The organism is Streptomyces sp. NPDC021020, assembly GCF_044333285.1.
Taxonomy (GTDB): domain Bacteria; phylum Actinomycetota; class Actinomycetes; order Streptomycetales; family Streptomycetaceae; genus Actinacidiphila.
Window position 1 is genome coordinate 55,801 of sequence record NZ_JBIRQQ010000009.1, and the last position, 114,457, is coordinate 170,257.

Below are 114,457 nucleotides of genomic sequence, written 5' to 3' on the forward strand. Positions count from 1 at the left end.
GGTTACCTCAGCTCCTCGGGACCCTGATCGGGCGGTGAACCGCGTGTACGTCTGCTCCTGCTTCGGCATCACCGAAGGCCAGGTCAAGCAGCACGCCGCCGACGGCCGCTGCACCCCGCGGCAGATAGCCTCCGCGTGCAAGGCCGGCACCGACTGCGGGTCCTGCGTCAAGCGCATCCAGGCCCTGCTGGGCCGCGGCGACGGCTGCGTGACCCGGGACCGGCTGGAGCCGCAGGAGGCCGCCCCGCAGGTGACGCCGGCCCCGGCCGCCCCGGCGCCGCTCAGGCGTCTGGCTGCTTGATCACCTGCGCGAGGTAGAGCGGCTCGCCCAGCTTCTCGATCAGCTCCAGCTGGGTGTCCAGGTAGTCGATGTGCTCCTCCTCGTCGGAGAGGATCGACTCGAAGATGTTCTTGGACGTGAAGTCGCCCTTGCCGTGCATCAGGTCGATACCGCGCCGCAGCCGGTCGATCGCCTCGACCTCCACCTGCTTGTCGGCCTCGAACATCTCGGTGACCGTCTGCCCGACCCGGACATGGAAGAGCCGCTGGTAGTTCGGCAGGCCCTCCAGGAAAATGATCCGGTCGGTGAGGATCTCGGCGTGCCGCATCTCGTCGAAGGACTCCGCCCTGGTGTGCTTCGCGAGCTTCACCCAGCCGAAGTTCTCCTGCATCTTCGCGTGCAGGAAATACTGGTTGATCGCGGTCAGCTCGGCGGTCAGCTGTTCATTGAGGAACTCGATGACCTCGGGGTCGCCCTGCATGGCAGCGCCGTCCTTCCCGTTCGGACAAGTGGGTTGCGCGCATCCTTGCATTGCGCGGTCATCTGTTCCAGTAAGTGCACACTTACGTACTGTGGCCGTTTTGCCCCCCTGGGGTCCGGTGCCCGGCGCCTGGTCACGAGCACCGGGCCGGGTCTGTCACCATGGAGGCATGGGTCGGTACGAGCGTCGCGCGGGGGAGCTGCCGCCGGGCCAGCGGATCCAGCGGGGCTGGCCGGTGACCCACTACGGGCCGGTTCCGCGGTTCAAGGCCGACCGCTGGGAGTTCCGCGTCTTCGGCGCCACCGCGGACGGCGGCACGACGTCCTGGAAACACCCGGAGTTCTCCGCGCTTCCCTATGACACCGTCGTCGCCGACTTCCACTGCGTCACGAAATTCTCGATGCTCGGCATCGAATGGGGCGGTGTGGCCACCTCCACCGTCGTGAAGCTCGCCCCGCCCGCCGACGACGTCACCCATGTGATGGTGTGGGCCGAATACGGATTCAGCTCCAACCTGCGTATCGAGGACTTCCTCGACGACCTGGCGATATTCGCGACCCACAAGGGCGGCGAACCCCTCACCGCGGAACACGGATTCCCCGTCCGCCTCGTCGTCCCGAGGCTCTACGCGTGGAAGGGCCCCAAGTGGGTCCGCGGTATCGAGTACATGACGGCCGACCGCCGCGGCTTCTGGGAGGAGCGCGGCTACCACAACCTCGGCGACCCCTGGCAGGAGCAGCGCTACTCCTACCAGGAGGAGCCGGGCGACGGGCCCGAGCTCTAGGGCCTGTCGCTTCGCTCAGCGCACCCAGAGGGTGACCGTGGCGCCCTTCGGGGCCTGGCTGCCGCCGTCCGGGGACTCGTTGAAGACGGTGTCGCCGAAGAACAGGCTGATCACCCGCACCTCGAAGCCCGCCGCCTTGAGGGTCGCCTCCGCGTCGTCCTGGTTCTGGCCCGTGACGTCCGGCACCGGGAAGAGCTGCTGCCCCTTGGACACCGTGATCGTCACCGTGTCGCCCTTGGCCGCCTGGGTGTCGCGGTCCGGGGTCTCCAGGGCGACGGTGTCCTTGTCCGCCTCGTCCGAGAACGCCTTGTCCGGTGACAGCACCACCTGGAAGCCCGCGTCCTGCAACGTCTGCTGCGCCTCGGTGACCGACTTCCCGATCACGTCCGGTACGTCCACCGGCGAGCCGCGGGAGATCGTGAAGGCGATCGGTGTGCCCGGCGCGATCTCCCGGCCCGCGGGCGGGTCCGTCACGATGACCGAGCCCTGCGGCACCGAGTCGTTGAACGACCTCCCCACCGTGCCCGGCACCAGCCCCGCGTCCTTGAGCTGCTGCTGCGCGTCGGCGAGCGGGTGCCCGGACACGTCCGGCACCTTCACCTGGCGCGGGCCCTCCGAGACGGTCAGCGTCACCGTGCCGTTGCCGCGGATGCGCTTGCCGGGCGCCGGGTCGGTGGAGATCACGCTGCCGCGCGGCACCGTGAGCGAATAGTCCTTGCGCACCTCGGTGTCCAGGCCCGCGGCGCTCAGCTTGTGCTGCGCCTCGGCCTGCGGCAGCGCCAGCACGCCCGGGACGTGCGTGAACTGCCCGTCGTTGACGTACCAGACGCCGCCCGCGACCCCGAGCACCACCAGCAGCGCCGCCAGGACCGCGAGCACCCCGCGCCGGCCGCGCCAGGCCGGCCCGCGCACCGCCCGCCCCTGCCTGCCGCCGTTCCCGCCGGGACGGCTGGGAACGGGCGGCGGAGCCGTGGGCGTGTCGTCGATGCTGTACGGCTCCCCGTCCGCGGGCCGCCGCGGCAGCAGCCGGGTCGTACGGTGCAGCTCGTCGTCCCCCTGGCCGGACGGCGCGGGCGGGGCCGGCATCGCCAGCGCCGCCAGCGGGTGCACGACGCTCGTCGGATCCTCCGCGCCCACCGGTACGGACCCGGCCGTCTGCACGGGGGCCGCGCGGTGGTCCAGCTCCTCGTCCGTCAGCTCCGCGCGCACCGCCCGCACCTCCGCGAGCAGCGCCACCGCGTCCGCCGGGCGGCCCTCAGGGTCGCGGCTGGTGGCCCGGGCCACCAGCGCGTCCAGTTGCGGCGCGAGCCCGGGCAGGGCGGCGGAGGGCGGCGGCACGTCCTCGTTGAGCCGCCGGACGATCACCTCCATCGCGGTGTCGCCCTCGTACGGCTTCGCGCCGGTCAGCATCTCGTACAGCATCACGCCGCACGCGTACACGTCCGTCCGCTCGTCCACCTGGCCGTGGCCGATCTGCTCGGGCGCCAGGTACGACACCGTGCCGAGCAGCGCGCCCGAGCTGCTCGTCTGCGCGTCCACGCCCCTGACCAGGCCGAAGTCGGCGACCTTGACCCGGCCCGCGTCGCCGATCAGGACGTTCTCCGGCTTGGCGTCGCGGTGCACGAGCCCGGCGCGGTGCGCCGCCCCCAGCGCCGCGAGCACCGGCTCCAGCACGTCGAGCGCCGCCCGCGGGGTGAGCGCGCCGCGCTCGCGCAGCACGTCGCGCAGCGTGCAGCCGGCGACGTACTCCATGGCCAGGTACACGTACGTGCCGTCCGTGCCCTGGTCGAAGACGCCCACGACATTCGGGTGCGACAGCCGTGCCACGGCCTTCGCCTCGCGGATGAACCGCTCCACGAAGCCGCCGTCCGCGGCGAGCCCCGGGTGCATGACCTTCAGCGCGAGCACCCGGTCGAGCCGGGTGTCCAGGGCGCGGTAGACCGTGGCCATCCCGCCGACGGCGATCCGGGCCTCGACCCGGTAACGCCCGTCCAGCGTCTGCCCGACCAGCGGATCCTGCACGGTGGTGTCCACGACGTCCGATTCTACGAGCCGGGTACGACGCCGGTCCCCGTTCGCCGCGGCACTGTGGCGATGCCGTGGCGAACGCGGCCAAACCGTAACCATCGGCATGACCGGCAGGAGCGTCCTGCCCCACTCAGAACGCCGGTCTCTCCGGGTCGAAGTCGGGCACGCCCTCCGTCGGGGAGGACGCCAGGGCGTGGTGGCGGCGGGGGATGCGGCCCGCGCGGTGGGCGAGGCGGCCGGCGGTCACCGCGTGGCGCATCGCCTCGGCCATGACCGCGGGGTGCTGCGCGCGGGTCACCGCGGAGGCCAGCATCACGGCCGCGCAGCCGAGTTCCATCGCGAGGGCGACGTCGGAGGCCGTGCCCGCGCCCGCGTCCAGGATGACGGGGACTCCCGCGCGCTCGGTGATCAGCCGGAAGTTGTGCGGGTTGCGGATGCCCAGGCCCGAGCCGATGGGGGAGCCCAGCGGCATGACCGCCGCGCAGCCGACGTCCTCCAGCTTCCGCGCGAGCACCGGGTCGTCGTTCGTGTACGGCAGCACCGTGAAACCGTCGTCGACCAGCACCTCCGCCGCGTCCAGCAGTTCGACCGGATCCGGCAGCAACGTCCGCTCGTCCGCGATGACTTCGAGCTTGATCCAGTCCGTGCCCAGCGCCTCCCGCGCCAGCCGCGCGGTCAGCACGGCCTCGCCCGCCGTGAAGCAGCCCGCGGTGTTGGGCAGCACGCGGATGCCGAGCCGGGTGAGCACCGACAGCACGGAGCCCTGCGTGGTCGGGTCGAGGCGGCGCATCGCCACCGTGGTCAGCTCGGTGCCGGACGCGACGAGCGCGTGCTCCAGCACCTCCAGGCTGGGCGCGCCGCCCGTGCCCATGATCAGCCGGGAGCCGAACGCGACCCCGCCGACGATCAGGGGGTCGGCCGCCGTCGCCGGTGCCGTCGTCGTCATCGTTCAGCCTCCCTGGACCGCGGTCAGCACCTCGACGCGGTCGCCGTCGGACAGCGGGGTCGCGGACCAGCGGGTCCGCGGGACGACCGTCTCGTTGAGCGCCGCGGCCACCCCCGAGGGCGCGGTCGTCAGCTCCGCGACCAGGGCATCGAGGGCGACGGGCGCGTCCAGTTCGTGGGCCCGCCCGTTGACGTGCACGGTGATCCGCGCGCCGCCCGGCGTACGCGTGGCGTTCATACGCTCAGCTCCTGGTAGGTCCCCGGCTCCCGGGCGGCGAACCGCTGCGCTCCGAACGCCGCCGCGTACGCCGGGAGTTCGCCGTCCGCGGAGGTCAGCACCGCGGCCATCGCGTCGCCGGTGACCGGCGTGAGCAGCACGCCGTTGCGGTGGTGGCCGGTCGCGAACAGCAGGCCGTCCAGCGCGGTGCGGCCCAGCAGCGGGGCGTTGTCCGGTGAGCCGGGGCGCAGACCCGCGAGCGTCTCGGTGAGCGGGAGTTCGGTGATGCCGGGCACCAACTCGTGTGCGTCCCGCAGGAGTTCGTAGACCCCGCCGGCGGTCACCGTGGTGTCCCAGCCGAACTCCTCGCTCGTCGCGCCGAGCACCAGCTCGCCGTTGTCGCGCGGCACCAGGTACACATGGCTGCCGCGGACCACCGCGCGGACCGTACGCGACAGGAACGGCGCGTGCGAGGCCGGGATCCGCAGCCGCAGGATCTGGCCCTTCACCGGGCGCACGGGCGGCAGCAGCTCGGGCGGTATCCCGTCGATCCGCCCGCTCTCGCTGCCCGCGGCCAGCACGGTCTGGGCGGCGGTCACCGTCGTGCCGTCCGCGAGCACCGCGCCGGTCACCCGGCCCCCCGCCGACTCCACCCGGGCGGCGCGCGCCCGCAGGAACTCCACGCCCGCGAGCTCCGCCGCTCTCAGCAGCGCCGCCGCCAGCCGCCGTGGGTCGACCTGGTGGTCGCCGTCCACCCGCAGGCCGCCGCGTACGCCGGGCGCGAGCATCGGCTCCAGGCGGCGGCACTCGCGGCCGGTCAGCCAGTGGGAGTCCAGGCCCAGTTCCGTCTGGAAGGCGTGCAGGTCGCGCAGCTGCGCGCGGTCGTCGGCGTCCAGCGCCACCGCGAGGGTGCCGCACGGGCGGTAGCCGGTGTCCAGGCCCGTCGCCTCGCTCAGCTCCGCGGCGAAGCCCGCGTAGCGGGCGGCGGAGGCGAGGTTCAGGTCGAGCAGGGCCTGCTCGCCGTACTGCAGCTCCGTGACGGCGGCGAGCATGCCCGCCGCGACGTGGGCGGCTCCGCCGCCGGGTGCGGGGTCGGCGACCGCCGTCCGCAGGCCGCGCTGCGCTGCGCGCCAGGCCGTGGCGAGGCCGATGATGCCGCCGCCGATGATCAGTACGTCGGGGTGCGGGTGCGTTCGGTACGTCCGCATGGACGTCAGCTCCTCCCTTCGCCGGAATGACCCGGATCAGGTTCCTACGGTCGGCGGCGACCAGCCGCCCTCTCAGCCCGGTCCACCCCAGGCTCCCGCGAGTCCAACTCGTGACTCACCCTATCCCTCCCCGGCGAGCGCCCCGGGACGGGTGGTGCGGTTCGACATGCGACCGCCCGCCGGTGGGTGGTTGCTCGCGCAGTTCCTCGCGCCCCTGTTGTTACCCGGCGGGGTGTGGCGGGTTCGCCGCCGATGGTGGTTGAGCCCCACAGGGGGGCCGTCAGACGACATCTGACTCGCACGGGTGGTGCGGGTGGGAAACACCCCGCGCCGCCAGGCGCGGGCACCCACCGCGGTGGGAAAGCCGCACGCCCCGCCCGGCGGCGGCACCGCGGAGCGCTACCGTGAGGAAATGAGCAGCCGGAAATTCGTCATCGTCGGAGCCGGCATGGCCGGCGTGCAGACAGCCGTGGCCCTCAGAGAGATGGGCTCGGCGGACGAGATCACGCTGATCGGGGACGAACCGCACGCCCCGTACGACAGGCCGCCGCTGTCGAAGGCGGTACTGCTGGGCGGCCCGGCCGACGACGCCAGGTTCGACGTGGACTTCGACGCCCTGCGGGTGGACGTGCGGCTGGGGGTGCGGGCGCAGGCGCTGCGCACGGGGGAGCGCGAGGTGGTGACGGACGCGGGCGCGGTCCCGTACGACCGGCTCGTGGTGGCCACCGGGGCGTATCCGGTGGCGCTGCCGGGGACGACGGGGTTGCCCGGCGTGCATCTGCTGCGGACGCTGGACGACGCGGCGGCGCTGCGTCCCGTGCTGGACGCGGGTCAGGACGTGGTCGTCGTGGGCGCCGGCTGGATCGGCGCGGAGTTCGCGACCGCGGCCCGGCAGGCGGGCTGCGCGGTGACGGTCGTGGAGGCGGCGGACCGGCCGCTCGCGGGGGTGCTGCCCGCGGTCGTGACCGCGCACATGCGGGCCTGGTACGACGAGGCGGGGGTCGAGCTGCGGACGGGTACCCCGGTGGCGCAGCTGGAGCCCGGCGCGGTGGTGCTCGCGGACGGCAGCCGGATTGCGGCGGAGGCCGTGGTGGTGGGGATCGGGGCGCGTCCGGCGACGGGCTGGCTGGCCGGGGCGGGTGTCGCACTCGGGACGGACGGCGCGGTCGTCGCCGACGACCGGCTGCGGACGACCGCGCCGGACGTCTTCGCGGTGGGCGACTGCGCGTCCTTCCCGTCGGCCCGGTACGGCGAGCGGCTGCTGGTCCACCACTGGGACAACGCCCTGCAGGGCCCGCGTACGGCCGCGGCGAACGTACTGGGCGGCGACGAGGTGTACGACCCGGTGCCGTACTTCTGGTCGGAGCAGTTCGGGCGCTTCGTGCAGTACGCCGGGCACCACGCCGGCGCCGACACGCTGCTGATGCGGGGCGATCCGGCGACGGACGCGTGGTCGGCGTGCTGGCTGCGCGGCGAGCGGCTGGCGGCGGTGCTCGCGGTGGGGCGGCCGCGGGATCTGGCGCAGGCCCGCAAGCTGATCGGCAGCTCGGCGTCGGTGGACCCGGCGCTGGCCGCCGACCCGGCGGTGCCGCTGAGGTCGGCGGCGCGGTAGGCGGAACGGCCCATGTCCGGGTGCCCGGACGGCGCCGCCCCGCAGCGCTTGTCGGCGGCAGGTGGCAGGCTTGTCCCGTGACTGTTTTCTCGTCAGTTGACGCACATATCGACGCGCTCGTCCCCGATTGGCTCACCCTCCCCGAGGTCGCCGACGGGCTGGGGCTCGACATCACCCGTATCCGCCCGCTCATCAAGGAGGGGCAACTGCTCGCGGTCCGCCGCGGGGAGAACAAGGTGCTCATGGTGCCCGCCGCCTTCATCGGCGAGGGCAAGATCATCAAGGGCCTGGCCGGCACGCTGACCGTCCTGAAGGACGACGGGTTCTCCGACGAGGAGGCCCTGGAGTGGCTCTTCACCGCCGATGAGACCCTGCCCGGCACCCCGGCACAGGCGCTGCGGGAGAATCGGGGGACCGAGGTGAAGCGCCGCGCCCAGGCGCTCGCCGTGTAAGCCCTGCGGCGCCCCGTCCGCCGCCCGCCCCGGGGAGCCGCCCGTATGACCAGCAGCACGGCACGCGAACGGCTGGCGGACGCCCGGCTGTATCTGTGCACCGACGCCCGGCAGGAGCGCGGCGATCTCGCGGAGTTCGCCGACGCGGCCCTGGCCGGCGGGGTGGACGTGATCCAGCTGCGGCAGAAGGGCATCGAGGCCCGCGAGGAGCTGGCGGCGCTCGCCGTCCTCGCGGACGCGTGCCGGCGGCACGGGCGGCTGCTCGCCGTCAACGACCGGGCCGACGTGGCGCACGCGGCGGGCGCGGACGTCCTGCACCTGGGGCAGGGCGATCTGCCGGTGCCCGCCGCGCGCGCCCTGCTGGGCGAGGACGTGCTGATCGGCCGCTCCTGCCATAGCGAGGCGGAGGCGGCCGCGGCGGCCGGGCAGCCGGGCGCGGACTACTTCTGCACCGGCCCGGTGTGGCCGACGCCCACCAAGCCGGGCCGCCCGGCGCCCGGCCTGGACCTGGTGCGGTACGCCGCGGGGCTCGGCACGGACCGGCCGTGGTTCGCGATCGGCGGCATCGACGCGGGCAACGTCGGCGAGGTGCTGGCGGCGGGCGCGCGGCGGATCGTGGTGGTCCGGGCGATCACCGAGGCCGCCGATCCGTACGAGGCCGCCCGCGGGCTCGCGGCGGCCGTGCGCGCCTGACCCCGCCGGGGCCGCGTCACCGCCGGTCGACGGCGGGTGCCTGCGGGCTGTCCACAGGGTGGACGGGGAACGGGCGTATTCGGGCATATTCCCCGTTCCGGTGACGCTCGGTCGCCGACCGCGGTTAGCCTGCACTCATGGCCCTGGGAACCCCGTCCACGCGGACGGACCGAGCGCTCACCATCCGTGAGCTGCTCGCGTCCGGCCGCCGCTCGTACTCCTTCGAGTTCACCGCGCCCAAGACGGAGAAGGGCGAGCGGACGCTGTGGAACGCGATCCGGCGCATCGAGGCGGTGCAGCCGACCTTCGTGTCGGTCACCTACGGCGCCGGCGGCTCCTCGCGCGACGGCACCGTCCGTGCCACCGACCGGATCGTCTCCGACACCACGCTCACCCCCTGCGCGCACCTGACCGCGGTGAACCACTCGGTCGCCGAGCTGCGCAACATCATCGGGCAGTACGCCGACGCCGGGATCCGCAACATCCTCGCCGTGCGCGGCGACCCGCCCGGCGACCCGCTGGGCGAATGGGTCCCGCACCCGCAGGGCCTGACGTATGCGGCGGAGCTGGTCCGGCTGATCAAGGAGTCCGGCGACTTCTGCGTGGGCGTCGCCGCCTTCACCGAGATGCACCCGCGCTCCACCGACCCGGCCGACGACACCCGGCACTTCCTCGACAAGTGCCGCGCGGGCGCGGATTTCGCCATCACCCAGATGTTCTTCGACGCCGACGCCTACCTGCGGCTGCGCGACCGGGTCGACGCGGCGGGGTGCAGCACCCCGATCATCCCCGAGGTCATGCCGGTGACGAACGTCCGGCAGATCGAGCGCTTCTCGCAACTCGGCAACACGCCCTTCCCGCCCCGCGTCGCCGAGCGCATCCTCGCGGTGCAGGACGACCCGGCGGCGGTGCGGGCGATCGGCATCGAGTTCGCCACCGAGATGTGCCGGCGGCTGCTGGCGGAGGACATCCCGGGGCTGCACTTCATTACTCTTAACCACTCCACCGCATCGCTGGAGATCTACGAGAATCTGGGACTGCACCGGCGGGCGTAGCGACGCCCGCGGCGGCTCCCAGGTGAGGAAGTGGGCCCCATGGGCTTCTCGGTGCTCTACATCGCCTTCGGCATCGTCGCGCTGTGGCTGCTGGGTGAGGTGCTGTTCCAGCACAAGGCGCGGCTGCGCTGGCGGGCGCTGGCCTTCGCGGGCTTCATGGGGGTCGTCGCCGGGGTCGCGATGCGGGAGCCGCTGCTGATCCTGGTGGGCGCGATCGCCTTCGGCATCGGGCAGGTACAGGTCACCTGGTCGTACAAGCGGGGCTTCGCCGCGGGATGGGCGCTGAGCGGCGGACCGCTCGCCGACCGGCTCCGCGGCGGCCGTCCCGCGCCGCGCGGCCGGGCCACGCTGGAGGTCGGCCCGATCGAGGAGGACGGCTTCGGCGACACCGGCCAGGTGTCCGTCGAGGGCGGACCCGAGCAGATCGCCGACCCGGGCAGCGCGCGCGACGACATCTACCAGCCGATGCCGATGCACGAGGACAGCGGCGAATACCCGCTCTACGGCACCCCGCCCGGCCCCACCGCCGACCCGTACGCGACGCGCGGCTACGGCCAGGACACCGGCGCGGGCTCGGGCTGGGCCCCGCCCGCCCAGCCCGAGCCCGCAGCCGCCTCGTACGGCTACGGCTACGGCGACGGGCAGGGCACGGCCCCGGACGGCTACGGCTGGGGCGCCGACCAGTCCGCGGCCGACCCGCACGGCTACCCCGAGCAGCCCCCCGGCGGCTACGGCTACGACGGCGGCTACGGCTACGACCAGGGTCCGGGGCAGCAGCAGGGCCACGACTACGGGCAGGGCTACCCGCAGCAGCAGCCCGCCGCCGGCTACGGGGACTTCCCGCACACCACCGGCGACTGGACCCCCCAGCCCCCGCCGCCTGCGGACCCGTACGGCTACGGCTACCCCTACCAGGAGCAATACCCGCAACAGGCGGAGCAGCCGCCGTACATCCCCCAGCAGCAGCCCTACGGCGACCAGCCGCCCGCGCCTTACCCGCCGCAGCAGTCGGACCCGTACGACCCCTACCGCTACTGAGCCGGCCCGCTACCGGCCCGTGTCGCCCAGCAGCGCGGGCAGCCGGGCCGCCGCGGTGCCGAGCCCGGCGGGGATGCGCCAGGGCTGGGCCGCGGGAGGAGCCGTGGCCGCCGCGGCGGCCGCCGGGAAGTGGCGCAGCAGCGACTCCTCGTCGTAGCGGCGGCAGCCGCGGTGCCAGTTCAGGATTCCGGCCATCCAGTCCCGCAGCTCCTGGGCATAGCCGTCCAGCGCCCGGCGGGCGGCCGGGTCGAGCTGGAACTCCTCGTAGAGCGAGGGCAGTTGCGTCTCGGTGATGTGCTGGAACTCCGCCATCCGCGCGGCCATGAGGGCGCCCACCACCCGCATCCCCTCGTCCGGGCCGCAGTCCAGGAAGTTCTGCACCACCAGCACCGCGTTGTGGATCTCGCCCTCGAACTCGATCTCCTTCCGGTACGAGAAGACGTCGTTGAGCAGGCACGCGAAGTCCGCCGCCGCGGACTCCATGGCCCGCACCGGCCGGGCGCGGTAGACCTCGGGAGGGAGCACCCCGCCGTGGCCGATCCGGGACAGGCTCATCGTCAGGCCGGAGCCGAAGGTGTCGCGGCGCATCTCGATGTAGTCCACCGGGTCGGGGATCCGGTTGTGCCGGAGATTCACCAGCTCCCACAGCCAGCTCGCGGTCATGTCGTCGATCGCGGCGCGGAAGGCGCACCGGGCCTCCTGGCCCATCGGCCCCGCGGTGCGCCGCCACAGGTCGGCGAGGCTCCGCTCGAACGCGGTGAGCGGCGGCGGCACCAGCCCGGCGTCCAGCGGCATGAACAGCCGCAGCCGGTCGGTGGTGAGCCGGGCGGCCAGCAGGTCACCGGCGCGGCCGAAGACCTGCGTGTAGTAGTCGTCGCCGTAGGTGCCCCACGCCAGCCACTGGGTCGTCAGGTCCAGCGCCTGCTCGGTCGCCTCCGGGTGGATACCGGCGGCGCACAGCGCGAGGTCGTACGCCGCCAGCTTCTCCGCGTCCCACACCCCGCCCGGCGCGGGGACGCCGGGCTCCGGGCCCAGCAGGCCCATCCGCTCGCACCATGTGGCGCAGTGCTCGCGGGCGGCGTCCAGATGCGGGCTCATCCGCAGCGGGAAGGGCATCGCGATGTCCGGCAGCGGCACCTGGCCCACCGGCCGGTGGGGGACATGGCTGAAGGAGCGCAGGCGCTGCGGCATCGTCGCCGCGAGCGAGCCGAGCACCCCCGCCGCCGTCGTGCCCAGCCCGGTCGGTCCGCCGAGCCCCCCGGTCGCGGCCGCCGTGCCGCTCACCGCGCCCGCGGCGCCCTCCCCGGCGCCGTTCATGTAGCGGCTGGAGCGCATGTGCCACTCGTGGCCGCCGGACTGCCAGTCCTGGAGGCCCTTGACGTACGCCAGCACGTCCCGCCGCTCGGCGGGGCCCAGGCCGTACTGGTCGGCGAGCGGGCCGACCTCGGTGAGGGCGGTGTGCTCGAACTGCTGGAGGCGGGACGTCAGCAGGTCGTTGACCAGCTCGGCGGCCTCCTGGGGCGGGAGGCCGAGGAAGTGCTCTAGCACCAGCACCGCGTTGGCCAGCTCGCCCTCCTGCTCGGTCTCGCGCTGGTAGGAGAACAGGTCGTTGCGCAGGTGGACGCCGTCGGAGAAGGTGTCGCGCAGCACCCGCAGCGGGCGGCTCGCGGCGATCACCGCGGGCACCTCGGCCGCCGCGGCGTGCTCGACGAGATTCGCCGACCAGGGCGCGCCGCCCACCTTGCGGCGCATCTCGATGTATTCGACGGGGTTGGAGATCCGGCCCGCGCTGATGTTGCCGAGCTCCCACAGCGACTCCTCCAGCAGGGACTCGGTGCTCTGCCGGAAGCGCCGCCGCCAGTCGTCCGACATCGCCGGCACCGTGCGCGCCCACAGATCCGCCAGCCCCGCCTCCACCTGGTTGGTCGGCTCCGGCATCGGCCCGTCCGGGTCGAGCGGCATGAAGTCCGGCAGCCGGTCCAGATAGGCCTTCGCGCCCGCCATGTCCTGCGTGCGCTTGAAGATGTCCAGGAAGTGGTCGTCGAAGAAGAACACCCAGACGTACCAGTCGGTGACCAGGTCCAGCTCGGGGCCCGAGGCGTCGGGGTGGGTGTACGCGCACAGCAGCGCGTAGTCGTGCGCGTCGAGATCCGACTCCTCCCAGATGCCGGACCCCTCCAGCATGCCCATGCCGCGCGCCCACTCCTTGGTGTGCGCGCGCGCCCGCTCCAGGCGGGGGTTGAGGCGGGCCGGATACGGGACGTAGAAATCCGGGAGTTCGAAGGGCTGGGACATGTCGGAAGGGCCTTCCGCTCGGCGAACACAGAGCCTGCGATCACGCTAAGTGATCGACCCGGCGCGCCGGGAGGGCCTGCCCCCACAACCCCTCGATCAGTTGAATTCGGGCGCGCGCCCGATTAACGATCTTGCGGGGCGGTCATGTACCGCGCCGTCGCCGGCCCGCCTTCGGGCACCCGTACGGGCCCGCGCAGCCCGCCGCGGCTCAGCGGCTGCCGCCCGGGCCGCCCGCCACCAGGTCCGCGGTGATGGCCGCCGACATGCCCGCGTGCGGCAGCCCGCCGCCCGGGTGCGCCCAGCCGCCGACCGCGTAGAGGCCCGGCAGCGGCGCCCGGTTCGCCGCCCGCAGCAGCGTCCCGCCCGCACCGGCCAGCGACGGCCCCGGCACCGCGCCGCCCGCCGCGCCGGTCTCCCGCTCGACGTCCGCCGGGGTGCGCACCTCCCGCCACAGCTCCCGCTCGCGCAGCCCCGGCACGGCGGCCTCGGCGGCGGCCACCACGAGGTCCGCGAAGCCGTCCGCGGCCCCCGGCGCGTTCCAGTCCACCGCCCGCGGCGCGCCCGCCGTGCCGTGCGCGGGCACCGGCGCGGTCAGCGTCACCGCCTCGTGCCCGCCGTCCGGCCGGGTCGCCGGGTCGTCGGGCCGCAGCACGGTCACCGTCACACCGCCGCGCGGCGGCAGCGGCGCGGGGCGGCGGGCGAACAGCCAGTCCAGTGCGCCCTTCCGGTCCGCCGCGTGCACCACCGTGCGGTGCGCGCAACCCTGCGGGCGCGAGCCGCGCAGCGCCAGGTGGACGGAGAAGCGCCCGGACTCCCCGCGGGGCCCGGTGAAGGGCCACGGCGTGCCGTCCGCACCGCCCGCGGCGGCGAGCGCGGGCAGCGGCGCCCCGGCCACCACGATGTCGGCCGGCACCTCGCTCCCGTCGGCCAGCCGCACCCCGGCCGCCCGCCCGCCGGCGACCAGCAGCCCGGCCACGGGGGCGTCGAAGCGGAATTCCACCCGCCGCTCGCGGCAGCGCTCGTACACCGCGTCGGCCAGCGCGCGCACGCCCCCGCGGACGTACCAGACCCCGAAGGTCGCCTCCAGGTACGGCAGCACCGCGGCGGAGGCCGGGCCCTCGCGCGGGTCGACGCCCTGCGCCAGCAGATGGCTCTCCAGCAGCGCCACCAGCCGCGGGTCGCGCAGCTCGGCCGCCGCCACCCGGGCCAGCGACGGCCTGCCCCGCCCCGGCCCGAAACCGCGCCTGAGCGCCGGGTACGGGTCGCGCGCGAAGACCCGCGGGTCGGCGGGCAGCGCCTCCTCCAGCATCGGCCGCCGCATGACCTCCCACGTCTCGCGGCCGCGGACCAGCAGATCCGCCCAGCGCTCCCCGCTGCCGGGCCCGCAGGCGGCGTCCAGCGCCGCGACGGTGCCGGAGCGCGAGGCGTTCGGCAGCGTCACCTCCGTGCCGTCGGCGAAGACATGACGGGCCGCCGGATCCACCTCGGCCAGGCCCACGACGTCCTCCAGCGCGGCCTTGCCGGTCTTGACGAACAGGTCGCGGTAGACCGCGGGCAGGGTCAGCAGGCCGGGGCCGGTGTCGAAGGCGAAGCCCTCCCGTGCCAGCCGCCCCACCGCACCGCCGTACCCGCCGGTGCGCTCCAGCACCACCACCCGGTGGCCGCCGACCGCCAGCCGTGCCGCCGCCGCCAGCGACGCCATACCCGCGCCGATCACCGCAATCCGTGCCATGCCACGGACTGTAGCGGCGGGCGCGCGGTCAGGCCGTGGCCGGGGTGCCCTTGCGACGGGCGGCGCGCAGCTCCTTGCGGCGCCGCCAGAAGCGCCGGATGCGGGAGAAGAGGAAGATCACCACGGTGATCCCCGCGACCAGGACGGCGCCCGCGACGAGTGCCGCCGCCACCGGGTGGAAGAGCGCGAGGACCACCAGGGCCGCCACGCCCAGATCCTCGGTGAGGCTCAGCACGATGTTGCTCACCGGCTCCGGCGAGGTGTTGACCGCCATCCGCGTACCGGTCTTGACCAGATGCGTCACCAGCGCCGTCGAACCGCCCACCGCGGCCGCCGCGACCTGCGGCAGCGAACCGTCGTGCCCCGCGAGCAGCGCGGCCACCACCGCGCCCGCGACCGGCCGGATCACGGTGTGCACCACGTCCCACACCGAGTCGAGGTACGGGATCTTGTCCGCCACCGCCTCGCACAGGAACAGCAGCGCGGCGACCACCAGCACGTCGGTGCGCTGCAAGGACAGCGGCACCTCGTCGGTGGCCCCGGTGGCACCCATCAGGCCGAGCAGCAGGACGACCGCGTACGCGTTGATCCCGCTCGCCCAGCCACTGGTGAAGATCAGCGGAAGTGCGGACATGACCGGGACTCTAGCCAGACCTGCCCGCCGCGCGCCCGGAGTTGGCCGGATCGGGCCGGGACTGAGTACGGCTACCTAGGCCCCGGGATGAGTATCCGTACGGATGGCGCGGCCCGCGCGGACCGGAAGAGTGGTGCGCGGGCAGGCACCCCGGACACACCGCCGACACGGGGCGGCGGTAGGACGGGAGCCCGCCGGCAACGGGGGTTGTCATGGGGGGCGCTGCCCCGGCCCGGTCCGTAGCAGGGGGGGACGGACCGGGCCGGGACAGTGCACCGGGGCCGTATCCGCCGCGCTCAGGTGCCTCAGACGCGGCGGGAGGGCCCGCCCAGCGCGCCGCCGACCCGGCCCTGGAGCAGCCGCGACAGCGCCGCGTGCACGTCCTCGACGCTGCGCTCGGGCTGGAAGGCCTGCCAGTCGAGCGCCGCCACCAGCACCATGCCGAACAGCGCGGACGCCGTGAGCGGCACATCGATCTCGTCGCTCAGCTCGCCGTCCGCGACCGCCGCCGCCAGCACCTCCTCGACCACCGACACCGCCTCGGTGCGCACCAGTGTCAGCGTGTCCTGCCAGGCCCTGTTGGTACGCCACAGCTCCGCCACGTACAGCTGCGTGAAGGACGGGTAGCGGACGATGAAGGTCAGCCCGGCCAGGATCATCGCGTCCAGCGCGTCCACCCCGCTGCCGCCGCGCGCCCGCGCCGCCGACGCCGCCTGCCGCAGCGCGTCCCGCAGCCGCTCCACGCCGTCCCGCAGCAGCTCCTCGAACAGGTCGTTCTTGCTCGCGAAGTTGTAGTAGACGGTGCCCTTCGCCACTCCGGCGCGCTCGGCGATCTCGTCGACGGTCGTGGCGGAGAAGCCCTGTTCGGCGATGAGCGTGACGGCCGCCGCGTAGAGCTTGCGGCGGGTGGCCTGGCGTCGTGCGGTGGTCATGGCCCGATTCTGCCCGCAGCGGTGGGGGCGGCGTGGGGTGATCTTGCCGGAAAACCCCCGGGAAAAGCTGCCGCGACGGGCCCGCGGGCGGCGAAATCCGCAGGTCAACGCGCATTGTCAGTGGTGGGCCCCACTATGGGGCGTACGGACACACGTACGGAGAAAGTGAGGCTCGCCATGGCACTTCCGGTCAGCGACGTCCACCCTGTGCTGCGTCGTACCACCGCACCGCCCGCCGCCCTCGACCTGCTCACCCAGGCCCACCTCGGCCTGACCGAGGCCGCCGGGCTCGACGCCCCCCACGAGCGGTACGCCACCGCCCATCTCGCCGCCCTGCGCACCGCCGCCGCGGTGCTCGCCGCCCGCGGCCGCCCCGAGGACACCCCGCGCCGCCGCCGCAGGATCCGCAGCGTGTGGGAGGTGCTGCCGGAGATCGCCCCGGAGCTGTCCGAATGGAGCGCCCTGTTCGCCGCCGGGGCCGACCGCAGGGCCCGGGCCGAGGCCGGCATAGCCACCGCGGCCGGACCCCGCGAGGCCGACGACCTGGTCCGTGCCGTGACGATGTTCCTGCGCCTGGTGGAGCGCATGCTGCTGCTGCGCCCCGCGCTGGACGGCTCCGCCCCGCCCGTCGGCGCCCCGGTGGTGCCCTCGGCGGAGTGACCAGCGCGGGGCCCGCGGGCGGCGGCGGCCAGGGCCTACAGTGGGGTGCGCAGGCCTGGATCACCACCGTCGCCCGGGCCGCCGTACGCCACCGTCGCCCGTGCCGCAAGGAGCCGTCCGCCATGTCCCGTCAAGCAGGGGTGGACCCGATGCGCCCCCGAGCCGCCCTGCGCACCGCCGTGGTCTGGGAGGTGCTGCGCGAGGCGCTCGACCGGCGCGCGAAGGCCGCGGACAGCCCCGTCCTGGACGTCCTGGACACCGGCGGCGGCACGGGCAACTTCGCGGTGCCGGTGGCCCGCCTCGGCCACCGGGTCACCGTCGTCGACCCCAGCCCCGACGCGCTGTTCGCGCTGGAGCGGCGCGCGGCGGAAGCGGGCGTCACCGACCGGGTCAGCGGCGTCCAGGGCGACGCGCAGGGCCTGCCCGACGTCGTCACCCCCGACGGCTACGACATGGTCCTGTGCCACGGCGTGCTCGAATACGTCGACGACCCGGCCGAGGGCGTACGCCACGTCGCCGGCGCGCTGCGCCCCGGCGGTGCGCTCAGCCTGCTCGCCGCGGGCCGCGGCGGCGCCGTCCTGGCCAGGGCGCTCGCCGGCCACTTCGCCGAGGCCCAGCACGCCCTGGGCGACCCGGACGGCCGCTGGGGCGACGGGGACTCGCTGCCCCGCCGCTTCACCGCCCAGGAGCTGAGCCGGCTGGTCGCCGACGCGGGGCTGCGCACCGCCTCCGTGCACGGCGTGCGGATCTTCGCCGACCTCGTGCCCGGCGTGCTCGTCGACACCGAGCCGGGCGCCGTCGAGGCGCTGCTGCGGCTGGAGCTCGCCGCGGCGGAGGATCCCGGCTTCCACGCCGTCGCGACCCAGCTGCACGTCCTCGCGGAGCGCCCCTGACGGCTGCCCGACCGCTGCCCGGCGGCCCCCGCCCGGGGGTCGCGCGGCCTCCGGGCCGCCGCGGCGTGCGGGACGGCACACGGGGAGTCGGTCACAGCCCGCCCACAGCGCGTTTCCTCACCGTATGCTGGCATGACGCGGCAGCGGACGGGGAATGAAGGACCCGTCGGATTGGCGCACAGGGGCGGGTGTCACGGGGGCGATTCCCTGCCTATCCTGAAAGGGTCGGACCGGTCGCTTCCGCGGCCGTCGAAGAGGAGGTCTCCGTGCCGCTCTCGGAGCACGAGCAGCGCATGCTCGAGCAGATGGAGCGAGCGCTGTACGCCGAGGATCCCAAGTTCGCGTCGGCACTCGAAGGTACCGGGCTGCGCACCTTCACCCGGCGCCGCGTGTATCTGTCGGTCGCGGGCTTCCTGGCCGGTGTCGCGCTGCTCATCGGCGGCATGATCGCCAAACTGACCGTGCTCGGTGTCGCGGGCTTCGTCGTGATGCTGGTCTTCGCGGTGCTCGCGGTGACCGGCTGGCGCAAGGCGGGCAAGCCGCTGGACCAGCCCCCGCCGCCGCTCGGCCCCGGCGGCCGCCGAGGCCGCCTCGGGCGGCGTGAGCCCCGCCAGCCGCGTCGCGGGACGGTCATGGACCGCATCGAGGAGCGGTGGCAGCGGCGCCGCGACGAACAGCAGGGCGGGCGTTAAGCCCCCCCGCTGACCTGACTTCCGCCCCGCCGGGCCCCGCGGTTCCGCCGCGCAGCCCGGCGGGGCGTTCTGCTGCGCAGGGCCCGAGCTGTTTGCTGCGCAGGGCCCGAGCCATCAGGGGCGCGTGGGGGCACCTCCCAGGCGGAGCCTGGGGGAGAACTGCGCGACCAGCCCACCACCGTGGTGCACGTCGTCACCGGCCCGAAGGGGCAGTTCGGTCCGTACCGGACCACCGGCCGGTGGTGGGTTGCTCGCGCAGTTCCCCGCGCCCCTTCGGGGCGTCCTCCGCGGAGCCTCAGCCCGCGCCGCGGGGCAGGCGGCGGCGCAAGGGCGCCGTCAGGCGGTCCGTGGTGGTGGAGAGGCGGGCGGAGAAGGCCGCGCTGTGCGCGGATGTGCGCCAGAGGACGCGGGCGAAGGAGCGGGGGAGGAAGCGCGCCCGGAAGCGGCCGCCGCGCCCGGCCGTGGCGTGCAGCCCGGCGCGTACGGCGTGGACGTCCGCGGCGAGCCCGGCGGCGGGCGGCGCCTGCGGTGCGTACAGCGTGCGCTCCACCGCGGTGGCCAGCCGTGCCGCGCCCTCCGCGGCGGAGCCGTTGAGGCCGCCCTCGGCGACCAGCCGGGCCATCGCCCGGCGGGGCGTCTCGGACTCGTCCGGCGTGATGCCGTAGTCCCACCCGGTGTCGAGTACCTCGCGCCACGCGGCGAGCACCGGGCCGCCGTACTCCTCCCGGGTCTCGCGGCCGCCGCCCAGGCGCCGTGCGCGCAGCCGGCCGCGCCACAGCATCGGCAGCGTCGGCACGGCGAGCAGCAGCAGGACGAGCAGGGCGAGCCCGGCGTAGCGGAGGGCGTCCGAGCTGCCGCCGGAGCCGCCGCTGCCCCCGGCTGCCGCCGGGGCGCAGCTCGCGCCGGAGCCGGTGTGGTCGGCGCACTGCGCGGAGGCGGACGGGCGCGGCTGCGCGGTGCTGCCCTGGCCGTGCTGACCGGGGTCGGGGGTCTCGCCGCCGGTGCTGGGGCTGTTCGGCAGGGTGTAGTCGGGCGCGGTGCCCCGGTAGGGCGTGGGCTCGAAGCGCGTCCAGCCGATGCCCTCGAAGTACAGCTCGGGCCAGGCGTGGGCGTCCTTGATGCCGACGGACATGCTGCCGCTGCTGGTCATCGAGCCGGGCGTGAAGCCGACGGCGACGCGCGCCGGAATGTGCAGGGTGCGGGCCATCGCCGCCATGGTGAAGGCGAAGTGGATGCAGAAGCCCTCTTTGGTCTGCAGGAAGCGCGCGATGGCGTCGACACCGGTGCCGGACTTCGCCTGGGTGTTGTAGACGAACTGTCCGGAGGTGAAGTAGTTCTGGAGGTCCAGTGCCCGCTGGTAGTCGTCGGCCGCGCCCTGCGTGACCTGCTGGGCGGTCTGCTCGACGATCTTCGGCAGCGAGTCGGGCACCTCCTCGTAGTGCTCGGCGATGTCCCCGGTGGCCGGCGGGGCGGCCTCCAGCTGAGCGGCGGTCGGGTCCACCTGGAGGCTGGAGACCTGGTAGCGGATGCCCGCGGTGGTCTGCCCGCCCTCGCCGATGACCATCCGGCCCTCGGGCTCGTAGCGCCAGTTCCCCTCGGCCTGGACCCGGGTGGCCGGGTAGGGCATCGGCAGCCAGCCCTGCGCGTAGTCCCGGTCCACGACCACCGAGGTGTTGACGGTGGTGGAGGTGACGTCGGAGGCCAGCCCCTGCGGGGCGGGCAGCGCGTCGGGGATGTCGAGCTTCTCGTCCTTGGACGCCGACCAGCTCTCGCCGTCGAAGTTGTCGAGGGCGACGATCCGCAGGTACATGCCCTGCGCGTCGGCGGAGTTGGTGCGGTAGGTCATCACCTCGCGGTTGTCGGGCTGGTTGAGGTAGTCCTGCAGCGCGACCTCGGGGCGTACCGAGGTGGAGTTGCCGAAGCCCGTGCCCGTCCCGTCGCCGTTGCCGCCACCGCCGGAGCCGTTCAGCACACCGTCGCCCAGCGAGGGCAGGGCCACCGGCAGCACCAGTGCGATGCCCAGCGCCATCACGCCGATCCGCCGCCCGGTGCGCACCGGGGCGAGCGGCGAGCCGCCGCCCGCCGCGCCCGCGGGGCCGGACCAGCTGCCCGGCCGCGGGGCGCCGCCGAAGACCCGGCCCCAGCGGGAGAGCCGGTCACGGCCCTCGGCGAGCAGCAGCAGCAGGTAGCCGACCGAGGCGACCAGGAAGTACACCCACTGGCTGTTGCCCTCCTCCAGGCCGGCCGCGACGGCGTAGAGCGCCAGCAGCGGCAGCCCGGCGGGGGCCGCGCTGTTGTACGTGACCGCTATCGCGTCGACCGCGAGCGCGATCACCAGCACCCCGCCGACCAGCAGGAACCTGATGCCGGGGGTCACGGGCGCGGGGATCGCGAAGTTGGTGACGTCGGTCATGCCGTCCTGCGTCAGCTGGCCGAACTGCCGGAAGGCCTGCGGCCCCGGCAGGACGCCGCCCAGCGCCTGGTGCGGGGTGAACATGATCGTCAGCACGACCAGGGACACCACCGCCTGCGCCAGCACCGTCAGCGGCCTGGCCAGCGGGATCCTGCGGGCCCCGGCGCCGACCGCGGCCTGGAGGGCGACGCACAGGGCGGCCTTCACGAACCAGCCGCGCGGGCTGGCCAGCGGAAGCAGCGCCGACGCCGCCATCAGTGACGCCAGCGCGGCGAAGATCGTCAGCCGTGCGCGTCCGCTCATCGTGCCGCCCCCGCCTCGTGCTGCGGTCCGGGGGCGTTCTCCCCCGACCGGTAGCGGTCCGCCTGCTGCCACAGCTCCGGCAGCGCGTCGCCCGCCCTGACCTCCACAACCGTCCAGCCCGCCTCGCGCAGCATCCGCACCGCGCCCCGCGTCCCCTCCTCGGCCGGCGGCAGGGCGGACGCGTCGGTCACCGCGACCATCCGGCCCGTCGCGTCGCTGGCCACCCAGTCGTCGCTGTCCAGCACGAAGGCGACCGCGCCGCCCGCGCGCTGCCGCAGCCGGGCCACGCTCGTCGCGTGCTCCTCGTCCATGTCGCCCAGGAAAGCCACGATGAGGCCCTCGCTCGCCGTCCGCAGCGCCTCGTACGCGGCGGACAGCGTACGGCCGTCGGAGTGGCCGATCACCGCGAGGGTGTCCAGCAGCACGCCCGCCATGTCCGACGAGTCGCCGGCGAAGCCCCCGGTGCCCTCGGGGCCGGGGACGCTGGTGCCGGTGTCGGTGAGCAGCCGGACCGCGTAGCCGCGCTCCAGCATGTGGGTGGAGACCGACGCGGCGGCCGACACCGCCCACTCGAAGGCCGAGTCGGGGCCCGAACCGAAGTAGGCCCACTCGCGGGTGTCGAGCAGCACGGTGCAGCGGGCCCGGTGCGGCTGCTCCTCGCGGCGCACCATCAGCTCGCCGTAGCGGGCGGTGGAGCGCCAGTGCACCCGGCGCAGGTCGTCGCCGTGCCGGTAGCCGCGCGGGATGACGTCGTCCTCGCCGGCGAAGGCCAGCGCCCGGGTGCGGCTCTCGCCGTAGCCGTTGGCCTGGCCGGTGAGCCGGACCGGCGGCAGCGGCTCGACCTTCGGCACCACGGTGAGGGTGTCGTAGGCGCTGAAGGAGCGGGTCAGCTCGCACATCCCGAACGGGTCGCTCAGCCGCAGCTGGAGCGGGCCCAGCGGGTAGCGGCCGCGCAGGTCGGAGCGCACCCGGTAGGACACCTCGCGGTGGCCGCCCGGCTCGACCCGGTCCAGCACGAACCGCGGGCGCGGACCGAGGACGTACGGCACCCGGTCCTGGAGCATCAGCAGGCCGGTGGGGACGCGGGAGACGTTGTCGACCCGCAGGTGCACCCGCGCCTCCGACATCGCCGGTACCCGGGACGGCGACAGCCGGCGGCTGCCGGCCACCCGGTAGCGGGTGCGGTAGAGCACCGCGACGCACACCAGCGGCAGCACCGCGAGCAGCAGCCCGACCCGCAGCAGGTCGGGCTGCCCGAGGACGTACGCGCATATCGCGGCGGCGACACCCGCGGCCACGAAGGAGCGGCCGCGGGTGGTGAGCCCGCCGAGCGCGGTGCGGAAGCCGCCGGTGCGCGGCGGCTGGGCCGGTGGTGCGGGCGGCGCCGAGGGGAGCTGGGAGGCCATCACAGCCCCCGGGCACCCGGCATGCCCGGCCGGCGGCCCGCCGACGGGTCGGGCACCGGCACGCGCTGCAGGATCTCGGCGACGACCTGCTCGGGCGTGCGCCGGTTCAGCTGGGCCTGCGCGGTCGGCAGCAGCCGGTGCGCGAGCACCGGCGCGGCCAGCCCCTGCACGTCGTCGGGCAGCACGAACTCCCGCCCGTCCAGGGCCGCCGACGCCCGCGCCGCCCGGATCAGGTGCAGCGTGGCGCGCGGCGACGCGCCCAGCCGCAGATCCGGGTGCTCGCGGGTGGCGCCGACCAGCGCGACCGCGTAGCGGCGCACCGGGTCGGCGACGTGCACCTGGCGGACGGCCTCGACGAGCTTGACGATCTCGTGCGCGTGCGCCACCGGCTGGAGGTCGTCCAGCGGCGAGACGCCGCCGTGCACGTCCAGCATCTTCAGCTCGGCCTCGGGGCTGGGGTAACCGACCGAGACGCGGCACATGAAGCGGTCCCGCTGCGCCTCGGGCAGCGGGTAGGTGCCCTCCATCTCCACCGGGTTCTGGGTGGCGATGACCATGAAGGGGCTCGGCAGCTCGTAGGAGGTGCCGTCGACGGTGACCTGGCCCTCCTCCATCGACTCCAGCAGCGCCGACTGGGTCTTGGGCGAGGCGCGGTTGATCTCGTCGCCGACCACGATCTGGGCGAAGATCGCGCCGGGCTTGAACTCGAAGTCGCGCTGCTGCTGGTCGAAGACGCTGACGCCGGTGATGTCCGACGGCAGCAGGTCCGGGGTGAACTGGATGCGCCGCACCGAGCAGTCGATGGAGCGGGCCAGGGCCTTGGACAGCATGGTCTTGCCGACGCCCGGCACGTCCTCGATGAGCAGATGCCCCTCGGCGAGCAGGACGGTCAGCGCGATCCGTACGACCTCCGGCTTGCCCTCGATCACGTGCTCCACACTGCGGCGTACCCGGTCGGCCGTCGTGCTCAGGTCGCTGAGGCTTGCGCGTGCGTCAAAGGTGGTCACCCGGTGCTCCTAGGCCATGTTCCGCGGGACACGGTCATCCCTGGACCGGCCCTCCCCATCGTGCGGGCCGCCCCGCCGTCCGAACGGCGGGGCGGAACCGCACGGTTGCATTCTTCCCTTACGCGGCACTCCTCGTCACTCGGCTGCCGTTATTAATTCGTGATTTCCCGCAGCCGGCCCGAGTGCACGTCGAAGACGAAGCCCCGCACGTCGTCGGTGTGCGGCAGGAAGGGCGAGGTCCGCACCCGTGCCATCGACTGCCGGACGTCCTGGTCGGCGTCGGTGAACGCCTCGACCGACCAGGTCGGGCGCTGGCCGACCTCGGCCTCCAGTTCGGTGCGGAAGTCCTCGGTGATCGTCTGCATGCCGCAGCCGGTGTGGTGGATCAGCACCACCGAGCGGGTGCCGAGGGCGCGCTGGCTGATCGCCAGCGACCGGATGGTGTCGTCGGTGACGACGCCGCCGGCGTTGCGGATGGTGTGGCAGTCGCCCAGCGCGAGTCCGAGCGCCTTGTGCAGGTCGAGACGGGCGTCCATGCACGCCACGACAGCCACCTGGAGCACCGGGCGGGCGTCCATTCCGGGGTCGGTGAACGCGGCGGCGTAGTCCGAGTTGGCCTGGACGAGCCGGTCGGTGACCGAGGCGGTGGCGGCGGAGGAGGCGGTGGAACCGGCGGACGGACCGTTGGATGCGGAGGGTCCGGAAGATCCAGGAGATATCGACATGCCTCGACGGTAAGGCCCGGACCTCGTCCGCACCCCTCCGGGGTTCGTACGAATCCGCCGAATACGCAGCTGTTCCAGCAGCGTGTGACGTAACCCACACGGGTCGTACGGTGTCGGCGCGGTTCGCTCGACAGGGTGACGCGCCCGCGTCCGGCCAGCGTTGACCGTGGGGCATGGTGGAGTAAAGTGGAGCGAAGTGGTGCGTGACGGCGTCTGCGGGAGGTGCGATGTCCCCGATGTTCCTCGGGACGCACACCCCTCGGCTGGACGACAAGCACCGTCTGGTGCTGCCCGCCCGGTTCCGTGAACCGCTCGCCGACGGCCTCGTCATCACCCGCGGGCAGGAGCGCTGCCTGTGTGTTTGGCCCCTGGAGGGCTTCCGCGCCGCCACCGCGCAGCTCGCCGCCACCCCGCTGACGGCCCTGACGTCGAAGACCGCGCGCGACTACCAGCGGCTGCTGTTCGCGGGCGCGCACGACGAGGTCCCCGACCGGCAGGGCCGGGTGACCGTGCCGCAGCCGCTGCGCGAGTACGCGGGGCTGGTGCGCGACTGCGCGGTCATCGGAGCCAACAGCAGGGTGGAGATCTGGTCCGCCACCGCGTGGACGGAGTACCTGGCGGCGCAGGAGGACACCTTCTCGGCCCTGTCACAGGAGGTTCCGCCCGGATTACTGTGAGCGCGGCCCACGCCCCCGCGCACCCGCGAACCACCCGTGCGGACGTACGGCTCGGCCTCCTCCCGCTCCACCGTTGCGCTGGCACCACTTCCCCGGTGCCAGGGGAACGTTTCTGCCGAGCGGGCGGGGACCAGGTTCTACGTCCGACCGCCGGCCGCCGCCGCCAGGGCGGGCGCCGCGCGCCAGCACCGTCCGAGAAGGGCCGGCCCCTCCATGAGCGACACCCCTCCGCAGCCGACCGAGCCGCGGCACGTCCCGGTGATGCTGCGGCGCTGCCTCGACCTGCTCGCGCCGGCCCTCGCCGAACCCGGTGCGGTGGTCGTCGACGCCACCCTCGGGCTCGGCGGGCACAGCGAGGCGCTGCTCGGCACCTTCCCCTCCGCCCGGCTCGTCGCGCTCGACCGCGACCCCGAGGCGCTCAAGCTCTCCGCGCGCCGCCTGGAGCCCTTCGGCGACCGCGCCACCCTCGTGCACGCCGTCTACGACGAGATCCCCGACGTCCTGGCCTCGCTGAACATCGCGCGCGTCCAGGGCGTGCTCTTCGACCTCGGGGTGTCCTCCATGCAGCTCGACGAGGCCGACCGCGGCTTCGCCTACGCGCAGGACGCGCCGCTGGACATGCGGATGGACCAGACCACCGGGATCAGCGCCGCCGAGGTGCTCAACACCTACCCGCCCGGCGAGCTGGTCCGCATCCTGCGCTCCTACGGTGAGGAGAAGTTCGCCCGCAAGATCGTCGACGCGGTCGTACGGGAACGCGAACGCGAGCCCTTCACCACCAGCGCCCGGCTCGTCGAACTCATCAGGAACGCGCTGCCCCAGGCGGCCAAGCGCACCGGCGGCAACCCCGCCAAACGCACCTTCCAGGCGCTGCGCATCGAGGTCAACGGCGAGCTGTCCGTCCTGGAGCGGGCCGTGCCCGCCGCGGTCGGCGCGCTCGCCGTCGGCGGCCGGATCGCCGTGCTCTCCTACCAGTCGCTGGAGGACCGGCTCGTCAAGCAGGTCTTCGCGGCCGGCGCGAGCAGCACCGCCCCGCCGGGGCTGCCGATCGTGCCCGAGCAGTACCAGCCGCGGCTGAAGTTGCTCACCCGCGGGGCCGAGCTGCCCTCCGAGGACGAGATCGCCGACAACCGCCGCGCCGCCCCCGCCCGGCTGCGCGGGGCCGAGCGGATCCGCGAGGAGCACATCGGGGAGGAGCTGTCGTGAGCCCCGTCCGTCCCGCCCGCAGGGCCGGCGGCGCCCGCACCGCAACCGCGGCGCGCACGCCGTTCGTCATTCTCGTCGTGACCCTGCTCGGCGGAGGCCTCATCGCGCTGCTGCTGCTCAACGCTGCCGTCAACCGCGACTCCTTCCAGCTCAACAAGTGGGAGAAGGAGACGACGGGGTACACGGACGAGCAGCAGCAGCTCCAGCAGGAGGTCGACCAGTACGGGGCGCCCGGCTCCCTGGAGCGCCAGGCGCGGAAGCTCGGCATGGTGCCGGGCGGCAACCCGGCGTTCCTCGGCCCCGACGGGTCGGTCCTCGGCACCCCCGAGCGGGCGACCGCCCCGCCGCCCCCTCCGTCCCCGAAGCCCAGCGCCTCCGGGAGCTCCACGCCTTCCGCGCCGGCCTCGCCGTCCACCGCGCCGCCGAGCCCGTCCACGACCTCTACCCCGACGAGGTGAGCATGTCGGTCACCCGCGCCCCTGTGCGCTCCGGGGTGCCTCTCGCGGTGGCCGCGCGACCTTCTGCCGGTGGTGGGCTGGTCGCGCAGTTCCCCGCGCCCCTGAAAAACGCTCACCCGGCGCGCAAAGGGCAACCACCAGGGGCGCGGGGAACTGCGCGCTCAGCCCCCGCCGGGGGGAAGGCGGAATGCCACGCCAAGTGGCAGTCACCTCAGGGGCACGGAGGTGTCCGATGAGCAGGCCCGCAGGGCAAGGGCAAGGGCGCCCCCCGCGCCCGGCACCACGCCCCCCGGCGCGGCAGCGGCAGGCTCTCCCGGGGCCGAGGAGAACGCGCCCCGCGGGCATCGTGCGGCTGGGGCGGCCGCGGCCGCGGCTGCGGCTCGTCGGGGTCGCGCTCACGCTCGTGATGGGGATCTTCGTCGTCCGGCTCCTCCAGGTGCAGGCCCTCGACGCGTCCGCGTACGCCGCGAAGGCCGCCGTCAACCGCTGGGTCACGCACGACGTGACCGCGGACCGCGGCACGATCACCGACCGGGACGGCGTCGCCCTCGCCGCGACCGTGGACGCGTACGACATCACCGCCGACCCCTACCTCTTCACGCCCGAGCAGGCGAAGTCCAAGGACGCCCCGACCCGCGCGGCCGAGCTGCTCGCGCCGATCGTCGGCGAGGACGCCACCACGCTCGCCCGCAAGCTCTCGACGCCGGGCTCCCGCTACCAGCTGCTGGCCCGGCAGCAGACGCCCCAGGTGTGGAGCCAGATCTCCGACCTGAAGAAGTCGCTGGCCGCGCAGTCGCTGAAGCAGCCGGGCGCGAACGTGCTGGCCGGCGTGTTCAGCGAGCCGCACACCAAGCGCGTCTACCCCGGCGGCGACCTCGCCGCCGGCGTGCTCGGCTTCGTCAACAGCCAGGGCAAGGGCGGCGGCGGCCTGGAGTCGATGCTGGACAAGCAGCTCGCGGGCAAGGACGGCAAGATCCGCTACGCCCAGTCCAACGGCCGCCAGGTCCCGACCGCGGGCGTCCAGCAGCAGCCCGCGGTGCCCGGCTCGAACGTCCGGCTGACCCTCGACCGGGACATCCAGTGGGCCGCGCAGAGCGCCATCAGCGCCCAGGTCAAGGCGTCGCACGCGGACCGCGGCTACGTCGTCGTCATGGACAACAGGACCGGCGAGGTGCTGGCGATGGCCGACGCCCCCGGCTTCGACCCCGGCGACCTCACGCACGCCGACCCGGAAGCGCTCGGCAACGCCGCGATGCAGGACGCGTACGAGCCCGGCAGCGTCAGCAAGCTCATGTCCATGGCGGCGATCATCGACACCGGCACCGCCACCCCGCAGACCCGGGTCGTGGTGCCCGGCGCCCTGCCGCGCGCCGACCGCGTCTTCCACGACGACGTCGACCACGGCACCTGGTACCTGACGCTCAACGGCGTGCTCGCCCGCTCCAGCAACATCGGCACCATCGAGGCCACCGGGCAGCTCGGCAAGACCCAGGCGCAGGCCAACCAGGTGCTCTACTCCTACCTGAAGAAGTTCGGCATCGGCGACCCCAGCGGCATCGGCTTCCCCGGCGAGACCCCCGGCATCCTGGCCGCGCCCAAGGACTGGAACGCCTCCCAGCAGTACACGATCCCGTTCGGCCAGGGCCTGTCCCTCAACGCGCTCCAGGCCACCTCGGTCTACGCGACCGTCGCCAACGGCGGGGTGCGCGTCGAGCCCAGCCTGATCCGCGGCATCACCGGCCCCGACGGGCGCTTCGTCCCGTCCCCGGCGCCCAAGAAGACCCGGGTGGTGAGCAAGAAGACCGCCACGACGCTCTCCCAGATGCTGGAGTCGGTGGTCGGCAGCGAGGACGGCACCGGCACCATGGCCAAGATCGACGGCTACCGGGTGGCGGGCAAGACGGGTACGGCCAACCGGGTGGACCCGAAAACCGGCAGGTACCACGGCTACACTGCGTCCTTCATGGGCTTCGCGCCGGCCGACAACCCGCGCGTCACGATCTCCTGCGTCATCCAGAACCCGACCAAGGGCAGCTATTTCGGCGGCTCGATCTGCGGCCCGGTCTTCAAGCAGGTGATGGAGTTCTCCCTCAAGACCCTTCGGGTGCCGCCCTCCGGCGCCCCCGCGCCCAAACTCCCCACCGACTACGACCCGGCCGAGACGGCCGCCCCCGCGGTGTCCCCGGCCGGGCCGAAGGGGCGGTGAGCATGGCGGGCACCGACCACGGCCGCCCCGGCACCGCGCCGGCCGGCGCGCGCGACCCGCGGCGGCCGCGCCCGGCCCGTTTTGGCCCGCAGCCCGGCCGGGCCGGTAACCTCACCGCCGTGCCCAACCCTGATCAAGCCACCACCCTCACCCCGCCGGGCGCGCCGCGCCCGTCGCGTATCCGCCCGACCCCGCTGACCGACCTGGCCCGGCGGCTCGGCGTGCCGGATCCCGGCGGTGACACCGCGGTCACCGGGATCACCCACGACTCGCGCGCGGTCCGCCCCGGCGACCTGTACGCGGCGCTGCCCGGCGCCCGCTTCCACGGCGCGGAGTTCGCCGCCCAGGCGGCGGCGTCCGGCGCCGTCGCCGTCCTGACCGACCCGGCGGGCGCCGAGCGCGCCGCCGCCACGACGCTGCCCGTGCTGACCGTCGGCGACCCCCGGGCGGTGATGGGCGAGCTGGCCGCGGCCGTCTACGGCGAGCCCGGCGAGGCGATGCTCCGCATCGGCGTCACCGGCACCTCCGGCAAGACCACGACCTCCTACCTCGTCGACGGCGGCCTGCGCGCCGCGACGCACGGCGGGACGGGCCTGATCGGCACCGTCGAGACCCGGATCGGCGACGAGCGCGTCAAGAGCGAGCGCACCACCCCGGAGGCCACCGACCTCCAGGCGCTGTTCGCGGTGATGCGCGAGCGCGGGGTCGCCTCGGTCGTCATGGAGGTCTCCAGCCACGCCCTGGTGCTGGGCCGGGTGGACGGCGCGCTCTTCGACGTCGCCGTCTTCACCAACCTCAGCCCGGAGCACATGGAATTCCACTCCGGCATGGAGGACTACTTCCAGGCCAAGGCGCAGCTGTTCACCCCGCGCCGCAGCCGGCTCGGGGTGGTCAACCTGGACGACGAGTACGGCCGCCGGCTGGTCGCCGAGGCCGGGGTGCCGCTCGTGACGTTCTCGGCGCAGGGCAGCCTGGACGCCGACTGGCGCGCGGAGGACGTCGAGGCCGGGCCGATGACGAGCAGCTTCACCGTCGTCGGACCCAAGGGCGAGCGCTTCGCCGCGACCTCCCCGCTGCCCGGCCCGTTCAACGTCGCCAACACGCTGGCCGCGATCACCGCGCTGGCCGCCGCGGGCCTGGACCCGCACACCGCCGCCGAGGGCATCGCGGCGGTGCCCGGGGTGCCGGGCCGGCTGGAGCGGGTGGACGCCGGGCAGCCGTACCTGGCGGTCGTGGACTACGCGCACAAGACGGACGCCGTCGAGTCCGTGCTCCGCGCGCTGCGCACCACCACCCGCGGCCGTATCCACGCCGTCCTGGGCTGCGGCGGCGACCGCGACGCCACCAAGCGCGCCCCGATGGGCGCCGCGCTGGCCCGGCTCGCCGACACCGCCGTCCTGACGTCCGACAACCCGCGCTCGGAGGACCCGCTGGCGATCCTCAGCGCGATGTTCGCCGGGGCCGCCGAGGTGCCCGCCGAGCAGCGCGCCCACGTCCTGGTGGAGCCCGACCGGGCCGCGGCGGTGGCAGCCGCGGTGGCCCAGGCCGAGCCGGGCGATGTCGTGCTGGTCGCCGGCAAGGGCCACGAGCAGGGCCAGGACATCGCCGGCGTGGTGCGACCGTTCGACGACCGAGAGGTGCTGCGCGCCGCGATCGAGAAGGGCCGGAAGGCATCGTGATCCCCCTTTCCCTCGCCGAGGTCGCACACGCCGTCGGCGGGAGCACGCACGACATACCGGACGAGGCGGTCATGGTGACCGGCCCGGTCGTCCACGACTCCCGCGAGGTGGTGCCCGGGGCGCTGTTCGTCGCCTTCGCCGGCGAGCGCGCCGACGGCCACGACTTCGCGCCCGGCGCGGTCGCCGCGGGCGCGGTCGCGGTGCTCGCGGCCCGCCCGCTCGGGGTGCCGGCGATCGTCGTCGACGACGTCCAGGCCGCGCTGGGCGCGCTGGCCCGGCACGTCATCGAGCGGCTGGGCGCCACCGTGGTGGCGCTCACCGGGTCCGCGGGCAAGACCAGCACCAAGGACCTGCTCGCGCAGGTGCTCCAGCGGCTCGGCCCGACCGTGTACACCCCCGGATCGCTCAACAACGAGATCGGGCTGCCGCTGACGGCCCTGAAGGCCGACGAGGGCACCCGGCACCTGGTGCTGGAGATGGGCGCCCGCGGCATCGGCCACATCGCCTACCTGACCGGCCTGACGCCGCCGCGGATCGGGCTCGTGCTGAACGTCGGCAGCGCCCACATCGGCGAGTTCGGCGGAAAGGAGCAGATCGCCCGGGCCAAGGGCGAGATGGTCGAGGCGCTGCCGGACGAGCACGCCGGGGGCGTCGCGGTGCTCAACGCCGACGACCCGCTGGTACGGGCCATGGCCGACCGCACCAAGGCGAAGGTCGTGTACTTCGGGGAGAGCGAGCACGCCCAGGTCAGAGCCACCGGCGTAGCGCTCAACGACCGCGGGCAGCCGGTGTTCACCCTGCATGACCCCACCGGGTGCGCCGACGTGACCTTGCGCCTGTACGGTGAGCACCACGTGTCGAACGCGCTCGCCGCAGCCGCCGTCGCCAGTGAACTCGGCATGCCCGTACGGGAGATCGCCACCGCGCTCTCCGAAGCCGGGTCCCTGTCGCACTGGCGGATGGAGGTCACCGAGCGCCCCGACGGCGTGACGGTCGTCAACGACGCCTACAACGCGAACCCCGAATCCATGCGGGCCGCCCTGCGCGCGCTCGCGGCGATGGGCAGGCCCGCGCAGGCCCGGGGGGGACGCACGTGGGCCGTGCTGGGAAAGATGGCCGAACTGGGCGGAGAAGCGCTTGCCGAGCACGACGCGGTGGGGCGGCTGGCCGTCCGGCTCAACGTCAGCAAGCTCGTCTGCGTCGGCGGTCAGGAAGCCGCGTGGCTGCAGATGGGCGCCTATAACGAGGGTTCGTGGGGTGAGGAGTCGGTGCACGTGTCCGACACAGAGGCGGCGATCGACCTGTTGCGCGCAGAGCTGCGGCCGGGTGACGTCGTGCTGGTGAAGGCATCCAGGTCGGTCGGCCTGGAGGCCGTCGCCCTGGCGCTGACCGAGGACGGCCTCGGCGGAACGGCAGCCGGCGAGGGTGCCGCGCGATGAAGCAGATCCTCGTCTCCGGGGTGCTGGGCCTTTTCCTGTCCCTGATCGGCACCCCGCTGCTGATCCGGCTGCTGGCCCGCAAGGGCTACGGCCAGATGATCCGCGACGACGGCCCGAAGGCGCACCACAGCAAGCGCGGCACGCCCACGATGGGCGGTATCGCCTTCATCCTGGCCACGCTCGTCGCCTACGCCGCGACCAAGCTCATCACCGGCGACAAGCCGAGCATGTCCGGTGTGCTGGTGCTCTTCCTGACCACCGGGCTCGGCGTCGTCGGCTTCCTCGACGACTACATCAAGATCGTCAAGCAGCGCAGCCTGGGCCTGCGGGCGAAGGCGAAGATGGCGGGCCAGCTCATCGTCGGCATCGCCTTCGCGGTGCTCTCCCTGAACTTCGCGGACTCCCGCAACCAGACGCCGGCCTCCACCAAGCTGTCCTTCACCACCGACTTCGGCTGGACGATCGGCCCGGTCATCTTCGTGGTCTGGGCGCTGTTCATGATCCTGGCCATGTCCAACGGCGTGAACCTCACCGACGGCCTGGACGGCCTGGCCACCGGCGCCTCGACGATGGCCTTCGCCGCCTACACCGTCATCGGCGTGTGGCAGTACGGCCAGTGGTGCGGCGCCCAGGTGAGCGCCAACGGCGCGTGCTACGAGGTGCGCGACCCGCTCGACCTCGCGGTGGTGGCCGCCGCCCTGATGGGCGCGTGCTTCGGCTTCCTGTGGTGGAACACCTCGCCGGCCAAGATCTTCATGGGCGACACCGGCTCCCTCGCGCTCGGCGGCGCGCTCGCGGGCCTGGCGATCTGCTCGCGCACCGAGCTGCTGCTCGCCGTCCTCGGCGGCCTGTTCGTCCTCATCACCATGTCGGTGGTCATCCAGGTCGGCTCCTTCCGGCTGACCGGCAAGCGCGTCTTCCGCATGGCACCGCTCCAGCACCACTTCGAACTCAAGGGCTGGAGCGAGGTCCTGGTCGTGGTCCGCTTCTGGATCGTCCAGGGCATGTGCATGGCCGTCGGCCTCGGCATCTTCTACGCCGCCTGGGTGGCCGCCTCGTGACCGCCGCCCCGGACCCGGCAGCCGCCTTCGCGGGCGTACGGGTCACCGTCGCCGGGCTCGGGGTGTCCGGGGTGCCCGCGGCCAGGGCGCTGCACTCCTTCGGCGCCCGGGTCACGGTCGTCAACGGCACCGCGGGGGAGCGGCAGCAGGCCGAGGCCGCCGAGCTGGAGGCGCTCGGCATCGCCGTACGCCTCGGCGACGGGGACACGCTGCCGGACGGCACCGAGCTGGTCGTGACCGCGCCCGGCTGGAAGCCGTCCAGCCCGCTGTTCGCGGCCGCCGCGGCCGCGGGCGTCGAGGTCATCGGCGACGTCGAGCTGGCCTGGCGGCTGCGCGGCGAGGGCGCCGCGCCCTGGCTCGCGGTGACCGGCACCAACGGCAAGACCACCACCACCCGCATGCTCGCCGCGATCCTCACCGCGGCGGGCCTGCGCACCGCCGCAGTCGGCAACATCGGCGTCTCGCTGCTGGACGCGGTGCTCGGCGACGAGCCGTACGACGTCCTGGCCGTCGAGCTGTCCAGCTACCAGCTGCACTGGGCGCCCGGCATCCGCCCGCACAGCGCGGCGGTGCTCAACCTCGCGCCCGACCACCTGGACTGGCACGGCTCGATGGAGGCCTACGCGGCCGACAAGGGCCGGATCTTCCAGGGCAACCAGGTCGCGTGCGTCTACAACGCCGCCGACCCGGCCACGGAGAAGCTCGTCGAGGAGGCGGACGTCGAGGAGGGCTGCCGGGCGATCGGCTTCACCCTGGACGCCCCCCGCATGTCGGAACTCGGCGTCGTCGACGGCCTGCTGGTCGACCGGGCCTTCGTACCCGACCGCCGCGACAAGGCCCAGGAGATCGCCGAGGTCGGCGACGTCCAGCCGTCCGCGCCGCACAACGTCGCCAACGCGCTCGCCGCCGCCGCGCTGGCCCGCGCCTACGGGGTGCCGCCCGGCGCGGTCCGCGACGGCCTGCGGGCCTTCCGGCCGGACGCCCACCGCATCGCCGAGGTCGCGGTGCTGGACGGCGTGACCTACGTCGACGACTCCAAGGCGACCAACACCCACGCCGCCCAGGCCTCGCTGACCGCGTACGACCACGTCGTGTGGATCGCCGGCGGGCTCGCCAAGGGCGCGGAGTTCGACGAGCTGGTCCGGGCCGCCGCGCCGCGGCTGCGCGGGGCGGTGCTGATGGGCGCCGACCGCGCGCTGATCCGCGAAGCCCTCGCGCGACACGCCCCGCAGGTGCCGGTGGTGGACCTGGAACGGGCCGACACTGGGGCGATGTCCGCGGCCGTCGCCGAGGCACGGCGGCTGGCCGCACCGGGCGACACCGTCCTGCTGGCGCCCGCGTGCGCCTCGATGGACATGTTCAGCAACTACAACCAGCGCGGCGACATGTTCGCCGACGCGGTCCGCGCCGCTTCGCCGGACACCGCGGCGCACTAGCCGCCGCGGCCCGGCACATGCGGGCCGCGGCGCACCGCACCGACGGAGGGGACGTATGACGGCACACGGCTCCACGCCCCGCGGCGCCGCCCGCCGCCCCGGCGGCCGGCCCGTGGCACCCAGCGCGCTGCGCGCAGCCGCCCGGCTGCCCGGCCGGCTGCGCGAGGCCTGGGACCGGCCGCTGACGGCGTATTACGTGATCCTCGGCGGCAGCCTGCTGATCACGGTGCTGGGCCTGGTGATGGTCTACTCCGCGTCGATGATCCAGGCGCTGCGCTACGGCCTGCCGTCCACCTACTACTTCCGCAAGCAGCTGCTGGCCGTCGCGATCGGCTCGGTGCTGCTCTACGCGGCGGCGCGGATGCCGGTACGGGTGCACCGCGCGCTGGCCTACCCGATACTGCTGGGCTCGGTGTTCCTGATGTGCCTGGTGCAGGTGCCGGGCATCGGCCAGACCGTCAACGGCAACACCAACTGGATCTCGATCGGCGGCCCCTTCCAGATCCAGCCCAGCGAGTTCGGCAAGCTCGCCCTGGTGCTGTGGGGCGCGGACCTGTTGGCCCGCAAGGGCGACAAGGGCCTGCTGGTGCAGTGGAAGCACCTGCTGGTGCCGCTGGTGCCGGTCACCGTGCTGCTGCTCGGACTCATCATGCTCGGCGGCGACATGGGCACCACGATGATCCTCACCGCGATCCTCTTCGGCATGCTGTGGCTGGCCGGCGCGCCCACCCGGCTGTTCGCCGGGGTGCTCGGCGGCGCCGGCGCGCTCGCCTTCCTGGCGATCGTCACCAGCTCCAACCGGATGGACCGGCTGCACTGCATCGCCGCCTCCGACCCCGACAACGGCTGCTGGCAGGCCGTGCACGGCATCTACGCCCTCGCCTCGGGCGGCTGGTTCGGTTCCGGACTCGGGGCGAGCGTGGAGAAATGGGGCGAACTGCCCGAGCCGCACACCGACTTCATCTTCGCCGTGACGGGGGAGGAACTGGGTCTGGCAGGGACGCTGTCGGTACTCGCCCTCTTCGCGGCACTAGGCTACGCGGGTATCCGCGTGGCCGGTCGTACGGAGGACCCCTTCGTCAGGTTCGCAGCGGGTGGCGTGACCACCTGGATCACGGTGCAGGCCGTGATCAACATCGGTGCGGTGCTCGGCCTGCTGCCGATCGCCGGAGTCCCGCTCCCGCTGTTCTCCTACGGGGGTTCGGCCCTCCTGCCGACGATGTTCGCGATCGGGCTGCTGATCTCCTTCGCCAGGAGCGAGCCGGCGGCGCGAGCGGCGCTGGCCGTGCGGGGGCGGAACGGGCGCGGATCCCCGAACCGGGCAAGGAAAAGGACGATGCGACGGTACGTCACCCGACGGCCGTCCGGAGAGCGGTGAATTTCGGTGCATGTCGTACTCGCCGGCGGGGGGACCGCCGGCCACATCGAGCCTGCGCTCGCGCTCGCCGATGCCCTGCGGAGGCAGGACCCGACAGTGGGCATCACCGCCCTCGGCACCGAGCGGGGCCTGGAGACCAGGCTGGTGCCCGAACGCGGCTACGAACTCGCGCTGATCCCGGCCGTCCCGCTGCCGCGTCGGCCCACCCCCGAACTCATCACCGTGCCCGGCCGGCTGCGCGGCACCATCAAGGCAGCCGAGCAGATCCTGGAACGCACCAAGGCCGACTGCGTCGTCGGCTTCGGCGGCTACGTCGCCCTGCCCGGCTACCTGGCCGCCAAGCGGCTCGGCGTGCCCATCGTGGTGCACGAGGCCAACGCCCGCCCGGGCCTGGCCAACAAGATCGGCTCCCGGTACGCCCACGCGGTCGCCGTCTCGACCCCCGACAGCAAGCTGCGCGACGCCCGCTACATCGGCATCCCGCTGCGCCGGTCCATCGCCACCCTGGACCGCGCCGCCGCGCGCCCCGAGGCCCGGCACGTCTTCGGCCTGGACCAGAACCTGCCGACGCTGCTGGTCTCGGGCGGCTCGCAGGGCGCCCGCCGGCTCAACGAGGTCATCGCCACCGTCGCCCCGCGGCTCCAGCAGTCCGGCGTGCAGATCCTGCATGCGGTCGGCCCCAAGAACGAGCTGCCCAAGGCCGACAACATGCCGGGCATGCCGCCGTACCGCCCCGTCCCGTACGTCGACCGGATGGATCTCGCGTACGCCGCCGCCGACATGATGCTCTGCCGGGCCGGCGCCATGACGGTCGCCGAGCTGTCCGCGGTCGGGCTGCCCGCCGCGTACGTGCCGCTGCCAATCGGCAACGGCGAGCAGCGGCTCAACGCCCAGCCCGTGGTCAAGGCCGGCGGCGGTCTGCTGGTCGACGACGCCGAGCTGACACCGGACTGGGTGCTCGGCAACGTGCTGCCCGTCCTCACCGATCCGCACCGCCTGTACGACATGTCCCGCGCCGCCGCCGAGTTCGGCCGCAGGGACGCCGACGACCTGCTCGTCGGCATGGTGTACGAAGCGGTGGGCGCCCGCCGGGCACGATAGAGCCCGGCGGGAGTCGATCAGCGGGGAGTCAGACGTGGCAGGCGTGACAGGACCCGGCGCCGGTACCGGCGCCCGACCCGGGCAGCGCGGCGGCGGCCGCACCGAACGCCCCGGCGGGCGCCCGCCGGGGCGCGCCGAAGGCGGCGCGGGCGGCCGCCCGTCCGGCGCCGCCCGTCCGCCGGGCGAATCCGGCGGCGGGCGGCGGCCGCGGCTCACCCCGCCCTCGCGCCGCACCCTGCTGATCGTCCTGGTGGCGCTCACCGTCCTGCTGGGCGGCGGCACATGGGCGGTCTACGGCTCCCCGTGGCTGCGCGCCCGCACGGTGAGCGTGCACGGCACGGGGGTGCTGACCCCCGAGCAGGTGCGCAAGGCCGCGGCGGTGCCGCTGGGCGGGGCGCTGGTCTCGGTCGACACCGGGGCGGTGCGCGCGCGGCTGCTGAAGGAGCTGCCCCGGCTCAAGGACGCCCGGGTGCACCGGTCGTGGCCGCACACCGTAAGCATCGACGTCACCGAGCGCACCCCGTCCGCGATCCTGAAAAGCGGCGCGAAGTTCACCGAGGTCGACCGGGACGGGGTGCGCTTCGCGACGGTCGACCGGGCGCCAGGCGGGGTGCCGCTGGTGGAATTGACGCCCGATCAGACGGCGAGCTTTCGGCATTTCGGAACAAAAAGACTGCTGCAGGGCGCCATTACCGTCGCGGGACGGCTGCCGGATTCGCTCGCCGGGCGGGCGACCGCGATCCGGGTGCGTTCCTACGACGCAATCACCGTCGAACTCACCGGCGGCCGCGACGTCATGTGGGGGAGCGCCGACGACAGCGCCACGAAGGCAGCGGTGCTCACCGCGCTCATGAAGGCCGAGCCGCACGCCACGCACTACGACGTGAGCGCCCCCACCGCCCCTGCCGCGTCCGGAAGTTGACGTGTGCGGGACGTCCGCTTCGCTAGTATTCGACCCCTGGCTCACGGAACCGGGGCGTGATCACATAGGGTCAAAAGAAAAGCGGGAGGTTCGGCGTGTTCGTTGAACCTCCACCGCTTGTCGACTTAGTGTCTCGTCCCAAAGGAACACATGGGACAGGCATACTGGTAACCCTAAACCTCAGGGTTAGGGTTCGGAACGGCCCGGCGAGCGTACCGACCGTCCCACACACTTCGTAAATCGAGGCGAGAGGCCTTCGACGTGGCAGCACCGCAGAACTACCTCGCAGTCATCAAGGTCGTCGGCATCGGCGGCGGTGGCGTCAATGCCATCAACCGGATGATCGAGGTCGGTCTCAAGGGCGTCGAGTTCATCGCGATCAACACCGATGCGCAGGCCCTGCTGATGAGCGACGCCGACGTCAAGCTCGACGTCGGCCGGGAGCTGACCCGCGGGCTCGGCGCCGGGGCGAACCCGGACGTCGGCCGGAAGGCCGCCGAGGACCACCGTGAGGAGATCGAAGAGGTGCTCAAGGGCGCCGACATGGTCTTCGTCACCGCGGGCGAGGGCGGCGGCACCGGCACCGGCGGCGCCCCCGTGGTCGCCAACATCGCCCGCTCGCTCGGCGCGCTGACCATCGGTGTGGTCACCCGCCCGTTCACCTTCGAGGGCCGCCGCCGCGCCAACCAGGCCGAGGACGGCATCGCGGGCCTGCGGGAGAACGTCGACACCCTGATCGTCATCCCCAACGACCGGCTGCTGTCCATCTCGGACCGCCAGGTCAGCGTGCTGGACGCGTTCCGCTCCGCCGACCAGGTGCTGCTGTCCGGTGTGCAGGGCATCACCGACCTCATCACCACCCCGGGCCTGATCAACCTGGACTTCGCGGACGTGAAGTCCGTGATGTCGGAAGCCGGTTCCGCCCTCATGGGCATCGGCTCGGCCCGCGGCGACGACCGCGCGGTGGCCGCCGCCGAGATGGCGATCTCCTCGCCGCTGCTGGAAGCCTCCATCGACGGCGCCCGCGGGGTGCTGCTGTCCATCTCGGGCGGCTCCGACCTGGGGCTCTTCGAGATCAACGAGGCCGCCCAACTGGTGAGCGAGGCCGCCCACCCGGAGGCCAACATCATCTTCGGCGCGGTCATCGACGACGCGCTCGGCGACGAGGTGCGGGTCACCGTCATCGCGGCCGGCTTCGACGGCGGCCAGCCGCCGAGCAAGGCGGCCGGGCGGGACAAGGCGCAGGGCTCCACGTACTCCGCGCACGACGGCGGCGCCACCGGCGCGGCCGGTCCGGGCCGCGGCGCCGAGTCGCAGCCGCGGCCGGTGTCGTCCTTCAACGGCCTCGGCGCGCCGTCCGCGATCCCGGCCGAGCGCGAGGCCGAGCCGGTCGCCGAGACCTCGGTGCCGCCCGTCACCCCGCCGGTGGTCCCGCCGGCCCGGCCGTACCAGGACACCGCGGCCGAAGAGCTCGACGTCCCCGACTTCCTGAAGTGACCGCCCGGACGTGATAGGGCACCGCAGCACAGCGAACGGCGCGCATTTCGCCTTCACCGACCGGTGGGGCGGGGTGAGCGCCGTTCCGTACGACAGCCTCAACCTCGGCGGAGCCGTCGGCGACGATCCGGCCGCCGTCGCCGCCAACCGCGAGCGGGCGGCCCGCGAACTGGGCCGCGACCCGGGCCGGGTGGTGTGGATGAACCAGGTGCACGGCCGGGACGTCGCCGTCGTCGACGGGCCGTGGGGCGACGGGCCCGCGCCGGACGTCGACGCCCTCGTCACGACCCGCGCCGACCTCACCCTCGGGGTGCTCACCGCGGACTGCGTCCCCGTGCTGCTCGCCGACCCGTTCGCCGGGGTCGTCGCCGCCGCGCACGCCGGGCGGCCGGGGACGACGGCGGGGATCGCGATCGCCGTGGTCGAGACGATGATCACACTCGGAGCCGATCCGGAGCGCACGACCGCGCTCCTCGGCCCGTCGGTATGCGGTAAATGCTATGAAGTGCCCGCAGAGATGCGGGATGCGGTCGCTTCCGCCGAACCGGCGGCGTACGCCGAGACGAGTTGGGGCACGCCGGCGCTCGATGTGGCCGCCGGGGTGCGCGCGCAACTGCTGCGCGCCGGAGTGCGCGCCGTGGAAGGACCCGCGGTGTGCACCCTGGAATCCGCCGACCACTTCTCCTACCGCCGCGACAAGGCCACCGGCCGGCTCGCCGGCTACGTGTGGCTGGACGGTGCGCGATGAGCGGTACGGGCAACGGGGCCCCGGATCCCGGCGAACGCGCCGCGCAGCTCGCCGCCAACCTGGCCCGGGTCGAGCAGCGGATCGCCGACGCCTGCGCTGCGGCGGGCCGCAGCCGCGAGGACGTCACCCTCATCGTGGTCACCAAGACCTACCCGGCCTCCGACGTACGGCTGCTCGCCGGACTCGGTGTCCGCGAGGTCGCCGAGAACCGCGACCAGGAGGCCGCGCAGAAGGCGGACGAGACCGCCGATCTGCCGCTCAGCCGGCACTTCGTGGGCCAACTCCAGACCAACAAGGCGCGATCCGTGGTCCGTTACGCTGACCACGTGCACTCCGTCGACCGGCTCCGGCTGGTCGGCGCGCTGTCCTCCGCGGCCACCGCCGCCGGGCGGCGCATCGGCTGCCTGGTCCAAGTCGCGCTGGACGCCGGGGAGACGGCGGGTGCGGGCGGGCGCGGGGAGCGCGGCGGAGTGGCGCCGGGCGCGGTACCCGAACTCGCCGACGCGATCGCGGCGGCCCCCGGGCTCCGGCTCGACGGGCTGATGACGGTCGCGCCGCTGGCCGGAGCGTATGCGGGCCAACCCCGCGCCGCCTTCGACCGGTTGAGGGAAATCTCATCCCGCCTGCGCGAGACGCATCCGGCTGCCACCATGGTCTCGGCAGGGATGAGCCAGGATCTCGACGAAGCGGTGGCGGCCGGAGCGACACATGTGCGCGTCGGAACGGCGGTACTCGGAGTCCGTCCCGGGCTCCGGTAACGTCACCAAACAAGTCGGACCACAGCATAAATATGGTGTGGCGGCCGTCCCCGGCGGACGGCCGAGGACCGCAACACCCCGCTGAGAGGACGCAGAGCATGGCCGGCGCGATGCGCAAGATGGCGGTCTACCTCGGCCTCGTGGAGGACGACGGGTACGACGGCCCGGGTTTTGACCCGGACGACGAGTTCGAGCCGGAGGTGCCCGCGCCGCCGGCGCGTGTCGCGGCCGAGCCGGAGCGCGCCCCCCGCCGACCGCACAGCCAGCACGTGGCGCCGAGCCCGCACCAGCCGCAGCAGGAGGAACCGCCGCGGCTCGTCCACGCTCCCGCACCCCGCGAACCGCGGATCGCCCCCGTGGCGTCCATCACACCCGAACGTCACAGCCTGGAGAAGAACGCAGCGGTGATCATGCCCAAGGTCGTGTCAGAACGAGAGCCGTACCGGATCACGACACTTCACCCCCGGACCTACAACGAAGCCCGTACCATCGGGGAACACTTCCGCGAAGGCACCCCGGTGATCATGAACTTGACGGAGATGGACGATACGGATGCGAAGCGACTTGTCGACTTCGCGGCGGGTCTGGTCTTCGGCCTCCACGGGAGCATCGAGCGGGTGACGCAGAAGGTGTTCCTCCTGTCGCCTGCTAACGTCGATGTCACGGCGGAGGACAAGGCCCGGATCGCTGAGGGCGGGTTCTTCAACCAGAGCTGAACGAACGCAACCGTAGGGACCCGGCCGGCCAGGCCGAGAAGCAGGGGAGAGGGAAGCGCGATGAGTGTGGCACTCCAGGTGCTGTTGATCGCGCTGTGGTGCTTCTTCTTTGTGCTGATTTTCCGATTGGTGATGGACTACGTTTTCCAGTTCGCCCGCTCATGGCACCCTGGGAGGACGATGGTGGTGGTCCTGGAGGGCACCTACACTGTCACCGATCCGCCACTCAAGCTCCTGCGGCGGTTCATCCCACCGCTGCGCCTCGGGGGTGTGGCGCTCGACCTGTCCTTCTTCGTACTTATGATCATCGTTTACATCCTGATCAACGTTGTTGGGAGCTTCATGTGAACGGTGCGAGTTCCCGATATGTCGACGATCACGTTGAGGTGAAGAGATGCCGTTGACCCCCGAGGACGTTCGGAACAAGCAGTTCACGACCGTCCGCCTCCGTGAGGGCTACGACGAGGATGAGGTCGACGCCTTCCTCGACGAGGTGGAAGGGGAGCTGACCCGCCTGCTCCGCGAGAACGAGGACCTGCGCGCCAAGCTGGCCGCGGCGACCCGTGCGGCGGCCCAGGCCAGCCAGCGCAAGCCCGAGCCGCAGGACCGACCGGTGCCCGCTGCCATATCCGGACCGCAGCCGGTGCAGCAGCAGATGCCGCAGCAGATGGGTCCGCCCCAGCAGCAGGGCGGCATGCCGCAGCTGCCCCCCGGCCCCAGCGCCCAGCAGCACGGTCCTGGCCCCGGTCAGCACCCGATGCAGCAGCAGGGCCCCGGCCCGATGGGCCAGCACCCGATGCAGCAGCAGGGTCCCGGTCCCATGGGTCAGCACCCGATGCAGCAGCAGGGTCCCGGCCCGATGGGCCAGCACCCGATGCAGGGCGGCCCCGGCGGTCACCCGATGCAGCAGCAGGGCCCCGGCGGCGACAGCGCGGCCCGTGTGCTCTCGCTCGCCCAGCAGACCGCCGACCAGGCGATCGCGGAGGCCCGTTCCGAGGCCAACAAGATCGTCGGCGAGGCCCGCAGCCGCGCCGAGGGCCTGGAGCGGGACGCCCGCGCCAAGGCCGACGCGCTGGAGCGGGACGCCCAGGAGAAGCACCGCGTCGCGATGGGCTCGCTGGAGTCGGCCCGCGCCACGCTGGAGCGCAAGGTCGAGGACCTGCGCGGCTTCGAGCGGGAGTACCGCACGCGGCTGAAGTCCTACCTGGAGTCCCAGCTGCGCCAGTTGGAGAACCAGGCGGACGACTCGCTCGCCCCGCCGCGCACCACCCCGTCCGCGCCGTCCCTGCCGGCGGCCGCGTCCCCGATGGCCGGGGCGATGGGCGGCAACGGGATGAGCAACGGCATGAGCAGCGGCATGAACGGGATGGCTCCCGCCGGCGCCGGTGCCATGAGCCACAACGGTGCGTCGCCCGCCTTCGGCGGTGGCGGTCAGGGCATGGGCGGCCACACGCCCGGCCCGACGTACGGTGGCCAGCAGCAGATGTCGCCCGCGATGACGCAGCCGATGGCTCCCGTCCGCCCGCAGGGCGGGCCGTCCCCGCTCCAGCAGGCGCCCACGCCGATGAGGGGTTTCCTCATCGACGAGGACGACAACTAGGCGCTGCGCTCCGCCGAGCTGTTCAGGGCCGGGCCTCCCGGGGGTTGCACCCCGCGGAGGCCCGGCCCTTTTGCATGAGCTTCCGGCTGCGCGGAGGGCTCACCCCGGGCTGCGGCTGCGCCGCCGGGCGAGCGTTTTCAGGGGCGCGAGGAACTGCGCGAGCAACCACCCGCCGGCCGGTGGTCCGGATCGAACCGAAGCGACCCTTTGGGTCGGTATCCGACCCGCGCCCCGGTGGGGGCTTGTCGCGCAGTTCCCCGCGCCCCTACGGGGCCCTTGCTCACGCCCTCCGCAAGGAGAAGGAGAGGGACAGGGGCTCGTCCGTGAAGGGGGTGCCGAAGCCCTCGGAGGGGGCGCCCTCCGCGAAGTCGACGGCAAGGACCTCCTCCGAGATGAGTGGCGCGTGCGCCGCGAGCGCGGCGGCGAGCTCGGGGTCGGACGTCGTCCAGCGGACGGCGATCCGGTCGGCCACGTCGAGCCCGCTGTTCTTGCGGGCCTCCTGGACGAGGCGGATGACGTCGCGGGCGAGGCCCGCGAGCCGCAGCTCGGGGGTGATCTCCAGGTCGAGGGCGACCGTGGCGCCGGAGTCCGAGGCCACCGACCAGCCCTCGCGCGGGGTCTCGGTGATGATGACCTCTTCCGGGGACAGCTCGACGGTCTCCCCGTCGACGACCACCGAGGTCACCCCGCCCTCGCGTAGCTGCGCGGAGAGCGCGGCCGCGTCCGCGGCGGCCACGGCGGCGGCGACCGCCTGGACGCCCTTGCCGAACCGCCTGCCCAGCACCCGGAAGTTGGCCTTCGCGCTGGCGTCCACCAGCGAGCCGCCGACCTCGGAGAGGGACGCCAGCGAGGAGACGTTGAGCTCGTCGGCGATCTGCGCGCGCAGCTCCTCGGTGAGGTCCTCGAAGCCCGCGGCGGCGACGAGCGCGCGGCGCAGCGGCTGCCGGGTCTTGACGCCGGACTCGGCACGCGTCGCGCGGCCCAGCTCCACCAGCCGGCGCACCAGCTGCATGCGGGTGGACAGCGCCGGGTCGACGAGCGCCTCGTCGGCGACCGGCCAGGTCGCGAGGTGGACGGAGTCCGGCGCGTCCGGCACGACGGGCACCACGAGGTCCTGCCAGACCCGCTCGGTGATGAACGGCACCAGCGGCGCCATCAGCCGGGTCACCGTCTCGACCACGTCGTGCAGGGTGCGCAGCGCGGCCGCGTCGCCCTGCCAGAAGCGGCGCCGGGAGCGGCGCACGTACCAGTTGGACAGGTCGTCGACGAAGGCGGACAGCAGCTTGCCGGCGCGCTGGGTGTCGAAGGACTCCAGCGCCTCGGTGACGTTCCGCACCAGCACGTTGAGCTCGCCGACCAGCCAGCGGTCCAGCAGCGGGCGGTCCGCGACGGCCGGGTCGGACGCGGAGGGCGCCCAGCCGGACGTACGGGCGTAGAGGGCCTGGAAGGCGACGGTGTTCCAGTACGTGAGCAGCGTCTTGCGCACGACCTCCTGGATGGTGCCGTGCCCGACCCGGCGGGCGGCCCACGGGGAGCCGCCGGCGGCCATGAACCAGCGCACCGCGTCGGCGCCGTGCTGGTCCATGAGCGGGATGGGCTCCAGGATGTTGCCGAGGTGCTTGGACATCTTGCGGCCGTCCTCGGCGAGGATGTGGCCCAGGCACACCACGTTCTCGTACGCGGAGCGGTCGAAGACCAGGGTGCCGACGGCCATCAGCGTGTAGAACCAGCCGCGGGTCTGGTCGATCGCCTCGGAGATGAACTGCGCGGGGTAGGTGCGCTCGAAGACGTCCTTGTTGCGGTACGGGTAGCCCCACTGCGCGAAGGGCATCGACCCCGAGTCGTACCAGGCGTCGATGACCTCGGGCACCCGGGTCGCGGTGCCGCCGCAGCGGCCGCACGGGAAGGTGACGTCGTCGATGTACGGGCGGTGCGGGTCCAGGCCCGACTGGTCGGTGCCGGTCAGCTCGCCCAGCTCGGCCAGCGAGCCGACGCAGGTGAGGTGGTCCTCCTCGCAGCGCCAGATCGGCAGCGGGGTGCCCCAGTAACGGCTGCGGGACAGCGCCCAGTCGACGTTGTTGTCCAGCCAGTCGCCGAAGCGGCCGTGCTTGACCGACTCCGGGTACCAGGTGGTGCGCTCGTTCTCGCGCAGCAGCGCGTCCTTGACCGCGGTGGTCCTGATGTACCAGGACGGCTGCGCGTAGTAGAGCAGCGCGGTGTGGCAGCGCCAGCAGTGCGGGTAGCTGTGCTCGTAGGGCACGTGCCGGAAGAGCCTGCCGGTCGCGGTCAGCTCGGCGACCAGCGCCTCGTCGGCCTTCTTGAAGAAGACCCCGCCGACCAGCGGCACCTCGGGCTCGAAGGTGCCGTCCCGGCGCACCGGGTTGACCACCGGCAGGCCGTAGGCGCGGCAGGCCTTGAGGTCGTCCTCGCCGAAGGCGGGGGACTGGTGGACCAGGCCCGTGCCGTCCTCGGTGGTGACGTAGTCGGCGTTGAGGACGAAGTGCGCGTCCGGGATGTCGACGAGGGTGAAGGGCCGCTCGTACGTCCAGCGCTCCATCTCGCGGCCGGTGAAGGTCTCACCGGTCGGCTCCCAGCCTTCGCCCAGGGCCTTGCCGAGCAGCGGCTCGGCGACGACGAGCTGCTCGCTGCCGTCGGTGGCCACCACGTAGCGGACGTCCGGGTGCGCGGCGACCGCGGTGTTGGACACCAGCGTCCACGGCGTGGTCGTCCACACCAGCAGCGCCGCGCGCCCGGCGAGCGGGCCGCTCGTGAGCGGGAAGCGGACGTAGACGGACGGGTCGACGACCGTCTCGTAGCCTTGCGCCAGCTCGTGGTCCGACAGGCCGGTCTGGTCGCGCGGGCACCAGGGGGCGACCCGGTAGTCCTGCACCAGCAGGCCCTTGTCGAAGATCTGCTTGAGCGACCACCACACCGACTCGACGTACTCCGGGTCCATCGTGCGGTAGGCGTCGTCCAGGTCCACCCAGTAGCCCATGCGGGTGGTCAGCTCGGCGAAGGCGTCGGTGTGCCGGGTCACCGACGCGCGGCAGCGGGCGTTGAACTCCGCGATGCCGTACGCCTCGATGTCCTGCTTGCCGGTGAAGCCCAGCTCCTTCTCGACGGCCAGCTCCACGGGCAGGCCGTGGCAGTCCCAGCCCGCCTTGCGGGTCACGTGGTGGCCCTGCATCGTCTTGAAGCGCGGGAAGACGTCCTTGAAGACCCGGGCCTCGATGTGGTGGGCGCCGGGCATGCCGTTCGCGGTCGGCGGGCCCTCGTAGAAGATCCAGTCGGGCAGCCCGCGGGTCTGCTCCACGGAGCGGGCGAACGTCCTGCGCTCGCGCCACAGCTCCAGTACCTCGTGTTCGAGGGCGGGCAGGTCGACCTGCGCGGGCACCTGGCGATACTGCGGCTGGCTGGTCGGGCTCATCGCGGACTTTCCTCCGGCGGACGCTGGGACACTCCGTCGAAGGGACGAGGACGCCGGAGCGCTCCCGCGGTACCACCCTTCTTGGCGGTGGAGGACTTCCCACCGCCCCCTCATTGGGGTCAGCGACGCCGGTTCTACTCACCCGGCGGCCGGTACTGCGGCCCCGCGGGTTTTCCTCCGGCGGCTCCGGGCTGATCTTCACCCCGCGCACACCCCCGGGCTTCCACCGTCCCCGGGTCGCTCTCGGCTGCGTGCGGCGCTACTCGTCCCATCCACGCCTGTTCGCTGCCGCTCAGTGTACGGCCGCGCGCCGGCCCGCGCCGCCGGGTTTCCCGCGGCCGCCCGCCGGCCGCGCGGCCGCCGGCCCGCTGACCCGAATGCCCTGCCCCGCGCGCCGGGGCGGCGGGTGTCGCGCATCGTTGCGCCATGTACCGGAATACCCGGCGGTGAGCTGGGCAGGACGAGGAAGCTCAACGTTGCGAAGGGGTCGCGGTCATGGCCGTGAAGGAGTCGGCGGACGAGCCGGCGGAACCGCCCGCGAGGAAGACCGCCAAGAAGACGGCCAGGAAGACGGCGAGGAAAACGGCCGGGAAAGCAGCCGGGAAGACGGCGGAGAAGGCTGCCGCCGAGGCGCCGGCCGGGAAGACCGCCGCGGAGCGGAGAGCTTCGGCCGCCCCCGCAGGTGGGAAGAAGGCCGCGGCCGGGAAGAAACCGGTGAGCGACGAGCGCGCCGGTCGTGACGGGCCCGAGACAGGAGCTGGCACTGTGGGTGTGGAGAAGACGGCGGCCGGTACGGCCGCGAGCGGCGTCCCTGCGGCGCGCGGCGCGGCCGGGGCCGAGGACCTCGCGGTCCTGCCCGGGGAGGACCCGTGGACGCCCGAGGAGGTCGCGGAGGCCCGCGCGGAGCTGACCGGTGAGGTCGACCGGCTGCGGGCCGAGATCGAGTCCTCCGCGCAGGCCGTCGCCGGCCTGCTGCGGGACGGCGCCGACAGCGGCGGCGACGAGGCCGACACCGGCGCGAAGAACATCAGCCGGGAGTACGAGCTGGCGCTCGCCGCCAACACCCGCGACACCCTCCAGCAGGCCGAGCACGCCCTGCGGCGCCTCGACGAGGGCACGTACGGGCTGTGCGAGGTGTGCGGCAACCCGATCGGCAAGGCCAGGATGCAGGCCTTCCCGCGCGCCACCCTCTGCCTGGACGACAAGCAGCGCCAAGAGCGGCGATGACCCCTGCGGGGCCGGTGCCGTACCCTCGTCACAGGCGGGCGCACCGGCCCGTACGTGCTGAGGGCTGAGGGACCACGTGGCGGAAGCGGAGCGCACCATCATCACGCCGGACGACGACGCCCCGGAGCGGACGGACGAGCCCGCCGCCGACCTGCCCGAGCCCGCGCCCGCGGCGGTCCGCAAGCGCCTCATCCTCGTGCTGGCAGGCGTCGCGGCCTTCGCGTACGTGCTGGACCTGCTGACGAAGCTCTGGGTCGTCAAGAGCCTCGAAGGGCACGACTCGGTCGACCTGCTCGGGCACTACCTGCGGCTCGACGCCCTCCGCAACGGCGGCGCCGCCTTCGGTATGGGCCAGGGCATGACGATCGTCTTCACCATGGTCGCGGCCGGTGTGATCGTGGTCATCGCCCGGCTGTCCCGCCGCCTGCGCAGCACGCCCTGGGCCGTCGCCCTCGGCCTGCTGCTCGGCGGCGCGTTCGGCAACCTCACGGACCGCGTCTTCCGCGCGCCCGGCGGCCTCCAGGGCCACGTCGTGGACTTCATCGCCCCCGAGCACTTCGCGGTCTTCAACCTCGCCGACTCGGCGATCACCTGCGGCGGCGTGCTGATCGTCCTGCTGTCCTTCCTCGGCATCGACCCCGACGGCACCCGCCACCGCGACTGACGGCCCGGCCCCCGCACGGGGGCGGGAGGGAGCGGGGCCCGGGGCCCGGCGGGTCCGGCATACTCAATGGGTGAGTACCGCACCGGAAGTCCGCTCGTTGCCCGTGCCCGACGGCCTGGAGGGCGAGCGTCTCGACGCCGCCCTCGCCCGTATGTTCGGCTTCTCCAGGACCAGGGCCGCCGAGCTCGCCGCGGGCGGCAAGGTGTCGCTGGACGGCGCGCTCGCCGGGAAGTCCGAGCGGGTGCACGGCGGCGCGTGGCTTGAGGTCGAGATGCCCGCGCCCGCGGCCCCCGTGCGGGTCGTCGCGGAGCCCGTGGAGGGCATGGAGATCGTGTACGACGACGACGACGTCGTGGTGGTCATGAAGCCCGTGGGGGTGGCCGCGCACCCGAGTCCGGGGTGGTCCGGGCCGACCGTGATCGGCGGGCTGGCCGCGGCGGGCTACCGCATCGCCACCTCCGGCGCCGCCGAGCGGCAGGGGATCGTGCACCGGCTGGACGTCGGGACGTCCGGGCTCATGGTCGTGGCGAAGTCCGAGAACGCCTACAGCCTGCTCAAGCAGCAGTTCCGCGAGCGGGTCGTCGACAAGCGCTACCACGCGCTCGTCCAGGGGCACCCGGACCCGCTGAGCGGCACCATCGACGCGCCGGTCGGGCGGCACCCCACGCACGACTACAAGTGGGCGGTCGTCGCGGACGGCAAGCCGTCGGTGACGCACTACGACCTGATCGAGGCCTTCCGCTCGGCCAGCCTGCTGGACATCAAGCTGGAGACGGGCCGCACCCACCAGATCCGGGTGCACATGTCCGCGCACCGCCACCCCTGCGTCGGCGACATCACCTACGGCGCCGACCCGACGATGGCCCGCCGGCTGGGCCTGACCCGGCAGTGGCTGCACGCCAAGCAGCTGGGCTTCGAGCACCCGGCGGACGGCTCGTGGGTGGAGTTCAGCAGCGAATACCCGCCGGACCTGGAACACGCGCTGGAGACGGTGCGGGCGGAGAGCCGGTGACCGCGCCGGTGACCGCGGTGCGGATCGTCGCCGCCGACGACACCGCGGGCATGGCCGCCGTGCACGCCGTCCGGCACGAGGTCTTCGTGGTCGAGCAGGGCGTGCCCGCGGAGCTGGAGTGGGACGGCAAGGACGGCCGGGCCGTGCACGCGCTCGCCGAGGGCGGCGGCACCGGGCGGCTGCTGCTCGGCGCGGACGCCGCGGCGAAGAACGGCGGCGACGAGCAGCTGGCGGTGCTCGGCCGGCTCGCGGTGCTGAAGGCCGCCCGCGGTACGGGCCTGGGCGCGCTGCTGGTGCGGGCGCTGGAGGAGGAGGCCGCACGGCTGGGCCTGACGGGCGTCTACCTGGAGGCCCAGGTCCACGCGATCGGCTTCTACGAGAAGCTCGGCTACACCGCGTACGGCCCGCGGTTCCAAGACGCCGGGATCGCCCACCGCGCGATGCGCCGCACCTGGCGCCCCTGAAGCCGCGCGGGTCCCGGGCCCGTACGGCCGTTCGGGGCGCGCGGCGCCGCCGCGGCGGCGCGGGGGATCGCTCGGGCGGCCTGCGGCGCGCCCCGCGGCCGTAACGCACCCCGCAAGGCACGCTGGCGGGCGTGGACCAGCTCGCCCTGTTCTTCTCGCTCATGCTCGCGGCCGTCGTGACGGTGCCGCTCGGCGACCGGCTGGGGCTGCCCGCGCCGGTGCTCATGACGCTGTTCGGCGGGATCCTGGCGCTGATCCCGCAGGTCCCCAACGTCCGGATCGACCCGGATTTCATCCTGCCGCTGCTGCTCCCGCCGCTGCTGTACGCCGCGGTGCAGCGCACCTCGTGGCGGCAGTTCGCGGCCAACCGGCGGGCGATCTTCCTGCTGGCCGTGGCGCTGGTCTTCGTCACGACCACGGCGGTGGCCGCGGTCGTGGACGCGGTGGTGCCGGGCATCACGGTGGCCGCGGCCTTCACGCTGGGCGCGCTCGTCGCACCGCCCGATCCGGTCGCGGCGACCGCGGTGGCCGGCCGCCTCGGGCTGCCGCGCCGCATGATCTCGATCCTGGAGGGCGAGGGGCTCTTCAACGACGTCACGGCGATCGTGCTCTACCACGTGGCCGTCGACGCGGCGGTGTCCGGGCACTTCTCGGTGGGCCACGCGCTGCTGGAGTTCGTGCTCTCCGCGGTCGTCGCGGTCGCGGTGGGGCTGGTGCTCGGCTGGGGCGCCAACAAGCTCATGGGCGTGGTGGGCGACCCGACGCTGCAGATCGGGCTGTCGCTGCTGGTGCCCTTCGCCTCGTACGCCATCGCCGAGGAGCTGTCCGGATCGGGCGTGCTCGCGGTGCTGACCAGCGGGCTCTTCCTCGCCGAAAACGCCTTCGAGGCCGACGACGTGACCGCGCGGCTGGCCGGCACCACCTTCTGGCAGATCATCGACACCCTGGTCACCGGGATCGCCTTCGGCCTCATCGGCCTGGAACTGCACCACGTCTTCAGCGTCGGCGCCGGCAACTGGGGCCCGATGACGCGCGACGCCCTGCTCGTCGTCGCCGTGGTCGTCGGGGTGCGGCTCCTGTGGCTGCTGCCCGCCGCGTGGGTGGCCCGGCGGCTGCACACGCTGCGCGACATGGACGAGGACATCCCGATGACCTGGCGGGAGACCGTCGTCATGTGGTGGTCGGGGATGCGCGGGGTGGCGTCGGTCGCGCTGGCGCTCGCGATCCCGCTGGAGACCGACCACGCGGGCGCCTTCCCGGCCCGCCCGGAACTGCTCTTCATCGCCTTCGCCGTGGTGCTGGCCACCCTCGTCCTGCAAGGGCTCACGCTGCCCTGGCTGGTCAGGACGCTCGGGGTGAGCAGCGACATCGACGCCGAGCACGAGCTGGAGCACGAGCTGGCGGTCCGCGCGATGGCCGCGGCGCGCGACCGGCTCAGGGAGATCGAGCAGAACGAGCCGATCGACGAGGAGCTGTCGGAGGTACTGCACCGGCGGGCCTTCGACCTGGGCGCGCGCATCTCGCCGGACATCGTCGACGAGGAGCGGCGCGAGTCGCACGCGCGCCGGCTCAAGCGCGTCAGGTCGCTGCGCCGGATCCAGGACGACATGATGTCCGCCGCCCGCCACGAGGTGCTGGCCGCGCGCAGCGAACCGGGCAACGACCCGGAGGTCGTCGACCGGGTGCTGCGGCACCTGGACCTGCGCTCGATGCGCGGCTGACCGGCCGGGACACCGGGCCGCCGGGCGGGGCTCGCGGGTGCGGGCCTGTCGGTGCGGGCTGGCACGATGGACGCGCAAGGCGCAGCAGGCAGAAGCGAGGGAGCCGCCGTGACGATCGTCCTCTTCCACTCCATGTACGGGCTGCGGCCCGCCGTGCGGGACGCCGCGGAGCGGCTGCGGGCCGCGGGCCACGAGGTGGTCGCGCCCGACCTGTACGACGGCCGGACGGCGGACACCGCCGAGGACGGCCTCGCGCTGCGGGACGAGATCGGCCGCGACGAACTGCTGCGCCGCGCCGTGGCGGCCGCGGCCCCGTACTCCGAGGGCGGCACGGTCTACGCCGGCCTCTCGCTCGGCGGCTCGATCGCGCAGAACCTGGCGCTCGGCGACGAGAAGGCCCGCGGGCTGCTGCTCCTGCACGGCACCTCCGACATCGCCGACGACGCGGCCACCGACATCCCCGTGCAGCTGCACGTCGCCGACCCGGATCCCTTCGAGCCGGACGACTGGCTGAACGCCTGGTATCTGCGGATGCGCCGGGCCGGCGCCGACGTGGAGGTCCACCGCTACCGCGGCGCCGGCCACCTCTTCACCGACCCGGAGCTGCCCGACCACGACGCCGAGGCGGCGGAGCGCACCTGGGCGGTCGCGCTGGACTTCCTCCGGGAGCTGGAGGCCTGAGGACGGCGGAGCGGCCGGGCGGGGGTCTCCCCGCCCGGCCGCTCCCGTCAGCCGGCTACGTCAGCCGCGCCACTACTTGAGCTGGGCGGCGAAGGCCTGCACGACCTGGTCCGAGGTCAGCCCCGGCACCTTCACCGGGGTGCCGTTGACCAGGACGTACGGGGTGCCGCCGTTCTGCACGTCGGACGACGAGTGGTTGTACTTGTCGCTCATCGCCAGCGCCCAGCGGTCGAAGGTGCCCTTCTTGACCGCGTCGGAGAACTTGGCGTTGCCCTTGAGCGCGGGGACCTGCTGGGCGACCGAGATGAGCTTGTCGGCGTTCTTGTAGTCGTCCTTGGTCTCGTCGGGGTGGTTCTTCTCGGCGTAGAGCGCCTTGTGGTACTGCTCGAAGGCGTCCACCGAGATGTTCAGGGCGGCGCCGAGGGCGCTAAGCGCGCGCTTGGAGCCCTGGCCGTTGTCGTGGTTGTCGATGAAGGTCGCGAAGGTGTAGTCGATCTGGTACTTGCCGTCCTTGGCACCCTGCAGCACCGCGTCGCCCGCGGCCTGCTCGTAACCGGCGCAGATCGGGCAGCGCAGGTCCTCGTACTCCTTGACGACGTTCTTGTTCTTCGGGTCGCCGACGATGATCGTGGTGCCGTCGGTGCCCGACGTGTTCGCGGGCTTGACCAGCTTGTTCTTGGCCGCCTGCGACCAGTAGCTGGGCTTGTTCATCTCGTTCACGGCGTAGGCGACGCCGCCGGCTATCGCCACCAGGGCGATGACGCCGCCGCCGACCAGCAGCTGGCGGCGGACCTTGGCGCGCTTGGCTTCCTTCTCGCGCTGGATACGCAGCCGCTCGCGGGCCGCGGCCTTGGCGGTCTTGCTGTTGCGCTGGCTCATGACAGATCTCCGTGGATACGCGTGTGGGTGTGGGGTGTGCCGGTCCTGCGGTCAGAGAGCGACCGGGACGGGCGGACCACGGCGTACGACGGCGTGCTGCAGCCGGTGGCCGGCGGGCCGGCCGGGCACCGTGCCGCGGGCGGCCCGCGGGGTGCGGCGCGGCCCGGCGGCCAGGGCGCCGCGGACGGCGGCCACGGCCAGCAGCAGCGGGCGGAAGGCGGCCAGCACGGCGGCGCGCACCAGCCGGCCGAGCGCGGCCTCACCGCGCCGCAGCCAGAACGAGGCGAGCAGCCCCGCCACGACGTGCACGGCCAGCAGCAGCCAGGGCAGCGCCCCCGCGGAGGCGACGGCGGCCGTGCCCTGGGCGCCGCCCGGGACCGCGGCCACCGAGGAGGCGAACGTCGCGGCGTGCTCGGGGCCGACGTGGCCGTGGCAGAGCACCGCCTCGTTGAAGGAGCGCCACGAGCCGGTCACCGGACCGCCGGCCGGCCCGTAGCAGGCCTGCTGCCCGGTGGTCAGCAGGGTGTCCAGGGCCAGCTCCATCGGCACCATCAGGCCGGCCAGGGCCCAGAAGCCGCACTCCGGCCGCGCCGTGACGAGATACGCGAGACCGAAGACGGCGGCGAAGGCACCGGCGACCGCGGGCAGCGGCAGCGGCGCCTTGGCCATCAGGACGTGCGAGGTGGAGGCGAGGGTGACGCAGAGTGCGGCGAAGACGGCAGCGCGCAGCGCTCTCAGCGCCCGCAGCGCTTGCGGCCGTATCTCCTCCATGGGAGCAGAGTGTGCCACGGGAACCTGTATGCGTGACCTAAGGTGTGCCGGATTCCGCGGACACCCGGCGGCGGCCCTCGGATGTCGGCGCCGGGTCGTAGACTCACCGACGCCGCCGGACAACCGTTTCCCGGTGGTCCGTTCCCCGCCGGAGGTGTCGCGCCTTGACCGATCAGCCCTTCGCTCACCTGCACGTCCACACCCAGTACTCGCTGCTGGACGGAGCGGCGCGACTGAAGGACATGTTCAAGGCGTGCAACGAGATGGGGATGAGCCATGTGGCCATCACCGACCACGGGAATCTGCACGGCGCCTACGACTTCTTCCACCAGGCCAAGGACGCCGGGGTCACCCCGGTCCTGGGCATCGAGGCGTATCTGGCGCCCGAGTCCCGCCGCTACGCCAAGCCCGTCAAGTGGGGCGCCCCGCACCAGAAGGGCGACGACGTGTCCGGTGCGGGCGCGTACACCCACATGACGATCTGGGCGCGCAACAGCACCGGCCTGCACAACCTCTTCCGCGCGCAGTCCCGCGCCGCCTTCGAGGGGTATTTCCGCAAGCCCCGGATGGACCGCGAGCTGCTCAGCGAATACGCCGAGGGCCTCATGGGCACCACCGGCTGCCCGTCCGGCGAGATCTCCACCCGCATCCGGCTCGGGCAGATGGACGAGGCGATCAAGGCCGCCGGGGAATACCAGGACATCTTCGGCAAGGAGAACTTCTTCGTCGAGATCATGGACCACGGCATCGACATCGACCGCCGGGCCCGCGCCGGTCTCGAGGAGATCGCCAAGAAGCTCCAGGCGCCCTTCGTCGTCACCAACGACTCGCACTACACGTACGCGCAGGAGTCCGCGGCGCACGACACGCTGCTGTGCATCCAGACCGGCTCGAACATGTCCGACCCGGACCGCTTCAAGTTCGACGGCTCCGGCTACTACCTGAAGTCGGCCGCCGAGATGTACGCGATCGACTCGTCCGACGCCTGGCAGGAGGGCTGCCGCAACAGCCAGCTGCTGATCGCCGAGCGCGTCGACACCGAAGGCATGTTCAAGTTCCAGAACCTGATGCCCAAGTTCGACGTGCCCGACGGCTACACCGAGGTCACCTGGTTCCGCGAGGAGGTCGCCCGCGGCATGGCCCGGCGCTTCCCCGGCGGAATCCCCGAGGACCGGCAGAAGCTCGCCGAGTACGAGATGGACACCATCATCCAGATGGGGTTCCCCGGCTACTTCCTGGTCGTCGCCGACTTCATCATGTGGGCGAAGAACAACGGCATCGCCGTCGGCCCCGGCCGCGGCTCCGCGGCCGGCTCGATCGTCGCCTACGCGATGGGCATCACCGACCTCGACCCCGTCCCGCACGGCCTGATCTTCGAGCGGTTCCTCAACCCCGAGCGCATCTCGATGCCCGACGTCGACATCGACTTCGACGAGCGCAGGCGCGGCGAGGTCATCCGCTACGTGACCGAGAAGTACGGCTCCGACAAGGTCGCCCAGATCGCCACCTACGGCACCATCAAGGCCAAGGCCGCGATCAAGGACTCCGCCCGCGTGCTGGGCTACCCGTTCTCGATGGGTGACCGGATCACCAAGGCGATGCCCGCCGACGTGCTCGGCAAGGGCATCCCGCTGTCCGGCATCACCGACAAGGACCACCCCCGCTACAGCGAGGCCGGCGAGGTCCGGTCGATGTACGAGAACGAGCCGGACGTGACGAAGGTCATCGACGCCGCGCGCGGCATCGAGGGGCTGGTCCGGCAGATGGGCGTGCACGCCGCCGGCGTGATCATGTCCGCCGAACCGCTCATCGACCATGTGCCGATCTTCTCGCCGAAGAACGACGGCGCGGTCGTCACGCAGTGGGACTACCCGAGCTGCGAGTCGCTCGGCCTGCTGAAGATGGACTTCCTGGGCCTGCGCAACCTGACGATCATGGACGACGCGGTCAAGTCGATCAAGGCCAACAAGGGCATCGACATCGACCTGCTCGCGCTGCCGCTCGACGACCCCAACACGTACGCGCTGCTCTCCCGCGGTGACACGCTCGGCGTCTTCCAGTTCGACGGCGGCCCCATGCGCGCCCTGCTGCGCATGATGAAGCCCGACAACTTCGAGGACATCTCCGCCGTCTCGGCCCTCTACCGGCCGGGCCCGATGGGCATGAACTCGCACATCAACTACGCCCTGCGCAAGAACAAGCAGCAGGAGATCACCCCCATCCACCCGGAGCTGGAGGAGCCGCTCCGGGAGGTCCTGGAGGTCACCTACGGCCTGATCGTCTACCAGGAGCAGGTGCAGAAGGCCGCCCAGGTGCTCGCCGGGTATTCGCTCGGCCAGGCCGACCTGCTGCGCCGCGCGATGGGCAAGAAGAAGAAGGAGGTCCTGGACAAGGAGTTCATCCCCTTCCAGGCCGGCATGCGCGAGCGCGGCTACTCCGACCAGGCCATCCAGGCCGTGTGGGACGTGCTGGTGCCCTTCGCCGGATACGCCTTCAACAAGGCGCACTCCGCCGCGTACGGCCTGGTGTCCTACTGGACGGCCTACCTGAAGGCGAACTACCCGGCCGAATACATGGCGGGGCTGCTCACCTCGGTCAAGGACGACAAGGACAAGATGGCGCTCTACCTCAACGAGTGCCGCCGGATGGGCATCAAGGTGCTGCCGCCGGACGTCAACGAGTCCAACGCCAACTTCACCCCGCGCGGCGACGACACGATCGTCTTCGGCCTCACCGCGGTCCGCAACGTCGGGCAGAACGTCGTCGACTCCATCGTCAAGTGCCGCAAGTCCAAGGGCCGTTACGCGACCTTCCCGGACTTCCTCGACAAGGTCGAGGCGGTGGTCTGCAACAAGCGGACGGTCGAGTCGCTCATCAAGGCCGGCGCGTTCGACACCATGGAACACACCCGGCGCGGACTGACCGAGCACTTCGAGCCGATGATCGACAACGTGGTGCAGGTCAAACGCAAGGAGGCGGAGGGGCAGTTCGACCTCTTCGGCGGCATGGACGAGGGCGGCGACGACGGGCCCGCCTTCGGGATGGACGTGGTCTTCTCCGACATCGAGTGGGACAAGACGTACCTGCTCGCCCAGGAGCGCGAGATGCTCGGCCTCTACGTCTCCGACCACCCGCTGTTCGGCATCGAGCACATCCTCGGCGACCGGGCCGACGCGGCGGTCTCCGCGCTCGCCGGCGACTACTCGGACGGCGCGATCGTCACCATCGGCGGCATCATCTCCGGCCTCCAGCGCAAGATGACCAAGCAGGGCAACGCGTGGGCCATCGCGACCGTCGAGGACCTGGGCGGCTCGGTGGACTGCATGTTCTTCCCCGCCACCTACCAGTTGGTCTCCACCCAACTCGTCGAGGACACCGTGGTCTTCGTCAAGGGCCGGCTCGACAAGCGCGAGGACATCCCGCGGCTGGTCGCGATGGAACTCGCCGTCCCCGACCTGTCGGACGTCGGCGCCAACGCGCCCGTGCACATCTCCATCCCGACGGTCAAGGTCACCCCGCCGCTGGTGGCCCGGCTCGGCGAGGTGCTGGAGAGCCACAAGGGCAACACCGAGGTACGGGTGCGGTTGCAGGGCGCCCGCACCACCACGGTGCTGCGGCTGGACCGGCACCGCGTGACGGCCGACCCGTCGCTCTTCGGCGACCTCAAGGCGCTGCTGGGCCCGGCGTGCCTGGGGTCGGGCCAGCAGGCGGGCTGACCGCCCCTCCCGGGCGGGCCGGGTGCCCTTCCGGGCGGAACGCAGGACGGGGGTGCCCCTCGGTGAGGGGCACCCCCGCGTCATCGCGTACTACCGGCGTGGCGGGTTCAGTTGTGGCCGAACCGCTTCTGCTGGTGCTTGCGCGACACCTGGGTCGTACCCGGCATCGCGTGCTCCTCCGACTGCTGGCTCCGGCCCTGCTCCTGGGCCTCCGAGGAGGACCGCTGCGGGTCCTGCTGCGGGGAGCGGCGGTTCGGGTTCTGGTTGCGGTTCTTCGCCACTGTCGTGCCTTCCTCTGGGGGAAATGGCGGCCGAGGGGCCTTCCTCCCTGCGGGCTTGTCGCCCCGGGGGCTCGTGGCCGAGCGGCCGAGATCAGACTTGCACGCGGGGACGAAGCGCGCATTTCGGGCAGTTGGCGTTGCAGGGTGCACCGCGAGTGACGGAAAACCGCCCACCGCCACGCCGAAGATCGCGTTCGGGCTCATAACGCCCCGGCATTCGGGCAGACTCGGGGGGACCTGGGGGGATCCACTGCCGAGGGGGCGACCGGAAGAGGTGCGATATGGACCGCTGCGTCGTCCTGGTGGACGCCGGGTATCTGCTGGGTGCAGCGGCGAGCCTTCTGGCCGGTGAACCTTCGCGTTCCCGGATCGTCGTCGATCATGCCGCCGTCGTCGCCGGCCTGCGGGAAAGGGCCGAACGCGAGACCGGCCAGCCGCTGCTGCGGATCTACTGGTTCGACGGGGCGCCCGACCGGGTTCCGCAACCCGAGCACCGCCGGCTGCGCGTCATGCCCCGGGTGACGGTACGGCTCGGCGCGCTCACCCGTACGGACGGCCGCTGGGCGCAGAAGGGCGTCGACGCGGCCATGCACGCCGAACTGTCCGAGCTGGCCCGCAACCGGGCCTGCTCCGACATCGTGCTCGTCACCGGCGACGGCGACCTGCTGCCCGGCATGATGTCCGCCAAGGAGCACGGCGTCGCCGTGCACCTGTGGGCCGTGCAGGCCGCCGACGGCGACTACAACCAGTCCGAGGACCTCGTCGCCGAGGCCGACGAGCGGCGCGTCCTCGACCGCGAATGGATCACCGCGGCGATCCACGCGCGCGACGGCGTCTGCCCGCCCGCCGGCAGCAGCCACGGCGCCCTCGGCGCCGACATCGGCCCCGAGATCGCCGCGATCCTCTCCGCGCCGCTGCCCGACCGCGCCGCCTCGCCCGCGCCCCCGGCCGAGCCGCACCCCGCGCCGTCCGAACACCCCTCCGGGCCGGCCGACGACGGCACGCAGGCCGCTCCCGCGGGGGGCGGCGGCAGCAACGGCACCGGCAAGGGCGTGCCCACACCCAAGGACCTCGCGGGCTTCGGCAAGCACCACGCGCCCGCGCCCGCGTCCCCGGCCGCGGCGTCCGGGTCGCAGCCCGCGCCCAGTGCCACCCTGCGGTGGTCCTCCGACAAAGGGTGGACCGACCGCGGCGCCGCCGACGTCCCCGACACCAGCGGCCTTCCCACGCTCGCCCAGCTCACCACCGCGGAGCAGCGGTGGGCCGACCGCGAGGCCGACATCACCGCGGTGAGCGGTGACCCGTACGAGGTCGGGCAGGTCTTCGCGCGGCGCTGGACGGCGCGCATCAGCGAGGCGGGACAGCTGCAGCAGCTGTCCGCGCACTATCCGCGGGTGCCGCACCGCATCGACGGCGAGCTGCTGCGGTACGCGGCGCGGTTCGGGCTGCTCGCGCACAAGGACGACCAGATCGACGAGCATGATCGCTACGCGATCCGGGCGGGGTTCTGGCGCGAGGTCGACACCCGTACGGGGACGCCGCGGGCGCCGGCGGGGTGACGCGGCGGGTTGCCTCTTGCGGTGGTCCGCGCGACCTTCCCTTGGTGGGGGCTGGTCGCGCAGTTCCTCGCGCCCCTTCGCGGCGGCCCGGCGGGTGGGGTCGGGTGCCGGCACGGGGCACCTCCTCGGAATGCGCGTCTGACGTCATGGGGGTAGGTGGCGGGTCTTGCGTGCGCATTCCTGCGGGGGCACCCCGCACCGTCCCCCTCCCAGGTCTCGTCGGCGGCTGCCTACCGGTGGGGGTGAGTGTGTGAGGGACTACGGTTCGCCCCCGACGGCGAGTGCGTCCCACAGGGAGACCGCAACTTTTGCTCCTACCCGCACGGGTGGTGGGGGTGGGGGCACCCCGCGCCGCCAGGCGCGGGCAACCCCCGCGGCGGGAAGCCGAGGACGTACGGTCAGGGGCGCGGGAACCCCCGTTGCGGCGGAAGCCGACCGCGCCGCGTAATCTCGATGTTCGTGAAGACGGGCACGGAGGACGAGGCGCCCCCCGCGGCAGCCACGGCCCGCGACGCGGTGTGCAGCGTGCGCGGTCTGGTCAGGACATACCCGGCGGGTTCCGGGGCACGCCGCCCCGGGCTGCGCCGGCGTCCGGCGGTGCCCGCGGTGCGGGCCAGCGACGGGATCGACCTCGACGTCCGCCGTGGCGAGCTCTTCGGGATCCTCGGCCCGAACGGGGCCGGGAAGACCACGCTGGTGCGGCAGCTCACGGGGCTGCTGCGGCCGGACGCGGGCAGTGTCGACGTGCTCGGCCACGATCTGGTGCGGCACCCCGACCGCGCCTCCCGCCTCATCGGCTACCTCGGCCAGGAATCCACCGCGCTCGACGAGCTGACCGTCTCGCTCGCCGCCGAGACGACCGGGCGGCTGCGCGGCCTGGACACCGCCGCCGCCCGTGCGGCCCGCGACGCCGTCCTGGACGAGCTGGAGCTCGGCCCGATCGCCGACCGCCCCATCAAGCGGCTGTCCGGCGGCCAGCGCCGCCTGGCGTGCTTCGCCGCGACGCTCGTGGGAGAGCGGCCGGTGCTGATCCTCGACGAGCCGACCACGGGCATGGACCCCGTCGCACGCCGCGCGGTGTGGGCGGCGGTCGGCCGCCGCAGGACCGAGCGCGGCACCACCGTGCTGCTGGTCACGCACAACGTCATCGAGGCCGAGACCGTCCTGGACCGGGTCGCGGTCCTCGACCACGGCCGCGTCATCGCCTGCGACACCCCCGCGGGCCTGCGCGCGCTGGTCGCGGACGAGGTGCGGCTCGACCTGGTGTGGCGCACCGAGCCCCCGCTCGACCTGCCCGCGGTCGCCGCGCTCCAGCCGCTGGCCGACGTCTCGGGCCGCCGCTGGACGCTGCGCCTCCCGCACGCCCGCGCCCGCGCGACCATGGCCGACCTGACCGGCGGCCCCGCCTACGCCGCCCTCGACGACGTCACCTTGGCGGCTCCCAGCCTCGAAGACGTCTACCTGGCCCTGGGCGGCCGCTCGAAGGGCCTGGTGAAGTCATGACCCGCTACGGTGCGCCGGCGACGGGAGGGGCCGCGTGAGCGTCATCGCGCAGGACGAGGACGTGTCCGTGGGGACGGCGGCGGCGCCGCTCGCGCCGCGGGCGCGGCTGTGGCCCGCCTTCGGGGCCGTCTACCGGGCGCAGCTGTCACGGGCGCGGGTCGCCCGGATCCCGCTGCTGTTCGTCGCCACCTTCCAGTCCGTCGGCATCATGGTCATGATGCGCGGCGTCGTGGACGCGGGCGACGGCGAGGCGGCCCGCGCGGTCGTCGCCGGGTCCAGCGTCCTGGTCGTGGCCTTCGTCGCGCTCAACCTGCTCGCGCAGTACTTCGGCCAGCTCCGCGCGTCCGGCGGGCTCGACCACTACGCGACCCTGCCCGTACCGCCCGCCTCCGTCGTACTCGGCGCGGCCGGCGCGTACGCGTCCTTCACCGTGCCCGGCACGGTGCTCACCGCGGTGGTCGGCTGCGTGCTCTTCCACCTCACCCTCACCACCGTGTGGGTGCTCGCCGTCGTCATCCCGCTCGCGGGCGCCGCCCTGTCCGGGCTCGGCGCCGCGCTCGGGCTGCTCGCGCCCCGGCAGGAGATCGCCACGCTGCTCGGCCAGCTCGGCATGTCCGCTGCGCTGCTGCTCGGTGTGCTGCCCGCCTCGCACCTGCCCGAGGTCATCCGCTGGGTGCGCGACCTGCTGCCGTCCACGTACGGCGTGCAGGCCTTCGCCCGTACCCTCGGCGGCGCCGGCGGTACGGACTGGGCCGCGGTCGCCGCCGACCTCTCGGTGTGCGCGGGGGTCGGCGTCGTCTCGCTGGCCGTCGCCACCTGGGCCTACCGCAGGGCTGCCTGCCGGTGAGGCGTCCTCGGTGCGGACCTGGCACGATGGGCGGGTGACCGCTCCGCTGACTCCCCACGACCACTCGTCGCCCCTGCCGCACCATCCGGGCGCGGACGGCGACCCAGGCAAGGGCGGCGACCTCCGGAAGGAGGTGCTCGCCGAGGCGGGCCGGGGCGTGCTCACCGCCGTGCTCGTCGCCGTCTGCGGTGTCGCGCTCGGCCTGCTGTGGCTGTGGCTGTCGCCGCGGGTGCCGCTGATCTCCGACGGCAAGGCGGTCTACCTCAAGGACACCGAGGGCGAGGAGGCGATCGGCGGCGACGGCACGTTCGCGCTCATCGCCGCGGGCCTCGGGGTGCTCACCGCCGCCGCGGTCTTCTGGCGTCGGCGGCAGGGCGGGATCGGCGTCGTCCTCGGCCTCGCGGCGGGCGGCGTGCTCGCGTCCGTCATCGGCTGGCGCATCGGCGTATGGCTCGGCCCCGACACGAATATCGCTGCGCATGCGATGCGGGTGGGGCCGAAGGTGGTCTTCGACGCGCCGCTCGAACTGCGGGCCAAGTCCGCGCTCGTTGCCTGGCCGGCGGCTGCGATGGTCGTCCACCTCCTCCTGACCTCGGCGTTCGGCCCCCGGGACACCCCGGAGCCCCCTCCTCAGGAGAAGCCCTTCACTCCGTACTGGGCCCCGTCCGCAGGCCCGCCCGCCGCCGCGGGCCCCGCGACCCCGCCCCCGCCGCCGGCGGACGAGGAGTAGGCCGCTCCCCCCCTGCGGGGGGCCCGCGCCCCGCAGGGGCGCGGGGAACTGCGCGAGCAACCCACCACCGGCCGGTGGTCCGGAAACGACAGCAACTGCCCCTTCGGGCCGGTGACGACGTGACGGCACGTCGTGGCTGGCCGCGCAGTTCCCCGCGCCCCTAAAAACGCTCGCCCGGCGCCCCAGCCGTCAGGCTGAAACGCTCGCCCCGCGCCGAGCCGTCAGGCTGAAAACGCTCACCCCGCGCCCCAGCCGTCAGGCTGAAACGCTCACCCGGCGCCCCAGCGGCCAGGCTGAAAGTGCCCCGCGCCCCGGCCGTAAGCCCTGCGCAGCAGAGACGCCTAGCCCCGGGCGATCGGGGAGCGGACCGCTGAGGTCAGGGCGAGGAGGACGGCGGGCGCGAGCTCGACCTCGAGGCCGCGCTTGCCCGCGGAGACGAAGATCGTGGGGAAGGCGAGCGCGGACTCGTCCAGGACCGTGGGCAGCGGGCGGCGCTGGCCCAGCGGGGAGATGCCGCCGCGCACGTAGCCGGTCGTACGCTCGGCGGCCGCCGGGTCCGCCATCGCCGCGCGCTTGCCGCCGACCGCCGAGGCGAGCGCCTTGAGGTCGAGCGCTCCGGCGACGGGCACCACGGCGACGGTCAGCGCGCCGTCGACCTCGGCGACCAGGGTCTTGAAGACGCGTTCCGGGCTGGTCCCGAGCGCGTGCGCGGCCTCCTCGCCGTACGACAGGCCCGACTCGGGGTCGTGCGCGTACGCGTGCAGCGTGTAATCCGCGCCGGCGCTCTCCAGCGCGACGGTCGCCGGGGTTCCGCCGCCGGGAGCCCCTTTGCGCTTCTTGGCCATCGTCCCCTCAGTTCGCGCTGATCGGCTGGCTGGTCAGGTCGACCGCGGGCAGCGACGGCAGCTTCTCGATCACCGCGGTCTCGCGGCGCAGCAGCCGCAGCTCCGCGGACAGCCGGGCGGCGGAGTCGGGCTCCTCCAGCAGCGCCTGCTTGACGGGCGTCTCGGCGATGAGCGCGGCGGCCACCAGGTAGGAGAGCACGGTGGGGTCGTCGGGGAATTCCTGGCCGGGCGCGAGGGTGCGCTCGCGGGCGCCCGCCAGGCGCTTCTGGTAGGTGCCGAAGACCCGGGTGACCTCCGAGGCCAGCGCGCCCGCGCCGCCGCCCGTCGTCTCCGGGATCTCCTCGATCTCCGCGGTGAGGTAGGGCCCGCTCAGGTCGAGGGAGAGGAGCCTGAAGCGGATGAGGCCGGTGGCGACCAGCTCGTAGCCGCCGCCGTCGCGCTCGGCGACACCGGTCGCGTCGGCGATGCAGCCGATGCCGTGCAGCGCGGCGAGGGGTTCGGCGCCGAGCCCGGCGGCCGGGCCGGTCGCGCGGCCCTCCTGGCCGGTGGGCGCGACCTCCTGGCCGTTCCTGATCGCGACGACGCCGAACCTCCGCGGGGTGCCTTCCGGCAGGGCCAGCAGATCGGCGACGAGGGCGCGGTAGCGGTCCTCGAAGACGTTCAGCGGGAGGACGAGGCCCGGGAAGAGGGTGGTGCCCAGGGGGAAGAGCGGAATCCTGTCGGTCACAATGAGCCAGCGTACGGCGGCGGGCCGCCCCCGCGCGCCCCTGTTCGGCGGGACCGCCGTTCCGGAGGCGGCGCGCGAGCGACAGCGGTGCACGCGTGGGGTGCGCGGGGCGCGGTGACTGCCCGGCGGGGCGGGGAAGCCGGGTCGCGCGGCCCGGGCGCCGGGAGCGGGCTCGGGGTGAGCGGTGGCCCGCCCGGGACCCAGGAGGGCCACCCGTCCCGCGGACGGTGCGCGCGCCGCGGGTGGAGCCGCGGGGTGCCCCCGGAGTGACGTGCTCGCCCGCCCCATGACCGGGCTCCGCCCGGTATGACGGGAAGTTCCCGAAGTGTCATCGTGGCATGAGGACGTCCCCGCCGGGTACCCGGCGGGGAGTCAGGTGCCACCGGATGTCGGCACGCGCTGCCGCACCGGCGGTCACGGCGGCGAGGGCCCGTACGGGCCAGCGAGGGAAACCACGATGACCAACGGATTCACGGGACCCGAGGACGATCCCTTCGGCGACTTCTTCGCCCGTTTCTTCGGCGGCCGCCCGCCCGCTCCCCGGCAGGTCGACATCAGCCGGCTGCTCAGCCGGCCCGCCCGTGAGCTGGTGGAGGGCGCCGCGCAGTACGCCGCCGACCACGGGCGGCACGACCTCGACACCGAGCACCTGCTGCGCGCGGCGCTCGCCGCCGAATCCACCCGGGATCTGCTCAGCCGGGCGGGCGCCGACCCGGACGCGCTGGCCTCGCAGATCGACGAGCGCTCCGGGCCCGCGCACGAGCCGGACGGCTCCGGGCCCGCCGCGCTGTCGCTGACCCCCGCGGCCAAGCGCGCGCTGCTGGACGCCCACGAGCTGGCGCGGGCCTCCGGCGCGGGTTACATCGGGCCCGAGCACCTGCTGGGCGCGCTGGCCGCCAATCCGGAGTCCGCCGCCGGGCACATGCTGAACGCCGCCCGGCTCGCCGCCTCCGGGCTGCCCTCCGAGCAGGGCGGCGGCGGACCCGCCGGCGGGGTGGGGACGCAGGGGCGGCCCGGCGGCTCCTCCGGCACGCCCACCCTCGACCAGTACGGGCGGGACCTCACCGACCAGGCGCGGCAGGGCCGGATCGACCCGGTGATCGGCCGGGACGAGGAGATCGAGCAGACCATCGAGGTGCTCTCCCGGCGCGGCAAGAACAACCCGGTGCTGATCGGGGACGCGGGCGTCGGCAAGACCGCCGTCGTCGAGGGCCTCGCCCAGCACATCGCCGACGGGGACGTGCCCGACACCCTCACCGGCCGCCGGGTCGTCGCGCTGGACCTCACCGCGGTCGTCGCCGGCACCCGCTACCGCGGCGACTTCGAGGAGCGGATGAACGCCATCGTGGGCGAGATCCGCGCCCATTCCGACGAGCTGGTCATCTTCATCGACGAGCTGCACACCGTCGTGGGCGCGGGCGGCGGGGGCGGCGAGGGCGGCTCCATGGACGCCGGCAACATCCTCAAGCCCGCGCTCGCCCGCGGCGAGCTGCACATCGTGGGCGCCACCACGCTGGAGGAATACCGCCGGATCGAGAAGGACGCGGCCCTCGCCCGCCGCTTCCAGCCGATCCTGATCCCCGAGCCGTCGGCCGCCGACACCCTGGAGATCCTGCGCGGGCTGCGCGACCGCTACGAGGCCCACCACCAGGTCCGCTACACCGACGAGGCCCTCGACGCCGCCGTGGAGCTGTCCGACCGCTACCTGACCGACCGGCGGCTGCCGGACAAGGCCATCGACCTCCTCGACCAGGCGGGCGCCCGCGTCCGGCTGCGCTCGCGCACCAAGGGCAGCGGCGTACGCGCGATGGAGCGCGAGGCCGAGCAGCTCGCGCGGGACAAGGACCAGGCCGTCGCCGCCGAGAGCTACGAGCGCGCCACGCAGCTGCGCGACCGCATCGCCGACCTCAGGAAGCGGATCGCCGACGCGGGCGAGGACGGGCGGGCCGACGACGGGCAGGACCTGGAGGTCACCTCCGAGGCGATCGCCGAGGTCGTCTCGCGGCAGACCGGCATCCCGGTCAGCAGCATCACGCAGGAGGAGAAGGACCGGCTGCTCGGCCTTGCGCAGCACCTGCACCGCCGGGTCGTCGGCCAGGACGAGGCGGTCTCCGTCGTCGCCGACGCGGTGCTGCGCTCGCGCGCCGGGCTCGGCAGCCCGGACCGCCCGATCGGCAGCTTCCTCTTCCTGGGCCCGACCGGCGTCGGCAAGACCGAGCTGGCCCGCGCGCTCGCCGAAGCGCTGTTCGGCGAGGAGGACCGGATGGTCCGGCTCGACATGAGCGAGTACCAGGAGCGGCACACCGTGTCCCGGCTGGTCGGCGCCCCGCCCGGATACGTGGGCCACGAGGAGGCCGGGCAGCTCACCGAGGTCGTACGGCGGCACCCGTACTCGCTGCTGCTGCTCGACGAGGTCGAGAAGGCGCACCCGGACGTCTTCAACATCCTGCTCCAGGTGCTCGACGACGGGCGGCTCACCGACTCGCAGGGCCGCACGGTGGACTTCACCAACACGGTGATCGTCATGACCAGCAACCTCGGCTCCGACGCGATCGCCCGGCGCGGCGCCGGGATCGGCTTCGGCTCCGGCGGCGCGGACGCCGACGAGGAGGCCCGGCGCGAGCAGATCCTGCGGCCGCTGCGGGAGCACTTCCGGCCGGAATTCCTCAACCGGATCGACGAGATCGTCGTCTTCCGGCAGCTCGACGAGGAGCAGTTGCGGCAGATCACGGACCTGTTGCTGGAGCAGACCCGGCGGCTCATGCACGCGCAGGGCGTGCGGGTCGACTTCACGGCCGCCGCCGTGGACTGGCTCGCGCGGCACGGCTACCAGCCGGAGTACGGCGCGAGGCCGTTGCGCCGGACCATCCAGCGCGAGGTGGACAACCAGTTGTCCCGTCTCCTGCTCGACGGTCGCGTACGCGACGGCGGGCGCGTCACCGTCGACGCCGCCGACGACCGCCTGACCTTCACGACCGGGGAGACCCCGGCCCCCTCGTGACCGCATCGCCGCGCCGGGCGCGCCTTCAGGGGCGCGGGGAACTGCGCGCTCAGCCCTCCACCGGCGGGTGGTCCGGTACGGACCGTACTGCCCCTTCGGGCCGGTGACTACCCGCGCCCCGGTGGGGGCTGAGCGCGCAGTTCCCCGCGCCCCTGGTGGTTGCCCGGCGACGCAGTCATGCGCTGCGGCGCAGCAAGCGCGTGGCCCCCGCCGCGGCGGTGGTGGCGAGCATCCACCCGAGGAGGGTGAGGACGGACGCCACCCACTGCGCGAAGCCCACTTCGCGCCACGCGTTGTCCTGGCCCAGGTCGATGACCGGGAGGAGGAGGTCCAGCGCGTAGAGGGGCGGGCTCCAGTGGGGGCGGTAGCCGCCCGCGTCGGCGGGCTGGGGGGTGGGGTGGAGGGAGAAGTAGACCGCGCCGAGAGCCCAGAGCAGGGCCATCCAGATCGCCGCGCGGCCGGGCCGGTAGCCGTAGCCGACGGTCACGTCCTGGACCCAGCCCCAGACGCGTCCGGCGAGCGGCAGCGTCTCGCGGCGGCGGCGCTGGCGCGCCAGCAGCACCTCGCGGGCCTCGGCGTCCTCCCCGGCGGCGCGCAGCGCGGTGGCGAGCCGCTCGTAGGGTTCGGGGCGGAATTCGGGAGTGGCCGCCTGGAGCCACTCCAGGCGGTCGCGCAGCGGGAATTCGGCGAGTGGGGTGAGGGTGTCGTACGTGAAGCTGGTGATGCGCACCCGGCCGGGGCCGGGCCAGGCGCCGGGGATGTCGTTGAGCTTGCCGACCGTGCCGGAGACGGCGACAGTGCAGTCCGGGGCCCGGTGCAGCCGCCAGCACAGCTCGGGGGTCTGGATGCGGCGCAGCGAGACCTGCTGCTCCGCGGTGGAGGTCAGGAAGCGGGCCCGGGAGATGACGAGGGCGTTGCCGAACCGCCCGTCGTCCAGGCGCAGCCCGCCGTGGCAGGTGAAGTCGCGGACCTCCGCGTCCGGGCCGGGGGCGGTCCCCAGGACGCTGCGCCGCCCGCCGGACAGGTAGAGGGTGTGCTCGACGGCGATACGGGCGGCGTTGAGGGCCTGCCGCCCACCGGGGTTGCGCAGCGTCGCCCCGCGCAGGCTGAGCCGGCCGCCGATGCGGGCGCTGCGCAGGCTCAGCTCGCCGGTGACGTCGATCAGCTCGGCGTCCAGGTCCTGTCCGACGGTGAGGCCGTCGGCGGCGACGGCCCGCGAGGAGCGGCCGTGGCGGACGGTGGCTTCGTTGAGCAGCAGGTCGGTGCCGATGTGCGCGTCGGTCAGCCGCATGCCGCCGGCGATCCGGCACTGCGGCAGGTGCAGGTCGCCGCTGATCTGGAGCCGGGCCGCCTCCAGCCGCGGGATGCGGCAGCGCACCAGCCGCATGCTGCCGGCCTGGCACTCCTGGAGCATCAGGTGCTCGTCGAAGCGGCAGTCGTCGAGCTGGACGTACGGCGTGACGGTGGCGCCCGACAGCATCAGCCGCCCGACGATCCGCACCCCGGCGAGCTTGAGCGCGGGGACCCGCCCGGGGGCGCCCGGCGGCCCGGCGAGCAGCAGCTCGGCGACGACCTGCGCCCGTACCGTACGGTCGGCGCCCCATGCGGGGCCGTCCAGCGGGTCGTCCTGCGCGGGGTCCCCGGTGCGCAGGTCCAGGGTGCGGCCCTGCCGGAAGGCCTCCCACATCCGCTGCTCGACCGCCGTCCAGTCCGGCGGCGCCCCCGCCCCGCCTGCCGCGTCACTCACCGGCGTCCCCTCCCCGTAGCCCGACGCCGCCACGCTAGTGCCCGCCGGGCCGGGGCGGGACTCCTCGTATCACGGAGTGGATGGCGCGGCCGGGCCGCCGGAGCGGGTCTCTACACTTGGCAGCGTGATCTCCCGAATCGATCTGCGCGGCGCCGCCTTCCCCGAGGGCGGGATCGACCGCGACCTGCTGCCCCGTGCCGACTTCGACGTGGAAGCCGCCCTTGAGGCCGTGCGGCCCATCTGCGACGACGTACGGCATCGCGGCTCGGCGGCGGTGCTCGACTTCGGGGAGCGCTTCGACGGGGTCCGCCCCGCCTCGCTGCGGGTGCCCGCGCAGGCCCTCACCACCGCCCTCGCGGAGCTGGACCCCGCGGTGCGGGCGGCGCTGGAGGAGTCGATCCGGCGGGCCCGGCTGGTGCACCACGAGCAGCGGCGCACCGACGTCACGACGCAGGTCGTGCCCGGCGGCACGGTCACCGAGCGGTGGGTGCCGGTGGGCCGGGTCGGGCTGTACGTGCCCGGCGGCCTGGCCGTCTACCCGTCCTCCGTGGTGATGAACGTGGTGCCCGCGCAGGAGGCGGGCGTCGCGGGCGTCGCGGTGTCCAGCCCCGCGCAGAAGGAGTTCGGCGGCCTGCCCCACCCGGCGATCCTGGCGGCGTGCGCGCTGCTCGGCGTCACCGAGGTCTACGCCGCCGGCGGCGCCCAGGCCGTCGCGATGTTCGCCTACGGCACCGAGGACTGCCGCCCGGTCGACCTGGTCACCGGCCCCGGCAACATCTACGTGGCCGCCGCCAAGCGCCTGCTCAAGGGCCGGATCGGCATCGACGCCGAGGCCGGGCCCACCGAGATCGCCGTCCTCGCCGACGACTCCGCCGACCCCGCCTTCGTCGCCGCCGACCTGATCAGCCAGGCCGAGCACGATCCGCTGGCCGCCGCGGTGCTGGTCACCACCTCCGCGGAGCTGGCCGACGCGGTCGACAAGGAGCTGGACGTCCAGGTCGCCGCCGCCCGGCACCGCGAGCGGATCACCGCCGCGCTGTCCGGCCGGCAGTCCGCGACCGTGCTCGTCGACACCCTCGACCAGGGCCTGGAGGTGGTCGACGCCTACGCCGCCGAGCACCTGGAGATCCAGACCCGGGACGCGGCCGACGTCGCCGCCCGGGTGCGCAACGCGGGCGCGGTCTTCGTCGGCCCGCACGCCCCCGTCTCGCTCGGCGACTACTGCGCCGGCTCCAACCACGTCCTGCCCACCGGCGGCTGCGCCTGCCACTCCTCGGGCCTGTCCGTGCAGTCCTTCCTGCGCGGCATCCACGTCGTGGACTACTCCCGTGACGCCCTCGCCGGTGTCGCCGCCCACGTCGTGACGCTCGCCAACGCCGAGGACCTGCCGGCGCACGGCTCGGCCGTCCAGATCCGTTTTGGCGGAGCCGAACAGAATCAGCACAGCGGGGGTGGGGAGGCGTGACCCGCATCGACGACCTGCCCATCCGCGACGAGCTGCGCGGCAAGTCCCCGTACGGCGCCCCGCAGCTCGACGTGCCCGTGCGGCTCAACACCAACGAGAACCCGTACCCGCTGCCCGACGCCCTCGTCGCCCGGATCGCCGAGCGGGTGGCCGAGGCCGCGCGCGGCCTCAACCGCTACCCGGACCGGGACGCGGTCGAGCTGCGCACCGCGCTCGCGGCGTACCTCACCAGGACCGCGGGCCACGCGGTCGCCCCCGAGCAGGTGTGGGCGGCCAACGGCTCCAACGAGATCATCCAGCAGCTGCTCCAGACCTTCGGCGGCCCCGGCCGCCGGGCGATCGGCTTCGAGCCGTCGTACTCGATGCACGCGCTGATCTCCCGCGGCACGGGCACCGGCTGGATCTCCGGGCCGCGGGGTGACGACTTCACCATCGACCTCGCCGCCGCCGTCGCGGAGATCACCGAGCGCCGCCCCGAGGTGGTCTTCGTGTGCTCGCCGAACAACCCGACCGGCACGGCCGTCTCCGCCGAGACCGTCGTCGCGCTGTACGACGCGGCGCAAAGCCAGGGCCCGGCGCTGGTCGTGATCGACGAGGCGTACGGCGAGTTCTCGCACCAGCCGTCGCTGCTGCCGCTCATCGAGGGCCGCCCGAACCTGGTGCTGACCCGCACCATGTCCAAGGCCTTCGGCGCCGCCGGGCTGCGCCTGGGCTACCTCGCCGCCGACCCGGCGGTGGTGGACGCGGTGCAGCTGGTCCGGCTGCCCTACCACCTGTCGGCCGTCACCCAGGCCACCGCGCTCGCCGCGCTGGAGCACACCGACACCCTGCTCGGCTACGTCGAGCAGCTCAAGACCGAGCGCGACCGGGTCGTCCGCGAGCTGACCGCGACCGGCTACGAGGTCACCGCGTCCGACGCGAATTTCGTGCAGTTCGGCGTCTTCGCCGACAACCGCACCGCGTGGGAGGCGATCCTCGCGCACGGCGTGCTGGTCCGGGACCTCTCGGTCCCCGGCCGGCTGCGGGTCTCGGTCGGCACCCCCGCCGAGAACGACGCGTTCCTGGACGCGGCGCGCGCGGTCTTCAAGGAGCACACAGCATGACGGAAGGGACGCGCATGAGCCGCGTGGGCCGTATCGAGCGCACCACCAAGGAGACCTCGGTGGTCGTCGAGATCGACCTCGACGGCACCGGGCAGGTCTCCGTGTCCACGGGCGTCGGTTTCTACGACCACATGCTCGACCAGCTCGGCAGGCACGGGCTGTTCGACCTGTCGGTCAAGACCGAGGGCGACCTGCACATCGACACCCACCACACCATCGAGGACACCGCCCTCGCGCTCGGCGCCGCCTTCAAGCAGGCGCTCGGCGACAAGGTGGGCATCTACCGCTTCGGCAACTGCACCGTCCCGCTCGACGAGTCGCTCGCGCAGGTCACCGTCGACCTCTCCGGCCGCCCGTACCTGGTGCACACCGAGCCGGAGACCATGGCGCCGATGATCGGCACGTACGACACCACGATGACCCGGCACATCCTGGAGTCCTTCGTCGCCCAGGCGCAGATCGCGCTGCACGTCCACGTGCCCTACGGGCGCAACGCCCACCACATCGTCGAGTGCCAGTTCAAGGCCCTCGCCCGCGCCCTGCGGTACGCCAGCGAGCGTGACCCGCGGGCGGCGGGAATCCTGCCGTCGACGAAGGGCGCGCTGTAGCCGTGAACAAGGGATCGACCCTCTTCATCCTGTTGGGGCTCTTCCTCGCCGGCGGGGTGTACTCGTTCTGGCAGCAGAAGCAGTCCAGGTCGCTGATCGCGCTGCTGGCCATCGGATCGGTGATGGCGCTCGTCACCGGTCTGCTCCAGCTCTAGGGGGGACGGACATGAGCAAGAGCGTCGTCGTACTGGACTACGGTTTCGGCAACATCCGCTCCGCCGAGCGCGCCCTCGCGCACGCCGGGGCGGACGTCGAGATCACCGCCGACTACGACAAGGCGATGGCCGCCGACGGGCTGCTGGTGCCCGGCGTGGGCGCGTTCGCCGCGTGCATGGCCGGGCTGAAGGCGGTGCGCGGGGAGTGGATAGTGGGCCGGCGGCTGGCCGGCGGGCGGCCCGTCATGGGCATCTGCGTCGGTATGCAGATCCTCTTCGCCCGCGGCATCGAGCACGGCGTGGAGACCGAGGGCCTGGACGAGTGGCCCGGCACGGTGGAGCCGCTGCGCGCGCCCGTCGTCCCGCACATGGGCTGGAACACGGTCAAGCCCCCTGCGGACTCCCGGCTCTTCGCCGGGACGGACGCCGACGCCCGCTTCTACTTCGTGCACTCCTACGCGGTGCGCCGCTGGGAGATGGACGAGCACAACGACCGCATCCGCAGCCCGCAGGTGACCTGGAGCACGCACGGCGAGCCGTTCGTCGCCGCGGTGGAGAACGGCCCGCTGTGGGCCACGCAGTTCCACCCGGAGAAGTCCGGCGAGGCGGGCGCGCTGCTGCTGCGCAACTGGCTCGACACCTTCTAGGCCCGGCACCCCGCGCCTTCAGCACGCCCCACCGCTCACCGATCACCGAGGACGACCCCGATGAACGCGCTGACCACGCTCGAACTGCTCCCCGCTGTCGACGTCCGCGACGGCCAGGCCGTACGCCTCGTGCACGGCGAGTCCGGCTCCGAGACGTCGTACGGCGACCCGATGGCCGCCGCGCTCGCCTGGCAGAACGCGGGCGCGCAGTGGCTGCATCTGGTCGACCTGGACGCGGCCTTCGGCACCGGCGACAACCGGGCGCAGATCGCCGAGGTCGCCCGCAGCATGGACATCAAGGTCGAGCTGTCCGGCGGCATCCGCGACGACGACACGCTCGCCGCGGCGCTCGCCACCGGCTGCACCCGGGTCAACCTCGGCACCGCCGCGCTGGAGACCCCGGAGTGGGTCGCGAAGGTCATCGCGCAGCACGGCGACAAGATCGCGGTGGGCCTCGACGTGCGCGGCACCACCCTGCGCGGCCGCGGCTGGACGCGCGACGGCGGCGACCTCTACGAGACGCTGGCCCGTCTGGACTCCGAGGGCTGCGCCCGCTACGTCGTGACCGACATCAACAAGGACGGCACGCTCCAGGGCCCCAACCTGGAGCTGCTGTCCGGCGTCTGCGCGGCCACCGACCGCCCGGTCGTCGCGTCCGGCGGCGTGAGCAGCCTGGACGACCTGCGTGCCATCGCCTCCCTCGTCCCGCAGGGCGTGGAAGGCGCGATCGTGGGAAAGGCGCTCTACGCGAAGGCGTTCACGCTCGAAGAGGCCCTGGAGGCTGTGTCCCGATGACCGAGAACCCCGCAGTACGGCGTGAGCAGTCCGGCAGCCCGGTGGAGGAGGCCCACGGTTTCGCGCACGCCGTCGCCGCGGGGGACAGGGTCCTGGTGTCCGGCACCCTGCCGGTCGTCGACGGCGAGGTGCGCGGCGAGGGCAGCCCGTACGAGCAGGCGCTGCTGGCGCTGCGCAACGGGCTCGCCGCGCTCGAACCGTTCGGCCTGGGCGCGGAGAGCGTGATCCGCACCCGGCTGTACCTGAGCCACGCCCGGGACGCCGACGACGTGGGCCGCGCCCATGCCGAGGTGTTCGGCGCCGTCCGCCCGGTGTCCACCATGGTGGTGGTGGCCGGTTTCACGGACTCCCGGGTGCTGGTGCAGGTCGAGATCGAGGCGTTCAGCGGATCGCGCGCACACGGCGCCTCCCAGGAAGGCCGCGAAGGCCGCGAAGTACGAGAAGACCGAGAAGACCGAGGAGAGCCCGCATGACACTCGCCGTACGCGTCATCCCCTGCCTCGACGTGGACGGCGGACGGGTCGTCAAGGGCGTCAACTTCCAGAATCTGCGCGACGCCGGCGACCCGGTCGAGATGGCCCGCCTCTACGACGCCCAGGGCGCCGACGAGCTGACCTTCCTCGACATCACCGCCTCCTCCGGCGACCGCGAGACGACCTACGACGTGGTGCGCCGCACCGCCGAGCAGGTCTTCATCCCGCTCACCGTGGGCGGCGGGGTGCGCAGCGCCGACGACGTCGACAAGCTGCTGCGGGCCGGCGCGGACAAGGTCGGCGTCAACACCGCGGCCATCGCCCGGCCCGAGCTGCTGCGGGAGATCGCCGAGCGCTTCGGGCGCCAGGTGCTCGTACTGTCGGTCGACGCCCGGCGCGCCGCCTCCGGCGAGGGCTTCGAGGTCACCACGCACGGCGGCCGCCGCGGCACGGGCATCGACGCGGTCGAGTGGGCCGAGCGGGCCGCCGAGCTGGGCGCGGGCGAGATCCTGCTCAACTCGATGGACGCCGACGGCACGAAGGACGGCTACGACACCGAGATGATCGCCGCCGTCCGGGCCCGGGTGTCGGTGCCGGTGATCGCCTCCGGCGGCGCGGGCCGCCTGGAGGACTTCGCGCCGGCCGTCGCGGCGGGCGCGGACGCGGTGCTCGCGGCGTCCGTCTTCCACTTCGGCGACCTGCGCATCCCCGAGGTCAAGTCGGCGCTGCGGGAGGCTGGCCACCCGGTCCGCTAAAACGCTCAGCCGCCGGTCCGGGTGCAGACCAGGGTCGCGAGGTCGGGCGCGAGCGGGATCTCCACCGTCCGCAGGGCCGGGTGGTCCAGCCAGTGCAGGCGCGCGGTGTCCGGGGCGCCGTCGTGGACCGGCGGGGCGCCGTACGAGGGCGTGAAGTCGTCGATGACCAGGACGCCGCCCGGGCTGAGCAGCGCCAGCGGGTCGGCGGCGGCCCCGCCCTTGCCCTGGCCGCCGCCGTCGAGGACGAGCAGGTCGAAGGGGCCGTGCTCGGTGATCGCCGTCCAGTCGCCCTGCCGCACGGTGATCTGGGGCGCGAGCGGCGCGAAGAGCTCCGCCGCCGCCTTCGCGCGCCCGGCGTCCTGCTCGACGCTCACGGCGGTGGCGCCGCCCCGCATGCCGGAGGCCAGCCAGGCGAGGCCCACCCCGCAGCCGGTGCCGGTCTCGCCGATGCGCCGGGCGCCCGCGGCGAGCGCGTGCAGCAGCCGGCCCTGCTCGGGGCGGCATGAGTAGGGGAAGCCCAGCCGGGTCGCCGTCCGTGCCGCACGCTCCACGAGGGGCGGCAGGTCACCGGGGCCGCTGAGGTGCGCGCGGGTGCCGTCGAGAGACATGGCGGCATCCTGCCCTTCCACCGGGGGCGGAGGGGCGCGATCAGGTGAGAAAGAAATATTGCGCAAATACAGTTGCGCAATATTTCTTTCGTATCTAGCCTCGGCAGGGTGAGCGACCAGGACAGCAGCACCCCCGGCACGACCGGCGGCATGTACCGGATCACCGACCTCGACGCGCTCAAGGTCTTCACCCACCCCTTGCGCATCCGCCTCTACCGGGCCCTCCTCACCGCCCGCAGCGCGACCGCCTCCCATCTGGCCGACCAGGTCGACGAGGCCGTCTCGCTGGTCAGTTACCACCTGCGGAAGATGGCCGCGCACGGCTTCATCACCGAGGACCCGGGCCACGGCACGGACGGCCGCGAGCGCTGGTGGAAGGTCTCCACCGACCGCGGCTGGTCCTTCCGCAGCGCCGACTTCGCCGACCGCCCGGAAGGCGCCGCCGTCCTCGCGCAGGTCACCCGGCAGCTGCTCGCCACCCGGGCCGAGCGCTACGAGCAGTACCTCGACCAGCAGGCGGCCTGGCCCCGCGAGTGGACCGACGCGTCCTTCTCCTCGGAGTTCATGCCGCTGCTCACGGCCGCCGAACTCCAGCAGATGGCCGACGAGGTCGCCGCGCTGATGCAGCGCTGGGTGGACCGCGGCCAGGCCGCCGAGGAGGCCGGCGACACCGCGGACCGCGAGCACGTCGCCGTGCAGATGTACGGCTTCCCCTTCCGCCCCTGAGGCCCTCGCACCCCTGGAGTCCGGCCCATGGCCCAGACCGCGACACCCGCCGCCGCGACCGGCACCGGACGGCCCGCGTACCGGGACGCCAACGTGCTGCGCTGGCTCGGCGCCTACACCGCCTCGATGCTCGGGGACTCCGTCTACTTCGTCGCCCTCGGCTTCGCCGCAGCCCGGGCCGTGCCCGCCGCGCAGGTCGGCCTGGTCATGGCGGCCGGGGCGGTGCCGCGGGCGCTGCTCATGCTCGGCGGGGGAGTCGTCGCCGACCGCTTCGGGCCGCGCCGGGTGGTCATCGGCAGCGACGCGGTGCGCTGCGTGCTGATCCTCGCCGCCGCGGCCGGCCTCGCCGCGACCTCGCCCGGACTCTGGCTGCTGGTCGCGCTGGCGCTGGCCTTCGGCGTGGTGGACGCGCTGTTCATGCCCGCCGTGGGCGCGCTGCCGCCGCGTATCACCACCGCCGACCAGCTCGTACGGGTGCAGGGCCTGCGCGCGCTCGTGGTGCGGCTCGGGCAGGTCGCCGGGCCGCCCGCGGGCGGGCTCGCGATGGGCCTGGGCGGCGGCGCCACGGCCTTCCTGGTCGCCGGGCTGCTCTTCGCGGTGTCCGTGCCGCTGCTGCTGCGCACCCGCATCGGCGCGGGGCCGCGCCCCGCGGCCGCCCGGGCGCCCGCGGGGCGGGAGCTGCGCGACGGGCTCGGCTACGTCCGGCGGCATCCGCTGGTCGGCCCGCTGGTGCTGTCCGGCGCGCTGTGCGAGCTGGGCCTGGCCGGTCCGATGAACGTCGGCATGGTGCTGCTCGCCGAGCGGCGCGGCTGGGGCGCGAGCGGCTACGGCTGGGTGATCGCCGCCTTCGGCGCCGGTGCGGCGCTGAGCGCGGCCCTGCTGGCCGCCCGCGGGCGGATACGCCGGGCCGGGGCCGTGCAGATCGCCACGCTGCTGGCGGGGAGCACGGCGCTCGGCCTCATCGGGATCGTCCCCACCCTCGCCGCCGCCGCGGCCACCGCGTTCGTCGCCGGGCTGGTCTGCGGGGTGTGCGGGGGGCTCGCGACCGCGCTGATCCAGACCGCCACCGCGCCCGGCTACCTCGGCCGGGTCACCTCGGTCATGAGCCTGACCGGATTCGGCCTCGCCCCGCTGGCCTACCCGCTCTTCGCCGCCGCCGCGGGCGCGCTGGGGCCCTCGCCGGTCTTCCTGGCCAGCGCGCTGCTCGCGGCCGCCGGCGGCGCGTTCACGGCCTTCCTGCCGTCCGTACGCACCGCCGAGCTGCCCTGACCGGGGCTTCCGGGCCGGTCAGACGCCGAGTTCCGCGACCGCCGCCCTGCCCACCGCCTCCGCCTCGCCCTCCGCGGTGACGTCCGCGACCGACTGCCGCCCGAAGGCGTACATCGTCAGCTCGGCCGGCTCGCCGGTGACGGTCACGACGGGCGAGCCGCGGTGCGCCACCACCGTCTGGCCGTCCGGGCGGCGCAGCACCAGGCCGACGGGGGAGCGGCGGCCGAAGATCCGGGCGGCCCGCTCCAGCCGCTTCCACAGGGCGTCCGCGAAGACGGGGTCGATCTCCCGCGGGGTCCACTCGGGCGCGGCGCGCCGTACGTCCTCGGTGTGGACGTAGAACTCCACCGTGTTGGACGCCTCGTCCAGCTGTTTGAGGGCGAACGGCGACAGCCGCGGCGGCCCCGTCCTGATCAGCCGGATCAGCTCGGCGTACGGGCGCTCCGCGTATTCGCGGCGCACCCTTTCGAGCCGGTCCGCGAGCCGCGGCACGACCAGGCCGGCCGCCGCGTCGCCGCGGCGTTCGCGCACGACGACGTGGGCGGCCAGATCCCGGGTCGTCCACGTCCCGCAGAGGGTCGGCGCCTCCGGCCCGGACGCCTCCAGCAGGTCGGCGAGGAGCAGACGTTCACGCTGTGCATGGGTCGTCATGACGCCAGGTTAGAACCCCGGCGCCGCTCCCGCCCGCTCCTCGCGCCCGGGTGTGTGGCGTCAGCCTCCCGGCGTCACTTCAGCTTCTTGGTGAGCTTCTTGCCGTTGGTCCCGTCGTTGATGCTGAGCGCGCAGGTGACCGTCTTGCGGCCCTGGATCTCGTACGTCACCAACTGCGGGTAGAGCACGTACTCGTAGTACTCCTTGCCGTCCGCGGGCGCGTGCGCCTTGGCGTCGGCCTTGCACAGGTCGAACGCCTTGTCCTGGATGTCCTGCTCGGAGGCGAAGGTCCCGGACAGCGTCTTGGTGGCGACCGACTGCGCGTCGTGCGGCGAGGTGCAGGACACGACCTGGACCTCGTCGATGGTGTGCGTCATCGACGGGGCGTTGAAGCACTTGCCCGGGTCGACCACGATGTACGCGATGTCCTGGGAGTCCGACGCGGACGGATCCGGCTCGTCGGAGCTGTCGTCGCTCGGGAAGTCGGTCGGCAGGTCCAGGCTCGGGAAGTCGGTCGGCAGGCTGAACGTCGGTGACGGGATGTCGGTCGGCAGATGCGACACCGTCGGCATCGATATCGACGTCGTGTCCTTGGCGCTCGGCTTCTTGTCGTCGCTGCCACCGCTCGCGGCGACGGCGACACCGATGATGGCGCCGACGACCACGACCGCGCCGACGGCTATCCACACGTTGCGCTTGGTGTTGTTCGGCGGCGGCGGGGGCGGCGGGAAACCGCCGGGCCCGTAACCGCCCGGGCCGAAACCGCCGCCCTGCGGAGGGCCGTAGCCGCCGCCCTGCGGGGGGCCGCCGTAGCCGCCGTCACCGGGGTAGCCGTAGCCCCCGCCGGGAGGGGCCGGTGGTCCGGCAGGTCCGGGCGGGCCGAAGCCGCCGCCCTGCTGCGGATAGCCGTAACCGTCGTTCGGGGGCGGGGGAGGAGGCGGGCCGAAGCCCTGGGGCGGGCCGAAACCGCCGCCCTGGTCGGGGGGCGGCTGCGGGCCGTTGTGCGGAGGCGGTGGTGGAAAACCCATGCACGAAGGATGCCCCATACGGGTGACGGTCGCGAGTAACAACCCCGCGACAGCTTGGCTACAGTCAATCCGCTTATCCCCTTTGCCGGTTATCGGTCCCGGTGCGTGCTTTCCGGGGCCCGCGCCCGCTTTCCGGGGCATCGCGACCGTACGGATCCGGCCACCTCCGGCCGCCGCGCCCCGACCCGGCCGCGGACCGCGGAGGGACCCGGTCCGGCATCCGGACACGTCATTTCCGCGCACGCCCCGACCGGCGGCATCATGGACGCATGTCCCAGCTCGACCCCGCCGTCGCCGCCCGCCTCAAGCGCACCGCCGACGGCCTGGTGCCCGCCATCGCCCAGCAGTACGACACCGGTGAGGTGCTGATGCTCGGCTGGATGGACGACGAGGCGCTCCACCGCACCCTCACCACCGGCCGCTGCACGTACTGGAGCCGCAGCCGCGGCGAGTACTGGACCAAGGGCGACACCTCCGGGCACGTCCAGCACGTGAAGTCCGTCGCGCTGGACTGCGACGGCGACACCCTGCTGGTGCGGGTCGACCAGGTCGGCGCCGCCTGCCACACCGGGGACCGCACCTGCTTCGACGCGGACGTCCTGCTGCCCGCGCCGGGCCAGTAAGGTCTGCGGCCATGGACCTGGACACGTTCCGCAAGCTCGCGGTCGACCGCCGCGTCATCCCGGTCAGCCGCCGCCTCCTCGCGGACGGCGACACGCCGGTCGGGCTCTACCGCAAGCTCGCCGCCGAGCGGGTCGGCACCTTCCTGCTGGAATCCGCCGACACCAGCTCCAACAGCGGCGCAGGCGGCGGCTCCTGGTCCCGTTACAGCTTCGTCGGGGTGCGCTCGGCGGCGACGCTGACCGTACGCGACGGGCAGACGCACTGGCTCGGCTCCCCGCCGGTCGGCGTGCCCGTCGACGGCGACCCGCTGGCGGCGCTGCGCGCCACCGTCGAGGCGCTGCACACCCCGCGCGACCTCACCGCCGGCATGCCGCCCTTCACCGGCGGCATGGTCGGCTACCTCGGCTACGACATCGTGCGCCGCCTGGAGCGCATCGGCGACAGCACCCACGACCCGCTGGAGCTGCCCGAGCTGACCATGCTGCTCACCTCCGACCTCGCGGTGCTGGACCACTGGGACGGCACGGTGCTGCTGATCGCCAACGCGATCAACCACAACGACGAGGACACCGGGGTCGACGAGGCGTACGCCGACGCCGTCGCCCGCCTCGACGCGATGCAGGCCGACCTCGGCCGGGCCCTCCCGCAGCCGCCCGCCGAGCTGCCCGCCTCCGTCGACTTCCCCGTCAGCTGGGGCTTCGGCGGCCGGGAGTACCAGGGCGCGGTCGAGGACATCAAGGAGCGCATCCACGCGGGCGAGGCCTTCCAGGTCGTCGTCTCGCAGCGGATGACGACCGACTGCGAGGCGAGCGCCCTCGACGTCTACCGCGTGCTGCGCACCACCAACCCCTCGCCGTACATGTACCTGCTGCGGCTGGAGGGCTTCGACGTCGTCGGCTCCAGCCCCGAGGCGCTCGTCAAGGTCGAGGACGGGCAGGCCATGGTGCACCCCATCGCGGGCACCCGGCCGCGCGGCGCGACCCCGCAGGCCGACGCGGCGCTCGCCGAGGAACTGCTCGCCGACCCCAAGGAGCGCGCCGAGCACCTGATGCTCGTCGACCTCGGGCGCAACGACCTGGGGCGGGTGTGCGAGCCGGGCAGCGTCGAGGTCGTCGACTTCATGTCGATCGAGCGCTACTCGCACGTCATGCACATCGTCTCGACCGTGACCGGCAAGGTGGCCGAGGACCGCACCGCCTTCGACGTGCTCACCGCGTGCTTCCCGGCCGGCACCCTGTCGGGCGCGCCCAAGCCGCGCGCCATGCAGATCATCGAGGAGCTGGAGCCCGTCCGCCGCGGTGTCTACGGCGGCTGCGTCGGCTACCTGGACTTCGCCGGGGACTCCGACACCGCGATCGCCATCCGCACCGCGGTGCTGCGCGACGGCGTCGCGTACGTGCAGGCGGGCGCGGGCGTCGTCGCCGACTCCGACCCGGAGGCGGAGGACACCGAGTGCCGCAACAAGGCGGCGGCGGTGCTCCGGGCGGTCGCGATCGCCAACCACATCACGCGCGCGGCGCGTTCCTCGTAGCGGATCCCGCGCGGATGCCGGGGGCGGGGCGGGTCGTCACACCCGCCCCGCCCCCGGCCGTTCCGACGGCCGGTCAGCCGGTGAAGGCCGCCAGGCCGTTCGGCGTGCCGACGCCGCTCGGGCCGTCGTAGCCGACCGCGCCCGTGCACAGGTACGAGCCCGCGCACTCGCCGTTCGTGCCGCCCTGCACGTCGTTGAGCGCGTCGCCGTGCGCGTACGGGAAGGACGCCGGGTAGGAGCCCTCGGACGGCACCCCGGCCAGCGCGTACGCCGAGGCGATGAGCGGGGCCGCGGCGCTGGTCCCGCCGAAGACCTCCCAGCCGATGTCGGTGCCGTACGTGTCGTAGACCGCGACACCGGTCGCCGGGTCGGACACCGCGGAGACGTCGGCCACGGTACGGCCGGCGCACTCGGTGTCCTGCTGCCACGCGGGCTTGGGGTCGTACGCCGAGCAGCCCGAGCCCGCGCCGCCCCAGACGGTCTCCGTCCAGCCGCGCGCGCTGTCGTCCGGCCGCAGCGAGCTGCCGCCGACCGCCGTCACGTACGGCGAGGCCGCCGGGTACAGCACGCCGTACCCGCCGTCCCCGGAACTGGCGGTGATGGCGACGCCCGGGTGGTCGAAGTAGTCGCTGTCGTACGTCGTGTCCGCGCCCGACTCGGCGCCGCCGTAGCTGTTGGAGACGTACCGGGCGCCCAGCGCGACCGCGGTGTTGACGGCCTCGCCGAGATCGGTCAGGAACGAGGTGTCCGCCTCGACCAGCAGGATGTGGCAGGCCGGGCAGATCGCGCTGACCATGTCCAGGTCGAGCGATATCTCCTCGGCCCAGCCGGTGTTGGGCACCGGCACGGTGGAGCCGCCGCGCTGGTCGACCTTGCGGAAGCAGCCGTTGTCCGTGGTGCAGGCCGGCAGACCGTACTCGGCGCGGTACGTGGCCAGGTCCGCTTCCGCGTTCGGGTTGTCGTAGGCGTCGACTATGGCGACGGTGGCGCCCTCGCCGCCGGTGTCGGGCAGCGCGTACGCCGCGCGCAGCTCGGACGGTCCGTAACCCGACGGGATGGCCGCCGGGTGCGCGGAGCGCGCCGAGGGCGCGAGGGTGTCGCTGCCGCTGGTGACCCGCAGCGCCTTGCAGGCCATCGCGTCCGGGGCGGTGGCGACCGCGCAGGAGCGCGCGGTGGTCAGCCGGTGCACGGGAGCGGTGTCCTGCGCCGCGCCCGCGGGCTGGGCGAGGCCGACCAGCCCGGCCGCGGCGAGGCTCGCCGCCGCGGCGAGGGCCGGCCAGGTATGGCGGGTGTTCGTACGGGTGTGGGGGGTTTGCTGCACGTGCGTCCTCCTGTGGGGGGAGTCGGTGGTGCGTGTGTGGTGAGACCCCTGCGATATGTGGGGTGCAGGGGGTTGGCCGAAGAACGTAGGGTGACGGGCGCACGCCAACAAGGGCGCGAAGCGGACGAAAGCGGAAGGTCCGTTGCCGTTTTGCCTTTTAATGGGCAGGAGTTGGCGCATTCTTGACCTGATCATGACCGGCGAGGGGGTGTGGGAGCGGCTTGTCCCGGTCTGCGCCCTCCGCGCCGCCGCGGGCCCCGGTCACCGGTGCCGCCCGGCGGCAGGGGATAGTGGTGGGGTGACCTCCGTCCCGCGCCAGTCCGCCGCCGAAGAAACCGCCGCCGACGCCTCCGCCCCTGCCGCCGGGGCTGCGCCGGACGCTGCGGCTGAGTCCGCGCCCGCGTCCGCTTCCGCGGAGGACCGTGCCAGGGCCGCGCGGCGCGTCGGGCTGCGCACCCTCGGCGTCGCGCTGCCCGCGGGGGCGCTCGGGGCGAGCCTGGTGCTGGTCGCCGCGGGCAAGACCTGGTCGCGCGGCTACGCCGCCTTCGGCGAGACCAACCTCCCCGTACACGCCAGCGGCACGGACACCACCGCGCTCCCCGGCGGGCTCGCGCTCGTCGGGCTGGCCTCGCTGGTCGCCGTCTTCGCCGTCCGCCGCGCCGGCCGCTACGTCGTCTCCGCGCTGCTCGCCCTCGCCGGCCTCGGCGCCGTGGTGGTCACGCTCGCCCGGCGCGGCAGCCACGCGGCCGTGAACGAGGCCGCCGCCTCCACCGCGGGCCTCGCCCACGACACCGCCCGGCACGTCACCACCACCGGCTGGCCCTTCGTCTCCGTCGCCGGCGGCCTGCTGCTGCTCGCCGCCGGGCTGCTCGCGCTGCGGTACGGCCCGTCCTGGCCCGTGATGTCCAGCCGCTACGACGCCCCGGGAACCACCCGCCCCGCCCGGACCCGCGCCGCGGCGGCCCGCCGCCCCGCGCCCGTCGACCCCGACCGCGCGGAGGACCTGTGGAAAGCCCTGGACCGCGGCGAGGACCCGACCGGCCCCGCCGTCTGAGACCGGCACCACACCCCGGCGCGCCCACCCCGCTGCACGTTCCGTACCCGATACGCGCAACAATGGGAGCGGAGCAGGAGGCGAAGGTCGCCCCCGAGTGTGAGCATCAGGGAGTTCTTCATGGCGGCCCACTACGACCACGGACACACCCCGGCCGCCTGGACCGGCGTGATCATCTCCTTCGTCGGCTTCTGCGCCGCCGGCGTCTTCATCGTGGCCGCGGACCCGGTCCCGTTCTGGATCAGCATGGGCGTCGTCCTGCTCGGCCCGCTGGTCGGCGGCATCATGAAGTCCATGGGCATGGGCCGCAAGACCCAGGTCACCGTGCCGGCCGACGCGACGGCCGAGCGGGCCGAGCGCGAGCAGGCTGCCGCGCACGCCTGACTCTCCCGGGGCCTCGCCCCGCCCCTTCTCCGGCGCAGCCGTTCCCCTCACGGGGGGTGGGCTGCGCCGCCGCGTTTTCCCCTCGCGGGGGGCGAATTTTCCTGCCGCGGATGGTGGGCGTTTCTGCTGCGCAGGGGCCGTGCCCCGTAGGGGCGCGGGGAACTGCGCGGCCCGCCCCCACCGGCCGGTGGTCCGGAAACGACAGCAACTGCCCCTTCGGCCCGGTGACTACCCGCGCCACCGTCGTGGCTGGTCGCGCAGTTCCCCGCGCCCCTGGAGGCACCCGGCGCGGCAGCGCACAGCGCTCGGCCCGCGGCGCAGCCGCACCCGAAGACGCTCAACCCGCGCCGGAGGCGCATGCTCACTCGTACGGGGGCTCCCGGAGGGCCCGCTCGCGGGGTGGAGGGGAGGATCAGCGGCGTGAGCCACGCCGCAGCCGCCTCCCCCACCCGCGTACGCGGCAACCTCGCCGTACCCCTCGGCGTCCTCGGCGCCGTCATCGCCGGGTTCGGCTACGTCGCCGCCGTCGACCCGAACCAGCCCGGGCACTACCCCGTGTGCCCGCTGCTGCACTACACGGGCCTGTACTGCCCCGGCTGCGGCGGCCTGCGCGGCGCCCACGCGCTCGCCCACGGGCATCTCGGCACCGCGCTGGGCTGCAACGCCGCCGCGGTCGTCGGCTACGCCGTCCTCGCCGTCGTCTGGGCGGTGTGGTTCCTCCGTACGCTGCGCGGCCGGCGCTTCGACCCCGCCCTGCCGCCCGCCGCGCTCTACGCCCTGTGCGGGCTGCTGCTGGCCTTCACCGTGGTCAGGAACCTGCCCTTCGGGGCCGCGCTCGCGCCCTGAGCAGCCCCTCGGAGGTTCGCAGCCGGGGCAAGATTGTCCAGGTGGTGGGACCGCGGATCACCGGATGCGGGCTGCCGGGCACCCGCCCGATACCATCGTCGGAACCGGTGGTCACCGCCACCGGCCTGATCATTTCGCTGTACGGCCGGCCGAAAGGGAGCTGTCGCGTGAGTGTGCTCGACGAGATCATCGACGGAGTCCGTGCCGACCTCGCCGAGCGGCAGGCTCGCGTGTCCCTCGACGAGCTCAAGGAGCGCGCCACCAAGGCCCGGGACGCGAAGGACGGCGTCGCGGCGCTCCGCGGCGACGCCGTGAAGGTCATCTGCGAGGTCAAGCGGTCCAGCCCGTCCAAGGGCGCGCTCGCCGCGATCGCCGACCCCGCGGGCCTCGCCGCCGACTACGAGGCGGGTGGCGCGGCGGTCATCAGCGTCCTCACCGAGCAGCGCCGCTTCGGCGGCTCCCTCGCCGACCTCGAAGCGGTCCGCGCCAAGGTCGACATCCCCGTCCTGCGCAAGGACTTCATCGTCAGCGCCTACCAGCTGTGGGAGGCCCGCGCCTACGGGGCGGACCTCGCGCTGCTCATCGTGTCGGCGCTCGACCAGCCCGCGCTGGTCTCGCTCATCGAGCGCGCGGAGTCGATCGGCCTCACCCCGATCGTCGAGGTGCACGACGAGGAGGAGGTCGCGCGGGCCGTCGACGCGGGGGCGCGCATCATCGGCGTGAACGCGCGCGACCTCAAGACCCTGCAGGTCGACCGCGGGAATTTCGGGCGCATCGCGCCCGAGATCCCGGACCACATCGTGAAGATCGCGGAGTCCGGGGTCCGCGGGCCCCACGACCTCATCGCCTACGCGAACGACGGCGCCGACGCGGTGCTCGTGGGCGAGTCCCTCGTCACCGGCCGCGACCCCCGTACCGCGGTCGCGGACCTCGTCGCCGCCGGCGCCCACCCGGCCTTGCGGCCGGGCCGGGACTGACCTCACCGCTGCGCGGGGCCTGCGCCCCGCAGGGGCGCGGGGAACTGCGCGGCCAGCCACGACGGTGGCGCGCGTAGTCACCGGCCCGAAGGGGCAGTTCGGTTCGTTCCGGACCACCGGCCGGTGGTGGGTTGCTCGCGCAGTTCCCCGCGCCCCTGGTGTGCCCCGCGCCGCAGGGGCACCCTGCACCCTTGCCCGGCGCGCCAAGCGCATCCTCTCCCCGCCCGGCGCAGCCGCTTCGCACGGTAAGGTGAGCCCCATGTCATTGGACGTACGGCTGGCGCGTGGATGCCGGCCCCGGGGGTGCCGGGCGCCGGCGCGCCGGGTGCTGGGGCGGCGCGTGCGGTACGTCATCGGGTGCGAGCCCGGTCAGGTGAACGGCAGGCGATGGCGCCGCGGCGCAACAGCAGCCGCATAAGCAGCAGCCGCATAAGCCGCAGCCGCAGCCGTATGCGTACGGCTCGTTCACCGCGCCCGGCGCGTCGGGCAGGAAGCCCGCGCGCAGCGCGTACGTACACCTGACCAGGGGACACCCATGCCAGCAGAGCACGATTTCTTCCTCCCCGACCCGGAGGGTCAAACTCCCAGCGCCGAGGGCTACTTCGGCGCGTTCGGCGGCAAGTTCATCCCGGAGGCGCTGGTCGCCGCCGTGGACGAGGTCGCCGCCGAGTACGAGAAGGCGAAGGCGGACCCCGCCTTCGCCGCGGAGCTGAACGACCTCCAGGCCAACTACACCGGCCGCCCGAGCGCGCTCACCGAGGTGCGGCGGTTCGGCGCCGAGGCGGGCGGCGCGCGGGTCTTCCTCAAGCGCGAGGACCTGAACCACACCGGCTCGCACAAGATCAACAACGTGCTGGGCCAGGCCCTGCTCACCCGGCGGATGGGCAAGACCCGGATCATCGCCGAGACCGGCGCGGGCCAGCACGGCGTGGCCACGGCCACCGCGTGCGCGCTCTTCGGCCTGGAGTGCACGATCTACATGGGCGAGGTCGACACCGAGCGGCAGGCCCTGAACGTCGCGCGGATGCGCATGCTCGGCGCCGAGGTGATCGCCGTCACCTCGGGCAGCCGCACGCTCAAGGACGCCATCAACGAGGCCTTCCGCGACTGGGTCGCCAACGTCGACCGCACCCACTACCTCTTCGGTACGGTCGCCGGCCCGCACCCCTTCCCGGCGCTGGTGCGCGACTTCCACCGGGTGATCGGCGTCGAGGCACGCCGCCAGCTGCTGGAGCGCACCGGGCGGCTGCCCGACGCGGCGGTGGCCTGCGTCGGCGGCGGCTCCAACGCCATGGGCCTCTTCCACGCCTTCCTGCCCGACGCCGGTGTCCGGCTGGTCGGCTGCGAGCCGGCCGGCCGCGGCGTGGCGACCGGCGAGCACGCGGCGACGCTGACCGCGGGCGAGCCCGGCATCCTGCACGGCTCCCGTTCGTACGTGCTCCAGGACGACGAGGGCCAGATCACCGAGCCGTACTCGATCTCCGCGGGCCTCGACTACCCGGGCGTCGGCCCCGAGCACGCCTACCTCAAGGACACCGGGCGCGCCGAATACCGCGCGGTGACGGACGACGCGGCCATGCAGGCGCTGCGGCTGCTGTCGCGCACCGAGGGCATCATCCCGGCCATCGAGAGCGCGCACGCGCTGGCCGGCGCGCTGGAGCTGGGCCGCGAGCTGGGCCCCGAGGCCCTGCTGCTGGTCAACCTCTCCGGGCGCGGTGACAAGGACATGGACACGGCGGCCCGCTACTTCGGGCTGTACGACAGCGCGAGCGCTGAGGGGGCGGCCAAGTGAGCGGCACGATCGCACTGCTGGACAAGACGCTCGCGGACGCGAAGGCGGAGAACCGCGCCGCGCTGATCGCGTACTTCCCCGCGGGCTTCCCGACCGTCGACGGCGGCATCGAGGCGATCAAGGCGGCCTGCGACGGCGGCGCCGACATCATCGAGGTCGGGCTGCCGCACAGCGACCCGGTTCTCGACGGCCCGGTCATCCAGACGGCCGACGACATCGCGCTGCGCGGCGGCGTCCGCATCGCCGACGTGCTGCGCACGGTGCGCGAGGCGCACGCGGCCACCGGCAAGCCGGTGCTGGTCATGACGTACTGGAATCCGGTCGACCGCTACGGCGCCGAGCGCTTCGCCGCGGACCTGGCCGAGGCGGGCGGCGCCGGGTGCATCCTGCCCGACCTGCCGGTCGAGGAGTCCGGGACGTGGCGGAAGGCGGCCGCCGAGCACGGTCTCGGGACGGTCTTCGTCGTCGCGCCCTCCAGCCGCGACGAGCGGCTGGCGCGTATCACCGAGGCGGGCTCCGGCTTCGTCTACGCGGCCTCGCTCATGGGCGTGACGGGCACCCGCGCGAGCGTCGGCGAGCAGGCGGCCGACCTGGTGCGGCGCACCCGCGCCACGACCGGCCTGCCGGTGTGCGTCGGCCTCGGGGTGTCGAACGCCGCGCAGGCCGCCGAGGTCGCGGGCTTCGCCGACGGCGTCATCGTCGGCACTGCCTTCGTCAAGCGCATGCTGGACGCCGGTGACGACCTGGCCGCCGGGCTCGCCGCGGTCCGCGCGCTGGCCGCCGAGCTGGCCGAGGGCGTACGCAAGCGGACCTGACGATCACCCGGGGGAGCGATTCTTGTCACTCCCGCGAGCGAAAAACGGTGGGGGGAGGCGCTGGGCGCATCCCCCCACCGTTGCGCTGGGCGTGAGTGAACGCAATCGAGACGGAAAACGCAGCGCCCGCGAGGCCCTGCGCGAGCAGCGTGCCCGGGAGCAGGCCCGGCAGCGGCGCAAGCGGACCCTGATCGCCGTGACGGTGGTGGCGGCCGTGCTGGGCGTCGGAGCGGTGATCGGGGTCGTGGCCAGCAACCACGGCTCGGGCAGCGGCGCCATCCCCGGCACCCCCGCCGCCGCCCCCAGCGGCGCCACCGGCGACGGCAGCCTGGTGATCCCGGTCGGCGCCGCGGACGCGCCCTCGGTCCTCACCATCTACGAGGACTTCCGCTGCCCGGCCTGCGACGCCTTCGAAAAGCAGTTCACGCCCACCATCCACGCGCTGGAGGACAGCGGGCAGATGCGCACCGAATACCACCTGGTGACGCTCATCGACGGCAACCTCGGCGGCGACGGCTCGCTCAACGCCGCGAACGCCGCGGCCTGCGCCCAGGACGCCGGGAAGTTCCGCGCTTACCACGACGTCCTCTACGACAACCAGCCCGACGAGCAGGACGACAAGTTCGGCGACAAGGACACCCTGCTCTCCCTCGCGGAGAAGGTGCCCGGACTGAAGACGGCCGCCTTCACCTCCTGTGTGAACGACGGCACACACGACAACTGGGTGCGCAAGTCCAACGACGCCTTCGGGAAATCCGGATTCAACTCCACCCCGACCGTGCTGCTGAACGGCAAGAGCGTCTACGGCGCCAGCCCCGCGCTCACCCCGGACAGCCTCAAGAAGATGGTCGCGGACGCCAACAAGGGCAAGCCGGCCGGCACGGCGACGACGACCGCGACCCCCACCGCGAGCCCCTCGTCGTGAGCCGCCCCGGGCTCCGCCGGTACCGCCCCGGCGGTCACGCGGAGCCGCGGGGGCACGACACTGCGCGCCCGGCCGTTATCCAGACGTAGCCGGGCGGGCTGCCGACTTCGCGCCCGGCACGGTAGCGTCGGACATTGCCATGGAACTCGCATTCATCCCCAGCCCCTCGCACGGCGTCGTCCACCTCGGACCGATCCCGCTGCGCGGCTACGCGTTCTGCATCATCATCGGCGTCTTCATCGCTGTCTGGTACGGCAACAAGCGCTGGATCGACCGCGGCGGCAAGGTCGGCACGGTCGCCGACATCGCCGTGTGGGCGGTGCCCTTCGGCCTCGTCGGCGGCCGGCTCTACCACGTGATCACCGATTACGAGCTGTACTTCACCGACGGCAAGGACTGGGTCGACGCCTTCAAGGTGTGGCAGGGCGGCCTGGGCATCTGGGGCGCCATCGCCATGGGCGCGCTGGGCGCCTGGATCGGCTGCCGCCGCCGCGGCATCGCACTGCCGGCGTACGCCGACGCCATCGCGCCGGGTATCGCCTTCGCGCAGGCCGCCGGACGCTGGGGCAACTGGTTCAACCAGGAGCTGTACGGCAAGCCCACCACGCTGCCGTGGGGCCTGAAGATCGACGCCGCGCACCGCCCGGACGCCACGCCGGACCTGGCCACGTACCACCCGACCTTCCTGTACGAGTCGCTGTGGTGCGTCGGTGTGGCGCTGCTGGTGATCTGGGCCGACCGCCGCTTCAAGCTCGGGCACGGGCGGGCCTTCGCGCTCTACGTGGCCGCGTACACGGTGGGGCGGTTCTGGACCGAGCACATGCGCATCGACTACGCGCACCGCATCCTGGGCATGCGTCTCAACGACTGGACGGCGATCCTCCTCTTCGTCGCCGCCGTGGCCTACCTCGTGGTGTCGAGCAAGCTGCGGCCGGGCCGTGAGGCGGTCGTGGAGCCGGGCGCTGAAGGCGCCGAGGGCGCCGAAGGCATCGAGGGCGCCGCCGCGGACGGGCAGGACGCCGGGAAGTCCGGCGCGGACGCCGAGGTTGCCGCGGACGTCTCCGAGACCGGGACCGAGGCCGCGGCCGAGGCCGACGAGGACGCCGAAACCGCCGCCGAGCAGGCGGAAGAGGGCGCGGCGGAGCCCGCCGGCAAGCCCGTAGCGGGCTAGTTTTCGCAGGTCAGGGCAGCCTCTCCTTGCTGGCGGGAGGCTGCCGCCCCCCGGTACGGTCGAACCTGTTTCCGGATTCCGCGGCCGTACGGCCGCGCGGGGGAGGGGTGGGCCGTATGACCAGCGCAGCCGTCGAGGATGTTGCAGCCGCCCCGTCCGCGCCCTACCACGTACCCCACCACCAGCACCGTGACGTCTCCGGCGGCTGGCTGCGGCCCGCGGTTTTCGGGGCGATGGACGGCCTGGTGTCGAACCTCGCGCTGATGACCGGTGTGGCAGGCGGCGACGTGAGCTCGCGCACCGTCGTCGTGACGGGCCTGGCCGGGCTCGCGGCCGGCGCCTTCTCCATGGCCGCCGGCGAATACACCTCGGTGGCCTCGCAGCGCGAGCTGGTCGAGGCGGAGCTCGCGGTCGAGCGGATCGAGCTGGACCGGCACCCCGAGGACGAGCTGCGCGAGCTGGCCGCGCTGTACGTGTCGCGCGGTGTGGAGCCGGAGCTGGCGCACGAGGTGGCCCGGCAGCTGTCGAAGGACCCCGAGCAGGCGCTGGAGATCCACGCCCGCGAGGAGCTGGGCGTCGACCCGGGCGACCTGCCGTCACCGCTGGTGGCCGCGTCCTCGTCGTTCGTGTCCTTCGCGCTGGGCGCGCTGCTGCCCGTGCTGCCGTACCTGCTGGGCGCGGACGTGCTGTGGCCCGCGGTGCTGCTGGCGCTCGCCGGGCTCTTCGGCTGCGGTGCGGCCGTGGCGCGCGTCACCGCCCGGTCGTGGTGGTACAGCGGTCTGCGGCAGCTGGTCTTGGGCGCGGCGGCCGGTGGAGTTACCTTCGTACTGGGAAGCCTGATCGGCTCCGCCGTCGGCTGACGGAATTCCCTCCGCGCGCACATCCGTACAAGTCTTGTGTTTCGTGGCCGTTTCAGTCACCGCCACACCGGGCATCACTCGGTAACCCAACCGGCAGAGCTGCCAGGGCACCCCTCGGCATCGTCGGTAACCCCCGCGGTACGAGGACGGCCCGATATGGCCGCTCCACCCCTTCGGTATGTCCATATGGTGAAACTGAGTATCCGGTTCTCGAACACTCGGCCATCATGTAACCTGCACGAAATCGCAGAGGGCCAACGTCGTCCCTGTTGCGCATGCCTGGAGACAGGCGATGCTTTCAAGCCAATGACGACGACGGGAGAGCCATGCGTTCGCGTTCCGCGTTCATGGACGGGCACCCCGCCCCGCAGGGGATGTACGACCCCCGCAACGAGCACGACGCCTGCGGCGTCGGCTTTGTGGCCACCCTCACCGGCGAGGCCAGCCATGCCCTCGTGGAGCAGGCCCTCACCGTCCTGCGCAACCTGGAGCACCGCGGAGCCACCGGCGCCGAGCCCGACACGGGTGACGGCGCGGGCATCCTGCTCCAGGTCCCTGACGCGTTCCTGCGCGACGCCGCCGGCTTCGACCTGCCCGCCGCCGGGCACTACGCGGTCGGCCTCGCCTTCCTCCCCGTCGAGCTGGACGACCGCACCAAGGCCGTCGACGCCATCGAGCGCATCGCCGCCGAGGAGGGCCTGACCGTCCTCGGCTGGCGCGAGGTCCCGGTCGCCCCGGACATGCTGGGCGCCAGCGCGCGCTCCACCATGCCCTTCTTCTCCCAGCTCTTCGTCGCCGACGCCGACGGCGCCGCGAAGTCCGGCATCGAGCTGGACCGGCCCGCCTTCGTGCTGCGCAAGCGCGCCGAGCGCGAGGCCGAGGTCTACTTCCCGTCGCTGTCCGCGCGCACCCTCGTCTACAAGGGCATGCTCACCACCGGGCAGCTGGAGCCGTTCTTCCCGGACCTGTCCGACCGGCGCACCGCCACCGCCATCGCGCTGGTGCACTCGCGCTTCTCGACGAACACCTTCCCGAGCTGGCCGCTCGCACACCCCTACCGCTTCGTCGCCCACAACGGCGAGATCAACACCGTCAAGGGCAACCGCAACTGGATGCGCGCCCGCGAGTCGCAGCTGGCCAGCGAGCTGTTCGGGACGTCCGACAACGGGCAGGGCACCGGCGGCCTGGAGCGGATCTTCCCGATCTGTACGCCCGGCGCCTCCGACACCGCGTCCTTCGACGAGGTCCTGGAGCTGCTGCACCTCGGCGGCCGCTCGCTGCCGCACAGCGTGCTCATGATGATCCCCGAGGCGTGGGAGAACCACGAGTCGATGGACCCCGCCCGGCGGGCGTTCTACCAGTACCACTCCACGCTCATGGAGCCGTGGGACGGCCCGGCGTGCGTCGCCTTCTCCGACGGCTCGGTCGTCGGCGCGGTCCTGGACCGCAACGGTCTGCGCCCCGGCCGCTACTGGGTCACCGACGACGGCCTGGTCGTGCTCGCCTCCGAGTCCGGCGTGCTGGACATCGAGCCCTCCCGCATCGTGCGCAAGGGCCGGCTCCAGCCGGGCCGGATGTTCCTGGTCGACACGGTCACGCACCGTATCGTCGAGGACGACGAGATCAAGGCCGAGATGGCCGCGCAGAACCCGTACGCCGACTGGCTGGAAGCCGGCCTGATCGACCTGGCCGACCTGCCCGAGCGCGAGCACATCGTGCACACCCACGCCTCGGTCACCCGCCGCCAGCAGACCTTCGGCTACACCGAGGAGGAGCTGCGCGTCCTGCTCGCGCCCATGGCGCGCGCCGGCGCCGAGCCGATCGGCTCGATGGGCACCGACACGCCGATCGCGGCGCTGTCCGAGCGCCCGCGGCTGCTCTTCGACTACTTCACCCAGCTCTTCGCGCAGGTCACCAACCCGCCGCTGGACGCGATTCGCGAAGAGCTGGTCACCTCGCTGATCTCCACGATCGGCCCCTCCGGCAACCTGCTGGAGCCCAGCCCGGCCTCCTGCCGCAACATCACGCTGCCCTTCCCGGTGATCGACAACGACGAGCTGGCCAAGCTCATCCACGTCAACGCCGACGGCGACATGCCCGGCCTGAAGGCCGCCACGCTCTCCGGCCTCTACCGGGTCACCGGCGGCGGCGAGGCGCTGGCCGCCCGGCTCGCCGAGATCTGCGCCGAGGCCGACGCCGCGATCGAGGACGGCGCCCGGCTGATCGTGCTGTCCGACCGGCACTCCGACGCCGAGCACGCCCCGATCCCGTCGCTGCTGCTCACCTCCGCGGTGCACCACCACCTGATCCGCACCAAGCAGCGCACCCAGGTCGGCCTGCTGGTCGAGGCCGGCGACGTCCGCGAGGTCCACCACGTCGCGCTGCTCATCGGCTACGGCGCCGCGGCCGTCAACCCGTACCTGGCCATGGAGTCCGTCGAGGACCTGGTCGCCGCGGGCACCTTCCTGACCGGCATCGAGCCCGAGGCCGCGATGCGCAACCTCATCAAGGCGCTCGGCAAGGGCGTCCTGAAGGTCATGTCCAAGATGGGCATCTCCACCGTGGCCTCCTACCGCGGTGCCCAGGTCTTCGAGGCCGTCGGCCTGGACCGCGACTTCGTGGACACCTACTTCCACCTCACCGACACCAAGATCGGCGGCGCGGGCATCGACGTCGTCGCCGCCGAGGTCGCCGCCCGGCACGCCAAGGCCTACCCGGTCTCCGGCGTCCAGGCCGCGCACCGCCGGCTGGAGATCGGCGGCGAGTACCAGTGGCGCCGCGAGGGCGAGCCGCACCTGTTCGACCCCGACACGGTCTTCCGGCTGCAGCACGCCACCCGCACCCGCCGCTACGACATCTTCAAGCAGTACACCGGCCGGGTGAACGAGCAGTCCGAGCGCCTCATGACGCTGCGCGGCCTGTTCGGCCTGTCCTCCGACCGGCAGCCCGTGCCGCTGGACGAGGTCGAGCCGGTCTCCGAGATCGTCAAGCGCTTCTCCACCGGCGCCATGTCGTACGGCTCGATCTCCCGCGAGGCGCACGAGACGCTCGCCATCGCGATGAACCAGCTCGGCGGCAAGTCCAACACCGGCGAGGGCGGCGAGGACCCGGACCGGCTGTACGACCCGGCCCGGCGCAGCGCCATCAAGCAGGTCGCCTCCGGCCGCTTCGGCGTCACCTCGGAATACCTGGTCAACGCGGACGACATCCAGATCAAGATGGCCCAGGGCGCCAAGCCCGGCGAGGGCGGCCAGCTGCCCGGCCACAAGGTCTACCCGTGGGTCGCCACCACCCGGCACTCCACCCCGGGCGTCGGCCTGATCTCCCCGCCGCCGCACCACGACATCTACTCCATCGAGGACCTCGCCCAGCTCATCCACGACCTGAAGAACGCGAACCCCAAGGCGCGTGTTCACGTCAAGCTGGTCTCCGAGGTCGGTGTCGGCACCGTCGCCGCGGGCGTCAGCAAGGCGCACGCCGACGTGGTGCTGATCTCCGGCCACGACGGCGGCACCGGCGCCTCGCCGCTCACCTCGCTCAAGCACGCGGGCGGCCCCTGGGAGCTGGGCCTGGCCGAGACGCAGCAGACGCTGCTGCTCAACGGGCTGCGCGACCGTATCGTCGTGCAGACCGACGGCCAGCTCAAGACCGGCCGGGACGTCGTCATCGCCGCGCTGCTCGGCGCCGAGGAGTTCGGCTTCGCGACCGCGCCGCTGGTCGTCTCCGGCTGCGTCATGATGCGGGTGTGCCACCTGGACACCTGCCCGGTCGGTGTCGCCACGCAGAACCCGGTGCTGCGCGACCGCTTCTCCGGCAAGCCGGAGTTCGTGGTCAACTTCTTCGAGTTCATCGCCGAGGAGGTCCGCGAGCTGCTCGCCGAGCTGGGCTTCCGCAGCATCGAGGAGGCCGTCGGCCGCGCCGAGGTCATCGACGCCGGCCGCGCGGTGGACCACTGGAAGGCCCAGGGCCTGGACCTCGCCCCGCTGCTGTACGTGCCCGAGCTGCCCGAGGGCGCCGCCCGGCACCGCGTCACCGAGCAGGACCACGGCCTGGCCAAGGCGCTCGACAACGAGCTGATCAAGCTCGCCGCCGACGCCCTGGACAGCGGCGCCCCGGTCCGCGCGCAGGTCGCCATCCGCAACGTCAACCGCACGGTCGGCACCATGCTCGGCCACGAGGTGACGAAGAAGTACGGCGGCGCGGGCCTGCCCGAGGGCACCATCGACATCACCTTCACCGGCTCCGCGGGCCAGTCCTTCGGCGCGTTCCTGCCCAAGGGCATCACCCTGCGGCTGGAGGGCGACGCCAACGACTACGTCGGCAAGGGCCTGTCCGGCGGCCGGGTCGTCGTCCGGCCCGACCGCGGCGCCGACCACCTCGCCGAGTACAGCACCATCGCGGGCAACACCATCGCCTACGGCGCCACCGCGGGCGAGCTGTTCCTGCGCGGCCGCACCGGCGAGCGGTTCTGCGTCCGCAACTCCGGCGCCACCGTCGTCTCCGAGGGCGTGGGCGACCACGGCTGCGAGTACATGACCGGCGGCCGGGCCGTCGTCCTCGGCCCGACCGGGCGGAACTTCGCGGCCGGCATGTCCGGCGGCATCGCCTACGTCCTGGACCTGGACCCGGCGGCCGTCAACCGCGGCATGGTCGAGGTCGAGGCGCTGGACGCCGACGACATCACGTGGCTGCACGACGTGGTGCGCCGTCACGCAGAGGAGACCGGCTCCACGGTCGCCGAGCGGCTGCTCGCCGACTGGGGCGGCGCCCTCACCCGCTTCGGCAAGGTCATGCCGAGGGACTACAAGGCAGTGCTCGCCGCCAAGAACGCCGCCGAGCAGGCCGGACTCTCCGAGTCCGAGACCACCGCGAAGATGATGGAGGCGGCAAATGGCTGACCCCAAGGGCTTCCTCACCACCGGCCGCGAGGGCGCGCCCACCCGCCCGGTCGAGGAGCGCAAGCAGGACTGGAACGAGGTCTACGTCCCCGGCGGGCTGCTGCCGATCATCACCAAGCAGGCCGGCCGCTGCATGGACTGCGGCATCCCGTTCTGCCACAACGGCTGTCCGCTCGGGAACCTGATCCCCGAGTGGAACGACTACGCCTACCGCGAGGACTGGCAGGCCGCCTCCGAGCGGCTGCACGCCACCAACAACTTCCCGGAGTTCACCGGGCGGCTGTGCCCGGCGCCCTGCGAGTCGGCGTGCGTGCTCGGCATCAACCAGCCGGCCGTCACCATCAAGAACGTCGAAGTCACCATCATCGACAAGGCCTGGGACGCCGGTGACGTCACCCCGCAGCCGCCCGAGCGGCTGTCCGGCAAGACCGTCGCCGTCATCGGCTCGGGCCCCGCGGGCCTGGCCGCCGCCCAGCAGCTCACCCGCGCCGGGCACACCGTCGCGGTGTACGAGCGGGCCGACCGCATCGGCGGGCTGCTGCGCTACGGCATCCCCGAGTTCAAGATGGAGAAGCGGCACATCAACCGGCGCATCGAGCAGATGCGCGCGGAGGGCACCAAATTCCGCACCGGTGTGCAGATCGGCACCGACCTGGACGCCGCGAAGCTCGCCAAGCGGTACGACGCCGTCGTCATCGCGGCCGGCGCGACCGTCTCCCGCGACCTGCCCGCCGAGGGCCGCGAGCTCAACGGCGTGCACTACGCCATGGAGTACCTGCCGCTGGCCAACAAGGTGCAGGAGGGCGACTTCGTGACGTCCCCCATCACCGCCGAGGGCAAGCACGTCGTGGTCATCGGCGGCGGCGACACCGGCGCGGACTGCGTGGGCACCGCCCACCGCCAGGGCGCGCTGTCGGTCACCCAGCTGGAGATCATGCCGCGCCCCTCCGACGACCGCCCCGCCGGCCAGCCCTGGCCGACGATGCCGGCCGTCTACAAGGTCACCTCCGCGCACGAGGAGGGCGGCGAGCGGGTCTACGCCGTCAACACGGTGAAGTTCACCGGCGACGCCGAGGGCAACGTCCGCGAGCTGCACCTGGTCGAGGTCGTCTTCCAGGACGGGACGTTCGTCCCCCAGGAGGGCACCGAGCGCGTCATCCCGGCGGACCTCGTCACCCTCGCGATGGGCTTCACCGGCACCGACCGCTCCAACGGCCTGGTCGACCAGCTCGGCCTGGCGCTCGACGCGCGCGGCAACATCGCCCGCGACAAGAACTACGCGACCAACGTCGACGGCGTCTTCGTCGCCGGCGACGCCGGCCGCGGCCAGTCCCTCATCGTCTGGGCCATCGCCGAGGGCCGCTCCGCCGCGAAGGCGGTCGACGCGTACCTCACGGGCGTCCCCTCCGCCCTCCCCGCCCCGATCCGCCCGACGGACCGGCCCCTGACCGTCTGACGGCCCCCCGCCGCCCGACGGTCCCCACCTGTCCCGCACAACGACGTGCGGTGCAGTAACACCACAGCGCCCACCGCTCCCCGACCACGGAGGTGGGCGCTGTGCGTTGTTCCCGGGGCGGGGTCAGCCTTGGCAGCAGCGGCTGATGAGGTGGCTGCCGTCGGCGGTGAGCAACCGCGGCATGAGTCGGCGCAGCGCCGCGGCATGCTGACGGACCCGCTTGAGCACGGCTCTCCGGGTCGGGGCCGAACCGGGAACGTCCTGAGCGGGACCGCACCCGCTCACCGCGTACAACTCGTCCAGCCACGCCCCCTGGCCCGCACCCCGCCGCCGACCGGAACGCCTCGGCCGAATCCCCTGATGCCGCCATCCTCCGATGATCGGAGATGCTCGCCACTTGCGGAAGCTCTTCCACTTCGCAGCAGCGCTGAGGCGCGGGCCCTGGACTGCTCGGTGAAGGTGGGCACATGCAGCGCTGGTGAGAGGGCGTCAGGATGTGGGGCAGCTCTCCGGGTCACCGGGAAAAGGCACCGTGGACGTCTGGACCGATACACGCATCGAGTGGGAGGACCAACGTATGACCGCGGCCCCCGCTGTCGACCTCCGTACGTACACCGACCTTCGCAAGGTCCGCGGCGATCTCCTCAACGTCTACGCCGAGGTACGCGCCCCGTTGCTTCACCTGCCGAACTACGGGATCACGGCGTTCGGCGAGCGCCTGGACCGGCACGCCGGCGAACCGGGTTTCATGGCGGTTCTGGCATACGCGGAGGGCGAGCCGGTCGGCTACGCCTACGGCAACCGCATCGAGCGCGCAGATCGGTATTGGCGGCGAACCACGGTGATGATCCGTGCCCGCGGATGACCGGTGTGCCTGATTGCCGTAGTCCTGCCCCGGCAGCTCGGCACCCGGGCCGTCGCCCCCATTGAGGCCTGAGTGCCGTCAGCCGAGAGAGGCGAGGACCTTGGCCTCCTTCGCCGGGTCGATGCCGTGCTGCGCCCATCGCGGATGGTCCACCGGGAGGCCACCAGATCGTAGCCACTGCCAGGTGTCGGTGACGGTCTCAGCGAGGGGGCGGCATACCAGGCCTGCTGCGTACGCGCGGGTCGCGTCGATCTGCCACACCCCGGGGTGGGTACGCCACAACGGCAGTTCCGTCCACTGGCGCACCCCATGGCCGAGCAGCAGCTCGTCCGGCGCCCACGCCAGCCGGCCGGACGCGCCGGTGATGTCCAGGCATGCGGTGAGGAGGTCGCCCATCGTGTCCCGGCCGACCGGTGCGGTCACGTTGTAGGTGCCGCCCGCGGGCGCGGCGGCCTGGTCCAGTGCGAAACGGGCAACGTCACGCACGTCGACGGGCTGGATCACCTTGGCCGGGGAGCCCGGGGCGAGAATCCTGCCGCCGTGGGCCGCGCGGTTGAGCCACCACGGCAGACGTCCCACGTACTCGCCGGGGCCGAGGATCACACCGGGGCGGACGATCGCCGTGCGGGCGTGACCGAAGGCTGCAACGACGGCCCGCTCCGTGCCCGCCTTCTGGCGCCCGTAGTGCAGGTCGGGCCCGGTCCACCCCGCGGGCATGGCGCCGTAACCTGCGTCCGCGTCCGGCGGGCCGTCCAGCACCTCGGACTCCTCCGTCAGCGGCTCGTTCGGCCACCCGCGGTAGACCGACACCGTCGATACGTAGACATACTGCCGAGCCTCCTCCTTCAGAGCTTGCGCCCCCGCCAGCACGTCGCGGGGCGCGAGTCCGGAAGCCGAGGTGTCCACGACCGCGTCCCAGGGCCCGAGTTCGGCGAGGCGAGCCAGGTCCTGTGCGACCAGCCGGTCGCCCCGGACGGATTCGGCGCCTGGGGCGGGAGCTCCCGATCGGCCGCGCGTGAAGGCCGTCACCTGCCAGCCGCGCCGCAGCGCATCGTCGACAACCGCCTTGCCGAGGAACCATGTTCCGCCCATGACGAGGATGCGCATGCTGCGATCGTGCCCGCCGGTCTACGTGCCCGGGAACTCACCGAGGGTGACGCCGCGGACGAAGGCTGTCCATGCCTCCGCCGTGAACGCCAGGTTCGGTCCGGAGGGGTCCTTGCTGTCACGGGTGGCGACCTGGTCGCCGATGATGACGACCTCAACGCATTCACCTGTGCCGTTGCTGTAGCTCGACTTGAACCACAGCGCATCGGCCAGATCGTTGGTACTCACTTCTGCCACTCCTTAGCTGCTTCCGCGATCAATTTCCTACTTGCCACCTCGCTGAGCGAGGCACGTTGAATGTGGCCGAACGCCTGCTCGTAGAGCTCCACTTCATGCTGCTTGTCGAGGTAGAGCGCTCCAGCGTGGCCTTCGATGTAGATGGTGGTGGGCTCGGTCGGCATACCAGAGCCGTTGATCGAGAACTCCAGCATGACGAACGGGCCGGTGGTGACGCCGGGGTGCATGCCATGCGAGAACGGCATGACCCGCACTGCCACGTTCGGCAGTTCGCCCAGGTCGAGGAGGTTGACGAGCTGGTCGGCCATGATCTTCTCACTACCGAGGGGGCGCCGGATCACCGCCTCGTTCAGGATGACGCCCAGGCCGGGAGGATCAGTGACCCGGGTGAGCAGAGCTTGGCGTTCGGTGCGGAGTTGCACCCGGCGCTCGACCTCTGCGTCGGTGAACTCCGGATGGTCCGTGCGGATCAGAACGCGCGCGTAGTCCTCGGTCTGGAGCAGCCCAGGGACCAGTTCCGACTGGTAGACGGACAGGGCGGTCGCCGCCTCTTCGAGGCTGATGTACACGTCGAACCAGCCCGGGATGACGTCACCGTAGCTGTGCCACCACCCCTTGGCCTTGGTCTCCTTGGCCAGCGCCATGAGGGCGCTCGTCAGATCACTACCTGCGCCGTAGACGCGGCACATCGTCTCGACGTCGTGGCTTCGAAGCGACGTTTGGCCTGTCTCGATGCGCCAGATCTTCGCCTCCGACCACTCCAGTGTCACGGCGGCTGCCTTCACCGTCAGCCGTGCCCTGTTGCGCAACTCGCGCAAGTAGCGCCCGAGCTGACGCCTGGGCACCGTCGAACCGCTTACTCCGTCGACCACTTCGTACCTCTCTCAGTTTGACGGTACGTGTTCCCTCGTTCTGCAAGTACCCGTGCGCTCACTTCGCGATGACACCTCACCGCAGGAGGGAATCTCAAAGTGAAGCCTTGCATATTTCAAGGCCTCGGTGCTTCGCTCGGTTTCAGGTCGGGGCGACGGCGCAGGCCGCGCATACACCCCGCTGCTCGCCTGTTTCCGCTGCCTGGAGGCGACCTCGTATGCCTGTCACCGACACCGCGCACGTCCAGCCCGCCCGCAGGGGCCCCGTGGCCGTTGCTGCCTACTTCCGGCGGCTCCCCGGCATGGACCGGGAGGACGTCCACCAGACCGTCAAGGAGTTAGTCGTCTTCGCCGAGCAGCAGGGCCTCGTCCTGGTCGCTGCTCACTGCGAGGAGTCGCCCAGCGAGCGGCTGGCCACCTGGGCGGCGCTCATCACGGGCTGCCGCGCCGCAGGCATCACCCAGATCGTCGTGCCGGGCCCGCAGCACTTCCACCACGACGCCGGGATCGCGGCGTTCATGCGCGAGGAACTCGCCGAGAAGATCCGGGGCGCGGTCCGATACACGAGCGACACGACGAACACGGAGACGGGCCGCCCGTGAGTACCGAGCCGAACACGCAGCCTCACGTGGCGCACTTCGAGATGGCAGCGGTGCCGACTGCTCCTGGCCTGGCTCGTTCCTTTGTCCGGCGCACGTTGCGCGCGTGGGTCCTCGGCGACCTTGCCGCCGACGCCGAAATCATCGCCAGCGAGCTGGTCACCAACGCGGTGAAGGCCACCGAAGAGGTGACGTCCCCACTGGCAGATCGGCAGGACGCGGCCATCGTCGTCCAGCTCCAGGTACGCGACGACGCCCTGCGTATCTCCGTGAAGGACACCAGCCGTGAACAGCCCGTGCTCCAGGCCGTCGGCGACGACGCCGAGGGCGGCCGTGGGCTGTTCCTGGTGGAAGCCCTCAGCATGCGGTGGGACTCCGTCCCGGCGTACGAGGGCAAGGTGACTTGGGCGGACCTGGCGCTCGGCAAGGCCGCCCAGCACGTACCGCGCCCCGACGTCCGGGTGCCTCGGCAGGTTTGAGCCCCCGGACAGAGCCCCCACCGGCGGGCAGCCGCCCTCCGGCCGCGGGGGTGCCCCCGCAGGAACGCGCTTCCCAGCCCCCGAGAACGCACCTTCATGTGTCGAGCGACAGCTCCGCCCCGCACAGCGTGCACCTCGCCCGTACGCGGCCCCGGCAGGGGAGGCGGAGGCGCTGGAAGCAGTGCGGGCAGGGGAAGGAGACCTTGGCGCCTCCCGGGTCGGAGGTGAAGGCGTAGCCCGGGCCGGAGGCCAGGGCGCGGCGGTCGCGGGTGTAGCGGCGGCGGGCGGTCCAGGGCGCGGCGGCGAGGGGGGCGGCGCGCAGGTCGGCGAGGTGGCGGGCGCGGCCCGCGCGGTAGGCGTCGACCGCCTGCGGGGAGCGGAACCACGGTTCGGGGTCCTCGGCGAAGGCGGCGCCGCGCTTGGCGAGGACGTAGCCGAACTCCTCCGGCGTGAGGTAGCCGAGCTTGTACGCGGCCCGCGTGACGCGGTCGCCGATGACCGCCGCGTCCTCGCGGTAGGCGTCGAGCAGCAGCCACCCCGCCCCGAGGTAGGTGGCGGCGGTGTCGGTGAGGATCTCGTTGTCGCGGGTGCCGGGCAGCGAGAGCCCGAGCCGGTGCAGGTAGACGTGCATGACTTCGTGCGCGAGGGCCGCGGCCACGTCCCGCCGGTCGGCCTTGAAGCGGGCGTGCAGCTCGACGAAGTATTCGGGCCCGGCGGCCAGTTCGACGTTCCCGGCGTGGACCATGTCGCGGAAGCTCACCACCATCCGGGCGTCCGGCAGCCGCAGGTGCTGCACCATCACCTGCGCGACGCGCTGCACCCCGAGGTAGAGGTCCTCGTCCGCGGGGAAGTCGGCCAGCTCGGGGAGCACGCTGGCGGCGAAGCGCCGCACGCCGTCCGCGGAGAGCCGCCGGTGCAGCGCGGTGAGCGCGGTCCGTACGGTGTCCAGGTGCGGGAAGCCGTGCACGATCGGCCCGCCCCCCGGGCCCTGCTGCGTGTCCTCGGCGTATCCGGCCACGGCCACCTCCCCCTGCGCCGACGAGCGTACGCGCGACGAGCCTACGCGCCGGAGCACCGCGGCGCTTACCGGGCGGCGCCCCCGTAGGGCAGCATGAGCCGCATGCCTGTTCTGACGCACGCCGAGGCCGAGACCCGTGCCCGCGACCTGACCGTCCACCGCTACGCCCTGGACTTCGACCTGACCCGCGGGGACGAGGTGTTCGCCTCCACGGCCGTGATCCGGTTCGAGGCCCGGCGCGCCTGCGACACCTTCGCCGAGATCCGCCCGGCCGCGCTGCGCCGCGTCGTCCTCGACGGCCGCGAGCTGGACCCCGCGCTGCTGGACGGCAACCGGCTGCCGCTGACCGGCCTGGCCGCGGGCGAGCACGAGCTGACGGTCGAGGCGGACATGCCGTACTCGCGCACCGGCGAGGGCATGCACCGCTTCACCGACCCCGCGGACGGCGAGGCGTACGTCCACAGCCAGCTGTTCATGAACGACATGCAGCAGGTCGCCGCGTCCTTCGACCAGCCGGACCTGAAGGCCGTCTTCGACGTCGCCGTGACCGCCCCGCCCCAGTGGTCGGTGCTCGGCAACGGCGTCGCGACCCGTACCGCGCCCGGCCGCTGGCAGCTCGCCACGACCCCGCCGCTGGCGACGTACTTCGTGGCGATCGCCGCCGGGCCGTGGCACTCGGTGCGCACCGAGCACGCCGGGCTGCCGTTCGGCCTGCACTGCCGCCGCTCGCTCGCGGAATACCTGGACCGGGACGCGGCCGCGCTGTTCGACATCACCCGGCGCTGCTTCGACCGCTACCACGAGCTGTTCGACGAGCCCTACCCGTACGACTCCTACGACCAGGCGTTCGTGCCGGAATTCAACGCGGGCGCGATGGAGAACCCCGGGCTCGTCACCGTCCGCGAGGCGTACCTGCCGCGCTCGGCGGTCACGCCCGCCGAAGAGCAGTTTCGCGCGGTGGTGATCGCGCACGAGATGGCGCACATGTGGTTCGGCGACCTCGTCACGCTGCGCTGGTGGGACGACATCTGGCTGAACGAGTCCTTCGCCGAGTACATGGGCTTCCAGGTGCTGTCGGAGGCCACCTCCTTCACGGGGACGTGGACGGACTTCGCCGTCGCCCGCAAGGCGTGGGGGTACGACGCCGACCAGCGGCCCTCCACGCACCCGGTCGCGCCCGACCCGGCGGACGTGCCCGACACCGCGTCCGCGCTCAACAACTTCGACGGCATCTCGTACGCCAAGGGCGCCTCCGCGCTGCGGCAGCTCGTCACCTGGCTCGGCCCCAAGGCCTTCACCGCCGGGCTCAACACGCACTTCGCCCGGCACCGCTTCGGCAACGCCGACCTCGCCGACTTCATCGACTCCCTCGGCAGCGCCACCGACCGCGACGTCCCCGCGTGGGCCGCGGCCTGGCTGCGCACCTCCGGCGTCGACACGCTCACCCCCGACACCCCGCCCGGCGCGCCCGAGGGCCACTGGCGGCTGGAGATCGGGCACCGCGGCACCCGCCCGCACCGCGTCGGCGTCGGACTGTACGACCGGGCCGTCGCCGACCCCGGCAGGCTGGTGCTGCGCGAACGGCTCACGGTGGACGTCGCCGCCGGGTCGGTCGGCGAGCACCACGACCTGCCCGGGCCGCGGCCCGACCTGATCCTGCTCAACGACGGCGACCTCACGTACACCAAGGTCCACTTCGACCCGCAGTCGTGGCAGACGCTGCGCGACACCCTCGGCGGGCTGCCCGACCCGCTCGGCCGGGCCGTCGCCTGGAACGCCGCGCGCACCCTCGTCCGCGACGGGGGCCTGCCGCCCGCGGACTACCTCGCGCTGGCCGCCGCCCACCTGCCGGGCGAGCCCGAACCCGCGATCGTCGAGGCCGTCCTCACCTTCACCCGCACCCTGGTCGCCGACCAGTACCTCACCCCGGACGCCCGCCCCGCGGCACTGCGCACGCTGGGCGCGATCGCCCGGCAGCTCCTCGCCGCCGGCCTCGACGGCACGCGCCTGACCGCGACCCGCGCGCTGGTCGACTGCGCGTACGACGAGGAGTCCGTGACGGAGCTGCGCGCCTGGTACGACGCCGGCGCGATCCCCGGCGGCGCCCCGCTCGACCCCGAACTGCGCTGGCGGATGCTGCTGCGGCTGACCGTCCTCGGCGCCGCCTCCGCCGCCGAGATCGACACGGCGCTGGCCGCCGACCCGAGCGCGACCGGCCGTGAGGGCGCCGCCCGCTGCCGGGCCGCCCTCCCCACCGCCTCGGCCAAGTCCGCCGCGTGGAAGGCGATGTTCACCGACGACACCCTCTCGAACTACCTCTTCGCAGCCCACGCCCAGGGCTTCTGGCAGCCCGAACACACCGCTCTGACCGCCGACTACGTCCCCCGCTACTTCGCCGACGCCCCACCCCTGGCCGCCCGCCGCGGCACGGCGATCGCCACGGAGGCCGGCCGGGCGGCCTTCCCGTCCACGGCGGTGTCCACCAAGACCCTTGAGCTGGGCCACGCGTGCCTGGAGCCCGGCGGCCTGCCCCCCGCGCTGGCGCGTGCGCTGGGCGACAAGCTGGACGACCTGTCCCGCACACTGCGCGTCCGCGGGGGCGCGTAGCCCGGCGGCACATCGTGCGCCTGCTTCGGCGAGTGGGGTCGGGGGCCACCCCGGGGGTACCTCCTCGGAATACGCGTCCGACCCCTCCCGTATCCGGTAACGGACTCGCGGCGGGCCCCGTCCCTGGCGCCCCCGCGTGCGGCGCCCTTGCGTCGGACGGGCTGTCAGGACACGCTTTCTGCGGAGCTTCAGTTCATCGTTCAGTAGGAGGTGAGCGCGTGACTGCGCCTGCTCAAGCGGGGATCGAGATCGTGCGGGCGACCGCGGCGCACGTCCCGATGATCTACGCGTTGGCACAGTCCAGGAACCTGGAGGGACTCGATCCGAGTGTGGCCGGCCAGGAGGGATTCCTGGTGTCGGAATACACCGAAGAGGTGTACCAGAGGCGGCTGCCGAACGCCGAGCACTTCTACGTAGCCGTCAAGGGGACGGATGTCCTGGGATTCCTGCTGGCCTACAGCGACGCCCAGATCGAATCTGACGAGTGGCTGAACCGTCGGATCAAGGCCACGCTCGGCAGCTTCCTGGTGATCAAGCAGGTGTGTGTGGCCCGCGATGCGTCGCGGCAGGGCGTTGCGTCACTGCTGTACCACCACGTGATGGAGCAGTGGACGGCCGCCCCGGTGATCGCCGCAGTGGTCAACGAGCCGCTCAACGAGCCGTCGAGCCAGTTCCACCGGAAGATGGGCTTCGAGGAACTGACACGGTTGCGACCGCCGGACGGTCGGCTGCGCGTGGTGTGGGTCTCACGGAAGCCGCGTGAGCCGATGCTCCAAGCCCAGTACGAGATCGCGGTGGACTTATACAAACATGAGGACCTCCTCAACTGGAACAAGCTCAACAACTTCCTCTACATCACCGCGGGCCTCGCGGCCACCTTGGCGTTCACCCTCGGCAAAGAGGGCGCGCAGTCAAGGGAGGTGGCCCAGGGCGTCGGAGCGGTCATCGCGGTGATCGGATTCGTGTCCGGGTTGGCGTTCGCCGTCATGCTGCGCTACGGGCGCCGCTATCTACAGACCCGCAAGACCACTGTCGTGGAGCTGGAAGAGCACATGGCCTGGCACGGCGGGCAGCGGGTGGTGGGACGCCGGTTGGCGGAACCGGGATCCGCGTGGCTCCAGGCCTCCCCGACCGGTCTGGTGATGGTGCTGCTTCCCGTCTTCGTCGCACTGGGCTGGCTGGCGATGCTGGGCGTGGTACTGGCGAACTGACGCTCCACCGGGCGGTGTGTCAGAACGGCGCGCCGAGCCCCCACCGGCAGCGGGTCGTGCGGGCCACCGCGGTAGGCGCCGCCGAGGGCAGCCACCTCATCGGCCGGTGCCACCGGGGCTGACCGGCGACGGCCGGCCCCGCGCCGGCGCACCTGAACTCGGTTGCGGTGAGGTGTCGGTGGGCGCTGGTATTCGGGCATGAGCAGAATCGCTGAAGTCATCGTGCTGGCGCAGGACGCGGACGAAGTCATGGAGCCGCTGACGCGTCCGGATGACACACGCACGTGGCAGGGCGTATTCCACGAGATGAGGCCCGGTGGGAGCTGGGGGTTCGGCTGGGGTACGGAGTTCGTGCGCATGCGCCCGCGGTCCGGCCTGCTGAAGCACCTGGAGTCCTTGCCGTGGCCCCGGCCGGAGACGGTGCAGGTGCTGATCCACGACGAGGAGGACGACTGCTTCGGCCTGTGGATGATCCACGACGGCAAGCTGGTGGAGGTCCCGCTTCCACGAACCCGGCGCGCCTACTGGAGCGGGCCGCACAACGAGGAGTTCCCTCCCGATCCCGGGATCTTGAGCCGGACGGACCTCGCTCCCGTCAACTGGCCGGAGGAGACCGAGGGTGGCGATCGGTCCCGGCCCCCTGCCTGGTGACCGGGATCAGGTGCGGAGCCGGACCTCGCCTGTGCGGGCGGGCAGGTTCTAGTAGAGGAAGGGCGGTTCGGGTAGCGCCGGGCCGTTACGCACGGTGAGGTCGTCGCCGGGGGAGCGGCCCATCAGCCAGCTCAGGAGGGCGTTCTCCGCGCCGTGGATCTCCGGTGCCGGCTGAGCGTCGCTGACGCGGTACCACGTGCCGGTGTCGGTCGCGTGCAAGCGCATGGCAGGGGCCGGGTCGCGTGCGGTGAACGACGCGACCACCCGCTCCAGCATGTCGTGGACGAAGGGGGATGGCCACTGCGCGGGGGTGTAGCCGGCGTTCAGGTCGGCGTGGTGGACCAGCACCTCGCTCAGCCGCGAATCGGCGGCCCGCGCCGCGGGTCGCTCGTGGCCTCCCGTCCAGCGGACCTTCCTGCTCCATGCCTTGGCCGTCATCCGCCGGTATTCCGCGGCGAACCGGTCGGCACTCTCGCGCACGTCGGCCAGAAGCGCATCCGCGCTGCGCCCCGCCCCGCGCTCGATCTCCTCGTCCCTGGCGGCCATGCTCGCGTACTCCGCCGTCTCCACACCGGTCCGGGCCCACGTGAGAAGCCGACGGCCCCCGTCGGCGTTGCGGGCCAGGTGGGTGAGCACGTGCCCGCGCGTCCAGCCCGGCAGCAGCGACGGCGCCCTCGCGTCGCCGTCGGTGAACCGCGACGCGGTCCGCAGCAATTGCGCGGTGGCGGCGTCGATCTGCTCCAGGACGGCGACGGGTTCGAAGTCGGTGGGGCTACCGGTTGTCACGCTGACGCCTCCTGGATCTGGCCGGCCGGGCTCCCTCGGTTCTACCCCGCTCCGCGTTCGCCCCCACCGGCAGGCAGCCGCCGAACCGGCCCGGAGGGGGACGGTGCGGGGTGCCCCCGCAGGAATGCGCTTCCCCGTACCTCACCAACTCGGGAAGAGGGCGAACGCGCATTCCGAGGAGGTGCCCCGTGCCGGCACCCGACCCCACCCCCGCAGGAAAGGGCGCGATGCCCCGCCGGGTACACCGGGGGCGCGGGGCTGCATCTGATGTGCGGCTGGCGCCGCGTGGGCGCGACAAGCCCCCGCGCGGGGAAGATCGCGCAAAGCACCTCCGGATGCAGCCCGGAGCGAAAAAACACCGTACCGCCGCACGCAGTGGCTCGTTGGGCTCTCCAGGGAGAGAGGACGGGTCCAGATGGAGATGCCCGCGCTGGCCGGAGGCCGGCACGGGGCCGCGGAGTTGCGGCCGCTGGTGGAGACGGTGCTGGCCGCGTTGGAGGAGGGGGCGGCCGCGCGGGGTGGGCCGGTGCCGGGCGGGGGGCCGGGGGAGACGGCGCGGCGGGTCGCGGGGGCGATGGGGCGGCCCCTGCAGGGGAACGGGACGGGGGCGCACGAGGCCCTGCACACGCTCGTGCGCGAGATGGCGCGCGGCGCGGCGGACCCGGCGGACGCGTACTGCGCCGCCCACCTGCACTGCCCGCCGCTCGCGCTCGCGGCAGCCGCCGAGCTGGGGGCGGCGGCGCTGAATCCGTCGCTGGACTCCTGGGACCAGGCACCCGCGGCGACGGAGATCGAGAAGCGGGCCGCGGCCGTGCTGGGCGCGCTGGTCTACCCGGATCTGCCCGCGCCGGACGCGCTCATGACCACCGGCGGTACGGAGTCGAACCAGCTCGCCCTGCTGCTGGCCCGCGAGCGGGCGGCGGGAGGCCCGCGCGTGCAGGTGGTGTGCGGCGCCAACGCGCACCACAGCGTGCAGCGCGCCGCCTGGCTGCTGGGCCTGCCGAAGCCGATCGCCGTGGACACGCCCGCGGGCGTGCTGGACCCGGTCGCGGTGGACGCCGCCCTCGACGAACTGCCGGGCCGCGCCCTGCTCGTGGCGACCGCGGGCACCACGGACACCGGGGCGATCGACCCGCTCCCGCAGCTCGCCCAGTCCGCCGCGCGGCACGGCGCGGAGCTGCACGTGGACGCCGCCTACGGCGGGCCGCTGCTCTTCAGCCGGCACGAGGCGGGCAAGCTCGACGGGCTCCAGTCCGCCGTCTCGGTCACCCTCGACCTGCACAAGCTGGGGTGGCAGCCGGTCGCCGCGGGCCTGCTGGCCGTACCGGACGGCGCCGCGCTGCGCCCGCTCGGCCACCAGGCCGACTATCTGAACGCCGCCGACGACACCGAGTCGGGGATGCCCGACCTGCTGGGCCGCTCGCTGCGCACGACCCGCCGCCCGGACGTGCTCAAGATCGCCGTCACGCTGCGGGCGCTGGGCCGCGAGGGGCTCGCCGCCCTGGTCGACGCGGTGTGCGGGCACGCCCGGCAGCTCGCCGCCGCGGTGGAGCGCCATCCGGACCTGGAGCTGTACGCGCAGCCGACGATCAGCACCGTCCTCTTCCGTCCCGCGGGCGCCGGCGACGAGCAGGTGGCGGCGCTGCGCCGGGAGCTGATGTACGAGGGCCGGGCGGTGCTCGGCCGCGCCCCCGCGGACGGCCGGCTGTGGCTCAAGGCGACCCTGCTCAACCCGCACATCCGCCCGCAGGACCTGGACGCCCTGCTCCGCCTGGTGACCGACGCGCGCGCCCGGCAGCGGCAGTCCTGACCCGCCGGGCGCGGCACCACGGAAGGAAGGCCCAGCCCCGATGAACGCCCCGACCCCGCAGCCCGCGGATCCGGCCGCCGCGCCGCACGCCGAGCCCGGCCCCGGCGCCGCCGCCGTACCCCCCGAACCCGGCCCCGGCGCCCCGCCCGCGCCGGACCGGCCCCCGTACACCGCACCGCAGCAAGCCCCCGACCAGCACACCGGAAACCAGCAAGCCCCCGCCCAGGACGACCCCGAGCCCTTCGACCTGCTCGGGATCGGCGTCGGCCCCTTCAACCTCTCGCTCGCCGCCCTCGCCGACGCCGTACCGGACCTCGCGGCCGCCTTCTACGACCAGCGGCAGGCCTTCCACTGGCACCCGGGGCTGCTGGTGGACGGCGCCACGCTGCAAGTGCCCTTCCTCGCCGACCTGGTCACCCTCGTCGACCCGGCGAGCCGCTGGTCGTTCCTGAACTACCTCAAATCCCGCGAGCGGCTCTTCCCCTTCTACTTCGCCGAGCGCTTCCACATCCACCGCGCCGAGTACGACGCCTACTGCCGCTGGGTCGCCGACGCGCTGCCCTCCACGCACTTCGGGCAGCAGGTCGACACCGTCCGCTGGGATCCGGGGCACGCCCGTTTCGAGGTCGACCACACGCAGCTCGACGCGCGCGGCGAGGCCGAGGCGCTGGGCCGCACGTACGCCCGGCACCTGGTGCTCGGCGTCGGCACCGCCCCGTACGTCCCCGAGCCGCTGCGGCCGCTCGCGCAGGCGCCGGCCGTGCCCGTCGTGCACTCCGCGGAGTACGTCCCGCAGCGCGAGCGGCTGCTCGCGGCCGAGCATGTCACGGTGATCGGCTCGGGGCAGTCCGGCGCCGAGGTCTTCCTGGACCTGCTGCGGTCGCGCCCGGTGGGGCGCGAGGCGATCACCTGGCTGGCCCGTACACCCGCGTTCGCGCCGATGGAGTACAGCCGGCTCGGCCTGGAGCACTTCACCCCGGACTACACGCGCTACTTCCACGGCCTGCCGGAGCAGGTGCGCGACGGGCTGCTGCCGCGGCAGTGGCAGCTGCACAAGGGCATCGACACCGAGACGATCACCGCGATCCACGACGAGCTCTACCGCCGCACCCTCGACGGCGGCTGGCCGGACGCGGTGCTCACGCCCGGGGTGAGCGTGCGGACGGCCGGGCGGATCGGCACCACCGCGATCGAACTGCACCTGGAGCACGCCGAGCAGGGCACCCGCAGCCGGCTGGTGACCAACGCCGTGGTGCTCGCGACCGGTTACCGCGAGCGCCCGGTGGACCAGCTGCTCGCCCCGCTGGCGGACCGGCTGCTGCGCGACGCGGCGGGCCGGCCGCGGGTGGACGCCCGGCACCGGCTGGAGCTGGACCGCTCGGTGACGGGCCGGATCTACGTGCAGAACGCCGAGCGCCACACGCACGGCGTCGGCGCCCCGGACCTGGGACTCGCCGCGTGGCGCTCGGCGGTGATCCTCAACGACCTCACGGCGCTGCTGGCCGGCGCGGAGCACTACCCGCTGCCGGCCAGGACCGCCTTCACCACCTTCGGCATCGGCGACCCCGCCCGCGCCCGCGGCGCCGGGGGAGGGGCCGCCGGGGCCGAGGCGGCTATGCGAACACCGGCACTCCGGCGCGGGTGAGCCGCCACTGGTCGGCGGGGAAGGACGCCGGGTCGATGCCGCCGTGCGCCTGGACCCACGCGATGATCGTGTTGCGGATCTCGTCGGAGTTGGACCACACTGACTGGGCCGCGGCCACGTGCGGGTAGTTGCTGCCGCCGCTGGAGCGGTAGTTGTTGACGGCGAGCACGAACTGCGCCGCCGGGTCGACGGGCTGCCCGCCCGCGGTGAGGTTCACGATGCGCGAGCCGGCCGGCTGGGCGATGTCGATGTCGTACGACAGCCCGCTGAGCACGTCGTAGCTGAAGTCGGGCGTGTTGTTGGCGTTGGTGAGCTTCGCCGGGTCGACGGGCGCGTCCGGCGCGGTCTGCACGAAGTACGCCGCGGACCACTCCAGGTAGTCCTTGACCTGGGCGCCGGTGAGGATCTTGGCGTCCAGGGTGTTCTCGTAGACGTACAGGCCCGCGACGTCGCGCAGCGAGACCTGGCCGGCCGGGATCGCGGCGGTGCGGGAGAAGGGCGAGGCCTCGGAGATCACCGGCAGGTCGGCGTACTGGGTGCCGGCCAGCGCGGCCTTGACGGTGTCGGCCTGCACCAGGTTGAGGAAGTCGATGATCGGCGTGTCCTTGTACGTGGACTCCGCCGCGGACATCGCGACGGTGCAGGTGCCGATGATCTGGTTGACGTAGTCCACGACCTTCTGGTGCTCGTCCCGGACGAGCCGCGCCACGTGCGGGTCCTCGGCGACGGTGTTGGCGTTGCGCACCTCGGCGGTGACCGAGGAGACGTGCCAGCGGCCGCGCTCGAAGCTGAGGTCGATGTCGAAGACCGACAGCCGCATGCCCCAGTACAGCGGCTCGGACAGCACGACGGTCTTCCCGGTCTCCTCGTTGACGACCAGCGTCTGCGGCCGCTCGACGTGCGTGTGGCCGACCAGGATCGCGTCGATGCCCGGCACCTGCGCGGCGACCTCGGAGGAGGCGTTCTCCGGGTAGGGCACGGCGTCGCCGTACGTGGTGCCGCCGTCCAGGCCCGAGTGGTCGGTGCAGATCACCACGTCGCAGCCGAGGGCGCGCAGCTTCGGGACGTATACCTTCGCCTGCTCCACCAGGCCGGGGAAGGCCATCTTGCCCTGCACGTTGGCCTTGTCCCACACCGCGATGCCGGGGTTGGTCAGGCCGAGGATGCCGACCTTGACCGGCGGCAGCCCGTGCACCTTCAGCTCCTTGACCAGGTAGGGCGGGAAGGCGGGCTTGAGCGTCTTGGCGTCGACGGCGTTGGCGGCCAGCAGCGGGAAGTCGCACTGCTCCTGGAAGGCGCGCAGCAGCGGGATGCCGTAGTTGAACTCGTGGTTGCCGAGCGCGGCGGCGTCGTACTTCATGTGGTTCATGGCCAGCGCCATCGGGTGCTGCGGGCCCTTGCGCGCGCCGGTGATGGGCTCGACGCGGGCGAAGTAGTACGACAGCTGGGTGCCCTGGATGATGTCGCCCGCGTCGATCAGCAGCGTGCGGTCGTGGCCCTTCTCGGCCCGGGCCTGCTCGACGAGGGTGGCGATCTTGGCGAGGCCGACGTCGTTGTGGGTGGCGTCGTCGTACTCGGCGTTCGTGAAGTAGTCCCAGTTCAGGGCGTGGCCGTGCAGGTCGGTGGTGCCGAGGACGCGCAGGCTGAAGCTCTTGTCGCGGCCGTGTCCGTGTCCGTGCTCGTGTTCGTGCCCGTGGCCCTTGTCCGCCGCCTGCGCTGGTCCGGCCGCGGCGACCGCGCCCGCGGTGCCCGCGAGCGCCACGCCGGCGCCGGTGGCGGCCGAGCGGTTGATGAAGTCCCTGCGGTTGAGCGGCATGTCGTTCTCCTTGACGGTTCACACGGGCGCTGAAGCGGGCGCTGAGGCACAACGCGCGTAGATTGTGGACCAACGACAGCCCGGAGCAACAGGCCTTGCAGGTTAACTACTGCTGTCGACCGTACCGGGATGCTCATCCGAGCGGGCCCCCGCGCACTTCGAAAGTTGTCAACAAGCGTTAATGCAGCTGTCGTTGGGCAGTTGCCCGTAGTGGCCACGGCTACCAACCGGTAAGTCATACGCTCGACACATGCGCCGAGCCAAGATTGTCTGCACCCTGGGACCTGCCACCGACTCCTACGACCAGATCAAGGCACTGGTCGAGGCCGGTATGGACGTGGCACGCCTCAACCTGAGCCATGGAAGCTACGCCGAGCACGAGGACCGTTACCGTCGGGTGCGCAAGGCGTCCGACGAGATCGGCCGCAGCGTCGGCATCCTGGCGGACCTTCAGGGCCCGAAGATCAGGCTCGGCCGTTTCGCCGAGGGCCCTGTACTGCTTGAACGCGGCGACCTGTTCACCATCACCGCCGACGACATCGAGGGTGACCAGCAGATCTGCGGCACCACGTACAAGGGCCTGCCGGCCGACGTGGCGCGCGGCGAGCGGATCCTGGTCGACGACGGCCGGGTCACCCTGGAGGTGAC

General features: G+C 73.2%; 101 protein-coding genes, 2 pseudogenes and 1 riboswitch (1 of these 104 cut by a window edge). Of the genes and pseudogenes, 72 read left to right on the forward strand and 31 right to left on the reverse strand.

Going from position 1 to position 114,457, the window contains the following annotated elements:
- Positions 1-34: 34 nt before the first annotated feature.
- Positions 35-301: a bacterioferritin-associated ferredoxin gene (locus ACH4SL_RS26310; protein ID WP_398449777.1), complete on the forward strand. Its 267-nt coding sequence runs from the start codon at positions 35-37 to the stop codon at positions 299-301.
- Here the strand turns inward: ACH4SL_RS26310 and bfr are convergent.
- Positions 282-761 carry a bacterioferritin gene (gene bfr / locus ACH4SL_RS26315; protein WP_398449779.1) on the reverse strand — a complete coding sequence of 160 codons (480 nt, stop codon included), beginning with the start codon at positions 759-761 and terminating at the stop codon, positions 282-284. The genes ACH4SL_RS26310 and bfr overlap by 20 nt on opposite strands.
- 169 nt (positions 762-930) lie before the next feature.
- On the opposite strand from bfr, the gene ACH4SL_RS26320 reads away from it, so the two are divergent.
- Complete coding sequence (locus tag ACH4SL_RS26320; protein ID WP_398449781.1) at positions 931-1,545, forward strand: sulfite oxidase-like oxidoreductase; 615 nt, start codon at positions 931-933, stop codon at positions 1,543-1,545.
- Positions 1,546-1,560: 15 nt separating this feature from the next.
- Here ACH4SL_RS26320 and pknB read toward each other — a convergent pair whose 3' ends face one another.
- From pknB to thiO, 4 genes are all read right to left on the reverse strand, one after another.
- Entirely contained in the window at positions 1,561-3,579 is a 2,019-nt protein-coding gene (pknB, locus tag ACH4SL_RS26325; RefSeq protein WP_398449783.1) for a Stk1 family PASTA domain-containing Ser/Thr kinase, read from the reverse strand.
- Positions 3,580-3,703: 124 nt separating this feature from the next.
- Positions 3,704-4,519: a thiazole synthase gene (locus ACH4SL_RS26330; protein ID WP_398449785.1), complete on the reverse strand. Its 816-nt coding sequence runs from the start codon at positions 4,517-4,519 to the stop codon at positions 3,704-3,706.
- A gap of 3 nt (positions 4,520-4,522) precedes the next feature.
- A complete protein-coding gene (thiS, locus tag ACH4SL_RS26335; protein ID WP_398449787.1) occupies positions 4,523-4,756 on the reverse strand; it encodes a sulfur carrier protein ThiS in 234 nt (77 codons plus the stop codon).
- A complete protein-coding gene (gene thiO, locus ACH4SL_RS26340) occupies positions 4,753-5,943 on the reverse strand; it encodes a glycine oxidase ThiO (RefSeq protein ID WP_398449789.1) in 1,191 nt (396 codons plus the stop codon). Before thiO ends, thiS begins: the two co-directional genes overlap by 4 nt.
- Positions 5,940-6,052: riboswitch (TPP riboswitch) on the reverse strand. Its footprint overlaps the gene before it by 4 nt.
- 303 nt (positions 6,053-6,355) lie before the next feature.
- On the opposite strand from thiO, the gene ACH4SL_RS26345 reads away from it, so the two are divergent.
- The 5 genes from ACH4SL_RS26345 to ACH4SL_RS26365 all read left to right on the forward strand — a co-directional run bounded on the left by ACH4SL_RS26345 (position 6,356) and on the right by ACH4SL_RS26365 (position 10,793).
- Positions 6,356-7,555, forward strand: a complete 1,200-nt coding sequence (locus tag ACH4SL_RS26345) for an NAD(P)/FAD-dependent oxidoreductase (RefSeq protein ID WP_398449791.1) — start codon at positions 6,356-6,358, stop codon at positions 7,553-7,555.
- Between the two features lie 77 nt (positions 7,556-7,632).
- A complete protein-coding gene (locus tag ACH4SL_RS26350; protein ID WP_398449793.1) occupies positions 7,633-8,007 on the forward strand; it encodes an Rv2175c family DNA-binding protein in 375 nt (124 codons plus the stop codon).
- 45 nt (positions 8,008-8,052) lie between these two features.
- A complete protein-coding gene (thiE, locus tag ACH4SL_RS26355) occupies positions 8,053-8,700 on the forward strand; it encodes a thiamine phosphate synthase (RefSeq protein ID WP_398449795.1) in 648 nt (215 codons plus the stop codon).
- Between the two features lie 137 nt (positions 8,701-8,837).
- Positions 8,838-9,755, forward strand: coding sequence for a methylenetetrahydrofolate reductase [NAD(P)H] (gene metF / locus ACH4SL_RS26360; protein WP_398449797.1), 918 nt, complete (start codon positions 8,838-8,840; stop codon positions 9,753-9,755).
- A gap of 39 nt (positions 9,756-9,794) precedes the next feature.
- Positions 9,795-10,793, forward strand: coding sequence for a hypothetical protein (locus ACH4SL_RS26365; protein WP_398449799.1), 999 nt, complete (start codon positions 9,795-9,797; stop codon positions 10,791-10,793).
- A gap of 9 nt (positions 10,794-10,802) precedes the next feature.
- Here the strand turns inward: ACH4SL_RS26365 and ACH4SL_RS26370 are convergent, their stop codons facing one another.
- The 4 genes from ACH4SL_RS26370 to ACH4SL_RS26385 all read right to left on the reverse strand — a co-directional run bounded on the left by ACH4SL_RS26370 (position 10,803) and on the right by ACH4SL_RS26385 (position 16,386).
- A complete protein-coding gene (locus tag ACH4SL_RS26370; RefSeq protein ID WP_398449801.1) occupies positions 10,803-13,088 on the reverse strand; it encodes a germacradienol/geosmin synthase in 2,286 nt (761 codons plus the stop codon).
- 208 nt (positions 13,089-13,296) lie between these two features.
- Positions 13,297-14,820: a phytoene desaturase family protein gene (locus tag ACH4SL_RS26375; protein WP_398449803.1), complete on the reverse strand. Its 1,524-nt coding sequence runs from the start codon at positions 14,818-14,820 to the stop codon at positions 13,297-13,299.
- A 28-nt stretch (positions 14,821-14,848) separates the two neighbouring features.
- Positions 14,849-15,454 (reverse strand): DUF4126 domain-containing protein, encoded by a 606-nt coding sequence (locus ACH4SL_RS26380; protein ID WP_398449805.1) that lies wholly within the window; start codon positions 15,452-15,454, stop codon positions 14,849-14,851.
- A 305-nt stretch (positions 15,455-15,759) separates the two neighbouring features.
- Positions 15,760-16,386 (reverse strand): TetR/AcrR family transcriptional regulator, encoded by a 627-nt coding sequence (locus tag ACH4SL_RS26385; protein ID WP_398449807.1) that lies wholly within the window; start codon positions 16,384-16,386, stop codon positions 15,760-15,762.
- 177 nt (positions 16,387-16,563) lie between these two features.
- On the opposite strand from ACH4SL_RS26385, the gene ACH4SL_RS26390 reads away from it, so the two are divergent.
- The 3 genes from ACH4SL_RS26390 to ACH4SL_RS26400 all read left to right on the forward strand — a co-directional run bounded on the left by ACH4SL_RS26390 (position 16,564) and on the right by ACH4SL_RS26400 (position 18,631).
- Positions 16,564-17,046: an SAV_6107 family HEPN domain-containing protein gene (locus tag ACH4SL_RS26390; protein ID WP_398449809.1), complete on the forward strand. Its 483-nt coding sequence runs from the start codon at positions 16,564-16,566 to the stop codon at positions 17,044-17,046.
- 122 nt (positions 17,047-17,168) lie between these two features.
- Positions 17,169-17,939 carry a methyltransferase gene (locus ACH4SL_RS26395; protein ID WP_398449811.1) on the forward strand — a complete coding sequence of 257 codons (771 nt, stop codon included), beginning with the start codon at positions 17,169-17,171 and terminating at the stop codon, positions 17,937-17,939.
- A 266-nt stretch (positions 17,940-18,205) separates the two neighbouring features.
- On the forward strand, positions 18,206-18,631 hold the full coding sequence (locus tag ACH4SL_RS26400) for a DUF3040 domain-containing protein (RefSeq protein ID WP_398449813.1): 426 nt from the start codon (positions 18,206-18,208) through the stop codon (positions 18,629-18,631).
- A gap of 295 nt (positions 18,632-18,926) precedes the next feature.
- Here the strand turns inward: ACH4SL_RS26400 and ACH4SL_RS26405 are convergent, their stop codons facing one another.
- The 4 genes from ACH4SL_RS26405 to ACH4SL_RS26420 all read right to left on the reverse strand — a co-directional run bounded on the left by ACH4SL_RS26405 (position 18,927) and on the right by ACH4SL_RS26420 (position 24,485).
- On the reverse strand, positions 18,927-21,347 hold the full coding sequence (locus ACH4SL_RS26405; protein WP_398449815.1) for a DUF3488 and DUF4129 domain-containing transglutaminase family protein: 2,421 nt from the start codon (positions 21,345-21,347) through the stop codon (positions 18,927-18,929).
- Positions 21,344-22,753: a DUF58 domain-containing protein gene (locus ACH4SL_RS26410; RefSeq protein WP_398449817.1), complete on the reverse strand. Its 1,410-nt coding sequence runs from the start codon at positions 22,751-22,753 to the stop codon at positions 21,344-21,346. The genes ACH4SL_RS26405 and ACH4SL_RS26410 overlap by 4 nt, the downstream gene beginning before the upstream one ends.
- Positions 22,753-23,760, reverse strand: coding sequence for an AAA family ATPase (locus ACH4SL_RS26415; protein WP_398449819.1), 1,008 nt, complete (start codon positions 23,758-23,760; stop codon positions 22,753-22,755). Before ACH4SL_RS26415 ends, ACH4SL_RS26410 begins: the two co-directional genes overlap by 1 nt.
- A gap of 152 nt (positions 23,761-23,912) precedes the next feature.
- Positions 23,913-24,485 carry a beta-class carbonic anhydrase gene (locus tag ACH4SL_RS26420; protein WP_398449821.1) on the reverse strand — a complete coding sequence of 191 codons (573 nt, stop codon included), beginning with the start codon at positions 24,483-24,485 and terminating at the stop codon, positions 23,913-23,915.
- A gap of 236 nt (positions 24,486-24,721) precedes the next feature.
- Between ACH4SL_RS26420 and mraZ the strand changes: the two genes are divergently transcribed.
- The 17 genes from mraZ to ACH4SL_RS26505 all read left to right on the forward strand — a co-directional run bounded on the left by mraZ (position 24,722) and on the right by ACH4SL_RS26505 (position 43,367).
- Positions 24,722-25,162, forward strand: a complete 441-nt coding sequence (gene mraZ, locus ACH4SL_RS26425; protein ID WP_398450318.1) for a division/cell wall cluster transcriptional repressor MraZ — start codon at positions 24,722-24,724, stop codon at positions 25,160-25,162.
- A 213-nt stretch (positions 25,163-25,375) separates the two neighbouring features.
- Positions 25,376-26,368: a 16S rRNA (cytosine(1402)-N(4))-methyltransferase RsmH gene (gene rsmH, locus ACH4SL_RS26430; RefSeq protein ID WP_398449823.1), complete on the forward strand. Its 993-nt coding sequence runs from the start codon at positions 25,376-25,378 to the stop codon at positions 26,366-26,368.
- On the forward strand, positions 26,365-26,826 hold the full coding sequence (locus tag ACH4SL_RS26435; protein ID WP_398449825.1) for a hypothetical protein: 462 nt from the start codon (positions 26,365-26,367) through the stop codon (positions 26,824-26,826). Before rsmH ends, ACH4SL_RS26435 begins: the two co-directional genes overlap by 4 nt.
- A gap of 232 nt (positions 26,827-27,058) precedes the next feature.
- Complete coding sequence (locus tag ACH4SL_RS26440) at positions 27,059-29,032, forward strand: peptidoglycan D,D-transpeptidase FtsI family protein (protein WP_398449827.1); 1,974 nt, start codon at positions 27,059-27,061, stop codon at positions 29,030-29,032.
- Positions 29,033-29,034: 2 nt separating this feature from the next.
- Entirely contained in the window at positions 29,035-30,711 is a 1,677-nt protein-coding gene (locus ACH4SL_RS26445) for a UDP-N-acetylmuramoyl-L-alanyl-D-glutamate--2,6-diaminopimelate ligase (protein WP_398449829.1), read from the forward strand.
- Positions 30,708-32,150 carry a UDP-N-acetylmuramoyl-tripeptide--D-alanyl-D-alanine ligase gene (gene murF, locus ACH4SL_RS26450; RefSeq protein WP_398449831.1) on the forward strand — a complete coding sequence of 481 codons (1,443 nt, stop codon included), beginning with the start codon at positions 30,708-30,710 and terminating at the stop codon, positions 32,148-32,150. Before ACH4SL_RS26445 ends, murF begins: the two co-directional genes overlap by 4 nt.
- The gene (gene mraY, locus ACH4SL_RS26455) at positions 32,147-33,211 is read left to right on the forward strand and encodes a phospho-N-acetylmuramoyl-pentapeptide-transferase (RefSeq protein WP_398449833.1); all 1,065 of its coding nucleotides are present in this window, start codon (positions 32,147-32,149) and stop codon (positions 33,209-33,211) included. The genes murF and mraY overlap by 4 nt, the downstream gene beginning before the upstream one ends.
- A complete protein-coding gene (gene murD / locus ACH4SL_RS26460; protein WP_398449835.1) occupies positions 33,208-34,647 on the forward strand; it encodes a UDP-N-acetylmuramoyl-L-alanine--D-glutamate ligase in 1,440 nt (479 codons plus the stop codon). The genes mraY and murD overlap by 4 nt, the downstream gene beginning before the upstream one ends.
- Before the next feature lie 55 nt (positions 34,648-34,702).
- Entirely contained in the window at positions 34,703-36,025 is a 1,323-nt protein-coding gene (gene ftsW / locus ACH4SL_RS26465) for a putative lipid II flippase FtsW (protein WP_398449837.1), read from the forward strand.
- A 6-nt stretch (positions 36,026-36,031) separates the two neighbouring features.
- Entirely contained in the window at positions 36,032-37,126 is a 1,095-nt protein-coding gene (gene murG, locus ACH4SL_RS26470) for an undecaprenyldiphospho-muramoylpentapeptide beta-N-acetylglucosaminyltransferase (RefSeq protein ID WP_398449839.1), read from the forward strand.
- Between the two features lie 34 nt (positions 37,127-37,160).
- The gene (locus tag ACH4SL_RS26475; RefSeq protein ID WP_398449841.1) at positions 37,161-38,048 is read left to right on the forward strand and encodes a cell division protein FtsQ/DivIB; all 888 of its coding nucleotides are present in this window, start codon (positions 37,161-37,163) and stop codon (positions 38,046-38,048) included.
- Positions 38,049-38,309: 261 nt separating this feature from the next.
- On the forward strand, positions 38,310-39,545 hold the full coding sequence (gene ftsZ / locus ACH4SL_RS26480) for a cell division protein FtsZ (RefSeq protein WP_398449843.1): 1,236 nt from the start codon (positions 38,310-38,312) through the stop codon (positions 39,543-39,545).
- 10 nt (positions 39,546-39,555) lie between these two features.
- Positions 39,556-40,293 (forward strand): peptidoglycan editing factor PgeF, encoded by a 738-nt coding sequence (gene pgeF / locus ACH4SL_RS26485; RefSeq protein ID WP_398449845.1) that lies wholly within the window; start codon positions 39,556-39,558, stop codon positions 40,291-40,293.
- Complete coding sequence (locus ACH4SL_RS26490) at positions 40,290-41,051, forward strand: YggS family pyridoxal phosphate-dependent enzyme (protein WP_398449847.1); 762 nt, start codon at positions 40,290-40,292, stop codon at positions 41,049-41,051. Before pgeF ends, ACH4SL_RS26490 begins: the two co-directional genes overlap by 4 nt.
- 98 nt (positions 41,052-41,149) lie before the next feature.
- A complete protein-coding gene (sepF, locus tag ACH4SL_RS26495) occupies positions 41,150-41,767 on the forward strand; it encodes a cell division protein SepF (protein ID WP_031523375.1) in 618 nt (205 codons plus the stop codon).
- Positions 41,768-41,827: 60 nt separating this feature from the next.
- Positions 41,828-42,115 (forward strand): YggT family protein, encoded by a 288-nt coding sequence (locus ACH4SL_RS26500; protein ID WP_398449850.1) that lies wholly within the window; start codon positions 41,828-41,830, stop codon positions 42,113-42,115.
- Positions 42,116-42,161: 46 nt separating this feature from the next.
- Positions 42,162-43,367 carry a DivIVA domain-containing protein gene (locus tag ACH4SL_RS26505; protein WP_398449852.1) on the forward strand — a complete coding sequence of 402 codons (1,206 nt, stop codon included), beginning with the start codon at positions 42,162-42,164 and terminating at the stop codon, positions 43,365-43,367.
- Between the two features lie 280 nt (positions 43,368-43,647).
- Here ACH4SL_RS26505 and ileS read toward each other — a convergent pair whose 3' ends face one another.
- Positions 43,648-46,794 carry an isoleucine--tRNA ligase gene (ileS, locus tag ACH4SL_RS26510; protein WP_398449854.1) on the reverse strand — a complete coding sequence of 1,049 codons (3,147 nt, stop codon included), beginning with the start codon at positions 46,792-46,794 and terminating at the stop codon, positions 43,648-43,650.
- A gap of 470 nt (positions 46,795-47,264) precedes the next feature.
- Positions 47,265-47,558 carry a hypothetical protein gene (locus ACH4SL_RS26515; protein ID WP_398449856.1) on the reverse strand — a complete coding sequence of 98 codons (294 nt, stop codon included), beginning with the start codon at positions 47,556-47,558 and terminating at the stop codon, positions 47,265-47,267.
- A gap of 1 nt (position 47,559) precedes the next feature.
- Here ACH4SL_RS26515 and ACH4SL_RS26520 point away from each other — a divergent pair, with 1 nt between their 5' ends.
- The 6 genes from ACH4SL_RS26520 to ACH4SL_RS26545 all read left to right on the forward strand — a co-directional run bounded on the left by ACH4SL_RS26520 (position 47,560) and on the right by ACH4SL_RS26545 (position 52,563).
- Positions 47,560-48,021 carry a TraR/DksA family transcriptional regulator gene (locus ACH4SL_RS26520; RefSeq protein ID WP_398449858.1) on the forward strand — a complete coding sequence of 154 codons (462 nt, stop codon included), beginning with the start codon at positions 47,560-47,562 and terminating at the stop codon, positions 48,019-48,021.
- 76 nt (positions 48,022-48,097) lie between these two features.
- Positions 48,098-48,685, forward strand: coding sequence for a signal peptidase II (gene lspA, locus ACH4SL_RS26525; protein ID WP_398449860.1), 588 nt, complete (start codon positions 48,098-48,100; stop codon positions 48,683-48,685).
- A 70-nt stretch (positions 48,686-48,755) separates the two neighbouring features.
- Positions 48,756-49,697: an RluA family pseudouridine synthase gene (locus tag ACH4SL_RS26530; RefSeq protein ID WP_398449862.1), complete on the forward strand. Its 942-nt coding sequence runs from the start codon at positions 48,756-48,758 to the stop codon at positions 49,695-49,697.
- On the forward strand, positions 49,694-50,161 hold the full coding sequence (locus ACH4SL_RS26535) for a GNAT family N-acetyltransferase (RefSeq protein ID WP_398449864.1): 468 nt from the start codon (positions 49,694-49,696) through the stop codon (positions 50,159-50,161). Before ACH4SL_RS26530 ends, ACH4SL_RS26535 begins: the two co-directional genes overlap by 4 nt.
- Positions 50,162-50,292: 131 nt before the next feature.
- A complete protein-coding gene (locus tag ACH4SL_RS26540; RefSeq protein WP_398449866.1) occupies positions 50,293-51,882 on the forward strand; it encodes a Na+/H+ antiporter in 1,590 nt (529 codons plus the stop codon).
- 66 nt (positions 51,883-51,948) lie between these two features.
- Positions 51,949-52,563 carry a dienelactone hydrolase family protein gene (locus ACH4SL_RS26545; RefSeq protein WP_398449868.1) on the forward strand — a complete coding sequence of 205 codons (615 nt, stop codon included), beginning with the start codon at positions 51,949-51,951 and terminating at the stop codon, positions 52,561-52,563.
- Between the two features lie 72 nt (positions 52,564-52,635).
- Here the strand turns inward: ACH4SL_RS26545 and ACH4SL_RS26550 are convergent, their stop codons facing one another.
- Complete coding sequence (locus tag ACH4SL_RS26550) at positions 52,636-53,442, reverse strand: thioredoxin domain-containing protein (RefSeq protein WP_398449870.1); 807 nt, start codon at positions 53,440-53,442, stop codon at positions 52,636-52,638.
- 51 nt (positions 53,443-53,493) lie between these two features.
- Positions 53,494-54,213 carry a hypothetical protein gene (locus tag ACH4SL_RS26555; RefSeq protein WP_398449872.1) on the reverse strand — a complete coding sequence of 240 codons (720 nt, stop codon included), beginning with the start codon at positions 54,211-54,213 and terminating at the stop codon, positions 53,494-53,496.
- 164 nt (positions 54,214-54,377) lie between these two features.
- Here ACH4SL_RS26555 and dnaE point away from each other — a divergent pair, with 164 nt between their 5' ends.
- Positions 54,378-57,929: a DNA polymerase III subunit alpha gene (gene dnaE / locus ACH4SL_RS26560; RefSeq protein ID WP_398449874.1), complete on the forward strand. Its 3,552-nt coding sequence runs from the start codon at positions 54,378-54,380 to the stop codon at positions 57,927-57,929.
- A 107-nt stretch (positions 57,930-58,036) separates the two neighbouring features.
- Here dnaE and ACH4SL_RS26565 read toward each other — a convergent pair whose 3' ends face one another.
- On the reverse strand, positions 58,037-58,210 hold the full coding sequence (locus ACH4SL_RS26565) for a hypothetical protein (RefSeq protein WP_398449876.1): 174 nt from the start codon (positions 58,208-58,210) through the stop codon (positions 58,037-58,039).
- 281 nt (positions 58,211-58,491) lie between these two features.
- Here ACH4SL_RS26565 and ACH4SL_RS26570 point away from each other — a divergent pair, with 281 nt between their 5' ends.
- The 4 genes from ACH4SL_RS26570 to ACH4SL_RS26585 all read left to right on the forward strand — a co-directional run bounded on the left by ACH4SL_RS26570 (position 58,492) and on the right by ACH4SL_RS26585 (position 62,849).
- Positions 58,492-59,769: an NYN domain-containing protein gene (locus tag ACH4SL_RS26570; protein ID WP_398449878.1), complete on the forward strand. Its 1,278-nt coding sequence runs from the start codon at positions 58,492-58,494 to the stop codon at positions 59,767-59,769.
- A 453-nt stretch (positions 59,770-60,222) separates the two neighbouring features.
- On the forward strand, positions 60,223-61,272 hold the full coding sequence (locus tag ACH4SL_RS26575) for an ABC transporter ATP-binding protein (protein ID WP_398449880.1): 1,050 nt from the start codon (positions 60,223-60,225) through the stop codon (positions 61,270-61,272).
- A 34-nt stretch (positions 61,273-61,306) separates the two neighbouring features.
- Positions 61,307-62,119 (forward strand): ABC transporter permease, encoded by an 813-nt coding sequence (locus tag ACH4SL_RS26580; protein WP_398449882.1) that lies wholly within the window; start codon positions 61,307-61,309, stop codon positions 62,117-62,119.
- Positions 62,120-62,153: 34 nt separating this feature from the next.
- The gene (locus tag ACH4SL_RS26585; protein ID WP_398449884.1) at positions 62,154-62,849 is read left to right on the forward strand and encodes an ABC transporter permease; all 696 of its coding nucleotides are present in this window, start codon (positions 62,154-62,156) and stop codon (positions 62,847-62,849) included.
- Between the two features lie 341 nt (positions 62,850-63,190).
- On the opposite strand, the gene ybaK is transcribed toward ACH4SL_RS26585, so the two are convergent.
- Positions 63,191-63,694, reverse strand: coding sequence for a Cys-tRNA(Pro) deacylase (ybaK, locus tag ACH4SL_RS26590; protein WP_398449886.1), 504 nt, complete (start codon positions 63,692-63,694; stop codon positions 63,191-63,193).
- A gap of 7 nt (positions 63,695-63,701) precedes the next feature.
- Positions 63,702-64,424 carry an LON peptidase substrate-binding domain-containing protein gene (locus ACH4SL_RS26595; RefSeq protein WP_398450320.1) on the reverse strand — a complete coding sequence of 241 codons (723 nt, stop codon included), beginning with the start codon at positions 64,422-64,424 and terminating at the stop codon, positions 63,702-63,704.
- Positions 64,425-64,878: 454 nt separating this feature from the next.
- On the opposite strand from ACH4SL_RS26595, the gene ACH4SL_RS26600 reads away from it, so the two are divergent.
- Positions 64,879-67,422 carry an ATP-dependent Clp protease ATP-binding subunit gene (locus tag ACH4SL_RS26600; protein ID WP_398449888.1) on the forward strand — a complete coding sequence of 848 codons (2,544 nt, stop codon included), beginning with the start codon at positions 64,879-64,881 and terminating at the stop codon, positions 67,420-67,422.
- A 175-nt stretch (positions 67,423-67,597) separates the two neighbouring features.
- Here ACH4SL_RS26600 and ACH4SL_RS26605 read toward each other — a convergent pair whose 3' ends face one another.
- Complete coding sequence (locus tag ACH4SL_RS26605) at positions 67,598-69,109, reverse strand: oxidoreductase (protein ID WP_398450322.1); 1,512 nt, start codon at positions 69,107-69,109, stop codon at positions 67,598-67,600.
- Between the two features lie 184 nt (positions 69,110-69,293).
- Between ACH4SL_RS26605 and hisD the strand changes: the two genes are divergently transcribed.
- The 8 genes and pseudogenes from hisD (at position 69,294) to hisF (ending at position 75,170) form a co-directional block, all read left to right on the forward strand.
- Positions 69,294-70,634 (forward strand): histidinol dehydrogenase, encoded by a 1,341-nt coding sequence (hisD, locus tag ACH4SL_RS26610; protein WP_398449890.1) that lies wholly within the window; start codon positions 69,294-69,296, stop codon positions 70,632-70,634.
- Complete coding sequence (locus tag ACH4SL_RS26615) at positions 70,631-71,737, forward strand: histidinol-phosphate transaminase (RefSeq protein WP_398449892.1); 1,107 nt, start codon at positions 70,631-70,633, stop codon at positions 71,735-71,737. The genes hisD and ACH4SL_RS26615 overlap by 4 nt, the downstream gene beginning before the upstream one ends.
- 14 nt (positions 71,738-71,751) lie before the next feature.
- Positions 71,752-72,345, forward strand: coding sequence for an imidazoleglycerol-phosphate dehydratase HisB (gene hisB, locus ACH4SL_RS26620; protein ID WP_031521192.1), 594 nt, complete (start codon positions 71,752-71,754; stop codon positions 72,343-72,345).
- Positions 72,346-72,347: 2 nt separating this feature from the next.
- Entirely contained in the window at positions 72,348-72,500 is a 153-nt protein-coding gene (locus ACH4SL_RS26625) for a hypothetical protein (protein ID WP_031521189.1), read from the forward strand.
- A gap of 11 nt (positions 72,501-72,511) precedes the next feature.
- A complete protein-coding gene (gene hisH, locus ACH4SL_RS26630) occupies positions 72,512-73,147 on the forward strand; it encodes an imidazole glycerol phosphate synthase subunit HisH (protein ID WP_398449895.1) in 636 nt (211 codons plus the stop codon).
- Between the two features lie 69 nt (positions 73,148-73,216).
- A complete protein-coding gene (gene priA / locus ACH4SL_RS26635; RefSeq protein ID WP_398450325.1) occupies positions 73,217-73,942 on the forward strand; it encodes a bifunctional 1-(5-phosphoribosyl)-5-((5-phosphoribosylamino)methylideneamino)imidazole-4-carboxamide isomerase/phosphoribosylanthranilate isomerase PriA in 726 nt (241 codons plus the stop codon).
- A pseudogene (locus tag ACH4SL_RS26640) lies at positions 73,939-74,337 on the forward strand (Rid family hydrolase); the annotation flags it as partial. The gene priA and the pseudogene ACH4SL_RS26640, both read left to right, overlap by 4 nt.
- A gap of 74 nt (positions 74,338-74,411) precedes the next feature.
- A complete protein-coding gene (gene hisF / locus ACH4SL_RS26645) occupies positions 74,412-75,170 on the forward strand; it encodes an imidazole glycerol phosphate synthase subunit HisF (RefSeq protein WP_398449897.1) in 759 nt (252 codons plus the stop codon).
- 5 nt (positions 75,171-75,175) lie between these two features.
- Here hisF and ACH4SL_RS26650 read toward each other — a convergent pair whose 3' ends face one another.
- Positions 75,176-75,778: an O-methyltransferase gene (locus ACH4SL_RS26650; protein WP_398449899.1), complete on the reverse strand. Its 603-nt coding sequence runs from the start codon at positions 75,776-75,778 to the stop codon at positions 75,176-75,178.
- A 150-nt stretch (positions 75,779-75,928) separates the two neighbouring features.
- On the opposite strand from ACH4SL_RS26650, the gene ACH4SL_RS26655 reads away from it, so the two are divergent.
- Positions 75,929-76,504, forward strand: coding sequence for a helix-turn-helix domain-containing protein (locus ACH4SL_RS26655; RefSeq protein WP_398450327.1), 576 nt, complete (start codon positions 75,929-75,931; stop codon positions 76,502-76,504).
- Positions 76,505-76,531: 27 nt separating this feature from the next.
- Positions 76,532-77,773, forward strand: coding sequence for an MFS transporter (locus ACH4SL_RS26660; RefSeq protein WP_398449901.1), 1,242 nt, complete (start codon positions 76,532-76,534; stop codon positions 77,771-77,773).
- A gap of 18 nt (positions 77,774-77,791) precedes the next feature.
- Here ACH4SL_RS26660 and ACH4SL_RS26665 read toward each other — a convergent pair whose 3' ends face one another.
- Entirely contained in the window at positions 77,792-78,424 is a 633-nt protein-coding gene (locus ACH4SL_RS26665; RefSeq protein ID WP_398449903.1) for a TIGR03085 family metal-binding protein, read from the reverse strand.
- A gap of 74 nt (positions 78,425-78,498) precedes the next feature.
- Positions 78,499-79,452: a hypothetical protein gene (locus ACH4SL_RS26670; RefSeq protein WP_398449905.1), complete on the reverse strand. Its 954-nt coding sequence runs from the start codon at positions 79,450-79,452 to the stop codon at positions 78,499-78,501.
- A gap of 269 nt (positions 79,453-79,721) precedes the next feature.
- On the opposite strand from ACH4SL_RS26670, the gene hisI reads away from it, so the two are divergent.
- Positions 79,722-80,075 (forward strand): phosphoribosyl-AMP cyclohydrolase, encoded by a 354-nt coding sequence (hisI, locus tag ACH4SL_RS26675; protein WP_398449907.1) that lies wholly within the window; start codon positions 79,722-79,724, stop codon positions 80,073-80,075.
- A gap of 11 nt (positions 80,076-80,086) precedes the next feature.
- The gene (locus ACH4SL_RS26680) at positions 80,087-81,607 is read left to right on the forward strand and encodes an anthranilate synthase component I (RefSeq protein WP_398449909.1); all 1,521 of its coding nucleotides are present in this window, start codon (positions 80,087-80,089) and stop codon (positions 81,605-81,607) included.
- A gap of 73 nt (positions 81,608-81,680) precedes the next feature.
- Here the strand turns inward: ACH4SL_RS26680 and ACH4SL_RS26685 are convergent, their stop codons facing one another.
- Positions 81,681-82,928, reverse strand: a complete 1,248-nt coding sequence (locus tag ACH4SL_RS26685) for a S8 family serine peptidase (RefSeq protein ID WP_398449911.1) — start codon at positions 82,926-82,928, stop codon at positions 81,681-81,683.
- 298 nt (positions 82,929-83,226) lie between these two features.
- Between ACH4SL_RS26685 and ACH4SL_RS26690 the strand changes: the two genes are divergently transcribed.
- From ACH4SL_RS26690 to ACH4SL_RS26750, 13 genes and pseudogenes are all read left to right on the forward strand, one after another.
- Positions 83,227-83,982, forward strand: coding sequence for a TIGR02234 family membrane protein (locus tag ACH4SL_RS26690; protein ID WP_398449913.1), 756 nt, complete (start codon positions 83,227-83,229; stop codon positions 83,980-83,982).
- 120 nt (positions 83,983-84,102) lie between these two features.
- Positions 84,103-84,366 (forward strand): HGxxPAAW family protein, encoded by a 264-nt coding sequence (locus ACH4SL_RS26695; protein ID WP_398450329.1) that lies wholly within the window; start codon positions 84,103-84,105, stop codon positions 84,364-84,366.
- Between the two features lie 411 nt (positions 84,367-84,777).
- The gene (locus ACH4SL_RS26700) at positions 84,778-85,212 is read left to right on the forward strand and encodes a DUF2752 domain-containing protein (RefSeq protein ID WP_398450331.1); all 435 of its coding nucleotides are present in this window, start codon (positions 84,778-84,780) and stop codon (positions 85,210-85,212) included.
- Positions 85,213-85,379: 167 nt separating this feature from the next.
- Positions 85,380-86,189, forward strand: a complete 810-nt coding sequence (trpC, locus tag ACH4SL_RS26705; RefSeq protein WP_398449915.1) for an indole-3-glycerol phosphate synthase TrpC — start codon at positions 85,380-85,382, stop codon at positions 86,187-86,189.
- A gap of 259 nt (positions 86,190-86,448) precedes the next feature.
- On the forward strand, positions 86,449-86,607 hold the full coding sequence (gene trpM, locus ACH4SL_RS26710; RefSeq protein ID WP_398449917.1) for a tryptophan biosynthesis modulator TrpM: 159 nt from the start codon (positions 86,449-86,451) through the stop codon (positions 86,605-86,607).
- Between the two features lie 117 nt (positions 86,608-86,724).
- Entirely contained in the window at positions 86,725-87,981 is a 1,257-nt protein-coding gene (gene trpB / locus ACH4SL_RS26715; protein WP_398449919.1) for a tryptophan synthase subunit beta, read from the forward strand.
- A complete protein-coding gene (gene trpA / locus ACH4SL_RS26720; RefSeq protein ID WP_398449921.1) occupies positions 87,978-88,796 on the forward strand; it encodes a tryptophan synthase subunit alpha in 819 nt (272 codons plus the stop codon). The genes trpB and trpA overlap by 4 nt, the downstream gene beginning before the upstream one ends.
- 91 nt (positions 88,797-88,887) lie before the next feature.
- Complete coding sequence (locus tag ACH4SL_RS26725; RefSeq protein WP_398449923.1) at positions 88,888-89,721, forward strand: DsbA family protein; 834 nt, start codon at positions 88,888-88,890, stop codon at positions 89,719-89,721.
- Between the two features lie 139 nt (positions 89,722-89,860).
- The gene (lgt, locus tag ACH4SL_RS26730) at positions 89,861-90,892 is read left to right on the forward strand and encodes a prolipoprotein diacylglyceryl transferase (protein WP_398449925.1); all 1,032 of its coding nucleotides are present in this window, start codon (positions 89,861-89,863) and stop codon (positions 90,890-90,892) included.
- A gap of 116 nt (positions 90,893-91,008) precedes the next feature.
- Positions 91,009-91,752: a VIT1/CCC1 transporter family protein gene (locus ACH4SL_RS26735; protein ID WP_398449928.1), complete on the forward strand. Its 744-nt coding sequence runs from the start codon at positions 91,009-91,011 to the stop codon at positions 91,750-91,752.
- A 326-nt stretch (positions 91,753-92,078) separates the two neighbouring features.
- Complete coding sequence (gltB, locus tag ACH4SL_RS26740; RefSeq protein ID WP_398449930.1) at positions 92,079-96,650, forward strand: glutamate synthase large subunit; 4,572 nt, start codon at positions 92,079-92,081, stop codon at positions 96,648-96,650.
- Positions 96,643-98,106, forward strand: coding sequence for a glutamate synthase subunit beta (locus ACH4SL_RS26745; protein WP_398449932.1), 1,464 nt, complete (start codon positions 96,643-96,645; stop codon positions 98,104-98,106). The genes gltB and ACH4SL_RS26745 overlap by 8 nt, the downstream gene beginning before the upstream one ends.
- A 577-nt stretch (positions 98,107-98,683) precedes the next feature.
- A pseudogene (locus ACH4SL_RS26750) lies at positions 98,684-98,947 on the forward strand (GNAT family N-acetyltransferase); the annotation flags it as partial.
- Positions 98,948-99,049: 102 nt separating this feature from the next.
- Here the strand turns inward: ACH4SL_RS26750 and ACH4SL_RS26755 are convergent.
- The 3 genes from ACH4SL_RS26755 to ACH4SL_RS26765 are packed head-to-tail and all read right to left on the reverse strand — an operon-like array spanning position 99,050 to position 101,187.
- The gene (locus ACH4SL_RS26755; RefSeq protein ID WP_398449934.1) at positions 99,050-100,078 is read right to left on the reverse strand and encodes an NAD-dependent epimerase/dehydratase family protein; all 1,029 of its coding nucleotides are present in this window, start codon (positions 100,076-100,078) and stop codon (positions 99,050-99,052) included.
- A gap of 21 nt (positions 100,079-100,099) precedes the next feature.
- Positions 100,100-100,306, reverse strand: coding sequence for a DUF397 domain-containing protein (locus tag ACH4SL_RS26760; RefSeq protein WP_398449936.1), 207 nt, complete (start codon positions 100,304-100,306; stop codon positions 100,100-100,102).
- Positions 100,303-101,187 carry a helix-turn-helix domain-containing protein gene (locus ACH4SL_RS26765; protein WP_398449938.1) on the reverse strand — a complete coding sequence of 295 codons (885 nt, stop codon included), beginning with the start codon at positions 101,185-101,187 and terminating at the stop codon, positions 100,303-100,305. Before ACH4SL_RS26765 ends, ACH4SL_RS26760 begins: the two co-directional genes overlap by 4 nt.
- A gap of 218 nt (positions 101,188-101,405) precedes the next feature.
- On the opposite strand from ACH4SL_RS26765, the gene ACH4SL_RS26770 reads away from it, so the two are divergent.
- Together ACH4SL_RS26770 and ACH4SL_RS26775 are read left to right on the forward strand one after the other, a co-directional pair.
- On the forward strand, positions 101,406-101,789 hold the full coding sequence (locus ACH4SL_RS26770; protein WP_398449940.1) for a hypothetical protein: 384 nt from the start codon (positions 101,406-101,408) through the stop codon (positions 101,787-101,789).
- Between the two features lie 41 nt (positions 101,790-101,830).
- Positions 101,831-102,265: an ATP-binding protein gene (locus tag ACH4SL_RS26775; RefSeq protein WP_398450333.1), complete on the forward strand. Its 435-nt coding sequence runs from the start codon at positions 101,831-101,833 to the stop codon at positions 102,263-102,265.
- Positions 102,266-102,359: 94 nt separating this feature from the next.
- Here the strand turns inward: ACH4SL_RS26775 and ACH4SL_RS26780 are convergent, their stop codons facing one another.
- Positions 102,360-103,283 carry a hypothetical protein gene (locus ACH4SL_RS26780; RefSeq protein ID WP_398449942.1) on the reverse strand — a complete coding sequence of 308 codons (924 nt, stop codon included), beginning with the start codon at positions 103,281-103,283 and terminating at the stop codon, positions 102,360-102,362.
- A gap of 102 nt (positions 103,284-103,385) precedes the next feature.
- On the opposite strand from ACH4SL_RS26780, the gene pepN reads away from it, so the two are divergent.
- The 3 genes from pepN (at position 103,386) to ACH4SL_RS26795 (ending at position 107,752) form a co-directional block, all read left to right on the forward strand.
- Entirely contained in the window at positions 103,386-105,890 is a 2,505-nt protein-coding gene (gene pepN / locus ACH4SL_RS26785; RefSeq protein ID WP_398449944.1) for an aminopeptidase N, read from the forward strand.
- A 218-nt stretch (positions 105,891-106,108) separates the two neighbouring features.
- Positions 106,109-107,101 carry a GNAT family N-acetyltransferase gene (locus ACH4SL_RS26790; RefSeq protein ID WP_398449946.1) on the forward strand — a complete coding sequence of 331 codons (993 nt, stop codon included), beginning with the start codon at positions 106,109-106,111 and terminating at the stop codon, positions 107,099-107,101.
- 198 nt (positions 107,102-107,299) lie between these two features.
- Positions 107,300-107,752 (forward strand): hypothetical protein, encoded by a 453-nt coding sequence (locus ACH4SL_RS26795; protein WP_398449948.1) that lies wholly within the window; start codon positions 107,300-107,302, stop codon positions 107,750-107,752.
- A 48-nt stretch (positions 107,753-107,800) separates the two neighbouring features.
- Here ACH4SL_RS26795 and ACH4SL_RS26800 read toward each other — a convergent pair whose 3' ends face one another.
- Positions 107,801-108,538, reverse strand: a complete 738-nt coding sequence (locus ACH4SL_RS26800; protein WP_398449950.1) for a maleylpyruvate isomerase family mycothiol-dependent enzyme — start codon at positions 108,536-108,538, stop codon at positions 107,801-107,803.
- Between the two features lie 415 nt (positions 108,539-108,953).
- Here ACH4SL_RS26800 and ACH4SL_RS26805 point away from each other — a divergent pair, with 415 nt between their 5' ends.
- Positions 108,954-110,348, forward strand: coding sequence for a pyridoxal phosphate-dependent decarboxylase family protein (locus tag ACH4SL_RS26805; RefSeq protein ID WP_398449952.1), 1,395 nt, complete (start codon positions 108,954-108,956; stop codon positions 110,346-110,348).
- A 40-nt stretch (positions 110,349-110,388) separates the two neighbouring features.
- The gene (locus ACH4SL_RS26810; RefSeq protein WP_398449954.1) at positions 110,389-111,993 is read left to right on the forward strand and encodes a lysine N(6)-hydroxylase/L-ornithine N(5)-oxygenase family protein; all 1,605 of its coding nucleotides are present in this window, start codon (positions 110,389-110,391) and stop codon (positions 111,991-111,993) included.
- Here ACH4SL_RS26810 and ACH4SL_RS26815 read toward each other — a convergent pair.
- Entirely contained in the window at positions 111,962-113,809 is a 1,848-nt protein-coding gene (locus ACH4SL_RS26815; protein ID WP_398449956.1) for a bifunctional metallophosphatase/5'-nucleotidase, read from the reverse strand. The genes ACH4SL_RS26810 and ACH4SL_RS26815 overlap by 32 nt on opposite strands.
- Before the next feature lie 250 nt (positions 113,810-114,059).
- Between ACH4SL_RS26815 and pyk the strand changes: the two genes are divergently transcribed.
- Positions 114,060-114,457: the 5' portion of a pyruvate kinase gene (gene pyk, locus ACH4SL_RS26820; RefSeq protein WP_398449958.1), read on the forward strand. The gene runs 1,045 nt beyond the window's last position; 398 of the gene's 1,443 nt are visible here — the first part of the coding sequence; the start codon lies at positions 114,060-114,062; its stop codon lies beyond the right edge, outside the window.

Excerpts from the sequence above, each read along its gene's own strand:
- ybaK (WP_398449886.1), bottom strand. The coding sequence starts at position 63,694 with ATGGCCAAGAAGCGCAAAGGGGCTCCCGGCGGCGGAACCCCGGCGACC.
- trpM (WP_398449917.1), top strand. The coding sequence starts at position 86,449 with ATGTCATTGGACGTACGGCTGGCGCGTGGATGCCGGCCCCGGGGGTGC.
- hisH (WP_398449895.1), top strand. The coding sequence starts at position 72,512 with ATGAGCAAGAGCGTCGTCGTACTGGACTACGGTTTCGGCAACATCCGC.
- ACH4SL_RS26365 (WP_398449799.1), top strand. The coding sequence starts at position 9,795 with ATGGGCTTCTCGGTGCTCTACATCGCCTTCGGCATCGTCGCGCTGTGG.
- ACH4SL_RS26490 (WP_398449847.1), top strand. The coding sequence starts at position 40,290 with ATGAGCGGTACGGGCAACGGGGCCCCGGATCCCGGCGAACGCGCCGCG.
- ACH4SL_RS26370 (WP_398449801.1), bottom strand. The coding sequence starts at position 13,088 with ATGTCCCAGCCCTTCGAACTCCCGGATTTCTACGTCCCGTATCCGGCC.
- ACH4SL_RS26745 (WP_398449932.1), top strand. The coding sequence starts at position 96,643 with ATGGCTGACCCCAAGGGCTTCCTCACCACCGGCCGCGAGGGCGCGCCC.
- ACH4SL_RS26570 (WP_398449878.1), top strand. The coding sequence starts at position 58,492 with ATGGACCGCTGCGTCGTCCTGGTGGACGCCGGGTATCTGCTGGGTGCA.
- hisF (WP_398449897.1), top strand. The coding sequence starts at position 74,412 with ATGACACTCGCCGTACGCGTCATCCCCTGCCTCGACGTGGACGGCGGA.
- gltB (WP_398449930.1), top strand. The coding sequence starts at position 92,079 with ATGCGTTCGCGTTCCGCGTTCATGGACGGGCACCCCGCCCCGCAGGGG.
- hisB (WP_031521192.1), top strand. The coding sequence starts at position 71,752 with ATGAGCCGCGTGGGCCGTATCGAGCGCACCACCAAGGAGACCTCGGTG.
- mraZ (WP_398450318.1), top strand. The coding sequence starts at position 24,722 with ATGTTCCTCGGGACGCACACCCCTCGGCTGGACGACAAGCACCGTCTG.
- ACH4SL_RS26775 (WP_398450333.1), top strand. The coding sequence starts at position 101,831 with ATGGCAGCGGTGCCGACTGCTCCTGGCCTGGCTCGTTCCTTTGTCCGG.
- ACH4SL_RS26555 (WP_398449872.1), bottom strand. The coding sequence starts at position 54,213 with ATGGAGGAGATACGGCCGCAAGCGCTGCGGGCGCTGAGAGCGCTGCGC.
- ACH4SL_RS26575 (WP_398449880.1), top strand. The coding sequence starts at position 60,223 with ATGTTCGTGAAGACGGGCACGGAGGACGAGGCGCCCCCCGCGGCAGCC.
- thiE (WP_398449795.1), top strand. The coding sequence starts at position 8,053 with ATGACCAGCAGCACGGCACGCGAACGGCTGGCGGACGCCCGGCTGTAT.
- ACH4SL_RS26815 (WP_398449956.1), bottom strand. The coding sequence starts at position 113,809 with ATGCCGCTCAACCGCAGGGACTTCATCAACCGCTCGGCCGCCACCGGC.
- ACH4SL_RS26420 (WP_398449821.1), bottom strand. The coding sequence starts at position 24,485 with ATGTCGATATCTCCTGGATCTTCCGGACCCTCCGCATCCAACGGTCCG.
- ACH4SL_RS26395 (WP_398449811.1), top strand. The coding sequence starts at position 17,169 with ATGTCCCGTCAAGCAGGGGTGGACCCGATGCGCCCCCGAGCCGCCCTG.
- ACH4SL_RS26810 (WP_398449954.1), top strand. The coding sequence starts at position 110,389 with ATGAACGCCCCGACCCCGCAGCCCGCGGATCCGGCCGCCGCGCCGCAC.
- ACH4SL_RS26445 (WP_398449829.1), top strand. The coding sequence starts at position 29,035 with ATGGCGGGCACCGACCACGGCCGCCCCGGCACCGCGCCGGCCGGCGCG.
- lgt (WP_398449925.1), top strand. The coding sequence starts at position 89,861 with ATGGAACTCGCATTCATCCCCAGCCCCTCGCACGGCGTCGTCCACCTC.
- ACH4SL_RS26405 (WP_398449815.1), bottom strand. The coding sequence starts at position 21,347 with ATGAGCGGACGCGCACGGCTGACGATCTTCGCCGCGCTGGCGTCACTG.
- ACH4SL_RS26600 (WP_398449888.1), top strand. The coding sequence starts at position 64,879 with ATGACCAACGGATTCACGGGACCCGAGGACGATCCCTTCGGCGACTTC.
- ACH4SL_RS26795 (WP_398449948.1), top strand. The coding sequence starts at position 107,300 with ATGAGCAGAATCGCTGAAGTCATCGTGCTGGCGCAGGACGCGGACGAA.
- mraY (WP_398449833.1), top strand. The coding sequence starts at position 32,147 with ATGAAGCAGATCCTCGTCTCCGGGGTGCTGGGCCTTTTCCTGTCCCTG.
- ACH4SL_RS26440 (WP_398449827.1), top strand. The coding sequence starts at position 27,059 with ATGAGCAGGCCCGCAGGGCAAGGGCAAGGGCGCCCCCCGCGCCCGGCA.
- ACH4SL_RS26755 (WP_398449934.1), bottom strand. The coding sequence starts at position 100,078 with ATGCGCATCCTCGTCATGGGCGGAACATGGTTCCTCGGCAAGGCGGTT.
- ACH4SL_RS26545 (WP_398449868.1), top strand. The coding sequence starts at position 51,949 with ATGGACGCGCAAGGCGCAGCAGGCAGAAGCGAGGGAGCCGCCGTGACG.
- ACH4SL_RS26345 (WP_398449791.1), top strand. The coding sequence starts at position 6,356 with ATGAGCAGCCGGAAATTCGTCATCGTCGGAGCCGGCATGGCCGGCGTG.
- rsmH (WP_398449823.1), top strand. The coding sequence starts at position 25,376 with ATGAGCGACACCCCTCCGCAGCCGACCGAGCCGCGGCACGTCCCGGTG.
- ACH4SL_RS26655 (WP_398450327.1), top strand. The coding sequence starts at position 75,929 with ATGTACCGGATCACCGACCTCGACGCGCTCAAGGTCTTCACCCACCCC.
- ACH4SL_RS26390 (WP_398449809.1), top strand. The coding sequence starts at position 16,564 with ATGGCACTTCCGGTCAGCGACGTCCACCCTGTGCTGCGTCGTACCACC.
- ACH4SL_RS26650 (WP_398449899.1), bottom strand. The coding sequence starts at position 75,778 with ATGTCTCTCGACGGCACCCGCGCGCACCTCAGCGGCCCCGGTGACCTG.
- ACH4SL_RS26660 (WP_398449901.1), top strand. The coding sequence starts at position 76,532 with ATGGCCCAGACCGCGACACCCGCCGCCGCGACCGGCACCGGACGGCCC.
- thiO (WP_398449789.1), bottom strand. The coding sequence starts at position 5,943 with ATGCGGACGTACCGAACGCACCCGCACCCCGACGTACTGATCATCGGC.
- ACH4SL_RS26665 (WP_398449903.1), bottom strand. The coding sequence starts at position 78,424 with ATGACGACCCATGCACAGCGTGAACGTCTGCTCCTCGCCGACCTGCTG.
- hisI (WP_398449907.1), top strand. The coding sequence starts at position 79,722 with ATGTCCCAGCTCGACCCCGCCGTCGCCGCCCGCCTCAAGCGCACCGCC.
- trpB (WP_398449919.1), top strand. The coding sequence starts at position 86,725 with ATGCCAGCAGAGCACGATTTCTTCCTCCCCGACCCGGAGGGTCAAACT.
- ACH4SL_RS26500 (WP_398449850.1), top strand. The coding sequence starts at position 41,828 with ATGAGTGTGGCACTCCAGGTGCTGTTGATCGCGCTGTGGTGCTTCTTC.
- sepF (WP_031523375.1), top strand. The coding sequence starts at position 41,150 with ATGGCCGGCGCGATGCGCAAGATGGCGGTCTACCTCGGCCTCGTGGAG.
- ACH4SL_RS26805 (WP_398449952.1), top strand. The coding sequence starts at position 108,954 with ATGGAGATGCCCGCGCTGGCCGGAGGCCGGCACGGGGCCGCGGAGTTG.
- ACH4SL_RS26385 (WP_398449807.1), bottom strand. The coding sequence starts at position 16,386 with ATGACCACCGCACGACGCCAGGCCACCCGCCGCAAGCTCTACGCGGCG.
- ftsW (WP_398449837.1), top strand. The coding sequence starts at position 34,703 with ATGACGGCACACGGCTCCACGCCCCGCGGCGCCGCCCGCCGCCCCGGC.
- bfr (WP_398449779.1), bottom strand. The coding sequence starts at position 761 with ATGCAGGGCGACCCCGAGGTCATCGAGTTCCTCAATGAACAGCTGACC.
- ACH4SL_RS26680 (WP_398449909.1), top strand. The coding sequence starts at position 80,087 with ATGGACCTGGACACGTTCCGCAAGCTCGCGGTCGACCGCCGCGTCATC.
- thiS (WP_398449787.1), bottom strand. The coding sequence starts at position 4,756 with ATGAACGCCACGCGTACGCCGGGCGGCGCGCGGATCACCGTGCACGTC.
- metF (WP_398449797.1), top strand. The coding sequence starts at position 8,838 with ATGGCCCTGGGAACCCCGTCCACGCGGACGGACCGAGCGCTCACCATC.
- ACH4SL_RS26505 (WP_398449852.1), top strand. The coding sequence starts at position 42,162 with ATGCCGTTGACCCCCGAGGACGTTCGGAACAAGCAGTTCACGACCGTC.
- pepN (WP_398449944.1), top strand. The coding sequence starts at position 103,386 with ATGCCTGTTCTGACGCACGCCGAGGCCGAGACCCGTGCCCGCGACCTG.
- ACH4SL_RS26770 (WP_398449940.1), top strand. The coding sequence starts at position 101,406 with ATGCCTGTCACCGACACCGCGCACGTCCAGCCCGCCCGCAGGGGCCCC.
- ACH4SL_RS26330 (WP_398449785.1), bottom strand. The coding sequence starts at position 4,519 with ATGACGACGACGGCACCGGCGACGGCGGCCGACCCCCTGATCGTCGGC.
- ACH4SL_RS26550 (WP_398449870.1), bottom strand. The coding sequence starts at position 53,442 with ATGAGCCAGCGCAACAGCAAGACCGCCAAGGCCGCGGCCCGCGAGCGG.
- ACH4SL_RS26380 (WP_398449805.1), bottom strand. The coding sequence starts at position 15,454 with ATGTCCGCACTTCCGCTGATCTTCACCAGTGGCTGGGCGAGCGGGATC.
- ileS (WP_398449854.1), bottom strand. The coding sequence starts at position 46,794 with ATGAGCCCGACCAGCCAGCCGCAGTATCGCCAGGTGCCCGCGCAGGTC.
- ACH4SL_RS26695 (WP_398450329.1), top strand. The coding sequence starts at position 84,103 with ATGGCGGCCCACTACGACCACGGACACACCCCGGCCGCCTGGACCGGC.
- ACH4SL_RS26375 (WP_398449803.1), bottom strand. The coding sequence starts at position 14,820 with ATGGCACGGATTGCGGTGATCGGCGCGGGTATGGCGTCGCTGGCGGCG.
- ACH4SL_RS26670 (WP_398449905.1), bottom strand. The coding sequence starts at position 79,452 with ATGGGTTTTCCACCACCGCCTCCGCACAACGGCCCGCAGCCGCCCCCC.
- ACH4SL_RS26410 (WP_398449817.1), bottom strand. The coding sequence starts at position 22,753 with ATGGCCTCCCAGCTCCCCTCGGCGCCGCCCGCACCACCGGCCCAGCCG.
- ACH4SL_RS26735 (WP_398449928.1), top strand. The coding sequence starts at position 91,009 with ATGACCAGCGCAGCCGTCGAGGATGTTGCAGCCGCCCCGTCCGCGCCC.
- ACH4SL_RS26320 (WP_398449781.1), top strand. The coding sequence starts at position 931 with ATGGGTCGGTACGAGCGTCGCGCGGGGGAGCTGCCGCCGGGCCAGCGG.
- ACH4SL_RS26605 (WP_398450322.1), bottom strand. The coding sequence starts at position 69,109 with ATGTGGGAGGCCTTCCGGCAGGGCCGCACCCTGGACCTGCGCACCGGG.